Source organism: Leptospira andrefontaineae, from assembly GCF_004770105.1.
In the GTDB taxonomy this organism is placed as follows: domain Bacteria; phylum Spirochaetota; class Leptospiria; order Leptospirales; family Leptospiraceae; genus Leptospira_B; species Leptospira_B andrefontaineae.
The window spans coordinates 115,344-230,686 of sequence record NZ_RQEY01000016.1; the positions used below are offsets into that span (position 1 = coordinate 115,344).

Consider the following 115,343-nt stretch of genomic DNA (forward strand, 5'->3'; position numbering starts at 1 on the left):
CTTTTTTAATTTTCCAGAAAATTGGAGGCAATGAGTTAGATCGCAAAGATCGTGGCCTTCTTTGGAATGTCTTCCTAAGTTAGCGAGTGCATAGGAACGGATCATTGCTGATGCGACAATTGTGTATTCCTGTTTCCAATTTGGCTTTAAATTCTTTTCGTCCTTAGGATAAAATAGATCCCCGAATTCTGAAGTCATTCCGATCCCTACATACTCTTCTAATGGAACAGTAAGTATAAGTCTAAGTTTTCCTTTAGAGGATGTGATTTCCAGATCTCCAGAATATTTTTTAGGGCCTTTGTCTTTAGGAATTTCAAGTTCGTATTCTCCGCTCGAAAATAAGATATGTTCCGATCTGGAATTTTTTGCTCCGTCTATAATTCTGATTTGATCTTCTTCTGCTCGGATTAAAATCGTTTTATCTTTTTCTAAACTATTCTTTCCCGAATATTGTATTCTGGAATTTTTTGCGATGATATGAACTGAGTCTGGAGAATATTTTGATAAGATCCCGATCTTTATCTTATTCGGAATAGGATCTGAAATTAAAGAATTAGAGAATAAAAATAAAAACACCAAACCTGAAAGTTTGGAAAAACGGCTCATTGTACTTGGATTGCCTTAGGAAATGTAGGGCAAGAAGAAACGCATAAACCGCAACCTACACAGTCATTCGAAAAATTGGGTTTGTTTCCTTTGAACTGAACTACATTTGGGATTGGGCAGGTGATCGCACAGGTCTCGCAGGTTTTTTCTCCAGTTCTGGAGTTAATACAATGTTGGAAGAAACCTTTTGCTTTTCCAAATTTAGGAGATTGATTTTCTTTATAAGGTAAAAGTGCACCGGTTTGGCAAGCGGAGATACATGGATAATCTTTGCATAACATACATGCATTCAGATTCACATCCATATGAGGAAAATGTTTACCAGTCTTATCGTCTGGAACTGGGAACAGAACCGAGTAAGGACATGCATAGATACAATCACTGCATGCAGTACATTTGGAAAAGAATCGTTTTCCTTTTGCATCTGCTCCGGGAGGAAATTGTAAATTCCTAAAACCTTTAAATTTACTTTTAACTGTTTTAGGTTTGGGGACCTTGATCTGAGTTTTTTTGGGCGGGATCTTTTCCGGTTCTGCTTTTTTATCTTCCTCTACAGCAGTTTTCCAGGTTTCCGAAATTTCATTAACGCCTTCTTCCATTACGGAAAAAGCTTTTGCTAAGCCTTTCCGGAAGAAGTCTTTTCGGTTCATTCTTCACCTATCCTCTCAATATGAGCACCTAGAGATCTTAGTCTAGTATCTATATCTTGAAACCCTCTATCTATCTGAACGATATTATGGATAGAGCTTGTACCTTCTGCGCAAAGCGCCGCGATAATCATTGCCATTCCTGCTCTGATATCAGGGCTCGCTACTTTTTGTCCATAAAGACGATTTGGTCCGATCACTATTGCTCTATGCGGATCGCAGAGAATAATTTGAGCACCCATCGAGATTATATTATCCACGAAGAATAATCTAGACTCGAACATTTTTTCGTGAATTAGAACTGTTCCTTTACATTGTGTAGCAGTGACTAAGGCAACAGAAGTCATATCCGCAGGGAAACCAGGCCAAGGAGAATCGTCTATTTTAGGAGTGGCTCCATGATAGTCCGGAATGATTTCCATTTTTTGATCAGAAGGAACTAATATGCCTCCATCTTGGGGGCGAACTTCTATCCCTAAGCGAGAATATACCATGCGGATCATGCGGATGTCTTCCAGCTCCACATCTCCGATAAAAATTTCGCCGCCAGTAACTGCAGCTAAGCTGATAAAACTACCGATCTCTAAATAATCTGATCCGATCCTATGCGGTTTTTCAGGGGTTTTTAAGGAGCTTACACCTTCGATAGTTAGGATATTAGAACCTATCCCTGAAATTTTTGCTCCGGCAGAAACTAAAAATTTACAAAGTCTCTGCACATGAGGTTCGCTAGCGGCATGACGTAAGATAGTAACACCTTCTGAAAGTACGGCTGCCATGACTGCGTTTTCGGTAGCAGTAACAGAAGCTTCGTCCATGAGAAGGTCTGTGCCTCTTAGTCTATCACCTTTAATTTCGTAACCGTCCGGAAATACTTCGATTTGTGCGCCAAGCGCTTCTAGTGCGAGAAGATGAGTGTCCATTCTTCTCCGCCCGATCTTATCTCCACCCGGTCTTGGTAAAAACACTCGCCCTGTTTTGGCGAGGATGGGACCTGCAAGCGTGACAGCTCCTCTTATCTTGGAACATAGTTCTGCAGGAAGATCCGACTTTAGATTTCCATTATTACGAAATAAGAACGTTCCTTCTCCCTTATCTTCTACTTCCATTCCTAAATGGCGTAGAACGTCCATGAGCATTAGCACGTCTGAGATCTGGGGAATATTTTCGATAATTACTTCGCCAGGAACTAAACAGACGGCGCCTAAAATAGGTAAGGCTTCGTTTTTATTCCCTTGGGGCATTACAGTTCCATGAAGAGGATTTTTACCGACAATTTTGAAGTATGGAGAGCTCATGATTCGACCAGTGTTATTGGTATACTCATGCTTCCTTCTCCTACGGCAAGCACTTCATCAGAGCTGAAATAGATTGACTCAAAAGGTTTTTTTTCCGATCAACGTTGGTACAAATGGATTCTTTTTTACATCGTTTTAGAGAGTTTCAAAAAACACTGTTTTTCGACTTCTTCTGTTTTCTCTGGGTGGGGGCGTTCACATTCTTATCCTTTGCTCCTTTTTATCTAAGCCATTTAGTTTGGATCGCACCTTTCGGTCTATTTTGGATCACTCATAAATATTCCGGAAGATATTGGAGATTGGTAGGTTACGGTTTCCTATTTGGGGTATTCTTCTATGCAATTGCATTCCATTGGATCCATCATATGGCAATGGTCTTCGGGAATTTTCCTTGGCCTCTTGCATTTATAATTCTTCTTTTAGCCGGAGTTTTATTCGGAGCTAAATTCCCTATCTTCTTAGTATCTTACTCCTTTCTTTCTAGAAGGGCAGGTAAACATAGCGTTTGGGTAGCAGGTGTTTGCGGAATGGCCGCAGATATGATCGGCTATCAACTATTTCCTTGGTATTGGGGAAACCTGGCAGCCGGTAATATCATACTCGCTCAAACAGTGGAGATCACAGGAGTTTACGGACTTTCGTTCTTAGTATTCGTAGTCTCTTATACACTCTTTGAAACAAATCTATTACACCTTCCTGAAATTTTAAGATCCAAAGATAAAAGATCCCATTTTATAAAATTCTGGACCTTACCCTTTGCGTTACTTCTTCTTTTCGTTATCGTAGGTTCCACTTTGTATTTGAAATGGAAGAATGTAACTCCAACTAAAACTCTCGAAGTTCTCGTAGTCCAGCCGGATGCTCCTATGAGTATTCGTGATGAAAGGGGAAGATCTCCTCGAGAAGTAATCGAAGATCTAATGGGCAGAATGGACAAGATGGTGGAGAACGCTGTCCAAAGAGCTGGTAAAAATCCTGATCTGATTATTCTGCCGGAAGCAGGGATCCCATATTTTTCTGCAAATAGGGAACTATTAAAGATCAAAATGGGAGATCGTATCTATTGGCCTAGATTCGATTCCTTAATGGTGTCTTTTGCGAACAGATACAAGGCTACAGTATTCTTTAACGAAATTGATGCGGCTTATAAAACCAAAAGTTCCGGAAGAGAATATCTCAGATACTTTAATAATAACGTAGTATACGATCCGAATGGAGTGAGAAGGCAAGCTTACCAAAAACAATATTTAGTAATGTTCGGTGAGACAATGCCTTTCGAATTCATGTATGATCTAAGTCCTCAGACCGGAAGGTTCGATCCGGGAGAATCTTTCGATCTTCTACATTATTATTCTGATATCCCTAAAGAAAATCCTCCTACAGTTTTACCGGTTACTTGGGAAAAGACAGAGGGGTTGGATGCAGAATTTGTTAGAAATTATTATTCCCCAACTCATACTGAATTAAAAGACGAGGGTATTTTCCTTCCTTTGATCTGTTATGAAGTAATTGTTCCGGAGTTTGTGAGAAAGTTCAAAGATTCCGGAAATCCTCAGTTTATAGCAAATCTTACCAATGATAAATGGTATGGGACTACTACTGAAAGTGACCAACATTTCGAGTTAGGAAGATTAAGAGCGATTGAATGGAGAAGATGGCTAGTCCGCTCTACTAATTCCGGGATCTCAGGTTACGTGGATCATCTAGGAAACTTTATAGAAGGTAAATCCACTTCACTTATGAAAGCGGAAACCAGTTGGCAACAAATCCAAGTGATAGATTCTCCTCCTGGATTTTATATTCTTTATGGGAACCTGATCCCTTGGATTATGATCGTTCTAACTGGAATATATTACGGAAATCTTCTGCTCCGTAATAAAAAATCAGAAGCCTAAGTCGCGAATTTGCAACCTAAGGATTGATCAGATAGTAGGAAAAAATCCCCCGGAAGTTTTTATCTTTCGGGAGATTTCCTTCCGGTACTTGGGCGCAATCCAGTTTAGAATCGGTTATATAGTAAAGCTGGTAAGGTTTTGTAAAAAATAATCGAACAAAGAATCTAAGCACTGCGGAGATATTAGAAAGAACGTAGATCTGCCCAATCGTATGTTTTCGAGAAACCGTTAAACTACAGGAACCATTTTCATCTAAGTAAAACTTTTCTTTGATTGGAAGATCGTATCCTGAAAAAGGTTCCGTTTCCGATTCTAAAACTTCTGACTTCAAGACTTTCGCAGAGAATAACATTTTCCCGGAAGGATCTAATGCACTTACTGTTCGAACTTCTTCTCCGGGAAAGTTTTCATTCCCAATAAAGCCGCCTGCGAATAATCTTTCTCCTGCACTATTTATGGAGCGATACAATTCCCAACGTCTGCTGTACTTATATACTTCGTAGTTGGTAAGAAGATGTTCCATTCCGCCTCTTCCGTTTAACTCCATTCTATTGCCGTTTAATACCAAATATCCTTTTGCAGGAACAGAGGAGAATGCCATATCCGCTTGTACAAAACTATCTTTTTCCGGTAGATGTATCTTTCCTCCGGAAAGAGAAACTGCTTTGGACCAACCTGTTTTATAACTAATAACAAGTTCAGCAGTGTCCGTGATCATTTTGATCTCGGGTCCAGCTTCTCCTTTATAAACTGAACTATCATAAATTTCTAATTCTAGATTTCCGCTCTCTGCTTTGAGCTCCTCTTTTGAATATTCTCTGGTGGAAAATTGGGTACCATTCTCTTTGTCGTAAACGACTAAACTTACTCCGCAGTTTTTGGTGCCTGGTCCTAAATTGCTCACTATGAATGTTGCAAAGATCCAGGTTTTATCATCCGTAAAGGAATAGTTCCAGGCTTGAAAATAACCTTCTTGGGCGTACGGATGAAATCCCATTTCATGTTTGCTTGTCTTTCTTGCCTGGATTTTTGTCTCCTCGGCAGAAAGTTTCCATTCTCCTAAAGAGTAAAATATTAGTAAGAATACTAAAATGGATTTGGAAAGAATGGTTTTAGATCGTTTAAAAGAACATTTGTTCGCCGAAAGATTTTCGGATGAGAAAAACATGGGGATCAATTCCTAACCCTAGCTTTGTTCTCCGGCAAGCAATTCTTGCCCGGATGAAATCAATTTTCAAAATTTTGTTTATATCCGAAACGACGGATTCCCTTGTTTTTTCGATCAACTACAGTCCGAATCTATCTTATCCTCTTCCGATCTGGAAGCTGGTACACAAGAGGATTCGAAAATATCACTTAAACATCTGATCTCGTAAGAAGGATGATCCTTTACTCCTTTTGCTTTCATTTCGTCTCTTTCCATTCTAATCCCATCTACATGTATCCAAGAGTCCGATTCTGATTTTCCTTCGGTTTCTATACGAGCATAGATCAGATATTCATAATCTCCGAACTTCTTCATAAAAATTTTAGAATATCTAAAATCAGTTCTTACCAATTTTCTTCGGAAGTAACGTAGTTCATTGGATTGAGAACCTTGGAGAGAATCATAGAATCTATTTACGGAATGTATAATTCCTAAAAAACCCAATTGGTCTGTTTTCAATTTCATCCAACCGAAATGTTCCTCTATATCTTTGTTCCTTCTCGCCTTCATAAAATCCTCCGGGGAAACGGGTTTTGGCCGAAGGAAATGGCTGAAAAAAAATTTAGAGTTTTAGAAAAAAATGGGACCTAAGGGATACACTTACCTTTCTCACATGGGACCTTTGAATCGAACTTCAGGAGTTTTCATGCAGAGCATTTTAAATTCGAATGGGTTCTGGTCCGGAATTCTTCCTTTTTGGATCATTTTTTTTCCGTTTCAAACCAATTCTTAATAAAAAAAATCCAAGGAAAATCCCATAGCAACAACTACCTCTTTAAGGAAAGAGAAACACATTGGGATCCTTGGACACGATATACAGACGGGAAAGAGATAGAATCCTAGCATGGGTTCGTTCCAGGGTTGCGGATCCGGAAGAAGCAGAAGATCTTCTTCAGGAATCTTTTTTAACCGCTGTAACTGAACTGGATTCCGCTGGGTCTATAGAATATCTTTTAGCTTATGTGTACGCAGTTCTTCGAAATAAAGTCGGGGACTGGTACAGATTTAAAAAAGCGGGGAAGTATTCTAACACTCGTTTAGAGCAGGAGTTTTTCTTAGAGGACGCATTGCTGGATAAAGCGGCAGGACCTGAAAAGGAATTTTACAGAAGTCTTGTGCTCCAGGAATTAGCGATCGCTATTGAAGAACTTCCTGAAGAGCAAAAATCTGCGTTTGTTGAAAACGTGTTCGAAGGAAAATCCTTCAGAGAAATTTCGGAAGCAACCGGAATTCCAGAAGGAACTCTCTCGGCACGAAAATCTTACGCTAAGGATTTTTTAGCAAAACGTTTGAAGGACCTGAAGGTTTTCTTTCTGGAAGAGTTTTGAGTTTTGGAGGAAAACCATGCACGGTTCAGGCGAGTTTAGACATAGATTAGGGAAATTTTTTCTGATCATATTCTTTATGCCGTTGTTCTTTTTCGGTTTGGCTTATGCGGTTTGGCAACTTTGGAACTGGTTGCTTCCTGATATTTTCGGGATCAAGCAGATCAGTTACTGGCAAGCTTTAGGTTTGTTCGTTCTTTCGCATATATTGTTTAAAGGCGGACATTGGTTTGGTCAAGGCCATCATCATGGTCATAGAGAAAGAGCACATTGGAAACGTAGAATGAAAGAGAAGATGAGACACAAACTTCAACAGAAGTTAGATCAAATCGATCGCGAATTAAGGGAGTAAAATTATGTTTATGGAAGTAAATCATATCGGTATCACCTCCCGTGATCCGGAAGTAAGTGCGAATTTTTATCGTGAAATTTTCGGTCTCCCCCAAGAGGAGGAGACCGAGAAAGCAGCGAAAGTTTTAGGTATCGGAAAATCGAATATAGCGATCTATGGCGAGAAGGATGATCCTTCTTCTCCCGTATTTGGGTCCGGATGTGATTTTGCAATTAAAGTAGATCCGAAAAGTTTCCGTGAGATAGAACAAAGATTATTCTCTCAAAGATTGGAATATGGGGTTCGTAAATCTTCTAAGACACTTTTTCTGAATTTCCAGGATCCGGATGGATACTTGGTTGAATTGATGTGTGAAGAGGAATAGAGCCTAATCTTTATATAAAGGTTTATTCCTTGGGTACCAAACCTTTCCCATAAGTGGTTTATAAGAACAGAATTCAAGACTCAAGATAGAGATTGCCAAAAAAGGCCGGACAAAAATTGTACTCTTTACCCACATGGAAACGGAATTACTGGGCCTGTTCTGGACAGAAAAGATCAAGCTCAGCCAGTACACTATCCAAACCGTAAAGGATCTAAGCGATTCACAGCTGGATCATACCGACGCGTTGGGCGAAACAATTCGAAGATATCTGAATTCGATAGTCGCTTCTGACTTTTTATTCCGCCTTTCTCTTCCGGTCTCCTTAGGGATCAGTTCTATACTTCCTATTCCAAGACAAACAGAGTCCGAGGTCGAAAAAGACCTAGTCAAAGTAAGAGACCTGTTTGGTTCTCCGGCGCTACCGAGCAATTTGAAAGATGTGATTGTGAGCTCCGCAGAAGGTCTTTATTTCGAAGGATGTAATCCTTCTCTTCTCCCCACCTTGGAACGCTGGAAAAGGATTCTTTTACGTTTGGAAAAGTCCATCGCCGGTCTGAATGGAAAAGATTCTTTAAAATATCGTTATTTTTCAGTCCTTGGGATTGTTTCGCTCCCGGTCGCTATCAATTACTTCTCCACCCAAAACTTATACTATCTCCGAAGCGGAATCTTGAAAATAAAGGAGAATCCTTCTTTCCCGAAGTCCTAAGTCCTTAGAAGATGGAAAAACCTAAGGTTTAAAACCTACAATCCATCTGACATTCTAAGGAGAATTCCAATGGCTAAAATTAAGGTGAAAACTCCTCTCGTCGAGCTCGACGGGGACGAGATGACACGTATAATTTGGAAAGAAATTAAGGATCGTTTCATTCATCCTTATCTTGATATTGAATTAGATTATTATGATCTAGGCGTAGAATACCGCGATAAAACTGACGACAAAGTCACAGTCGATTCTGCGAATGCTATTTTAAAATACGGAGTGGGTGTTAAATGTGCTACCATCACTCCGAACCAAGATCGAGTTGTAGAATACAAACTCAAAAAAGAATGGAAGTCTCCTAACGGGACCATTCGTTCCATTCTGGATGGAACTGTTTTCCGTAAACCGATCATCGTAAACAATATCCCTTCCGGAGTTAGATCCTGGGAAAAACCAATTGTAGTTGGTCGTCACGCTTTTGGTGACCTTTACAAAGATACCGAGCTTTATATTCCAGAAGCAGGAAAAGTAGAGATCGTTTTCACAACTAAAGACGGAAAAGAAAAAGAAAGAGTTACTATTAACGATTTCGACGGACCTGGTGTTGTGATGGGACAGTTCAACTTGGACAAGTCCATCTATAGCTTCGCAGAAGCTTGTTTCAACTATGCGATTTCTGAAAAGATCAACGTATGGTTCGCGACTAAAGATACCATTTCTAAAAAATACCATGCTCGTTTCCGTGCGATCTTCGACGAAGTTTCTACTAAAAGAGCGGCGGAGCTGAAAGCGGCGGGCATCGAATACTGGTACTACTTGATCGACGACGCAGTTGCTCAGATCGTTAAGAACCCTGGCGGAATGCTTTGGGCTCTAATGAACTATGACGGAGACGTAATGTCCGATATGGTTGCATCCGGATTCGGATCGTTAGGACTTATGACTTCTGTTCTTGTTTCTCCGGACGGAAAATTCGAATACGAAGCGGCTCACGGAACAGTGACTCGTCACTATCGTCAATATCAAAAAGGTGAAACCACTTCTACCAACTCGGTAGCTTCTATCTTTGCATGGACTGGAGCTCTTGCTAAGAGGGGAGAATTGGACGGAACTCCTGACGTGGTTGCATTCGCAAATAAATTGGAGAAGGCGGTAATCGACACTATCCAAGCTGGAGAGATGACCAAGGATTTGGTCCTACTTACCACAACCAAAGGCCCGAAACAATTAGATACCTTCCAGTTCATGGAGGCTATCCAAAAGCGTCTTTAATCTCAATGGGATTTTTACCCGTGAAATCTAAAGATACAAACAGAAGAAGGAGCCATTTGCGGCTCCTTCTTTTTTTATTTTTGATCACACCTATTTTTGGTCAAAAGCTTAGCTTACCTAAGGACCCAACTCTTCCGAACGAACCAAGTCTGGATGCAAGAGGGGACACTCCTAATTCCTCCAATTCTTCGAATAGCCAAAACTCTGGCCCAAATGTGAAGGCATTCTTTTGTGATGGTAGGACGATCACCGGAACTTGGAAAGCGGCACCTAAAGAGTTTTCATTTAAACATACGAGAGAGAATGTACAATATTCTAAAACCTTAAAGTCGGAAGAAGTATCCAGAATTCTTCTTAAGGCCTGGAAACTGGTCCAAGGAAAACCAAATTCTCAGGGAGTTCCTTATAAGGCAGAACCTTGGGAGATACATTATAAAACTAAAAATGGAGAAACTTTCGAAAGAATAGGTGAGATCAAAAAAGATTTTGGAGAACTCAAGATCCAAAACGAATTGGGAGAAGCGAATCTGTTTTTCTATTGGATCGATCTATTATTCGAAAACAAAACCTGGTTCTCTAAATTGCCTAAGATAGAAGGCGATATCAGAAGAGAATGTCATCCGGACGTGATCGTCGGGATAGAGTTTCTCTAACTTGCTTGCGGGTTTCCGTCCCTTATTTCAAAAAATTGCAGATCTCTTGCATATCGTAAGGTTTAGAAAATAATTCCACACCATTTGGGATCTTGTCCCTAGTAAAAGAAGATTCTTCCGCAGCAGAAGTTATCCCCAATCGTATCTGAGAGAATGCAGGATTCTTTTGGACAATACTACAAAGTTCGTTCCCGTTCATTCCAGGCATGTACATATCAGTAAAAATTGCCTCGAAATCCTGAGGATTTTCTTCCAAAATTTGGAGTGCATGTTTTCCGGAAATTGCAGTTTGGACTTCCGCACCTTTTGATTCTAGTAATCTTCTGAACAATACTAGGTTTAGTTCAGAATCATCTATAATGAGTACTTTCCTTTTTGCTAAACTAGGATTCTTTTGAGAAGGGGCCTTTTTCTCTTCTATCAGATCTTTTATGATCTCATCTATCGTGGATTGAAAGGAACTCAGCTCTTGGGTTTTTTCTATAAAACCGTCTGCACCTGCGTTATGAGCGATCATTCTATTTTCCTCTGTAAAATCAGAGGTAACAAATATGATCCTAGCTCCCGAGGATGCGAATTTTTCTTTTTTAGTTTTGCTTCTGATCTCCCTACAAAGATCGAAACCTGTTCCACCTTCTAGATGGATCCCCAAAGTGATTAGATCGAATTTATCCTTTTTAGCAAGCTGCGCTGCTTCTTCCATAAGAGATACTTTTTGGACCTCGAATAAGGATGAAGAGAACTCGGTGGAGATAATTTCAAGTATGACCTTGCTTGTATCTACGATTAGTATTTTAAGTTTTTCTGAAGGCAAACCGGCGCCCTCTCTTAGGTCGCCTTGGTAGGGTATTTCCTGGTTCGCGTTCATGGTAGTAGAGACGGATAGAACTTTCGATCTAGATTGGAAAATCCGTGTCTTTATTAAGGAAATTTATTTTATACTTTTGATATATATCTGCATATCCCATAACGGATCATTCACTCTTCTTTGCCGGATAAGGCCTTTGTATATTCGCGTATTGAACCTACGATTGCCTCGTAAATATCTTCCTGGGTTTTATAAGAATTTCCAGACAAATCTTCCCAGGTTCCAGGATTCTTTTCGGATAAATTCAGGTAGAAGATCGGCTGGGCTTTTCTGCCCCAGGGATCAGCACTTGGCAATACTGTCATAGAGCCAAACGCCGAGAATACTAAAGAATATTCATTTGATTTGTAGGAAAAACTATATGTTTTGGGCCAATCTGTTTCAGGACTTTGTTTCCAGATTATAAAAGAAGAAAGTCCGCGGATCAATTCTGAAACATTACTCTGTTTTTCTTCCAACGGATTTTGAGTTTGTTTTTGGAGTCCAGTCTTTGCTTGGTTCCAGAGTTTTTCCAGCTCGTCCAAAGGAGTTTCTGAAAATTTACGATCCGATTCTCCAAGTCTTGCTTCTATATATTCTATTCTATGTTTGAACTTTGTATTAGTTCTTGTGAGAGAAGATTCTGCAGATACACCCAGTTTTCTTGCCAAATTCACTATAGTAAAAAGAAGATCTCCTAATTCTTCTTCTATCCTGATTTGATTGGAAGAAGGATCGGAAATACCTCTGATCTCTTCTAGGAACTCCTGCAATTCTTCATTCAGTTTTTCCTCTACACCTTTTATATCTTCCCAATCGAAACCTGCTTTGGCTGCCTTCTTCTGGAATTTTTCTGCTTTTAATAGAGAAGGGAATGTCTCTGGGACTTCGGATAAAATGGATTTAGGTTTAGAAGTTTTTTGTCGGAGTTGTTTTTCTTTCTCTTTAAATAGATCCCAGTTTGCAACTACCTCGTTCGCAGAAGAGATATCTTTTGTTTCAGGATCGAATACATGAGGATGCCGTAGCACAAGTTTTTCTGCCACGTCTTTGGCAACTTCTTCTAAACCAAATGCACCTCTTTCCGATGCTATCTGAGAATGAAGAACTACTTGGAATAATAGATCTCCAAGTTCTTCCTTGGTATGTTCGTCGTTTCCTTTGAGTATTGCTTCTACCACTTCCTGGGATTCTTCTATGAGATAAGGCACCAGAGTAGAATGTGTTTGCTCCCTATCCCAAGGACAACCTTCCGGACTTCTAAGTTTAGAAGTTATGTCTTGGAGAAATGCCATCGAGTTTGGATAGTCTTTCGGGTCTGGAGCTTTCATTAAATACTAGGCTTGATTTTCGATTCCGAATTCCCAGCCTTTTTCCCGGAAATGAAGATTGACTGGTGGATTTATCCTAACATCCTATCCGAAAATCCCTGTTTAATCCTAAGTGCTTTTCAATTTAGAGTTCTTATGTTAAAATCGGGTAAAAAGGATACCAGAAAGAACATGTCACTATCTAAAAATTTGGTAGCTTTCGCATTACTTGTATTTGCGGTTCTCAGTCGTTTTCTTCCTCACTTACCGAACTTCACTCCGGTTTTGGCGATCTCTATTTTCGCTGGGGTTTATTTCTCTAACCGTTGGTTAGCGATCGCTCTTCCTTTGGGAATTATGCTTTTAAGCGACCTAGTGATCGGTCTTCACGATATGATCCCGGTTATTTACGGATTATTCGTAGTGTATGCAATTGTAGGAATGAAAATTAAAGATCGTTTAGGTCTTGGATCTTTGGCAATTGCTGGTCTTGCAGGTTCGGTTTCATTCTTTGTGATTACAAACTTCTTTGTTTGGTTAACTTCCGGAATGTATACTTTGAACGGACAAGGATTAGTAGAATGTTATATTGCTGCGATTCCTTTCTTCAAATATAGTCTACTCGGAGACTTTACTTATGTTTCCGTTCTGTTCGGTTCCTATTATCTATTGGAAAAGAACGGATTTGTTGCTTCTACCCAAGCAGCTTAATTTCCTCTAATAATGGCGCCGCATCTCAAGCGGCGCTTTCCATTCTTAAATCTTCTTAAATAGTCAAAGTTAAACTTAGATAAATTCCATAGAATTTATCATGCACGTCTTTTTGTAAGGCTGAGCCTGTAGAAATTTGATCTAAGGGTTTGGATACCTGATTCAAAAATAGTATATCGCCAGGCGCTCCTGGAAAAACATTCGGATTGTAATTATAACCGGAAACTTTCGAGATCAATTCGGTATACTGAAATCCTAAAGTATATTTTAACCAACGGCTTCTAAGTAGAGAAAGACCAAAATCTATTTCATATCCGGTTCTACTAAGCACGTTTTCTTTCAGTCCGCCCGGAGGAGCAGTGTCTAAAATATAAGGCCCTGCAATTCCGTTCAAAACCCCTTGCGTGTTTCTATTATAATGTCCTAAAGTCCTGAAATAATCCGCTTTAAAATGTCCTAATAAAAATGCGTTGAAGTTCTTAAAGATCCTAACTCCGATTTGAGGACCTAATCCTCCTGCTTTTTCTTCCGATTTTCCGAAACCGTAATTTCCCGGAATCACTCCGTATTCGCTGGATGTGATATCTAGGTTTCTTGCTCCTACTGCTATACCGATCCTTCCGGTTGCCGTATGCATATACCAAGCGAAGTTTAAAGAATAATCTAATCTTCTGTATTGAACCGAATGATATTGGACTGGAGCAAGTGCAGACAATACGGAGGCCGTGTCCACAGTTGTGTAAGAAGGTTTGATCTTTAGATCTAAATAATTGAATTCTATTCCGAAAGTTTTGGCAGTATTCAAATAAGAAAGTTTGATCGGGAAGGCGGTCTTAGTATTGCCTTGAGGACTTGAATAACTTGTGATACTATCATTCAATAAGTTCGGATTTACACCTGCATTAGCTGCAGAGGTTTGAGCGTTCTGATAAGCTCCAGAGGCCGAAAGGATTGTATTGTAGTTATTTACTCCGATATTTTTTTGCCGGGCTAATACCTCCGACTCCCAAGTCGATTGTAATGCTGCAAATTGGATATCTAAGGTAGGTCTGGTATAAGGTTTGGATAATTCTTGGTCATGAAGTTCGTTTCTAACATCGGCTGCTTGTTTTCTCTTTTCTGCAGCGAGGAGTGCCAGCCTTCTTCTTTCTGCCTGAACCTGGGATTTACCGGCTTGGTATTCCAGCTCGTCTGCTTCTTTTTCCAAAGTTTCCGGATCTGGTAGTTTTCCTTGAGAATATACGGGGCCGGAGACAAATAAAAAAATGCCTAAGAATAAGGATGCGGAAAGTTTCAGAAAAGTCTGCAAGGTCTACCTCTCAGTATTTCGCGTAGCTTTTTAAACGGAAAGACTAAGTATCTTGGACGCAAGACTCCAATTCTTTTTTATAGTAAGAATGAAAAAAGGGAGGAAGTATTTTCCCAAAATCGAAAGTTTTGAGGTATGGCTTTCGACTTTTCGGATGAATACAAAGAGATTGTCCAAAACATTCTTTCGGAACGGTTTTCCGAGGTTTCGAAGATCTATGATCTTAAAGCCAGATCTAAGGGAGAAAGGAAATTTCTTGAGTTTCGATTGGAATTCAAAAAGGATACCCATCCTTCCGAACATCATAAGATCTTGGGAACTTTACTAGACGATCTAAAACAAGAATTCCCATATACTGAAATTATCATTTATCCGAACCAAGGGTAGCTCCAAAATCTTTCCTAGATCTGCTCCTTCTTTCAAATCAGGTTGCCAAACCTAATTCAAAATCGATCCTGACTCAGATGAAACCAGCCATTTGTGTATTCTGCGGTTCCAGACCTGGCAAGGAACCTCGTTATCTTCAAGCCGCAGTATTCTTAGGTCACCTTATGGCAACAGAAGGAATAGGGCTGGTGTATGGAGGAGCAACCTCCGGTTTAATGGGAGCGGTAGCCGATTCCGTTTTAGAAAAAGGCGGTACTGTGATCGGTGTACTTCCTGAGTTCCTTTCCAGTAAAGAAATTGCTCATAAAGAAATTACGGAACTTATCTTAGTTCCAACCATGCACGAAAGAAAACTTCTGATGTACGAAAAATCCTTCGCATTCATCGCACTTCCTGGCGGGATCGGGACCTTAGAAGAATTAGTAGAAGTCACTTCTTGGAATCAGCTTGGAGTTCTTTCCAAACCAATCGGAATACTGAACGTAAATGGATTTTTCGATCCACTATTACAACAGTTGGATCATATGGTAGAAGAAGGTTTCTTAGATTCTCAAACCAGAGAATGGATAGAAGTCAGCTCGGATCCAGAAGAACTTTTTGAAAAGATCATCAAAAGAAGTAGGATCTGATTACTTTCCTTCTTCCGGATTCAGGAATTGTTTAAATATCTGGTGTAGAGCCGGGCTTTCAGAAGCTTCTGCAAGAGCTAAAGGAGAATTTCCTTCCTTGTCCGTAGAATAAGGAGAAGCTCCATTCTTCACTAATAATTCGATCAAATCTGTTTTTCCAGATTTAACCGCTAGAAGTAACGGAGTGCGACCAAGCATATCACGAACTTCAGCCTCGTAACCGTTGCTTAGAATTTTTTCCACAGTATCCGTTTTTCCTTCGGACGAAGCTCTGAATAACAAAGTGATCGTAGCCTTGTTTACAACTTTCAGAGTGTGATGGAATTTCATCCTGTCAGCTTCTTCTTTGGCTGTTTTGCCGCTTAGGTTTTTGGCCAAAGGATCAGCACCTAGGTTCAGCAATCTTTCCAGACATTCTACACTATCGTACAATGCAGAAAGAAGAAGTGGGGTATTTCCGTCTTGGTCTTTATTCTCCATCAAAGAACGAACTTCTTTGTTCTCAGAAAATAGATCCAATATTTCATAATCATTATGTAGTGCAGTTAAGTGAAGGATTGTTCTTCCTTCGGAGTTTTTCTTTTTAGGATCGGCTCCCTTTGAAACCAGATATTCTGCGATCTCTAGATGACCCATATCCACCGCGAGTAGAAGAGGGGAATAACCTTCTCCATTTCTAGATTCTATATCTGGAGGATGATTGGGAAGATCGAATAAGATCTCTACCAATTCTAGCGTTCCCGAACTAATTGCTCTGGTTAATGGAGTATTTCCATCCATGTCTCTAAGTTCAGGGTCCGCGCCATAATCTAAGAGTATTGTGGTGAGTTCAGTGTTCTCAGATTCTAACGCGAGAAGTAGTGCGGTCTCTCCTCTAGAGCTGGTCTCATTCGGGTCGGAGCCATATTCTACTAAAAGATTGGTGGCTTCCTTATTTCCTTCTTTGATGGCCCAATACAAAAGTCCGCAGCCGTAAGAATCTCTGAGTTCAGGAAATTCTTCTGCGAAACCATCTCTTGTCGCAGCCTCTGATAATAAGGCGCGAAGGGTTCCGTTGTTACCTGTTTTTACTGCCCGAAAAAGATCGTTCCAGTCCACGCCTGATTCTCCAGGAGGTAATACAATCCTAAGGTCGTTAGAAAAGAAAGCGGTATTCCAATTCCGACTAGGGAAACAGCTAATCTAGGTGAAAGTCCCCATTCTGCTGCAAGAAGACTTCCCGTAATCATAGGAGCCATTGCTGATTCCATAATGAGTATCTTAAAGTTTCTAAGAAAATTTTCGCCTACATTCTTCTCTGAATAATGGAAGAATGTTCCGAAACAGAGCCAGATCAAGGCAGGGCCGATTATAAGTTTAAATACTAAGCCGAATAACAAAGGAATTCTTATCCTAAAAGAATCGTCTGATTCTCTCTTGGGATTTTCGGCATTTGGTTCTTTGGAATTGATCCGAATGGTTCCAGGAAGTTGGTATCCGACTGAAAAAAGAGCCAATGGGATCAGAGTGTCTCCGATCCTTGAGATTGCAGATTCAAGCTCTGGAGGAACAGAAATCGGACGAGAAGCCAAAGAAACTAGTAATGCTATAAATGGAGGGAATGTGAATAATGTTTTCCAAAGAGAGGATTTTGTTTCTGAGGATTGTAGTGTGTGTCTTGCTTTGGTTCCTAAATAAGTTCCAGGAATGGCGAGAGTCAGAAATGTTCCGAGTTGGTCTATGATCAGAACTGTGGGAAGTCCCTCTTTTGAGTAGTAGGATTCGATCAGCGGAATTCCTAAAAAGGAAGTGTTTCCGAGTCCTGCGGAAAGACAAAGACAGATGATTGTACTTTCTTTCCAATTCAGTAGTTTTCCGAAAAAGCTGAAAAATAAAAATCCGGATCCAAAAAGTACCCAAGGCATGGCTGCAAATGTTAAAAAATTCCCATCTAGAGAAGCATGACGCAAAGGTCCGAACTCCATACAAGGGAGGGAAACTGAAATGATAAATGAATTGATAACTTTATGAGAATCGGCAGGAAACTTTCCTTTGGTCCGGATGAGTATCCCGAACAGAAAACAAAATCCGATTACTATAAAATTAGACATGGATCGATCCTTTTCACCCGAAAGCGAATTTAGGTCAAGGAAGGATTTGTAAGGATCTTTCTCCGATCTCTTTTTCTTCTAGATAGAATTTGATCTTATACTTTCCGGCACTCAATATAGGTTGTATTTCCCAGGCCTCGAAATTGATCCCACCTGGGATCTTTTCCTGAAAGGTAAAACTTACCTTTTTAGTTTTTAAGTGGATGAACTCTGCCTTAAAAGTATAAGGCCCGGATTTATAGATAGGAATAGAAAGATAAAATTTACGTTTGGTTTGGAGCTTGTCGGGACAAGAAGAAGTTTTGTCTGGATCTGGAATGGAATGACTAACACAAAATTCTTCTGTGTTTGTGATCGGAAAACCGGGAGGAGTTTTTCCATCCGGGGTCCAGTAAGCATTTTCCTCGCTTAAATATTCTTTTTCTTCCGATTCTGTTTTGAAAATCGTAGCAAAACTTTTTTTCTTACGATTTTCTTCCGGTTTATAAACTTCGAAATGTAGATGAGGTCCAGTGCTAAATCCTGTATTTCCAGAAAGACCAATTTTTTGTCCTGCGATTACTTTCTCTCCAGGTTTTACAAATACACCTTTGGATTTTAGGTGTCCATAGATTGCGACTGTTCCATCAGAATGTTCTATCACGATCCGATTTGCTTTATCTATGAGTTTAGGATCCCTTTTTCCTTCCGTAAATTTATCTTCCGTTTCTACTACGACTCCATCTCTTGCTGCTAAAAGTGGGGTTCCTTCCGGAAGGACAAAGTCTAGAGAATAAGCACCTCCACCTTTATGTTCTTCCCCGCTATTATAGCCTACAGATATCCAAGATTTACCTTCATAAGGAAGAGTATAAACATAAGTCTCGTCATGTTTTGCGGATAGATCTCCGTAATAAGCAACTGCCAGTACTGCAATAGAAATTGGGGCTTCTGTATTCTCTTTCTTTTTAAAGGTTAAGACCTTCTTCTTTTCTGAATCGGTTAACACAAAAGAGATCGGGTTCGGAGGTTCCGTTTCTATTTTAGAACCCTCGATTGCAGTATAGACCGTGATATGTGTTCCTGGGATTAGATTTTTAGCTTGGAGATAAACCGAGGTTTCTTCGTTTTCTGTTTCGATAGAAGAGCAAATATTCTTTTTATCACAGTTCTGAATTACATCTGCAAATATAGGGCAGAAGTAAATGGATAAAAAGAATACCGCTAAACTTCGGGTCATTATTTTCCTCTGGCACTGCGGAATTCTTTTACCATCAAAGATGTGATACTGTCGAGAGGTTTTACCTGCTGTTTTAAGTCCGGAGTTTCATGCCTGTCTGAGAAACTATAACAGGAATTTCGGACACCTTTGTCCTTCATCCACCAATGTCTTCCGATCTCTCTTCTGGATTTTGGATCTAAGTCGCCTTGGTACATTCTATACTCATCCCATTCAGGAGGGAAATTTCTTTCTTTTAAGAAGAATGCGTACGCAGAAGAAAAGCTTTGGGCGGCATTTTGTAGAAGTTCGTTAATATGAAGGCACCCTACCGTTTTATCTTCCGGAAATTTTCTCATAATTTTATTATAAGAAATATCTTCTCCAATTAGATAGGAATAAGTTTTGATTGCATGAGGACATGTTTCATAAGGTACTCGATCTTCTTCCACATCTAAGTCCATAATTTTCATCGTGGCTAAGTTCACTAACATGTACAAAGTCATATCATGATAAGGATCTCTTTGGCTGACTTCTATTAAGCAGCTAGGAGGACTTTCTTCCGGAAACCAATAGTATCTGCTTTCGTACCTGCGCTGGAAACCGCAGTCTTTGTATCTGATCTTTTGTTTTAATTGGGAAAGAGCCATACATTCTCCTGGTTCCTTTTTTTACCTAAGAGATAGACCTGAAAGGATTTTACCGTGTTTTGATTTGCTTTTTTAGCATTCTTACCTATTCTTCTACCTACTTTTACGGAAGTTTTAGATGGGGTTATTTTTTCAGGATAAGGTTTTTTTAGTAACCGGCGCAAGTTCTGGGATCGGCAGAGCTTTGGCCATTGAGTTGGAAAAGGAAGGAGCCTATGTGGGAGTAATTGCTCGCAGAAAAGAGGCCTTAAAGGATCTGAAAAATTCAGCTTCCAATCCGGATAAAATTTTTGTTATGCAAGCGGATGTGATGTCCGAATCCGATCTAAAAAAGGCGGTCGAAGAATTTAGAAAAAAATTCAAAAGAGTAGATGGCTTCGTTCATAATGCCGGAATTTCCATGAGAGGAACTGCGGCAGAAACTGATCTGAAAATTTTCAGAGCAATTATGGACACGAATTATTTTCCTCTGGTTTTATTATATCGTTTACTGGAATCAGATCTACGCCAAAGCGAAGGGCATGTGATTGCCGTATCTTCTATACAAGGAAAGTATGCTACCCAATTAAGATCCGGATATGCAGCAAGCAAACATGCGATGCAAGGATTTATGGATAGCATCCGTTTGGAAAACTTGAAAACCGGGATCCATGTCATGAGTGTTTGTCCTGGCTTTGTAAAAACGGAAATTTCAATTAAGGCATTGGGAGGAGATGGAACTCCTCATGGGATTATGGATGAAGGCCAGAAAAACGGATTAGATCCCGAAGTAGTGGCTAAAAAGATCTTAAAAGGAATTGAGAAAAGAAAACGAGAGATCATTCCTTCTAAGTTGAAGGAGAAATTCGGTTATTTCCTTAGTAGGATCTCTCCTAAAACTTTGGATAAAATTTTAGTAAGAGTTAGGATCTCTTAATAAAGTTTTAGTTCTTCACTTCTGTGATCAACCTAAGACCTGCTTTTCTATCATTCAATAGATTCGGAATTCCTCCAAAATCTCTTGCATGAGCCTTAGCTTCTTCTTTGGTTCCTGAATAAGAACCACCTCGGATCACTTTCAGATGTTTCCCAAATCTCCCGGAGTTTGGTCTATGTCCTGGATAAGGGATATATGGAGAGCTGGTCCATTCTGCAACATTGCCGCACATTCCGATTGCACCATAAGGACTTTGGCCTTTAGAAGGAAGTTCAAACACAGAGATAGTTCCTCTGCTTCCACTTTCTCTTGTATTACAAAGTGCAGAATCGAATTCATTTCCGAAAGGATAGTCTTGGGGCTGGGAGATAAATTCGTAACTCTCGTCCTTTAATAATCTCCAGACGAGTCCCGTTCCTCTAGCCGCCTTTTCCCATTGCCATTCGCTTGGGATCTTTTTTCCGGCCCATTTAGAATAAGCTTCCGCTTCTCTATAAGTTAAGTTGGTAACGGGATGATATTCTTTTCCTCTTGGGAAATTCCCGTTTTCCCAATGAGGCGGAGGAAGAGTTCCCGTCTCTTTTAAGAACTTATTATATTCTTTGTTAGTGACTTCGTATTTATCAATATAAAAGGAAGAAATTTCTTCTAGGCTACTTCTGTCGGGAACTCCAAATTTAGGATTATAACTATCGTCTCCAGGGTCTGAACCTTGTCCATATAGGAAGTATCCCATATGTTCATATAAGATCCGCCCGTTGGATTCATATCCTGTATGAACGAGCACCATTTCTTTCCCATCTTTGGGATGAAGAATATTTTTAACTAAACGATTTCGGACCATGTCTGTCGCATCAAATCTGGAAGGATCTTGGTAGAATGTTTCTTCTCCATAAGCTCCGATCAAAAGTCCCACGCTGATCAATTTGGCAGGTTTACCTTCTGCTATGGAAAAACTTCCTCTGAGTTCTATTGAAATTGGTTTTGTGAGTTTTCCCACTTTTCCAAATTCTACTTCAATATTCTCTACTTGGAAGGCACCAATTTCTTCCATTTTAGGTTTTCTGAATAAAGGTAGATTCGATTTTTCGCTCAGTATACCTTTAATCTCTTCTTCAGAACGTTCGGAAAAGTAAGAGTTTCTACCTATCTTGATCTTTGCCTTTCCTTTGTTTCGATAAACCGAAAGAACTTCTCCGGTCCAAAGCACTGTCTTCCTTGTATCAGAAGATGAAGATGTGGCTTCTTTTTCTTCTTGGCTTGTCCCGGTTTCAGAAAATAGAAAAAGCAGACAGAATGAGATAAATATAATGGTTCTGGTCCTGGACATGGAAGAGTGAGGTCCTCTAAACTTAAAGATCGGCAGAAATCTTAGATTTTCAGATGGTTTTTTATAGCGGAGAAGTGACAGAAACCTGCGTTCTTATTTAAGCCTTAGACTTAGGAAATAGAGTATTACCCGCCTTCCTCATCACATGGACCAGTTCTTCAAACACGATTGGCTTGGAAATATAATCATTCATTCCAGCCCTTAAACAAAGGTCCCTGTCTCCTTGCATTGCAGCTGCAGTCATTGCAATGATATAAGGTTGGGATTCCACAGGCCAAGTATTTCGAATGACCTGAGTTGCTTGCAGCCCATCCATCTCAGGCATATGAACATCCATAAAGATCAGATTGATCTTTTTTTCTCTGAGAGCGATCAAAGCTTCTTTTCCATTTGGAACGATAAATGGTTCATATCCTAATTTTTGGATAATCCTTTTGGCTAGAGTTTGGTTGATCTCGTTGTCTTCTGCTACCATGATCTTGAAAGGAAATTGAGAACTTAAAATTTCTTTTTGGCTGGCAAGATAAGAGGATCTTGTATTTGCCTTTGCTTTAGTTCCACTCTCATCCTCTGCTAATATTTCAGTTACGATCCTTTCTATATCTTTTTTCTTAACAGGTTTACTTAACTCTCCTGCGAATAATTCCCCTGCGATCTCTTTATCTTTAGGATCTAAAAATGAAGAAGATAAAAGCACTAACGGAAAATGAAAATTTCTTTTACGGATTTCCTGAGCGATCTCTATTCCAGTATTCCCAGGAAGATTATAATCTAAGATTCCCAGGTCTGGCATGATATCTAGATCAAGCAGGTTTAATGCTTCTTCTTTTGATTTAGCGGAGAAGGTTATAAGTCCTAAAATTTGCAGCTGATAAGCAAGTATCCTTAGATTAGTAGGATTATCATCCAGTATAAGAACTTTCTTATTTTCCAATTCCGAGTTCGCCGCTTTTTCTTTATTCTTAGCCTGGTTATTACCTTCTACCTGGATATAAAAGGAGAAGGTTGTGCCAATACCTATTTCACTTTCTACCCAGATCACTCCACCCATCATTTCTATCAAACGAGAAGAGATAGAAAGTCCAAGTCCCGTTCCTCCGTATCTTCTGGTGGAAGATGTATCTACTTGGTAGAACGGTTGGAATAGTTCTTTTTGTTTTTCGTTAGGAATTCCTATCCCGGTATCTCTGATCGCAAATAAGATCGTATATAGGTTCCCTTCCAGTTTGGAAACCTCGGCGGATAAAAAGATCTCGCCTTGTTCCGTGAATTTTAATGCGTTCCCGATCAGATTGATAAAGATCTGCTTTAAGCGGAGACTATCGCATAAGATCCTATCTGGAACATTCGGATCTAGATAATAGACCAGATCTATCTGCTTCTGAGCGGCACGAGATCTGAATAGATCCAAAACTTCTTCGATAGTCTCGATGACCGAAAATTCCCTGATTTCCAGAGACAGGGTCCCGGATTCAATTTTAGAATAATCTAAGATATCATTGATGATATTGAGCAGACTTTCTCCACTTTTTTGGATGATCTCAGCGTATTCTTTTTGCTCTTTATTTAGATTGGAATCTATTAATAGTTCAGTCATTCCGATCACTCCGTTCATAGGAGTTCGGATCTCATGGCTCATCATTGCCAAAAATTCGGACTTAGCTCGATTTGCTTTTTCCGCTTCTTCTTTTGCTTTTTTGAGATCATGTTCGTAGTTTTTGCGAACAGAAATATCTGTGAATAATCCACAGACCGAGTAAACTTCTCCCTCTAAGTCCACTAAAGGAACGATCACGCAATAGAATGTTTTTTCTTCGTCGGAAACGATTAGATCTAATTCGAAATCCAAAGGGCCCAGTTTTTCTAAGGACTTTGTGATTATGGTAGAAATGAACTGGGCTTTTTCACTTCCAAAAAGGTTCTCCAGTCCCATGTCCTGTCTTTTATCTTTACTTCCTAAAAATCGGTTCGCGAATACTTGGTTATGGAATAGAGCTCTTCCTTCCAGATCCATCATACAAAATGCAGAAGGTAGATTGTCCAAAATGGAAAGAAGTCTGGATTCACTTTCTATCAATCTATCAGTGATCCTTCTTTTTTCTTTGATATCTTTTTGAACCGCATAAGAACCGTACCCGACCACCAAAAAAGAAACTATAACTAATGTAAGCAGTGAATAAGCGACTCTGGTGCCCCGCAAAGTATTGGTTGCATTTCTGCTATTTAAAAGTCTTAATTCTTCCTCCTGCATATTGTTCAGCAATTCGGCTATTTCTATTAGTATGATCCCTTTTTTGGATTCGAAAGAGCCAGGTTGTTTTTCAGCAGTTGTGATTAGGTTGGAGATCCCAAGGATTCTAACTTGTTGGATTTGATTGTCCTTGGTGAGATTTTGAAGGATCTTAATTTCACTCTTTAAGTTGGAGAATAAGGATCTGGTATTTTCGGAAGCAGCGTCTTCCGTATAAGCTTGCGCGATTCCGATCTCTCTAGTGATACTTTTACATTGGTCTATTTCTTCGATGACCGTAAACGTATGTTCTATCATTACTCCAGAATCCTTTAGCTCTATCATTCCATACAAACTGATCAAACTTGCTATGATCAATAGTAAGGTAAGAGAGAAAAAACCGATCAGCACTTTCCATTGCAAGAATTGCGACTTTTCTTTGATTTTTTCTAAAAAGGAAAATTTCATGAAGGACGTTCTAGTAATTTCGAGACCTAAAATTGATTTCAAAAAGGCTTCCAAATTTATTACACGTACATAGGTCTTTCAACAAGCTTTTTTCAGGATTTTGATAGCCCGATCTTGACTGGATCGGGCCAAAAATCATTCTGGTATTCTAATAAACGGTTTTTTCTGGATTATGGAAAGGAAAGCCGGTAAAAATCTTGTACCTTGGAGAGCTATTCCTTAGTATGAAATCCGTCGTTCATGAAATTTATCTCTCTGTTTCCGGAGAAGGAATTTCAACAGGTTTGCCTACAATTTTTGTTCGGTTCGCGGGGTGTTCTCTCAGATGCGGAATGGACGGAAGCCGCAAACTTTGGTGCGACACTCCGTACGCTCTTTCTCCGAATGCGGGGAAAGAAATTGAGTTAGAAGATGTGATCTCGGAGATAGGATCCATTTCTTCTTCTCCTACACAAATACTTCTAACGGGCGGAGAACCATTAGAAAATTCGAATAGGATTTTCAGCCAAACATTGGCACAAAAATTGAAACTGTCTAGGCAAGTTTCGGGGCTTTATACGAGGGTGAGGGTGGAGACAAATGGAGCGGAACCGATCCGTGATTTGGAAAATATGGTCTTCACTCTGGATTACAAACTTCCTGGCTCAGGAATGGAAAACAAAATGGTCTTGGATAATTTAGAATTTGTCCGGGATAGAAATGATAATTTGGACGAGATCAAATTCGTAATTAGAGATAGAAAGGATTTCGATAGAACTTTGGAAGTGATAGACGGTTTTAAATTAAAGGGAAATCTTCTGGCTTCTCCCGTATTCGGAGAGCTTGCCCCTGAAATTCTTGTAGATTGGATCAAAGAAAATAATAGAACGGATCTGCGTCTTTCTTTGCAGACCCATAAATATATCTGGGGAGAAAAAAGGGGAGTTTGATCTTGGACTCTACTTTGCAGCTCAGTCTAGATTTCGAATCCGATTCTTCCAGCGGATTCAGAGGGGATTCCTGTTATCTTAAGGATGAACCAGAATTAGGAATTGGAAGGATAGAAAGTTCCGACTCCGGAAAATTTCAGATCTATTTTCCATCTTCCGATATCAGAAAGACTGTCTCTGAAAATTCTAACAGACTGAAAATTATAGGATCCTATCCTACCGCATTTACTGAATCTTTTGCAGATCCAGAATTACTGGATCTAAGTCTTCAAGCATTTGAGTTAAAACTTACTCATGCCTATGACAAACTTTCTGCATTATCTAATTCAAGAACAAGACTTCTTCCTCACCAAATAGAATCCACTTTCGTAGTGGTGAATTCTCTTCGGCCTAGATTCATTTTGGCTGACGAGGTAGGACTCGGTAAAACGATAGAAGCAGCCCTTGTTATGAAAGAGCTGATCTTTCGAAGAGGTTACAAAAAAGTTTTAGTCGTTGCTCCTTCTCCTCTATTAGTCCAATGGAAACAGGAATTAAAAAACAAATTTAACGAAGACTTTGAGATCGTTAAACGTAGGAATTTCTTAGCTAGCGGAGAGAAGAACTGGAAGAATTTCAAACATGTAATTACTTCAGTAGACTTTATTAAAAATCCTAAATACGCCGAAGAGATCCTGAAAACGAAATGGGATATTGTAGTCTTTGACGAGGCCCATCGTTTAAGAAGAGATTATCATAAGGTTACAAGAGCCTATTTATTCGCGGAGAAGATTGCAAAAAAATGCGAATGTCTGCTTCTTCTTACCGCAACACCTTTTAGAGGAAAATTAGAAGAATTATATTATCTGGTCCACTTGGTCGATCCGAATTTGCTCGGACCATATCATACTTTTATAAACGATTATGTTCTCGGGAATAAAAGCGGATTAAAAGAAAAGATCTCCAAGGTCCTTTTAAGACGCAGAAAAGTAGAAGTTGGCGGCTTCACTAAAAGATTCGCCAAAACGGTTAAGATAGAATTATCCGATGTAGAAAGACAATTCTATAATGAAACCACTGAATATGTCCGCAGAGAGTATAATCTTGCGATGAGAACCCAAAACAGGGCAATCGGATTCGTGATGATCGTTTTCCAGAAATTATTGGACTCCTCAGTGTTCGCACTTCTTTCCGCATTGTCCAAACGTAAGTTCATGCTGGAGAATCGTCTCCATCGTTTGCAGGCAGTCGGGAATAAATTAGAAGAATGGGACTTGGACGAAACAGAAGGTGTAGAAGACTTCGTCTCCGATTTGGATGAATCCGCTCCTTCCGATCTTGCAAATCTCAGAAGAGAATTATTATCCTTAAACAGGCTGATCCTTTTAGGCAAAAAGATCAAAGAAGATCGAAAAAGCCAGAAACTGAAAGAGACAATTGCGAAACTCAAAAAAGAAGGGCATCCTAAATTTATTATATTCACTCAGTTTAGAAGTACACAAGACTTCTTAGCTTCCACCTTATCCGAATACAAGGTCACATTATTTCACGGGTCTTTAAGTGCTGATGCAAAAGAAGATGCAATTTCCGAATTCAAAAGGTCTTCCGAAATTTTGATCTGTACGGAAGCAGGTGGAGAAGGACGTAACCTTCAATTTGCAAATGTTCTATTCAATTACGATTTGCCTTGGAGCCCTTTGAAGATCGAACAAAGGATAGGAAGGATCCATAGATTTGGACAAAAGGATAATGTATTTATTTTTAACTTCGCTTCTAAAGATACAGTTGCGGAAAGAATTTTAGAAGTACTATCCAACAAGATCAAACTTTTCGAAGAATCTATCGGCGGTTCGGACGAGTTACTTGGAGCAATCGAAGACGAATTGGATTTTCATTCTAGCTTCATGAGATTCGTCACAGGTAACAAAAAGTTAAAAGAAGTAGAAGAGGAAATCGACCAAAGGATCAAGATCGCCAAAAAAGGTTTCGAGAAACTGGGTTCCTTGGTCACTCCTAAACTATTGGATTTTAATTTAGAAGATTATTATAAAACTACTCTACAAGAAAGATCTTTTACCAATCAACACTTGGAGACTTTCTTCGTTAGATATTCTAAGAAATATTCTGATCGATTGAATTTCAAACTTAAGACTCTAAAACCTCAAGTGTATGAGTTGGATGGAGTCAATTACAAAGGGAAAAAGGCTACATTCAATTCCGAACTTGCACTCGCAGATGACGGACTGGAATTTTTAGCATTCGGCCATCCTTTAATTGAAGAAGCAGTACAATCCTTTTTAAAAGATAGATCCGGTTGGAAAATAGGATTTTATAGAACTTCCGGAAACTTCTTATACTTCGTATTTATAGTAGAATTCAAATTTTCCTTAGATAGAAAAGAATTGTTCGTTGTGGAAGTAAATCGACGAAGCGGAAGTTCTAAGGTATTAGAAAATCTTCCGGAAGCAGTAAGAGAGAATAGATTCCGATCTTCCCAAACAGAACTGCCTGACGATACCGAAAAATATTTTGTGATGGCTTGCGAGACCTTAGAACTTGCATTAGAAGATAGAAAAAAAGAATTATACGAACAAACCAAAGATCTATTCCAAAAGGAAGAATACAAGATCCGTAACAGCAACCAAAACACTCTACGTCAGTTAGAAGAAAAACTAATGAGACAAGAGGCTGCTTTTAAATGGGAAGGTAGACCCGAGAAAAAATCGGCAATGAATCGAACTAAAAACGAGATCCAAAAAGTAAAAGAGGATTTCGAGGTAGAGCTAAGAAAGGTAAAGGTGGGAAAAGAGATACACCATCGTTTCGAACTTTTCCAAGCCTATCTTCCTGGCTCGGACTGATCCAAATATAAGGCTGTCTTAAAGCTTCTATATCTTTGTTTTTACTGCTGGACACTAGCCCCCTCTATCCGCTTTTGTTAAACTACTCCGCCAGATATTCGGCCTTAGGAGACAGTTTACGTGAAATTATCCCTGGATTGGATTAACGATTTTACCCCTATTAAGGATTTGTCCCTCGAGGATGTCCTAAAAAAAATTGCGGCTTCTATTTGTGAAGTGGATGGGGTAGAGGATTATTTTTCTCATTTGGAGAAGGTTGTTTTAGTTAAGATCGAATCCTTAGAAAAACATCCTCAGGCAGATAAACTCCAAGTCGCTCAGGTTTCTGACGGTAAAAATAAGATCCAAATCGTTTCAGGTGCTCCTAATTTAAAAGTGGGAGACCTGGTTCCACTGGCTATTCCAGGTGCTGAGTTAGGAGATAAAAAAATCCTAGAGTCAGAACTTCGCGGTGTTAAAAGTTCCGGTATGCTTTGTTCTGAAAAAGAACTAGGTCTTTCCGAAGAGGATGCAGGGGTTATGGTTCTGGACGATCCGGAAGCAAAACTTGGCCAGAACTTAAGAGAATACTTCGGATTCAGAGATACTATTTTAGATATTGATAATAAATCCATCACACATCGTCCTGATCTGTGGAGCCATTTCGGATTCGCGAGAGAACTTGCGGCTCAACTCAATTTGCCGATCAAGTTTAATCCTTTCGAAACTAACTGGGATTTTTCAAAAGATATTGTTTCTCCCAAGGTGAAAGAAACAGAATACGCACATTCTTATTATTCTTCTTCCATTGAAGGAATTCAGATCAAAGCTTCTAATAAAACTGTTCGCTCCCGTTTGAAAAAATGTGGGGTTAGGGTGATCAATAATGTGGTGGATGTTTCCAATTATCTATTATTGGAAGCGGGACAACCTACACACTTCTTTGATTCTGATAAATTATCCGCACAAGGTGGAATCGAACTAGAAGTAGATTATGCGAAGAAGGACGAAAGTTTTCTTCTTTTAGACGAAACTTCTCCCAAACTTGACCCTGAAATTCTGATCATTCGTAACTCTAAAAAAGGAGTGGCGATCGCAGGTGTGATGGGCGGCGCGGATACCGCTGTCGATTCTAATTCCAAAAAAGTAATTTTAGAGTCTGCAGTTTTCCCGAGGGAGTTTGTTCGCAAGTCTATTCGAAAAACGGGGATTCGTTCTGAGTCTTCTGTTCGTTACGAGAAAGGCCTCGAAGCAACAACCACTCTTCCAATCATCAAAAGAGCATTAAATCTTTTAAAAGAAAATGGATGTCCTGATCTGAAGGCGAGTTTGCCTGCCGGATACATTCATACTGCAGATAAAAAAGTGGAGATCGAAGTCAGTTTAGCTTTCTTGAATAAAAAACTTGGAACAGAGATTGATCAATCTACTTCGGATAAGATCTTAAAACAACTTTCCTTTTCCACTGAATGGAAAGGAGATACTGTTAAGGTTCTTGTTCCTAAATACAGACAAAATTACGATATCACCATTCCGGAAGATATTGTAGAAGAGATTGGCCGTACATTAGGATATGCATCTATTCCAGTTCGTCCTTTGGCTTCTGATGTCAAACCTCCTGCTCGTAATTTCTCAAGAGAGCTGGAAAAACATCTAAAACGGGCCTTCTCCCAAATCCTTGGATATAACGAAGTATTCAATTATTCTTATGCTTCCTCCAAAGATAATTCTTTCGAAGAAGAAGTAAAAGATTCGATCAAGATCCTAAATGCAATGCCCGACGAGCAGGCATATTTAAGGACTTCTTTATACCCTTCTCTTTTGAAAAATATCAGGCTCAATGGTGATCGATTCGAGAAGTTGAAAATTTTCGAATTTGGTCGAACTTATAAAAAAGCAGAAGAACCTTTTAACGAATCTAAATGGTTTGTTTGGGCTGTTTCTTTTGGTAGGAAGTCCAACGAGAAGGATCTAAACGTTTTAGAGTCCGATTTCCTGGATATCAGGACCGGTGTCGAAAAAGTATTGAGACATTTAAACTTGAGAGAGTTTGAGTGGAGGGTAGATGAAAAGAGTTATTTCCATCCTAAGGCTTCTCTTTCCTTATTTGTTTCCGGTAAGAAAGTGGGAGAGTTAGGATATGCTCATCCGGCCGCTTTAGATACCGCTGATATCAAAAAGAGAGTTATTTTAGGAAGATTCGAATTTGCTTCCTTATTAGAAGTTTGGACAGAAGATCGAAACAAAAACTATTTTACTGCCCCTTCTCATTTCCCTCAAACAGAGATCGATCTTTCTTTGGTGATGGATCTGAATGAGTCTTCTTCTAAGTTTAGCGACTTGGCTGTTTTGGAAAAATTCCCTGAGATGCAGGATGTAAAAGTTACAGTTGTATTTACCGGTGGAAATCTTCCTGAAAACAAAAAGTCCGTTTCTTATAGATTTAAACTTTTAAGCCAGGACAAGAACTTAACCCAAGAAAGGATCAAAGAGATCACGGATCGTTTGATACAGATCGCGAATTCTTCCGGTTATCCTCTTCGTTAAACTATGAAAATCCACGAAACAGCATTTATCCATCCGGCTGCGACTGCATTCGGAATGTTGGAGATGGGACCATTATCTTCTCTCTGGCCTGGAGCTGTTGTTCGTGCGGATCTAAATGAGATCAAATTAGGTGAAGGTGTTAATATCCAAGATAATAGCACACTTCATACCGATTCTACCGGCAGCTTATTCATAGATGATTATACATTAGTAGGTCATAATACAATGCTTCACGGTTGTAAGATCGGTAAGGGTTGTTTGATCGGAATAGGTGCTATCATTTTGGATGAAGCGGAGATCGGAGACGGTGCAATGATACTTGCAGGTTGTATGATCCGAGGTGGTAAAAAAATTCCTCCGAGAGCTATGGTGATCCCTAAGAATGGAGGCATCGTCATCTACGAAAAAAAAGCAAAACCTGAAATGAGCATCGCAGGTTGTTTGGAATACATACAATTGGCGAAAAGATTCCAAGAGAATGTATTCCAACCATTTACAAAAGAAGAAGAAAAATCATTCGTAGAGGAAGCAAAGTCTATCATCAAAAGATACGGCATCTGATTTCTTTTTAAATTCTCTCTTCTCTCCATTTGATATAAATCAATTCTTTCTACATCGATTTCTGATTCGTCCTGAATCTACACCTCTAATCCTTGTTATAGTTTTCCGTAAAACAGCTATAAGGATGATCTCATGTATGACGAAAGGGTTATAGAAAAAATCAGAGGCATTTGGAAGACATTCGATCTTTCTTTAGGAATTCCTGAAATAGATAAACAACATCTTTGGTTGATCGGTATACTTGCGGACTTGGAAGATAAACTTGAGTCGGGAACCAGATCCGAATTAGAAGTCACATTTACGAATGCACTTTCTAAAACTTTGGATTATGCAACCGAACATTTCGCTTTGGAAGAAAAACTTCTAGAAAGTATAGGTTATTCAAAACTAGGGCAACATAGGCTACAACATATGCGGTTCATTACCGCTCTCAGGAATCGAGTCCGAAAAAGTTTCGAAGGAGATTTCGAGAACGCGGTCCTAGACCTTCTGAAAAATCTAAAAAAATGGCTATTTAGGCATATACTGAGCGAAGACAGACAATATGTGGATGCTGCGATGGTCCATGTAGATGATAAACTCACGGATTGGATGCAGAGACATTTACATGCTTCTAATTATGCAGATGAGATCGAAAAATTATACCAGACGGTTTTGTTCTCTGGAAAACAAGAGGTTTCTTTAGAATTCAAAAAACTTGGAGAAGAAAATCTAAAACTGATCTCGGACCTGTGGTATCGTTATAAGCTTAAAACAGGGATTGCGATTGTGGATATCCAACATTTGTGGCTTTTGCAGCTATTGGTGAAAACGGATAAATTATATAAACAAAGATTAAAACAAGAAATAGATGCCGAGTCTTTGAGTGTGCAATTGAAAGAAGCGATTTATGAAACGATCGAATATATCCGTGAGCACTTTAATACGGAAGAATCTATAATGCATCATTTCCATTATATAGGGGAAAAAAATCACCAGAAACAACATGAGAGATTTAATATTCTTATCAATGATATGATAGAAAGAAGTGAAAAAGAAGAATTAGAATCTCTGGCAATTTTGATCCAGGACTTAAAGGATTGGCTGGTAAGTCATATAGCGATAGAAGATAAGAAATTATTCTATTTCTTTAGATCTCGTCTTTCTGAAGTAAATGAATATGTTCGGAACCTAAACAAGGAAGGAAAAATTCATATTTGGAAAGATGCAGTTTCGATTTATAAATTGCTCGTAGACTACGAAGATATCACAGAAGATAAAAGGCCTAAATCTTTAAGACGCAACTAATTACAGGTTAAATTTTTTCAGTAAGAGTTTGGATAGTATTTAGGACTTTCTTATTCTTCTCCGAAAACTCCGACTCAGGTATGGTTCCTGTAAAAATGTAAACAGTACCTTCTTTGAAAAAGATCCACTGCAAGGTCCGGATCTGTTTATATTCCGCAGTATTTGGAAGAACAAACTTGGATTCAAAAAAGATACATTTTTCTTTTCCGAAACTGCATTTTTGCGGAACCGAGAGTATTTCATATTCTTTATATATATTCGAATACAATCCACTGATGGAAGCTACGTAATCCTCTAAGGTTGCTTTGGAATATTTTGCAGGAATAGGCTCTGACACAAAATTGATATTGGTCCTGATCTCGGAACCTTTGTTTTGTTCCGGCTCAAAAAGATAAAACATCACCTTAACCTGTTTATCATTTTGGAATTCTCTTTTATTTTTAGAACGATTGGGTTCTGAACTATCTCGATTTGGATCATATTCTTCGTATATCCAACCTTCGTAATTTAGCACTAGTCCTAGTTCAGGGATCTCGATTGTCTTTTTGATTTCCGGGACTTTTTCGATACAGGCAAAACATAAGATGATCCCCGGCAATAAGAAACCTAGACTGTAACGTTCTAATAGGATCATGTTCGAGTTTCCGAATATTTGATTAGATTTAACTTTTTCTTCTTCTGAAAAGTAAACCGGACCAAACCGAATCGATTGCGCAGACTTTAACGTCTACTAACCCTGTCTTCAAGCCTATTTCTCTGACTGTATCTTCTTTTAAGTCGGTTTTCACACCTGAACTCATCTTTGGCCAAGAGATCCAGACCATTCCTTTGTCTGCGAGAAAGTCCGGGAACTTGGAAAAGTTTTTAGAAAGTTCATCTTTGCTCTTACAGAAAAAATGAATATAATCGAAACTTCCCGCTAACTTCTTCTTAAATGTAATATTAGGTGGGAGTTCTTCTAATAAGCCTTTAAATTCTTTCGGCTCGTTGATGATGATCGCGTTCTGGCCTTCTTTAAACCCTAACTTTTTGGCCAAGGGTGTGCCTGAATATCCTGCCATGGTTCCTCTGTCCGATTCGGATACGAAAGCTGAAAGAAAAACCTCAGGCTACAAAAAAACCGGCTGTAAAGCCGGTTCTTTTGAAATACAAAGGAAGTTTGTATTCTTCTTAGTAAGGGAAGCCGGCGAAAATTTTCGCTCTTGTGTAGATGTCCGCTACTGAGAATCCAAAAAGAAGAAGTAAGAACAAGAAGCCTGATCCGAAGATCACTCTGTTCATTACGTTATCATACTTAAGGTGCATGAAATAAGCTAATACTAAGGAAGCTTTGATGGTCGCCACAAGCATAGCGATCACAGTGTTCATTGCTCCGAAGTCAACTTGAGCAACTAAGACAGTGATTACAGTTCCAACGATCAGTGCAGCAAACACAAGAGAGTAAGTTTGAACGGAGATCAAATGATGTCCGTCATGTCCATGCTCTTCTGCGTGAGAAACAACTGAACCAGGTGCCAGTTTAGTTTTACCAGCTTCGACTGCTTTTAATAAAGCCTGGCCGATCATAGTGGACTTATTCTTTTCGAGATAAGCCTTGAGTCTGTCCTCTTCTACGATTTGAGCCAACAAGTTAACGGCAAATCCAGCAACGGTAGCATTTACAATCGCTCCCGCTCCGACAACAAATCCAGTGAAGGGAATCAAGAATCCGATACTTACGATAATATACAGCGAGTAATTGAGAAACAGTTCCATCTCTTTTCCTGAAACCTGAGTAATTTCTGCAGGCTAGTTCCCCGAAGGGATTGGAACCAGTCTCGGAGGCAGGTAAAGAATCACAAGTACATTTCAGGGGCCAAGAACTCGGATGCCGCTTTCCGAAACGATTTTGGCCTCTTCCCAAGGATCCTGGTTTTTCCCTGCGGGAAGACGGACCCAAATTAGGTTTTTCTGGTTCGGCCTTCTATAAGGGGAGAAGAATGTGGAAAGTGGGAGAATTTCCCAGCCAGTTTCCTTCTCCCAAGATCTTAATCTAGAATAAGGATCTGAGTTTTGGACCTTTGGTAAGAAAAGAAGAAGGTCGTTTCCCTTCTTAGGAAATCTACGTCGGAGCTCCAATAATAGGCAGCCCATAGTCCATCTAAAATTGACCTCCGAAATTTTACGCAAAACTTGGACGCCTTTAGATCTATAAAAGAAAGAATCTATTGAACCGTATCCTTCATAGTTCGGATGGAATTTGGAGACTTGGGAAAAACTTTCCGACATTCCAGAAAGATAATTTTCGATTTCTGAAAATTCTCCCATCCATGTTCCTGAATATTTTCCTTTATGATCGTTTAGTAGAATGGTACCTTCTTCTATTTTATATTCTCCATTTTTCGCGGAGAATAATAAGCTAAAATCTTTAGTCCTATCTACCCAGGTTTCGATCAAAAAAGGTTCTCTCTTTACCTTTAAGAATAGATAGGCTAGATCCTTTAATCCGGAAACATCTCTAAATTTTTGAGCACCTGCAAATCCGAATTCGGTCTTAAAAACGAATTTTTGATCTGGAGAGAAGCGGTCTTTTTCCTTATCTAAGAATATTTCCCAATCTTCTGAATTGCGAATTGAATAAGAAATTAGATCGCTATTATGTTCTTGGTTCCAATCGTTTTGGTTCAATTTAGACCCGTATATTTTTGCGGGATCTGAGTATGTTGGATCTATCTCTAATTCGTTATTATTGGAATTCCAACGGGAGATTTTTCCCCATTCTTCTAATTGGATCTCTTTTTCTTTTTGCAAAGATTGTTTTATATTTCTAAGAAGAATAGGTTTTGGGATCTGAATTCCTTTTTCCTTCCAATATTTGAGCCAATTTTCTTCAGGCGGAGAATGAGCTAAAACTTTTGCCGAGTCAGGAAAAGAATTCAGGACTAGAAAAGAGGATTCCAAAACGGAATTTCTGGCTTCCAACTCCCTCGGAAATAATTTTCCAAGTCGGAGTTCTTCTTCGAAATAGGCATTCGGACGGAAGATTCGAGGCATAATCAGGAAAGATCCCTTGAAAAAATCCTTTTTAGGATCAAGAATGGGGTATAGTCTTTTCGATATTTAGAAGGAAGGCATCTAATGAAAACCCTTATCTTTCTCATAATTTCTCTTTTGGCCGTATTCATACAAATAGATGCGGCACCTAAAATCCTAACAATGGAAGAAAGAGAAATAGAACGCCAGATCGAAGCAATCCGCAAGGCGGGGTTTTCCGATATTGAGATAGATAATTTGCACGCTTCTATCTCTCAGAATATCCATCAGATCAATAAGATCCTTCAGATGGAAACCACCAAAAAAGCGTTAAGATATATCGGTGACGAACCTCAGGAATTACCTCAGTTCTTAAAAACAGATAGAGATAATAAACCTTATCTAGAATTAGATATGGGTTCCGGAGAATCCTTCTGGGACTTCCCAAAAACATATCTTTATAATGCGCGTATCTTTATTTATCCAGGCAGCAATCCGGAAAAATTAGAAAAGATCATTATGCAATTCAAACGTACGAACTCCAACGGAGAAATTTTCGTAAGAGAGATGCGCAGGGTGATCAATATAGATCCTAAAGGTCCTCAGATCGGAAGTGAAGGAAAAAGAACTCCGAATAATAACAAAGAGATCAAATTAGAATATTATTCCAGCCATGATACTGAATTGATCTGGCCAGATACTCCGGTTCAATCCATGGCACCTAGTGTGGAGACCAAACTACATGAGGAAACGAATCCTCTACCTTATAATAAACAAAAACAAATTATCGTAACGTACAAAAAGTACCTGCGCAAGGTGGACAAGAATGTTCGCCACAAACTAAGAGATCTAGAACTCAATCAAAAGAGACTGGTTTCTAAAATGTTGGAATTCCAATAAGAGAATTTTATAACATTAGAATAAGGGAAAAGGCGGACCAATCGGTTCGCCTTTTTTGTTATTGAGATATATCACAGTATACTGTGCTTTCTCTTAGAAGCAGAAAAAGGAAAATCTGTGGCAAAACTAGCAGGAACTCTTGTCGTTTAAACCTCCAAGACGTCTATCCTCTTACGCATGACGTTAGTTCTTACTCAATGGATAACAATTGTTATCTACCTAGCTAAAACGATGTATCCCATGAACAGGGAGAAGGTCGGTAATTTAAGAATATTCAATAGATAGGCAATCGAACCAAATAATGTTTTCGGTTTCTCGCTTGCCTTTTCTTGGCGAAAAGGATTCTATTTACCGATGGCTATCCATTCCGTGTTCGGTAAATTACAATTCAAACCTGGCGAAGGGGAGATTTGTGTTTTATCTTCCCCTTATGAATTCGAACCTGCACTTTCCAGTTTAGGGGCTCCGGTTGATAGAGCGCTAAGATCCGGAAAAAGATATAGACTTATACTTGCATTCGTTCAAACCGAAGTCGAGATCCGGAATATAGCTTCTATGGTCCCTACCACCTTGATAGAAGACGGACTTTTATGGTTAGCCTATCCTAAAAAGACCTCCCGTAAATATAATGTATCCATTCATAGGGATGCAGGTTGGGATCCTCTTGGAAAGATCAGTTTCGAAGGTGTAAGATTGATCTCCATAGACGATGATTGGTCCGCACTTAGATTCAGGCATTCCTCTCTTGTTAAAAATATTGAAAGAGATCCAAGCCTTACCAGTAGCGAAGAAGGCAAGAAAAAGACAGTCGCTAAGAAAAAACCCGCCAAGAAGAAGACTGTTCCTAAAAAATCTTCTCCTAAGAAAAAAGCAGCCGCTAAAACTCCGAAGAAAAAGACCAAAAAGAAATAAGAAGGATTTGATTTTTTCGGATCTAGGAATTTTTCTTAGATTCCCTTTCTTCTTTTTGCAAAAAGGAGTCTTTCCTGATGTCTATCCGGATAGGTTTCCAAGGAGATTCCTTTGGGAAATAAAGCGGTATACTTGCATGTTAAAGAAGTTTTCGAGCCTTCTGCCCAAATTTAATTTTTATAATATACTAGGTGTATTGCTGGTCCTCGCCTGCAGTCCTTCCATTGATCGCACACCTTATAAAGAATTAAGAGAACTCGCATTCGAAACAGAATACGATGATATAGGCATACAAAATCCAAATGGCAAAACAGTCGTGTACGGGATCATTATGGACTGGCCAACCCAAAGAGAGATAGTCACTTTAGCCACATTTCTTTCTGGAGACGCGAGCCTATTCTTAACTTCAGGAGCTTCTTTCATAGGCGGTGGCGGAAGAGAAAGTATTAAAAAAAGTTCGGTACGTTTGATCCATAAATATGCTTATCTTTGGAAACAAGGGAAGAAGGTCCGCTGGACTCCGAATCCGGACTTGGATCAGGTAAGATTTTTTTTCTTAACAACACAAGGCACTTATTATCTGGAAGATACAGTTAGTGAGATAGATTCGGATACTTCTACCCTAACTCCGATTTTTGACGAGGCGCAAGCGGTAATTTCTGAAATCCGAATAGAAGCTGAAAAAGAAAAGGATGATGACGACGAATGATTAATTCGTGGAGTCTCTTCGTACGATCAAGTCGCTGATCACTTTTTCTTCTGTTAGATATTTACGGTTTAAGTAAGAGATGGCGTAGTTTAGAAATTTAGGAATTTCTTTACCAGCATCCAAAAGATCCAATTTCGTTTGAGTTAATTCGTCCATAGTTGCCAAAGCCAATTTTCTTTGGCTTTGGTGGGACTCGAACTCGTCTTCTGTATGGAACTCGGTGCTGGCCACGTTCTAAGTATAATCCAGATTATTGGATTTTCAAGGAAAAGTTTGAAAGAAGAAGGATTAATGTCCTCCGTTTCTTTCCCAATCTTTCGCTTTTTCAATCCCTCTTTTTTCATTCACAAATATGTTAATGATCAAAGAGATAAAAAAGAATACAGCGACTACTAAGAATGCGTTTCTTAGATCGAAAATTTTCTGTAATATACCGATCGCAAAAACTCCGATAGCTGCCGCTAATTTTCCGGAAAGACCCCAGAGGCCGAAAAATTCTCCTGATTTGGATTCAGGGGAGAAGACCCCGACAATTGCTCTACTTGCTGACTGAGTCGACCCAACTCCTGAACCTGCAAGAGTTCCGAAGATTACGAATACCCATTGCACAGAAATATCCACTCCTAGTCCGTTAACAAAGTTAGTGATCTCTCTTACGAAATAAATTCCGATCAAACAGAAGATCCAGAATACTAAAGTGATATTGAACGTTTTTTTGGCTCCGATCTTATCCTGAACGAATCCAAAGAATATCGCACCGATCATCGCAAAAAATTGAAGGAATACGAATAATGCAGCTTCTTGTCCGGAGGTAATTTTGATCTCTTGGTTCCCATATAAGAATGCAAATGCGATTACAATTGCAAGTGCTGCCATTGAGAAGAATAGAGAGATTAAATAGATCACTAGATCTTTAAAATGTCTTATCGATTTAATACTCTCCGATAATTGTTTAAAACCAATAGTGAAATAACTTTGTCCTTCCGGTATTTTAATAGCAGGTTGGTATTCTTTCAAGAGTAAGAATGTTGGAATTCCAGCGAGCAGGAAGAACAAAGCAGTAAGAGGTCCTACAAATCTAAGAGAACCGTAGATTGCAGGATCGATGGATGGTGCCACAAGAGTCTGGACCAGGAATACGGAAAGAAGCCCTCCCATATATCCGACTCCCCAAGCATACCCTGAAATTTTACCTAACTCTTCTTTAGGCCCCAAATGAGGTAAGAAAGAAGAAGCAAAGTTTTCTCCGGAAGCAAAGAAGAAGTTGGAAAGAATAATTAAAGCAAAACCTAATTCCCAAGAACCTGGAGTAGCAACTAACCAAAAAGCCGCGGTGCTGATTACGCAGCTGATATAACTCCAAAAGAGGAAAGTTTTCTTCTTAGCGGAGAAGTCGGAGATAGCCCCGAATAACGGGCCAGTTACTACTACTAATAGATAAGAGAAAAATAAAGCTAGTCCGAATAAAAAATTCCCGTCCTCATATGGATTTGCCGGATTAGAGGAGATTGGAACGATTACTTCGGCGAAAACTCTGCAGTAGATGACTGTTATAATTACAGTGGTATAACTAGAATTGGCGAAATCGAACATGCACCATCCGAATATTTCCCTTAAGGGAGCGCGTTTGGTCACTTGCATTCTGTAGGTTTCCTTTATGGAATTTTCCGAATGAGGATGAGCTTGAAAGTCCGGTTGTCAACGAGAAATATCCCTTCTGGAATCCGTTATAAAAACCTGTTGGTTTCTCGGACTCCGTACGGCTGCTAACCAGATTGGAAAAAAATTCTCTTGATCCTCACCTTCTTATGTTTAGCTTGAGTGATGGTTTTGCTTTCGGCGTCCAATAATTAGAAGGCCTGATGAATTCTTCCGACTTTAGTCAAATAGACCTGAACGCCCTGATGCGACCTAGAAAGGTTTGCGTATGCAACCAAGTATCCGAAGAGGATATTACGAATTCTATCCGCAGAGGGAATGATACTTTGGGTAAATTGATGAGAGATACGAGTTGTTGTACCGGATGTGGTACCTGCAGAGGAAGAGTTCTCAAATTGCTTTCCGAAACGCTCGCTTCCAAGCCTCAATGAACCGTCCCTTTTTAGCCGTGAATATGGCAATGACCTTGGATGGAAAGGTATGTCGTCCCGATGGAAAATGGTACGGTCTATCTTCCAGAAACGATAAAAGAAGAATGGACCAGATCCGCTCCGAGGCAGACGCTCTCGTCCTTGGAAAAAACAGTCTTCTAAACGACGATCCGGTTACTCATCTCAGATATGTAGACTCAGAAAAGGAACCTCGCGCCATTCTTCTTGTGAGAACAGGCACACTTCCTTCCGATAGGAAAGTATTCCATTTTTCTAAAGTAAAACCGCTTTTATTCTGTACTTCTAAAAACGAATCTCAGGTCAGATCTGAATTATCAGACTTTGCAGAGATTATTCCTTTATCGGGAGAAGATCTGGATCCGGAGATCATTCTGAAAGAATTGGAAAAAAGAGGGCATTCCAAAATACTTTTAGAAGGTGGACCAAGACTAAATGATTCATTTTTCAGAAAGGGGCTCGTGGATAGGCTTTATCTTACAATTGTTCCATTCTTCATAGGGCAAGTCGGCTTACCTTCAATTACCGGAGGAGAATCCGCATATTTCAACTTTGATAAAACGAATTGGAAACTTGTATCTTCCGAACAGATAGAGCAGGAAGTATTTTTGATTTACGATAAACAAAACATCTCTGAAGTCCAATGAGTGAAGGAAATCATTTTTTACATAGATGGTTCTTCTTTGGGATCAGAAGTATTCTGGTATTAATATTCCTTCTTCTTATCTATTACCAAACTTTTCCTGAAAAAAGGATCTTATTCAGAGAGAACAAACTAATTTATCTGCCTGAAAATTTAGAATCGGTCCAGCTTGAAAACGATTGGATACGATTAGAGGAATTACCCCCAGGAAGTTTGGAATACTTGGTAGAGGTAGAAGATTATAGATTCTACAGACATAGAGGATACTCTTTAGCTGATATACAATCCTCTATCATACAGGCGGTTTTTTTGTTCAGAAGGTTAAGAGGTGCGAGCACTTTGGACCAACAACTCGCTAGGACATTATTCTTATCCAGAGATAAAACATTAACACGCAAACTAAGAGAGATCCGAATTGCACAAGCTCTTGATGAAGAATTAGGTAAGAAGGGAGTTTTAGAATATTATCTGAATTTGGTATATTGGGGTAGAGGGTTAAACGGGATCTATAGATCTTCAAAATATTATTTTAATAAACATCCAGGAAAACTTCTCCCCAGGGAATTCAAAGCATTGGTCCAAATATTAAAAAAACCGGATGCATATTCGAGGGAAGAAGTCAGAGCACTTTCTTTGGAATATTGAAACTTCCTATCCGAGTGCAGGCCCGGAGAAAATCGGAAAATTCTGCGCTTCTTCACTTGAAAAACTTCTTCTTTTTCTTTGAAAAAAAGTAGACTTCCGAAGTCAGCCGGGAATACTGGCTATAGATTCTCGGTGGTTATAGAGAGAGGGTCACACCCGTTCCCATCCCGAACACGGAAGTTAAGCCTCTCATCGCTGATGGTACTGCATGGTTCGCTGTGTGGGAGAGTAGGACGTTGCCGGGTTTCTACCGCAATTATATAAGGCCGGATTCAACTCCGGCCTTTTTTATTTCTTCTTACATTTCTACTAAAACATAACTCCAATTCTGACCCTGGCCTTATAATAAATTTCGGATTTGAAACTGGGATGTATATATCCTGCTAATTCCGTATCGAAGTAAATTCTGAACGACCAGTATAAAGTTTGGAACACGGCCGATCTGCTCAAAGACTATTACAAATAGTGAATATGATCTCTGTTATCTCGATCATGGAATATCGAGTGTTCGAAAAAAGATATTTCCAAATGAAATTTTTTTCCAAAATTTGCATCTTATTTATTTTGTGAGCTTGACGATTCAAAGACTCGATAGTAGAATGCGGACCGCTCTGAAGGTATGGACCCGGGGAGTTAATGTTAGATTAGATGGGCATTTTGTATCCTATATTCGGGTTCCAGTTGATGTACTATGGCGGTTGATTCCTGACTGTGTTTGGTCGGGAGGAATTCCCCTCCCGACCCACCTTTTTAAAACAATTCTAATATAGAAATATTTTTCAGTTGGGAATATTTCAGGATCGCAAATTCTTTTTCGGTATAGATCCTTGTCGAACCATTCGATTTAGGAGCCGATAGAATGTATCGTAAGCCGATATATCTTTTAAAATTCATAACTAGTATTCTCTTTGCAGGTCTGCTTATTTTAAGCGGGACTTCTCTTTCTGCGGAATCCCAATGCCAAGGTTTGTCCAAAGGTCAATGTGAGTCCGATTCAGATTGTACTTGGGTTTCAGGCTATAGCAAACAAGACGGAACTAATGTTGATGCTTATTGCAGGGCTAAACCTGGAAAGGCTTCCGATTCTGGAGATTCAGTAAAAAAGTCTAAGGCTAAGAAGTCCAAAGATAAGGACGAAGACGACGATCAAGACGAGCCTAAGAAAAAGAAAAAGGCTAAGAAAGACAAGGATGAGGATGACGCTAAGGAATCCAAGAAATCCAAAAAAGATAAAGATGACGACGACTCTGATTCGAAAAAGTCCAAAAAATCCAAGAAGGATAAGGACGATGACGATGATGGAGATTCTAAAAAATCTAAAAAGTCAAAGAAGTCTAAAGAAGATAAAGACGACGATGATTCCAAGAAATCTAAAAAGTCTAAAAAAGACAAAGATGATGATGACTCCAAGAAGTCTAAAAAATCTAAAAAGAAAAAGAAAGACGATTAATTCTTAATCTTTCATCTTCTTAAACAAAAAGACCGGGAGCAAAACCCCGGTCTTTTTTATTGTCTTCCGATATTTAGGAAAAATTAGAGATACGATTCTAAAGGAAGGCAGGAACAAACCAGATTCCTATCCCCATATACGTTATCTATTCTTCCTACATATGGCCAGAATTTATGCTCTTTGGTCCAAGGAGCCGGGTAAGCAGCCTTTTCTCTGGAATAAGCATGATTCCAGCTATCAGAGATCACCATCGCAGAAGTATGAGGTGCATTTTTTAAAGGGTTATCTTTAGCATCCGCTTTACCTTGCTCTATTTCTTGGATCTCTGAGTGAATAGAGATCATCGCTTCACAGAAACGATCCAATTCTTCTTGGGACTCTGATTCAGTAGGTTCTATCATCAATGTTCCTGGAACAGGGAAGGACATCGTAGGTGCGTGGAATCCATAATCCATCAGACGTTTTGCGATATCTTCTACTTCTACCCCGCTAGTCTTTTTGAAAGGTCTTACATCTAGGATACATTCGTGAGCAACGAATCCGTTTTTACCTTTGTAAAGTACCGGGAAATAGTTTTCTAAACGTTTTGCTATATAGTTTGCGTTCAGGATTGCAGCTTTAGTTGCGTGTTCCAATCCTTCTGTTCCTAAAAGTGCAATGTACACCCAAGAGATCAGAACGATACTTGCGCTTCCCCAAGGAGCAGCCGAGACTGCACCATGTTCGTTGCCTGTTCCGTTATCAACGAGTGGGTGACCTGGCAGGAATGGTTTCAGATGTTCTGCAACTCCGATTGGTCCAACTCCTGGGCCTCCACCACCGTGAGGAATACAGAAAGTTTTATGTAAGTTCAAATGGCAAACATCAGCGCCGATATTGGCAGGTCTTGTGATCCCTACCTGAGCGTTCATATTCGCTCCGTCCATATAAACCTGTCCTCCATTCTCATGAATGATGGAACAGATTTCCTTAATTGGTTCTTCGTAAACTCCATGTGTAGAAGGGTAGGTGATCATCAATGCTGCTAAGTCTTTAGAATGTTCTTTTGCTTTTGCTTTTAGATCTTCTAAGTCTACGTTTCCATCTGCATCACATGCAACTACTACCACTTTGAATCCAACCATCGCAGCAGAAGCTGGGTTGGTTCCATGAGCAGAGATTGGGATCAAACAAATATCCCTTTCCTTATCTCCTCTGCTAATATGATAGTTTCGGATTGCGAGAAGTCCCGCATATTCTCCTTGAGAACCGGCGTTTGGTTGTAGAGAAATTCCTGGGAATCCGGTCACCTGAGAAAGCCAAGATTCTAATTGAGAGAATACTGTTCTATATCCTTCCGTTTGAGAAGCAGGTGCGAATGGATGAATATTCGAAAACTCAGGCCAGGTTACTGGGAACATCTCCACTGTTGCGTTGAGTTTCATTGTGCAAGAACCCAATGGGATCATGGAAGTTGTAAGAGAAAGGTCTCTGGATTCCAGTTTTCTAATATATCTCAACATCTTTGTTTCTGTGTGATGAGAGTTGAACACAGGATGTGTAAGATATTCGGAAGTTCGAACAAATTCGTTCGGGATAGAAATTCCTTCTAAGGAAAGATCGATCTTAGAGATCCCGAATATTGAAAGAATATCTTCCAAATCGGAAACTTCTACAGTTTCGTCCAGGGCGATTGAAATTCTGCCATTTCCTAAACTTCTGAAATTGATCTCTTTTTTAGAAGCAGCATCTATATAAGTTTGGGCCTTGGATCCTAAATCTAAAACAATCGTATCGAAGAAGGTTTTATTTTGGATGGCAAAGCCTCCCTTCTCCAAATTTTTTGCCAATGTTTCGGTAAGTCTATGAATTCTAAGAGCAATGTCTTTCAGACCTTTGGGTCCATGATACACGGCATACATAGAAGATAGAACTGCTAACAAAACTTGCGCGGTACAGATATTAGAAGTAGCCTTATCTCTTCTGATATGTTGCTCTCTCGTTTGTAGAGAAAGTCTGAGTCCTGGATTTCCTTGGCTGTCCTTGGAAACTCCTACAAGTCTTCCCGGCATATTTCTTTTGAATTCGTCTTTAGTTGCGAAGTAACCTGCATGAGGTCCGCCGAATCCATAAGGTAATCCGAATCTTTGGGTACTTCCTACAGCTACATCTGCTCCGAATTCTCCCGGTGCTTTTAGAACTGTAAGTGAAAGTAGATCCGCGGCGCAGATTGTTAGAGCTCCAACATTATGAGCTAATTGGAAGAAACTTTCGTAATTATAAATAGTTCCTTCTGTTCCTGGATATTGAACTATTACTGCAAAATAATCTTCGTTTAATTCTGCGTTTAAATGATTTCCGACTTTTACTTCGATACCAAGAGGAAGAGCTCTTGTGCGGACCACATCAATCGTTTGAGGATGGCATAACTCGGAGATAAAAAGTAATTTGGATGTTTCGTTTTTACGAATTCCATAAGCTAAGAATACAGCTTCTGCTGCTGCCGTTGCTTCATCCAAAAGGGAAGCGTTTGAGATTTCCAAACCGGTTAGATCCATGATCATAGTTTGGAAATTGAGAAGTGCCTCTAATCTTCCCTGGGAAATTTCTGCTTGGTATGGAGTGTAGGCAGTATACCAACCCGGATTTTCCAAAATATTTCTTTGGATAACTCCAGGCATTACACTTGCTTGGTAACCGGATCCGATATAAGAGCGAAACAACTTGTTCTTAGAAGCGATCTTTTTCAGATCGTTTAAGATCTTTCTTTCGGTAGAAGCCTTAGGAAGATCCAAAGCTTTTTCCAAACGAATTCCTTCAGGAACTGCTTTTGCTACCAACTCTTCCAACCCGGATAATCCGAGTGTGGATAACATTTCTTTGATCTGATTCTCGTCAGGTCCTATATGTCTTCTGGAAAAAGTATCCAAAGGATCGAGTGGATTCTTCATTTCAGTTTGTTTGCCGGATTCGTTCCAAGTTGCCGTACTCATTCTATTTTCCTAATCCAGTTTGCTTACTAATTCTCTATAAGATTCGGGATCTAATAATTTCTCCAACTCGGAAGAATTGATCCCTTTGACTCGGATCATCCAAGATCCGAAAGCATCTGAATTCACTGCAGCCGGGTTTTTGGAAAGGTTTCCATTAACTTCGACTACTTCTCCGCTGATAGGAGCGTACAAATCTTCTGCTGCCTTTACGGATTCTATCGTTCCGAATGAATCCGATTGTTTGATGGATTTCCCTACTTTCGGAAGGTCCACAAAAACGATATCTCCGAGTGCCGCTTGAGCATAGTCTGAGATCCCGATCAATGCGGTATCTCCTTCTACTTTTACCCATTCATGTTTTTCTGTGAACTTATAGCCCGGAGGTGCGTTAGTTACTGCCATTTGAGAATCCTTAGTTTAATTTTTCCGAATGCTTCCCGGAATGAAAGATTGGGTGAATATAATTGCGGACTTTGCCTGTCCTCTGATCTCTATTTGGATCGATTCTCCATGGTGGATCTTTTCAGAGTCCACTAGGGCCAGTCCTATTCCTTTTTTTAAGGAAGGGGAGAAGGTACCGGATGTTGTGATCCCTATATTTTTGCCGTTAGAATCTAATACCGGCATATTCTCCCTTGGGACTCCAGCTTCTTGCAGTTCGAAGGCTACGATCTTTCTTTTAGGACCTTCTTTTTTTTCTGAGATGATCTCTTGGTATTTTGGATACTGAGTTTGTTTTTCTTTTACGATCCATCCTATCCCGGATTGGTTTGGACTTCTATTCTCGTCTAACTCATGACCATAAAGAGGATATTTTGCTTCGATACGTAAAGTGTCTCTTGCACCCAAGCCTACGGGAAGAAGTCCTTGGTTTTTTCCGAACTCTAATAGTTCTTTCCAGATCTTAACACCTGTAGAATTCGAACTGTAGATCTCGAATCCGTCTTCTCCAGTATAACCTGTCCTAGAGAGAATGATCTCTTCGCCGGCAAAAGGGAATAACACGAATTTATAATATCCGATATGACTTAGATCCGATTTGAAATAAGAAGAAAGAATGGAATCTGCTTTTGGGCCTTGGATCGCGATCTGGTGCCAAGAAACACTTTGGTTTTCTAATTTCGCAGAACTTGGCACATACTTCTTCAGATACTCGTAAACGGAATCCACATTGGATGCGTTTGCGCAGATCATATATTTTTGATCGTTGAACTTGTAGAGAGTGATATCGTCTACCAGTCCGCCATTCTCATTGATGATTGCATTGTACTGCACTTGCCCATTTGCTAAGGAAGAAACTGAATTGCAGGTAACTGATTCTAAAAAGCCGAGGATGATATCGGCCTGACCTTCGATAAAAATTTCTCCCATATGAGAAACATCGAATAGACCGGCAGCTTGTCTGGTCGCAGTATGCTCGGCAATGATTCCTGAATATTGAACAGGCATGTCCCAACCGCCGAAAGGGATCATCTTTGCACCTAAAAGTTTATGCTCCTCATACAGAGGTGTGGTTTTCCATTGGGACATAAGCGTTTGGGGCCATCATTTCATCGCAGTTCCTAGGGAAAAACAATTTTAGGCCCCCTTAAAAAAGATTTAAAGGGCTTTCTTTGGAATGGTTCTAGGAGAAGGTCCCGGACTTTGTAGGAACTCCAACAAATCTCACACTGACGAAATTTGGGCGGCAGACTTTATATCTTACTCTTTCAATTTTTTTCTGACATAGATGACTTTATCTACTTCCGCCACTAACTTGCCAGTTTTTACATCAACGATCTGAGCAGTGAAGGTAATATCCATTTTTCTTTTACGATCCGTTTCTTCTTTGATCTCTTGGATTTTTTCCTTAGGGATATAAAATTCTGCTCTTACAGTACCTTCTCCCGGTTTTATGAATCTTATAGTTGCGGCCTTGTCCCAGACCAAATATCCGGATCCTAAATGTTCCATCAGTATCAACATATAAAAAGGGTCACACATTGAGTAGAGGGATCCTCCGAATTGTGTTCCCACATAATTTTTATTAAAAGGTGTAAGTTTCATCGTGGTAGAGAATAATGTTCTCTCTTTGTTCAAGGCCTTCACCTTGATACCCGCACCGAAGTAGGGAGGATAGAAATTGAAAAAATGAAATTTAAGTCTTTGTAAAAAGCCCGGTTGGGACATAGGAGATTCCTGATCTTTATTTCTTATTTTATCCCAAACTAATAAGAGTCTCAAAAATCCGAGCTATTTTTGGAGAATATAATTGGTTTGTAAGACGGATTGATATCATAACTGTTATCCGAAAATTCTTGCTAAGAACTTACCATTCTGATAGCAAGTAGAGGCTAAAAAAACCAAAGAATTCCCGGAGGGGGAATGAAACCGAATCAAATAGTGAAGAAAATACAATCGTACCTAATTTCGATCCTTCTAATCTTTTCTGCAGTTGCTTGCGGAACCGTCGCCGAATATAAGATCGCGTATAAAAAACCGGAAGTTGCTTCCAAAACCAGAGGACTGGTTGCTGGAATTTCTAAGGTGGATTTAACTCCTCCTCCCGGTTTACCTCTAGCTGGTTATTCCAAAATGGCTGAGACCGAAAAAGGTTTCCGCACTCGTCTTTATGCTAGAATTTTCTATATTCGAAAAGATGCAAACGAACCTGTCGTTTTGATCCAAAGTGATCTTTTATCCGGATCTCTTTTGATCCATCACTTGCTCGCAGAACGTTTAGCTTCTAAGACAGATATTTCTTTTGGTGGGATAGTCTTTGCAGGAACTCATACACATTCTGCTCCTGCTAACTTCTACGATAATAATTTTTACAACGAGTTTGCTTCTAACAAACCTGGTTTCGATAAAGGTTGGACTGATTTCGTATTGGATCGTTTGACCAATGGAGTTGAAGAGGCTTACAAATCAGCAAAACCTGCCAAGATCGCTTCCGGAAAAACTGCAATCTGGGGATTGACCAGAAACAGATCTTTGGACGCATACCGTGCTAATAAAAATTCTGGGTTCGAAGATTTAAAACCTGAGATCCAATACCAAGCGATCAATCCTGATCTAGTGATGATCCGGATCGATGCTCAAGACAAAGATGGAAGATACAAACCTCTCGGTGCATTCTCAACATTCTCAGTTCACGGAACCACCGTGCCTGACTCTAATGATGTTGCAAACGCAGATGTGTTTGCTTATCCAACTCGAATTTTAGAGAAGAAGATCCGTAAAGATTTTAAACCAAGCTGGGATCCAATCCACGCACTGAACAATTCCACTCACGGAGATAACTCTCCTGATTATCGGGAAGATATGCAAGGTTTCATAGAATCCAGAAGAATTGGAGAAGCCATAGGAGAAGAAGCAGCTAAACTTTTTGATTCACTACAAAACTCTTTAAGCACTGAAGCTAATCTTTCTTTTAATACAAGAGAAGTAGATCTGTATGAAAACCAAAAGATAGGTGATGCAGAAGTTTGTGACCGTCCTTATGTAGGAACTGCGTTAACAGGTGGAGCAGAAGATGGACTCACTCCGGTCCTAAACTGGCTTCCATTCTTTGCGGAAGGTTGGCCTCGTTGGTTTTTGACAGGTGGTTGCCAAGGTCATAAAAGAATCGTAGGTTTCAAATATCTGCAGCCTATCGTTCTTCCAAAGTCAAAGTTCCCACATAAACTTCTTTTGCAATCTGTGAAAATTGCAGACACACTTCTTCTTCCTGTTCCTTTCGAAGTTACTAAAGAGTCCGGAAAAAGATTTGTGGACGAGGCGTTGAAGTCAAGTTCTCAGCCGATCAAAAACGCATCTGTGATCAGTTGCGCAAACGGATACTTCGGTTATGTAACTACTCCGGAAGAATATACTCGCCAACATTATGAAGGTGGCCATACTCTTTATGGACCAGGCACTCAACCATTCTTACAGGCTCATCTTGCTGATCTGACTAAAAATCTTCCGGCTGCCGGAGGAAAAGAAGCATTCCCAGCTTCTTGGAATTACGAATTGGATCGTTCCGATCGTTTTCCTGAAACTGAAAAATCGGAAGGTGTAAGAGAATTAGTAGATTCTCCTGAGCTGATCTTAGCAGAAGAAAACTTAGAAAAACATTGGGTTTTCCGTTATAAGGATGTAGGTCCTTCTGAAATTTCCTTACATGAATCTTTGGTTTCGATAGAATACAAAGAAGGTAACTTAGATTGGAAAGAGTTAATCCATGAAGGAGAGCCAGTAGACGATAGGGGAGTTGATATAGAAGTTAGAAAAACTTCTAACTCTGGAAAAGGAATGGCAGTTTACCAAGTTCGTTGGTACAATCCTGAACAAATCGCAAAACGCAAATATAGATTTGTGATCCGTCCTCGTGCCGGCCAAGCCAAGTTCGTTTCTCCAGAATTCTAAGTAGAGAAAACCGGAAAGGTCTTCTTTTTAATTGACAGAGAAGTCTTTCCGTTTCACAATTTAAGAGGTTGCCGAAGTCTTTCGGCTGCTTCTTTTTACAAAAGACGGTTTCGTTTTTTGTCCTACCTTCGCTTCAGTCTTGCATTCACCGGATCGGCCCAAGACAAAAATCCAAAATCAAATCCTATAAGTCGCTTTTTGAGAGATCAAGGAGTGTGTTTTTGCGTTTAAGGAGAATTCTTTTGAAAAGAAAACATTCAATATTTGTAAATCTATTCCCCAAGTTTTTAGCACTCTGCTTTTTATTCTTTGGGATCGTTTTACCCTTCCAAGCCCAACCTTTAAGTTATGGACCAAATATTAATTTGGAGCAGGCAAAAAAAGTAATCGCTGCTGCAGAAGCTGAGGCAAAGAAAAACCAATGGAATATGGCGATAGCGGTAGTCGACACCGGAGGAAATTTGGTATTATTACAAAGAATGGATAATACTCAGATAGGTTCCATCGAAATCGCTAAAGGAAAAGCTTCCACAGCAAACAATTTCAAAAGGTCGAGCCGCGCTTTGGAAGAAGCGATTGAAAAAGGTGGCATCGGCCTGAGACTTTTGGCGGTTCCAGGGGTTTTTCCATTAGAAGGGGGAGAGTTAATCCTTCTGGATGGAAAAATAATAGGAGCAATTGGAGTTTCAGGAGCCCAGTCCACTCAGGACGGGCAAGTTGCAAGAGCAGGAATTTCCGCTTTAAGTTCTAAGTGAGAAGGTTCTGGGACTTTTTCCTTTCCTGGAGAATCGATTCTAAAAGGATATCTCTATGGATTGGAAAATTCCTAAGTTTAAATCTGGTAAACCTCTTAGATGGGAATTTTTAGTTCCTCCTGGTTCAGCTAAAGAAACGGAAATCCTACTTTCTCAAATTGTTTCCGATCCATTTCTTCCTAGAAATCATACTCCTGAGTTTAAAGTATTTCCGGAGAAGTTTGTATTAGAAAAAACGAATTTTCGCCAAGCATTAGAAGTGTTGGTTAGAATTCCTTGGATTAGGGATTTTCGTTTGAACCTGGGTAAATTCCCTCTGGATGAAAAGTTTAACTTTTCCGGCTTGATAGAATCATTAAGAGAAAATGAAATTTTGCCGGAAGGTTGGGGGATAAACTTTCATCCTCAGGTGCGGGGAAGAAAAGAAATTTCCAGAGAAGAATTATATTCTTTTTGGGAAGAGTCTTATTCTTCCTTTGGAGATCCTGAATCTAAAAACACGGAATTGAATGCACTTGCTCTTGGAGATAATATTATCCTTTCTTTGAGTTTGGCCGGTGCTCCCATTTTCCAAAGAGGGAATTTTAAACCTCTATCTAAATCTGCTCCTGTCAGGGAAGATACTGCCGCTTTTCTTTTATATTTGTTAAAGAAGAATATGCAGGAACCCGATGCGGTCTTTGTACCATTTGCAGGTTCAGGAACATTTATCTGGGAGTCTGCTTTTTCACTTTTTAAACTTGGATTCCCTCATTTGGATCGGAACTATATGTTCCAGGAAATGAAGGAATTCCCCGCTCCAAGTTGGGAATTTTTAAAACGTAAGATAGGTCCGGAAGAAGTAAGTAAAAAATTCACGTTCTGGTATAATGACTCCGAGCCGGAAGTTTTCTCCTATCTAAACGAAAGAAAAGAAGAATATCAGAAATTTATAAAACAATTTTCTTTGAGTCCCGAAAATCGTTTTATTGGAAAAGAAGGAGACTTCTTTTCTTTATCTCCTAAAGAAGTTTGGGAATCCGCAGGCAAACCACAAAAGATCTGGATGCCACTCAATCCACCATATGGGTTACGTATCCAAAAAGGGTCCGATTTAGGTTTGTACAAACGTATTGCAGAAACTTTAAAAACTTGGTGGGAGCTTCCTTGCGAAGTTTCCGGATTTGTTCTTTGTCCTGACGAGGAAACTTGGTCTGCTTTTTTAAAGGGAATCCAATCTAAATTACAAACCGTTCACATTACTCACGGTGGCCTGGATCTTAGAGTAGTTTATTTTTAATATTTTTCGCTTTAAATTTCAGATCAGTCTAATATCAAATTTATTTTTCATACGGGAATACTCGAGGAATATAGAATGAAAAAGATCATTTGGTTCAGTATAACGTTTCTTTTAGCGACGAATGTTTTATCTGCAAAAGTTAAATCAGAATTCGTAGAATACAAACAAGGCGACACTATCTTAGAAGGTTTTGTTGCTTATCCGGAAGGGGCAAAAAAAGCTCCAGGCATCGTGCTTGTCCATGATTGGATGGGCCTTGGAGAAAATACAAAAGCAAGAGCGGAACAACTTGCAGAGTTAGGTTATGTTGCTTTTGCGGCTGACATTTATGGTAAAGGTGTTCGTCCTAAATCCATGGAAGAAGCTGCAAAACTAGCCGGCTCGTTCAGAGAAGGAGACCGTAAACTTTTAAGAGCTAGAGGGCAGGCTGCGTTAGACGCGTTAAAGTCCCAAACCGGCGTGGATCAGAAAAGTTTAGCGATCTTAGGATATTGTTTCGGTGGGACGGCCGCCTTAGAACTTGCAAGAAGTGGAGCTCCTTTAAAAGGAACTATTAGTTTTCATGGAGGATTATCTACTCCTAAGGCGGAGGATGCCAAAAATATTAAAGGCAAAGTTCTGGCACTTCATGGGGCGGATGATCCTTTCGTAAAACCGGATGAAGTGGCAGCTTTCCAAGAAGAAATGAGAAGTGCCGGAGTAGATTGGCAGTTCGTTTCTTATGGTGGGGCGGTTCATTCTTTTACGATCAAAGAAGCAGGAAATGATAACTCTAAAGGAGCGGCTTATAATGAAAAAGCGGATAAACGTTCTTGGCTAGAATTGAAAAACTTCCTGAAAGAAATTTTCCCTTCCAAGTAATTTAGCCAAAAAACGGAGGAGATTTTTCCTCCGTTCGGATCTGTTTTTTCCTTTTAGGATACGAAATAAAAGAGCAGAATGCCCTCATGATTCGCTCCGTTTATAGAGTCGATACCAAAGGTTCTTTAGATTCTTTGGAAAGAAGAGAAGAGGAACTTCCCCCACCTGAGGACAATGAAGTCACAGTAGAGATCCGTGCAATCGGTCTGAATTTTGCGGATATTTTTGCTATCCAAGGATTGTATAGCGCGACACCTAAAGGTTCTTTTATTCCAGGTTTGGAATATTCAGGTAAGGTGATCGCTGTCGGTAAGAAGGTTAAAAATTTCAAAAAGAACGATAAGGTCATGGGAGTGACCCGGTTCGGAGCTTACGCCGATCATATAAATATAGATTCTAGATATATTTTTCCACTTCCATCAAAATGGAGTTTTGAGCAAGGAGCAGGGTTTTTAGTCCAAGGACTTACTGCATATTATGCTCTTCTTCCTTTAGGAGATTTAAGAAAAGGTCAAAACGTTTTGATCCATAGTGCGGCTGGCGGAGTAGGGATTTACGCCAATCGTATCGCTAAAAAATTCGGAGCCTGGACCTTAGGTTCCATAGGAAGTCATTCTAAAATTCCCCTTTTGGAAAAAGAAGGTTACGATGCTTGGATCATTCGATCTTCTCGTTTTCCGGAAGAATTAAAAACCGCACTCGGTGGAAGAGAATTACATTTGGTTTTAGAATGTATCGGCGGTAAAATTTTTAAATCCAGCTACGAGGCTCTTTCTCCTATGGGTCGAATGGTTGTTTACGGTTCTGCTTCTTTTATGAGCCAAGGAGATAAGGTCAATTGGCTGACTTTAGCTTGGAGATATTTGACCAGACCGAAAGTGGACACCTTAGAAATTGTTTCTGAGAATAAAGCAGTGATGGGATTTAACCTGATCTGGTTGTATGAAAAGATTGATGAATTGACCGTTCATCTCAAAGCGCTTTTGAAATTAAATTTGGAACCACCTCATATAGGTTCCGTATATCCATTTGTGGATCTTCCGGAAGCAGTCCGGCATTTCCAAACTGGAAATACTACCGGCAAAGTGGTGATTACTGTCGAATCCGGAAAATGACAAATCAAACGGAAACAAACGAACTTTCTCAATTACTAAAACGTTCCAAGGATCGTTTCGAAGATTATTTAGAAAACGACGTATATCCATTTTTTAAAAAAGAATCTGCTCCTGAACTCGCAGCTGCGATGGAATATAGCCTAAGAGCTGGGGGAAAAAGATTAAGACCGATTCTAACATTTGCTTCTTTTGGAAAGATAGATAACGATTCTCTTTCGATCGGAGCTGCATTAGAATTTGTTCATACTTATAGTTTGATCCATGATGATCTTCCCAGTATGGACAATGATGATTTCAGAAGAGGAAAACCTTCTCTTCATAAACAATTTTCAGAAGCTACTGCAATACTTGCAGGAGATGCTTTGCAGGCTTATGCGTTCGAATGGCTGACCCAAATAGATTCTTCCGATAAAAACTTGCATAAGGATTTGGTCAGGACTTTAGCAAAAGGTGCAGGTGCTGCGGGAATGGTCTCCGGGCAAATGTATGATCTGCTCTTAGAGAGAAATCCTTCTTCCTTAACTGGAACAAAAGAGGAATTACTTTCTAAAACGCATAGATTGAAAACTGGAGCTCTAATCCAGGCTTCTTTTCTAATGGGAAATCGTTTGAGAGAAGATTATCAACGAAGAGAAGAAACTATCTCTGAATACGGTGCCAAACTCGGTTTATTATTTCAGATCACTGATGATATTTTGGATATTGAAGGAACTAAGGAAGATCTAGGAAAAACTCCGGGCAAAGATGGAAAATCAGGAAAGATCACTTATCCTTCTTTATATGGAATGGAAACTTGTAAGCAGATGGTTTCTGATCTAGTTTCCGAGTTGGAAGAACTAGGATCCGATCTGGATACTTCTTCTTCTAAAATAGAAGTTTCCGAATTTCCTGAATTCTTTCAATCCTTACCTTCGAACATTGGCAAAAGAAAAAATTAGGCTAGATGACTTACTCTTGAAAAAGGGTTTGGCTGAGGATATTTCCAAGGCTCGAAGTCTGATCTTATCCGGTTCAGTCCTTGTGAACGATAGGATGTCCGATAAGGCCGGTACATTATTCGAAGAATCAGTAGAAATTCGGATTCGAGAGATCATCCCTAAATATGTAAGTAGGGGAGCATATAAACTCAAAGCTGCATTCGAAAAATGGAATATATCCGTTAAAGAAAAACTTTGTATAGATTGGGGGGCCTCTACCGGAGGTTTTACTCAAGTTCTTTTGGAAGAAGGAGCGGACTTAGTTTTTGCTTTCGATGTTGGCTACGGACAGATGGCCTCCAAGGTCGCAATGAATCCTAAGGTCACTGTCAGAGATCGATTCCATATCCGGGATACTAGTTGGAAATTATTGTCTTCTTTATGGGCCGAGAAAACAAAGAAAGAGTTTCCAAATGAGATCTTTCTGGTCATGGACTTAAGCTTTATTTCTCTTCGTATTGTACTTCCTGTTCTTTCCGAACTCAAAACTAAAAATCCAAATGTTCGATGGAATATAGTCAGTCTTTTCAAACCTCAATTCGAAACAGAATCTAGGAATTTGGATAAAGGAGTTTTGAGAGATGCTTGGATACGTTGGAAAACGATCCGGTCTTTCTTACAATTTTTGAAAAATGAAATTAAAGGAAAAAGGATAGGTTTGGAAGATTCCCCGATTACAGGGAGAGATGGTAATCGGGAAATCTTGGTATACTGGACTCTTTAGTTTAAACTGTACGCTTTAGCCAAAGGTTGCATCTAAAGCCATAGAGAATCTGGAACCGATCCCGGGTTTTTTTGCCTTTCCATCTACACGAACAAATTCGTAATCCTTAGGACGAAGGAAGAATGTCCTGGCTTTAAATTCGAAAGTAAATCCTGGCCAAAGAGTTGTATTTCTTCCTGAACTAGTATTGTACCAGCTTACACATCCTCCGGTCAACCAGACAGATTTACCCAGGCGTCTTTGGATCTCTTCGTTATAACGATCCTGAACATCTTTGCGAACATCTATAAACTTTATGTTTTTATTAAGTAGATAACGAATTCCCTGAAGGGCATATTGTACTTGGGATTCTATCATTAGGATCATAGAACTATGACCTAATCCAGTATTCGGACCTACAATCATGAATAAATTCGGAAAACCGGAAACTGTCGTTCCTAAATATGCTTCCGCACCATCTTCCCAGGCATCTGCTAAAAGTTTTCCATCTCTTCCCCGTATCTCAAAAGGAGAAACTGCTTCTGCAGCTTGGAAACCTGTCGCAAAAATGATCGCATCTACTTTATGTTCTACCCCATCCTTTGTTTTAACTCCGGAAGCAGTGATCTCTTCGATACCATCGGTAACCAATTCTACATTCTCTCTATTCAATGCTGGATAATAGTCATTAGAAAGAAGTATACGTTTACATCCGATTGTATAATTCGGAGTTAACTTTTTCTTAAGTTCTTCGCTATGGATGCTCTTGTTGATAAAACTTTTAGCAAATTTCTCGAAAATTTTCATTAGCTTAGGATTGATCGCAAAGGCCAATACTCCAATTTCGTTCAACCAATAGATCGCTTTTCTAAACAACCATCTTAATGGAGGAATGAATTTAAAGATCCCTTTTACGGAACCCGAGATATTACTATCCGGTTTCGGGATGATCCAAGCAGGAGTTCTTTGGAAAAGTTTTAATGTTCCTACAATTGGAGCGATAGTAGGAACGATTTGGATTGCACTTGCTCCCGTTCCGATCACTGCTACTTTCTTCCCTTGTAGATTATAACTATGATCCCATTTTGCAGAGTGGAATTTTGCTCCTTTAAAAGTATTGATTCCTTTGATATTCGGAAGAACAGGTCTGCTTAAACCGCCTGTGCCGCTCACTACAGATTTTGTTTTGTAGGACTTCCCACCGATGGTGTTGATTTCCCATAGACCTGTTTTTTCATCAAAAAATGCGCCGGTCACTTCTGAGTTTGTACGAATAAATGAACGGATCCCGAAACGGTCCGTACATTGGTTCATATAATTTAGGATTTCTTCTTGAGGCCCGAAAAGTCTGGACCAATCCGATTTAGGTGCAAAAGAGAAGGAGTATAAATGCGATTGAACATCGCAGGCTGCTCCCGGATAATTATTATCTCTCCAGGTCCCTCCGACCCCATTCCCTTTTTCTAAAATAACAAAAGATTCTATTCCCGCTTGTTTCAAACGGATTCCCATACATAACCCAGCGAATCCAGTTCCTATGATGACTACATCATATACTTTTTCCGCTTGGGAGTTCTGGCTAAGGCTCGATCTTTCTAATGTCTGAGCTACCATTCTTCTTCTCTCCTCTAAACATTCTTTCCGGTATTCACCGGTGTTTTATTGGAAATATAGAATACAATCTTTCTCGAAAAGGATCGTCCGATCTTAGAATTTGATACTGGGAAATACTAATAAATTCCGGAATCAGTAAGGAATTTCATTCTGTTTGGGTATAAAAAAACCCCGGTTTGTCCAACCAGGGTTTTTTCCTACATTGAAATGAAAAGAGAGGATTATGGGCGAACCGAAATCACTTCGTCTTTGTTAATCAAAGCAACGATGTGTTTGTATTCCGGAGAATCCTTTCCATATTTCAGCTCGGTAGCGCGGAGAAGGTGGATGTTTTTCTTGTGACGGAATTTAAACATCTGGTCTTCGCTTGCTCCACCGTATTTCTTGATCATGTTTTCTTCGAAAGCATAGCAGCTTGCAAGATACTTGTGAGCTGGGTATTCTTTCTCGTTTTCATTAACCTCGATGTAGAGTTCCAATATAGGAATACACTGAGGTAAGTTTTGTAGATCGTATTCAGTGACAATCCAAGATCTGTATACATCGGAAAGAAGTCTTTTGAACTCGGCACGTTCACGTAGATCCGGGTTCTTGATCTCATCCAAATGGTTGATTGCCTTGGTGAAATAATTCAATGCTTGTTGTTTTGCTTCCAACTTTTGGCGGGAAACGACACGATCTTCACGAGCTTTACGGTCGACCTTTTGCCAGTACCATTTCTCGTCTAGACGTTTCTTCTCCGCTTCCTCTTTACGGTACTGCTCAACAGCTTCCCTCATCTTGAGGACGGTATTCACTCCGGATTGATAGCTAGTCAGGGCCAGGCGGAACTTGTTGTTCGCGAAAGCCTTAGAAAGCTGATGGAGTTCTTGGAAGTTCTTGTCGTAACCTTTGAAGTCAGGGTTCTTCCAGATCGCTTCCTGCTCCTGGATTTCTTTTTTACGTTTCTTAGCTTCTTCCGTTAGATTCTTGTCGTCGTCTTCCGGAACGAGCTCACCTTTCAGCAGTTCGTCGATCTTATCAGCTGCCGCCTTGGCATCTGTCGTATCCTGCCCCCCTTGGTTCTGTGCGAACAAGGAGAGGTTGAGTCCGACCACGGCCAGAAGAACGAATATAGTCTTCATCACCTTCATAGTGCTCACACCTGTGCCTTCTCTTTCAAAGATAGGATTTAGAAAAAGGACGGCAAAGTCCTTTTCTTCTGTTTATCTATCGGTCAAGGACCTTTAGATATAAACCTGGATTAAAAAAAATTTCCCATTTTTCCTATACAAGGGACATAAACGAGAAGCTTTTTACTATATCCATTAGCAAAAATTTATCATTTTTCGCTAATTTTGTTCTCCGAATCCGTTCAGAGACTCCTCCAGAATCTCGCTTAAAGCAGAACTTGTCAGCAGATTTTTAGGAATTCCTAGGAAATGATGTGTTCTTAGATTTCTTTCTTTCTATTACTTCCCTTTCTTCCAGTCTGGATCTAGACCATGAATTTAAAGAATTTAACCCCGATCCGAGAAGGTTCTCCCTCCTGTAAATTCTGTGCGGGAGTCGGATTTCTTTTAGAAGAGAACGTAAAGAACTCCAGCTCCGGTGTTTTGTTACTTTGTTCCTGCGTGGGAGAGTCCTGCCCTTGTGGTGGTAAGGCTCCTTACATGGTCTACGATGAAAGCCAAAATAGAATGTTACCTTGCGTTTGTCATAACGCTAGAATGGAATTAGGCAAAGTAGAGTATTTGGTGAAGAAGGCGGGGATCCCAGCCAGATACAAATATAGAACCTTGGATCGAATGGATACCACCGAACTTTCTTTCTTAGCGGCTCATGACTGGGCAAACGATATCGTAATACAATGGAAAGAAAGAGAAAGAATACAACAAGGTTTGTATCTTTGGGGCGGAACTGGTTCCGGAAAAACACTTCTTGCATGTGCTATCTTAAATGAACTCATCCTTCGTTATGGTTTGGAATGTAAATACGCAAAGATCAATCGTGACTTTCTTTCTACAATTCGAGACAGTTATCAAAAAGAAAGTGAACTCCATGGAATGGAGCAAACTATCAAAAAACAATTTGCGGATGTCGAAGTTTTAGTTCTGGATGATTTCGGAGCAAACAAAGAATCCGATTGGGCTAATTCTCAGTTATATGATTTGATCGATACAAGATATGAAGAAGAGAAGGTAACCATTCTAACTTCTAATATTCCTCCTACTGATTGGAAAGACAAAGCAGAAGGTAGGATCTTTTCCAGACTGATGGAGATGGCGAAACAAATCCATTTGGATTGTCCTGATTATCGTCTAAGTCATAGCGCTTTCGGAACCCACTGATGGATAAAAATAATCATATCGCATTTCTTTGTTTAGGAACGAATCTAGGAGATCGTGAATTGTATCTTTTGGACGCGATCCAAAAGATCGGTGCTCATCCTGAAATACAGATCCTAAAAAAAGGAACTGCTTTGAATACGGAAGCTTTGGAAGTTACCGATCAACCTGACTTCTTAAATCAACTTCTTCAGATATCCACCCATCTTTCTCCTAAAGAACTTTTGGATTTTTTACTCGGCATTGAAAATGAGATGGGAAGGGTCCGCACAAGAGACAAGGGTCCTCGAGTTATAGATATAGATATTTTATCCGTCGATGATATGAAGATCCATGAGAAGGGTTTGCATCTTCCCCATCATAGTCTGTTCACCCGTCCTTTTATATTAGAACTTTTAAATGAACTCGGAGAAGGTTCCCTGGTCCAAGCATTCGGGAATCCTTCGGAGGGATGACATGAGAGATGTTAGCAAAATATTTCCCAGAGGACCAAAACCTGTAGAGAAAAAGATCACGGTATTGACCTGCTATGATTTTATGTTCGCAAGGATTTTAGAAGAATCCGGTGTGGATTGTATTCTCGTCGGGGACACTCTAGGTGTTGTTTACCAAGGCCAACCTACCACCTTGCCGGTGACCTTGGACGAGATGATCTATCATGCAAAGGCAGTTAGAAGAGGAGCCCCGAATACATTCATAGTCGTTGACCTTCCATTTCTAAGTTATCAGGTTTCTTTGGAAGAAGGGATCCGCTCCGCCGGAAAGGTAATGAAAGAGAGCGGATGTGATGCGGTAAAATTCGAAGGCGGCGGTCCTGAGATTTTGGAACTTATCTATAAACTGGAAAGAATAGGGATCCCTGTTATGGGACATATAGGCCTTACTCCTCAATCCGTGAACGTTTTCGGAGGACATAAAATCCAAGGAAAAGCTGAACAAGATAAGGCCAGATTGATAAGCGAAGCAAAAGGGATCTCCGATGCTGGAGCCTTCTCCATTGTTTTCGAGCTAATACCTTCTGCTCTTGCTAAAGAAATTTCCGAATCCGTCCCAATTCCTACGATAGGGATAGGGGCAGGAGCAGCGACCGATGGACAGGTGCTGGTAATTTACGATTTTCTTGGATTGAATAAGAGCTTTAAGCCTAAGTTCTTAAAAACTTTCCTGAATGGATACGACGATGTCTCTGGCGCAGTCAAAAATTATATTCAGGAAGTGAGAAATGGAAGTTTTCCCGGGCCGGAACATTCTCATTAATTTCTTTTCTCTGCGGATTTCTTGACGTTCCGTGTGTGAAGTAAAGGCTGGAGAGAGAATCAATCCCGATTGCAAAATCGAACAAAGATAGGACGGAAGATACGTGGACATAGTCGAACTGGAGAAGGGATATCCGGAAACCGAAGCAAAAATAAAGGCTTTGGCATCCGAATGTGGGAACGCCACCGAGATTATTCGCGGAGCGGTTGTATCCGATACCATTCATTTTATCGGGGATACCCGTAAGATCTCCGACAAGGAAGGTTACGTAAAAGAACTTCCTGGTGTGACTAGAATTTGGAACGTATCATTGCCTTATAAAAATATCGCTCGTACTGCTGCCGGTAAAAACGGGGAAGTAGTCCATCGTGAAAACCGAATTGTAGAAGTTCATGGAAAAGACGGACTCGTTCGTAAGTTCGGAACAGGAAAACATATCTTCCTAGTTGGCCCTGACTCTCCTCAGACTTATGAGCAGACTGTCACTATCGCAAAACAAGCGGTGGAGATCGGTAAAAAATTCGGGATCTTAGATCGTATCATCTTTAGAGGTGGAGCATTTAAACCTAGAACTCGTCCAACTGATTGGAGAGGAATGGGTTGGGACGGTATCAAATTACTTGACCAAGTAAAAGAAGAAACCGGACTTCCTTACGTAACCGAAGTTATGGACCATACCATGGCGGAAGAAGTTTCCAAACATGCGGACATGATCCAGATCGGAACAAGAAACGCTCAAGACTTCGAACTTTTAGAAGCGGTAGGTCGCACAGGCAAACCTGTGATCTTAAAAAGAGGTTTCGGTAACGAAGCTATCGAATGGTTTTCTGCTGCTGAATATATTGCTAATCAAGGAAATTTGAATATAGTTCTTTGTGAAAGAGGAGTGAAAACTCTTTTCATTAAGGAAGGATATTGCCGTAACACTCCGGATCTGAACGTGATCACTCATGCTAAGAACCAGACAATTCTTCCTGTTATCTTCGACCCAAGCCATGTTGCCGGGGACGATAAGATTGTGGTTTCTAATTTGCTGGCTTCTCTTCCTTTTAATCCGGACGGTTCCATTACTGAAACCTTACATGTAGAAGAGTTCCGTAAAGAGCAGATGTGTGACGCGGCTCAAGCGCTTCTCATGTCTTTATACGAAAAAACAGTAGAAGCTATTTTAACTTATGAGGAAAAAATTAAACCTCTAACGGATAAGGTAGATTCTTATTTTTTGGAACGTAAGGGTAAAAAATAAGTCTGAGAATCCAGACTTATTCCGGAAATTTGGGAGCTAATTCTTTTTTGGTTTGCTCCCAAAGACTCGGAAGTTCCTGACAAAGAGCCAAACAAGCCTCTAAGTTTCCTTCCTTCAATTTCAGTTCAGCCTCAGTAACATTTTTCTGAACCCCTGCGAGTCCAAAGTTTGCCGCAACACCTTTTGTCTGATGTAATTCTGCTTGGAGTTCTACGCTTTTCTTTTCTTCAGTGAAACTTTTGATATTCTCTAAACGGCTGTTCATGTTCTTACGTAAAGAACGAACCATTTCTTCCAGCCAAATAATGTCATCTTCATCATCGCCTTGTTTTAGGGAATCCAGACGAGACCAATCCACTAACATAGAATTCTCCTTCCCGAACCGCGTTTGGTAAATGTATGCGGCTTCCCAAATTCGACGAAGCACTAAACCCTTTACCGACCCCAATTATTTATAGCTTGAATAAAAAATCCACGTCGATTTTCGTATTATGGAAGATTTAAGAGGCGAAACTTAATGAAAATTCACCCAACAGCCATCGTCGATTCGAAAGCGGAACTACACGAATCCGTCGAAGTCGGTGCGTATACAATTATAGAAAAAGATGTGGTAATCGGCGAAGGAACCGTGATAGAGACCGGAGCCCGAATTTTCGCAGGTACTAAATTAGGTAAATTTAACAAAGTCCATCATGGAGCAGTAATCGGAGTAAATCCTCAGGATTTAGGCTTCGATCCAAATACTGCTAGCAAAACGATCATCGGAGATAATAATACTTTTAAGGAATATTCCAATATTCACAGAGGAACCAAGGTAGATTCTCCCACTATTATCGGAAATAGAAATTATCTTATGGGAAGTGTTCACGTAGGTCACGACAGTATTTTAGGGGATGATAATATTCTAACCCACGGTCTTGTTTTGGCGGGACATGTTACGGTAGGCAATAAGTCATTCATTTCCGGTTTAGTTGCAGTTCACCAATTTTGTTTTATTGGTGATTATGCAATGGTAGCAGGTTGTTCCAAAGTAGTACAGGACGTTCCTCCTTTTGCTACCGCAGATGGAAATCCTTGTACGATCATCGGTTTAAATACTGTTGGTTTGAAAAGAGGAGGATTTTCTCCTGAAACAAGATCCGCGATCAAGAACGCATATAAGGTAATTTATCATTCAGGTCTGAATTATAGAACCGCTTTGGATCAATTGGAGAAGGAATCGGGTCATCCACCTGAAGTTCTCCAGATCATAAAGTTTTTCAGAAGTAGTGATCGTGGAGTAATGAACCACAGATAACCAAAGATATGTGTGTTGGAACTCCAACACACACCTTATGCTTAATCTATCCTGGCACAGTCCGGATTGATAGAAGTCACATATTCCAGGGGAAGGTCTCCTAAAAAGTCCGATCCCTGGAATTTTCCTTTAAAATTTAATTTCCCTTTTTTGTAAGCATCTACCCAAGCTTTTTGGAATTTATTGGAGAGAGGAGCATAAGACCAATGCCATTTCTCTTCATTATAACCTTTTCCTGCTCTTTCCGATTTTTGGGAATAAGGTTGGCAGAATCCGAATCTGTGAGCATTTTTCTTCATCCAAATATAGAATGTTTCTCCTCTTCCTCCTTTTTCAAAATAGGAGTTTTCCAAGGCATTGATATCAATATCAGTTCCCCAGTGGTGGCGGGAAGTACCGGGAGCGCTGGAAAATTCTAAAATTAAGGAAATGATCTGAGAAGGAGTTTTGTCTTTAACGGATTCTCTCATCTTCTTCTTTCCGGAATACTTATCTTCCCAGATGGATTTTTGATCCGCAAAAGATCTATGAGCAGAAATTAAAAATGGCTCTTGTCTTTCTTGGGGATGATCTTTTTTATATTCTTCTTTTAATTTTATAAATGCTGCTTTGGTTTCCTTCCTTAAATAGAACTGTCTCGGATCTCCAGGATTTGTAAAAGATACAAGAGCTTTCTCCTTAGGAAAATCCCCGATCAGGTAGGAAATTTCCGAGACACCTTGGTAAGTTTCGTCTGTTCCCTGGGCGGCTAGGGAGAAGTTACTGAAAATCAGAATAAGTACTAAACATCGGAATAGGAACGGCATAATTCCATATTCTTCTTTGGCAACTTGAGGAAAAGGGAAATTCTAATACTCTTTATTTGTTTAAGACACAAATGCTACTACAGAAATTTCCGGGACTTTATGACAAACTCCGACCTTGAAATCCGGAAATTTGTATTGCATTACTTTGGAAATTCGGTTGAAGTTAAGCTCTAATTGGAAATTTTTTGTAAAAAACAAATTGGGAGAACCCTGGATGAAAAAAATCATCACTCTTCTTCTGCCCCTGTTCCTAACGTTTAATTGCGTTTTATTTGATGCAATTGGTCTGTCTTATCCAGACACCGTAGATGGGAAGGAAGCAAAAAGTATCATTCTGACAAGTGCAGTTATTGGATCCGCAGTAGGCGGTTTCGAAGTTCTTTCTATTCTTGCTCCTCAATTAGCAAAAGTAGAAGAAGATAAATACTATAACAAAGCGGATGTTGACGATTGTGCAAATGAAGCATTGATCATCAACTTGCTAACTGTAGATTTAGGCGGTTTTACTTGCGATCTAAACCCTAGACCGACAATCATTCCATTTATCTACTGATCCGTTCTTTAGATCATCGATTTTCGGCCGGCTGAATGAGGTTGGCCGAAAATTTTTCCTCTTAATTTGAAAATAATAAAGCGCCTTCCGAAAATCTAGAAACGATTTCTGATTTTTCCAAATCTCCCAAATTCCCGAATTGATTTGCATCTTCTCTAGAGATCTCAATCCATTGGCTATCTTCCCTTAAGTCGGCGATCTTAAAGTCCGGCAATCCACTTTGTCTTACACCCAGAAGTTCTCCGGGGCCTCTTAATTTTAGATCAGCTTCAGATAAGAAGAAGCCGTCATCAGAATCTACCAAGGCTTGGATGCGGTATCTTGCCTCTTCCGTAATTTTGGAGTCTGAAATTAAGATACAAAAACTCTCATGTTTTCCCCTTCCTACTCGCCCTCGGAGCTGGTGAAGCTGAGAGATCCCGAATCTATCGGAATGTTCTATTACCATCACGGAAGCGTTCGGAACATCTACTCCAACTTCGATCACCGTGGTACTAACTAAGATCTGGATCTCGTTTTGTTGGAACAATTTCATGATCCTATCTTTTTCGGACGTTTCCATTTTTCCGTGTAGAAGTCCTACTTTGAATTCGGGAAAAACATCCTTTCTTAATGTTTCATACGCTTCTATACAAGACTTAAGATCCGATTTTTCGGATTCTTCTACCAATGGATAAACTATATAACATTGTCTTCCTTGAGAGACGTACTTTTGGATGGATTTATAAACTCCGGATCTTTTTCCTTCGGTGAACCATAATGTTTTGATAGGTATCCGACCTGCTGGACGATTTTTTAAGGTCACTAATTCCAAATCGCCATAAAGAGTAAGACAAAGCGTTCTTGGAATAGGAGTGGCGGTCATTGCGAGAATGTCCGGATTTTTTCCTTTGGCTCTTAATGTTTCTCTTTGTTCAACTCCGAACTTATGTTGTTCGTCTATGATCGCGAGTCCTAAATCCTTAAAGGTCACGTCTTCTTGGAAAACGCTATGAGTTCCTATGATAAATAACGATTCTCCAGTTTTGATCCTGAATATTTTTTCGGCCCTGGTCTTTTTAGGTTCTTTTCCTACTAAAAGTTCTATCGGCAAGAACGGCATATTTCCCAGAAAGCCTATTACAGTTTGGTAATGTTGTCTGGCTAAAATTTCAGTAGGAGCTACCATGCAGACCTGGACCTGATTGTCCGTGTATTTGAGTGCAGTTAAAAGAGCCACCAGGGTCTTTCCGGAACCCACATCTCCTTGTAATAGGATTGCGGCAGGAGTATCCGACTTGGTCCATTCTGCAATTTTTGCCAGACTTTCTTTTTGGTCCGGAGTTAATTCAAAAGGTAGATTTTTGATCAGATCGTTTGCGGTTTTGGATTCAGGAAGAGGCCATAGAACTCGGGGGATTTTTGCTCTTTGAGATCGTTTGTATTCTATTAAAAGATTAAAATAATATAATTCTTCGTATTTAAATCTGGTCCTTGCTCTTCCTAATTGTTCGTCCTCAGTAGGAAAATGGATCTCGTTATAAGCCTGGGCTCGATCCATCAGATTTCTTTTTTTAACTACTTGGGCAGGTAGGATCTCCTGAATTCTGCCTTCTAAAAGTTTTAATGCAAAATGGATGAGTTTACGAAGTTCTCTGGAATTGAGATGTTCATCCCTCATCGCTTCGGTGGTAGGATAAAGAGGAATGATCCGTCCTGTATGGATACTTTCCGGAAGATCATCTTCGGAAATGTCGGAATTCCCACCGTAAGATAGAACCTCATAGTCAGGATGCATGAGTTGGAATCCTCTGAAATATTCCAATTTACCCGTTACAGCCACGAGAATTCCGGGTTGGAAGACCCTGCGAAAAAATTGGATACCTCTGAAGAAAACTAAACTGATCGGTTCATTGTTTTTGGTTTTTGCAGAAACTACTAGTCTGGATTTTTTTCCATGAGCCAGATATGAATCGATTACTTCTAAAATTAAGGTAACTGATTCTCCTTGCTTGAGAAGGATGTTTTCCGTTAAGTTTCGATCTAAGTATCTGCGAGGAAACCATCCTAAAAGATCTTGGATAGTTTTGATCCCTACGGATTCTAAAACTTCCTGCTTTTTAGGACCAACACCTTTAACAATTCCGATGGAGCTAGTTAAGGAAACGTTAGAATTTTTTTTATCAGAGACCGAGTTCTTCATCCTGGACTGGTTTCGGTTGAGGAGAATTTTGCACCATCTCCTCTGGAGCCGAACTTGAATCATCCAATCCTAGGTAACAGTAACGGCAACCATAAATCCGAGCTTGTCGTTTTGCTCCGGGAGTTGCAGGTTCAAAAAGAACTGCGTATAAATATTCATTCTTATCCAAAAACCGACCACATACAGGACAAAGTCTGGGACGTGGAACGTTCGGATCCCAATTTCCGCCATATACTTTTCTGGGATTTCCGTAGTCGCTGTCTTTAGGTCGTTTGGAATCTTTTTTATCCAAACGTTTTGTATCTACAGTATATAGAACATGGAAGAAGATAGCAGCGGCTGCTAAACAAGCAACTAAGGTGAGAAAGGTGATCATTGTTTTAGATAATCCTTTATTTTCTCCGCCATGGAGCCGGGCAATTTAATTCCCTTATCGGCCAATCTACCTGCGTATTTATGAAAAGAGTAAGTATGCTGAGAAGATTTAATAATTCCTTCGAAACATTCTTCTAATGATCCAGAAATTTTTTCCCAAAGCGGAAGATTTTCAGAAATCATGTTTTCGTATTTATGGAGAAGTCTACGATTCACTCCTCTGCAAATGGATCTATAAAAACAAAAACGGATGAGTAATGCAGAGTCTGCATTCTTATCTTTTATATCTTTTTCCAATTGGTTCAGGTTGATACAATCTACAATTTCCAATTTATAAGCCTGAGAATTATGTTCGAATGTAACCAGGTTCAGGAACATATGTTTGAAAAGAGCAATTTTATAACAATTTTCCAATCCACATTCTCCCATTCTACCTTCTTCACATCTGGTATACATCACTATGTCCGTGTCAGAATCAGTGGTAGCCTGGCCGAAATTCAAAGAACCTAAGATATCAAATGCTACTTCGTCTCCGCCGTAGTTGATTAGTTTATTAAATTTTTTGAAATCTTCTATTCGTTCTCTGGATACTCCAGTCTCATGAGATCTGAAGAACTTTTTCAGACCTACGAATTTTATTATATTGGAGTTTGAACTAAGTTTTGGAAGAGTCATAACTATCGGATAAAATCTTCCGCCAAAACTTCTGAGTCGCTACTTGCATGGACAAGCTCTAACTTGTCTCCAGAGCAATCGACTTCTAAAAGATGGCGAATTGAGTGATCCGATAGTCTATTCAGTTTTACATTTTTTACAAGATTGTTTTCTATTTCTATTTCGGAGAAGAAACCTCCAGGCTGAAATCCAAAGACTGAATCAACCGGTCCAAAATTAGAAGGATTCAAAAATACTGTTTTTCCTTTTTTTATGATCCCTTGGTCTTCATGAACATGACCCGAGACAACTAAGGCGGGAGAATAATCGTCTAAATATCTTCTGATCCCTTGGGAACCTACATTTCCGAAACTAGGGATCTTATCTAAAAATCCGTAAGCTGGATTGTGAATTACAACTACATCCGGATTTTCTTCTTTGAAGAAGTCTTCGGGTTCGCTGTAATTTTTTCCGTTACGGTTGTACTCGTGGAATTTTACCGCTAACTTTTCAGGAATCCCTGAAGTGATTACCGGGGCTCCACCATAACCTGCAAATTTTAATCCTCCCATATCGAAGGTTTTTCTATGTAGGTCTCTTTCGTATAACGCTGAATACTGAAGATCTATATCATAATTTCCCGGTAATAACCAGACAGGTGCTTTTGCGTATTTTTGGATGATGATCTCGATGAGTTCGTATTTTTCCTTCATCGTTTTTGCGGCCTGGTGGAATAACCTTCTGTAATCTTGGGATTTTTCTACCACGTTAGGCTGGTACTTCTCCGGAAAACGTACTGCTCTGGTTGCATAATCGTAAGGGTTGATCTCTTCTTTGATATCATCCATGATACGATACATATCTTCTTGGAGTGTTACAAATTCAATGATACGTTCTGGGTTAAAAAAGGCTTTGTAGATGATATCGCCGGAGAATAGGTACAAGTCGCATTCGGTTCCTAGCAGGACTTCTTTCAATCCTCTTAGGCCGTCGTGGATATCGGTGAGGTAAATGATCCTCATTTGGACTTATCCTAATTTTATGTTAAACGACTTAAAGCCGTTTGACCCTTTCTATACTGATTCTCGAAAAACCCGTGATCATGTCCAATCTTTCTAATCCCTCCACAGCATGAGCATGCTGTCTTCATTCTCCGAAATTGGCTCTATTCTCAAATAGTCCGGACCAAAAAAGTCCAATAGAGGTTTTAAAATTGTATTGGAACGCACGAATAAGAATACATTTCCTTTTTCAGGAATTACTTTTTGGACAGTCACAGCGCCGGCTACTTCCGGAATTTCTGCTAAAAATGTATTCAGATCGACTCTGATCTCGTTTCCTATATCCGTAAGGGATAATATTTCCGGAATTTCTTCGACTATCTCTTCTAATATTAATTTTCGATGGAATTTGAAAACTTTGGAAAAAATCCGTATCGGATCTATAGACCTTGGATTATGATCATAGAGTCTAAACGCTTCTATCCTAAATACCACTCTGTTTCCATCTACCTTCACAGGTCGTAAAGAGAGTTTGTATCTGATATGATTCGTTCTTAAAATTTTGGACCAGGCCAGTCCTTGGATAGAATAATGTCCGGAAAGGTATAAAACACCCCGACCTGAATCCATTACTAGGGACTCCAGATCTTCTGTTCCCTCTACCACTTTTTTTTGCAGAACCTTATTCAAAGAATGAAGTAAAACGGCGATCCTGTAATTGCTCTTTAAGGCTTTTTCTTCGAAGGAATTTTTTCCCGTCAGAAAATCTAAAAGATTGAATCCCGAAAGTTTCCGCAAATCGAGCATGGAAGAACAAAGTTAATCCCTCGGATTTGGTCGGTAAACTCATTTCTGTTTTATACCAAAATAAGAATGGAAAGGTCCTTACTTTCCCCTGCTTTTTTTTTCTTGCCGTTTAGGCTTTCCAGGTCAGGATCATCACTCCTTAGGGTTAGTCGGGAAAGGGTATCTCATGCAAATCGGCGTTATCGGATCTGGAAGTTTTGGTTCTTCTTTAGGTGTATTGCTGGCGGACAAAGGTTATGATGTTACCATTTGGGGAAGGAATTCTGGATTAATCCAAGAGATTAATGAGAACCATCGGAACGAAAAATATCTACCAGGCATAGATCTTCCTAAAAATTTAAAAGGAAGTACAAGTTTAGAAGAAGCCGTCAAAGACAAGGACATGATTGTTTCCGCTCCTCCTTCTCATGCAATCACTGATATCCTAAAAGAGATTAAATCTTTTCTGCCGGAAAAGGCTCCTATCGTCTCCGCAAGTAAAGGAATAGAGAACGGAAGTCTTAGATTGGTTTCCGAAATTTTTGAAGCAGAACTTCCTGGCAAATTTCATAGCAGATTATCCTATCTTTCTGGACCTAGTTTTGCAAAAGAGTTGGTCAAACGTGTACCTACCATAGTGAGTATAGCATCTAAGAATGAAGCAACTGCAAGAAGAGTACAAGAAATATTCAGTTTCACATATTTTAGGACTTATTGGACTCCGGACGTGGTTGGAGTAGAAGTCGGCGGTTCCTTAAAGAATGTGATCGCAATCGCTGCAGGAGTCTCCGATGGATTAGGATTCGGACAGAATACTAGAGCCGCTTTGATCACCCGAGGACTAACTGAAATTTCCAGATTAGGAGTCAAATTGGGAGCGGATCCTCTTACATTTTTAGGACCTTCCGGAATGGGAGATTTGATCTTAACCTGTTGCGGAGATGCTTCCAGGAACAGGACTGTAGGTTTTAGATTGGGAAAAGGGGAAAGTCTGGATTCTATTTTAGGCGGAATGGTAGAAGTTGCAGAAGGGGTTAAAACCGCAAAAAGTGGATTTGAATTATCCCAGAAATTAGGTATTGAAATGGCCATCACCACCGAGGTGTATAAAATGCTTTACGAGCATAAGAATCCGAAGGAGGTTGTTAGAGATTTAATGGGCCGGGACTTAAAAAGAGAAGGTCTATAAACCGCTCTTAAATCGCGATCGATTCCCTTGCAAAATGCAATTTTAAATATTCCTAATATAGGCGGTATCAGCCTAATTTTCAGGTATATTCCATTTTTATTAATTTCATTCTGTTCTTTTTGTACGTCCCTCTCAGCCCAGACCCGTAATGATTACGGTTGGACAGGTTCTCCGGGTAATTTTTATCTTTTGATGGATGGCAAGAACGTCCTGACCAAAGAAACCGATTTTAATTCCTTTCCGGAAGGTCTAAATACGGTCCAAAAATCAGAGTTCGCACTTTTAGCGGGGGAATATTTATTACTTAATAAAGATTCCGGAAAATTCTCCAATCTGATCAATTCTATCCGAAAGGAAAAAGATCTAGGATTTGCAGAAGTTCTTCTACTTTATTTTCAAGATATCTACTTCTCCAAAAAATCCAATGGGGAAAGTTTTCTAAAATCCTGGAATCCGCCTGCTGGAGACATATACCAAAAAGAATTGGCCGAATCAACGCGTAACGTTCTTCTTCATAAAAAGCCGGCAGATAAGATCAAATGTTCTCCTAAAAAACAATATTATTCACTTTGTAGGACGCTTCGTCTCGGAAGTTATATGGCGGATTTCAAACTTTCGGATCCGAACCATGATCGAGAATATACGAATCTGCAAAGAATACTTTCTCCTTTTCCTGGAGTTACAGATCCTGAGGAGAAGGAGCTAAAACATATTCCTTTCTTGTCTAATTTCCTTCCTAATATTGCGGATTATCTTTCAGAGTTAGGATTTGCCAGAGATGCGATCCAATTCTCTAAAATAGGGATCGTTTCAGAAAATTTGGGCGGAAGAATGCTCTCTCATTCTTACGAAAAATTGGCGTATTACTATCTGGTAGATGGAGATCCGAATTCTGCCGAAAAAGTTTTAAAGTATATTATAGAAAGACAGGGGGAGATGGCCCCCACTTATAAAAATTCATTGTATCTGAAGCTGGGAACTCTTGCTTATCTGCAAGGCGACTCTGCAAGAGCTTTGGAATATTATTTAAATTTGGACTTTTTACATTGGTCCACTAAGATACTTCATCCTTTCTTGGGTGAACCTATTCCGATCAATAGTGCTCGTGACTTGGTGTCTGTTGCTGTTTGGAAATCCAAAAATTCTCACAAAGCAGTGGATGCTCTTCAGTCGGTCAGTACTCCTAAAAATCTGACAGAAGACGATCTATTTACTAAATTAAGAATTATTCAAATACTTTCGGAAGATGAACCTGAAGTTGCTTCTAAACTTGCTATGGATCTGAGCTTTCTCGCTCAAAGTAAGGGATGGAGAAGAGTAGAATATTCCGCCACATTACTCCACGGATTTTTGCAGTTAAAAACCAATAATCTTAGAAAAGCCATCATAGAGTTCACTAAGGCGGGCGGTATCTTAAAAGAAGATCCTTCTTATAAAGAAGAATGGATCCGCTTGAACGGGTTATTCCTTTCTCATAAAGAATCTTCTAACCTAAGAGGTGTAAAAGGTTTCTTAGACCAAGCTCTTAAAATTTCAGCTTCCGGGAATGTGGACGATAAAACTTTCGAGATCAAAAATTATCTGCCTCCTGCTTTCGGAAGTAAAAGTTTAGAAAATTCTGCCATCGATTTTTATACCAGGCACGGTTATACGAACGATCTACTTTCCTTTATGATCCATTCTGAGGAAAATTCAGAACTTCAGGAAGAAGATTCTCCTCCTGACCTCGCTATCCTTAAAACTCATAATAGAATATCTAGATATAAAGGTTTTTATCCTCCTGGAAGAGAACCTTGGAAATCTGCTTGGTCCGAAATGAGGACCAAGGAATCCACTCGTATTAGAGAAGAATCGGATCCTCTCAGGAATGCTAATTTTAAAAAGTTAACTCATCCGCTTATCGCCGTTTTCGTGAAAGATAAGAGAGTGTTCCTATTTCACAAAGATGGGGATTCTTCCGAGCTGGAAGCGAGAGAATTGAATACGGATAATCCTACTAGTTATACTGCTCAATCTGCATTTAGAAGTACGATGGAATCTTTTTCCAAAAAGGAGAAGGTCCAAATTTACCTGAATTCCCCAGGAGTGGAAGCAGCTGAATATTTAAGAAAAGAATTCCCTGACTCTGAGATCAAATTATTCCTTAGATTTGATAAAAGAGACGAATCTGATTCCGCTAAAAAAGTATTCGGTCCTGCTTGTGAGAATCTTTTCCCTAAAAATCTTCCGGAAGGCGATGGTCATCTGGGTTGGCAATCCTTTCCATTACAATATTATGATGGATCTAAATTGCTCCAAGGAAAGTCTGCACTACTCGTTTGGAATATGAAGGTAACTTCTAAATCTCCTAATGGTCTTCGGGATTATGAATGGTCCTGTGGATCTGATTCCATTTCTTTTCGAAAAGCAAAACGTAGATTAGATTTCAGGAATTTACCAGATAGGATTGCATTTACTAAGGATTCACTCAGTGGTTCGGGTTGGGGAGATAAATCAGAGGACTTTTTGGACTGGGCCAGGTTCTGGTTGTCCGCAGGGACTTCTCGTCTTTATTTTGTTAAATACTGGAATCCCGAATCAGAATCCGACATAAATTTATTAGAGAGACTTGCCAATGAAAATGGGGATCCAAATCTGAATTCCAGAGTCCTCAAAATGGTTCGGAATGCTGAATAACCTACTTAAACATGGTTCGGTAAAAGGGTAAATTTTCATTTTTTCGCCTCCAAAACACTCGACAATGCACCGTTTTTCAGGGATGGTATCACAGATAGATGGACCCCGACAGTAGAAGCCGGATTTTTCCGGACCAAAGCCATATTTTTCCCACCTTGTTTTATTCTTTCGATCTAGCAATCTGCCTAAATCTTACATTCGGAAGATCTTGCCGTTAATGGACGTGATTGGATTTTTCGTAATACTTCTTCTTATCTTTGCGAACGGATTTTTTGTGTCCGCAGAGTTTGCCTTAGTCTCGATCAGACCTTCTCGTTTGGAAGAATTGATTAGAGACGGCAGACCTATGGCTGTTCTCACCAAAAAAGCGGCAAGCATGTTGAACGATATGCTCTCCGTCTGTCAGGTGGGGATCACAATTGCAAGTCTACTTTTAGGTTGGGTGGGAGAAGGTTATCTCTCCAGTTGGATAGAACCTATTTTTCATTACGCAGGTTATCCTGATTCCGACTTAACTGTTCATGGTATTGCAGTAGCGATCTCATTTGCATTGATCACATTTTTGCATATTCTTTTGGGAGAACTTCTTCCTAAAACCGTTGCGATACAAAAGACGGAAACCTTGGCCTTGGTGACAAGCGCTCCTATATTCTTCTTTTATTATTTATTTTTCCCTATTACATTTTTCTTAAATGGAATGACTTCTTTTCTTTTGAAAACGATCGGATTTAAGGAAGATTCTCATCGTATCATACATTCTCCGGAAGAATTGATGATCTTGATCCAAGAACAAAATAAACAGGGAAATATTGATCAGGAAGAATTCCAGATCATCCAAAATACTTTTCAGTTTTCCGAACATTTAGCAAAGGACGTGATGACTCATCGTTTGAGCATTGTAGGAATTCCTGCAGATAGTCAAATGGACGGAGTGCTTTCGATCATCGCTGAACATCATTTTTCTAGATATCCAGTGTATGAAGGAACCACTGATAATATAGTAGGTATAATTCACGTTCAGGCTTATCTTGCTTGGCTTTCAGAATCTAAACGGAATAAGAAAGCAAAAGTCACTACGATCATGCAACCTCCTATCGTGGTTCCAGAAGGTATGTCCATCGAAAAGGTTCTGCAGAAATTGCGGGTCGCAAAACAACATATGGCGATCGTGATCGACGAATACGGCGGAGTTTCCGGATTACTTACTATGGAAGACATAGTAGAAGAAGTTTTCGGCGAGATCCGGGACGAGACTGACGATCATGAAACAGATGCAGTTCCATCACATTCTCCTGATGCATTTGATATAGACGGAGAGACAGAACTCGACGAATTAAAAGAGATCCTAACTGGTATCGAAGCAGAAGATCTAAATGATATACGTACGATCGCGGGTTTTATTTTAGAGAAGTTAGAGGATATGCCTAAGGAAGGAACCGAAGTTGCAATCCCTGAAGGTAAACTGACCGTAGAAAAAATGGATGGGAATAAGATCATGACCGTCCGTTTTACTAGGCTTCCCACTACTTCTTCTTTTGCGATTTAAGTTGTAAATCTAATAGATCGGTTTTGGATCTGCACTATGGACAAAAAGGATATTCTGATCGCAGTCAGTGGAAGTATCGCGGCTTTTAGGGCTTGCGAACTGGTGCGTAATCTTACGAAAGAAGGTTATCCTGTTTCCGTGATCATGACCCAGAACGCGACCAAATTTATCGGTCCGATCACGTTCGAAGCTCTTACAGGTAAAAAAGTCCAGGTAGACGAATACGAGCAAGGAATGGCTCATATCGATGCAAGGAATCGTGCGGCTGTGATTGCCGTTGTTCCCGCTACTGCAAATATTATCGCAAAAATGGCGAACGGAATTGCGGACGATCTTGTAACTTCTACTTACCTTGCTGCGAAATGTCCTGTATTAGTTGCGCCTGCAATGAATCCGAATATGTTCACGCATCCAGCCACACAGAGAAATCTCGCTCGTCTGAAAGAAGACGGAGTGATCATTTTAGATCCTCAGGAAGGAGTTGTGGTTTGCGGTGACGAGGGTTACGGAAAATTAGCAGATGTTCCTGTGATGCAAAAAAAGATCCTGGAACAGTACCTGAAAACTTCTAAATAAGATGTTCGATCTTGGCTAAATATTCAAAAATTATAATAAGTTCGGGACCGACTAGAGAGTGGATCGATCCTGTGCGTTTTATTTCGAATGCTTCTTCCGGAAAAATGGGATATTGTTTGGCTGAGGAAGCAGCTCATTTAGTAAAAGATGTAGTTTATATTCGTGGTTTAACTGAGCCAAAATATTCTGAACCTAAGGGCGCAAGAATTCTTAAGGTAGAAACCACTCTGGAAATGAGAGACGCAGTTCTGAAAGAAGTGGATTCTTCTTCTATTCTTATCATGGCAGCTGCTCCGGCTGATTTTCGCCCTAAAAATGCAAACGATTCCAAGATCAAAAAAGAAGAAGGTAGCGATACTTTAGTTCTGGAACTGATCAAAAATCCAGATATACTTGTTTCCGTTCACGAAAAGATTCAGGAACAAAATCTGAAAGATGTTCTCCGTATAGGCTTCTCCGCTGAAACAGATTTATTGGACCAAAATGCACTTGGTAAACTTAAAAGAAAAAACCTGGATTTTATCGTAGGAAATTACGTGGGTAAAGACTCCAAAGGTTTTGGAGACTTGGATACAAGCGTGATCATTTACGGAAAAGAAGGTTCTAAAAAGGAGATCGGTCCCGCTTCCAAGGAGACCATTGCAAAAGGTATTTTAGAATATTTAGATATTCTTTCTAAACAAGAAAGTATTATTTAAAGACCGCTTTGGCCTCGTCCAGAGTATGATAGATCGCTACCTTTTTAGGTAATTCCATCAATCGGATCACATTCTCTAAGAAGTGATTCAATCCCCCGATCACGATCTTTCCATTATGCTGGTCTACGGTTTTGATCAGTGTTAGAAGTGTCGCAACTCCAACACTATTAATATATTCCAAAGAAGAAAGGTCTAAGATGATCTCGTAGATCCCTTCGTCGAAAACGAAATTGATCTTTCTGGAAATTTCGAAAGCGTTCGAATTCGTCACTTTTCCGTTCATGATGACGACTAAAACTTCTTTGTCTCCGACGGAGTCTCTTTTAGTTTCTATGTAAAGGCCTTCGAATTCCGTTTTTGCCATTTTATCCCGATCCGCGTTAAAGCATCATTGTTCCGTCTTTGATGGTGGCTGTCAATTCCGTCCATCTGGAGACTTCTTCCGGTTTGGAATCCGTTTTGGCGGATCCGCGGTAGAGTATCCTAAGTCGTCCTTTCTCTTCGATTTCGCCTTCTAAGTCCAGATAGATCCTTCTGTGATCATTCTTTCTTTGAAAAGTTATTTTCGATCCACTTTGGAGCAATTCCCAATAAGAAGCTACTGTTCCGAAGGTGATTAGACGAGAATTTCCGTCAATATCCAAAAATAAATCCAAATGTGAATCCCCGAATCCTTCATGTAAGGATAATGTGCAGGGAAATTCGTTCATACTTTTACAATTTGTCTTCTAAGCGGATCGCGACCGAAGGTTCTAATACCACTTCGGAAGCATCTATCCTTCCTAAAGACGCAGAAATCGAAGCTTCTACACACGGATGTGTGACCACCACTACTTCTGCAGGTTCCTTTTCAGATTCGTTTTGGCGAACAGAAGAAATAGATACTCCGTTTGTTCCCAAATCTTTTGCAATTTCCGCTAAAACCCCTGGTTGGTCCAAGGTATTAAATCTCAGATAATATCTAGCTTCTGTTTGGTTGGCTTCAGATATGGAGGCTTTTGGAAATCTGTTCTTTTCCATCGGAAGATTTTTGCCCCTTCTTGAGCTGTAATAGATCAAGTCCGAAACCACTGCGGAGGCGGTAGGCAAGGCGCCTGCTCCTTTTCCTACGATCAACCCCGGACCGGCAAATGCTGTCTTGTAATATACTGCATTTGTCTCATTCATCACACTTGCAAACGCATGATGTTTTGGGATCATTACAGGTTGGACCCTGGCTTCTACCTTGCCGTCCAATTTTCTTACAAGACCGAGTAACTTGATCCTATAACCCAGGTCAGAAGCGAATGCGATATCTAATCGTGTAATCTTTGTTATACCTTCGACCACTATGTTTTGTAGAGGGATTTTTTCTCCGAAGGCTAAGGATCCTAAAATACTGATCTTATGAGCTGTGTCTATGCCTTCTACATCGAAGCTTGGATCTGCTTCTGCAAATCCCTTTTCCTGAGCGAGTTTTAACGCTTCTTTATAATCTAAACCTTCTGTTTCCATTTTAGAAAGAATAAAGTTAGTTGTTCCATTTAGGATCCCGTAAAGTCCTAGAAACTTGTCTCCTGCCAAACAATTTCGTATGGCACGGATGATCGGAATAGAACCACCGACGGAAGCTTCGAATCCAATTTCAGTTTGGTTCTCTTCCGCAGTTTTATAAATGATCTCTCCTTTTTCGGAAAGAAGTGCCTTGTTGGCTGTGATTACTGTTTGTTTGGATTGTAAAGCACCTAATACGATCTCTTCGGAGATGGTTGTACCTCCTACAAGTTCGATGATTGTATCGATTTCGGGGTTTCCCACCACTTGTTTGTAATCGTCTGTTATTTTTACTTTGGAAAATAATTTCGAAATAGGGGCAATTTTAGAGGGAGTTCTGGTACAAATTGTATGTACATTTAGAGAGATACCGTATTCTTTTTCGAATCTTGCGGATTCTTCCGAAAGAATTTTAAGAACTCCTGAGCCGACCGTGCCTGCGCCAATTAATCCGATTCGAATCGTCTGCATTCTGGGACAATCCTTTCGGCTATACTGGAAACATTCGACCTTTTTTAAGTATGTGTAGGGGCTTTCCTTTCGACCTGGCGGTTTTTTCTTTACTAAATGAGCTAGTCTTGGTAGAGATTCTTTTACGGACGATTTTAAAATTCGTTTAGGGCCTTTTAGAATAAATAGGTCCAAATCCATCGACTGAAAGGATAACCCACTTTATGGCGAACCGTCGTAAGCCTCCTCGCAAAACCTCCGGGAATAAAAAACAAGAATCTTCCCACAAACATCCAGGCGGAGGAAACCGCGGCCATCAGCAGAAAAAAAGACCGGATCACGGTCGTTCGAATCGCCACCAACAGCATACCGTAGCTACTAAAATTTCAGAAACGATGAAAGAACTTCCGATGAAGGCTCCTCATCAATCCGGAGGAAGTTCAGGGACTCTCGTAAAAGTGATTGGATTTCTCGCAGTCGCATTGATCGTATTTTTCGGATATTTTATCGTTCAGGAATATTTGGATAAAACCCCTGTTTATGGAAAACATGGTTGGGATGAAGAAGCTGGATCTCCGGTTGTTTGGGAAGATGCAGTTCGTTATTGTTCTTCTAGAAGAAAGAGACTTCCGGATAAGGAAGAGCTTAAGACATTCTCCAAAAGAGCTGATAAGAAAATCAAAACGATCGGATTGTTTTGGTCTACAAGTGCCGCTGGAGACAAAGGGGATTATATGACCGTAAACTTAAGCAGCGGCGATTTTTCTCCAAGTCCCAGCACGAATAAATTCGCAGTCATTTGTGTGAAATGATGCTTTGAACCATCATGGCTGTTTTAACTTTTTCCAGCGTTAGTTATCTTACCGGATTTGTTCTATCTGGGCTCTGCGCTTTTTTTCTTTTAATTAGAAAGGAAAAATATGAAACAACCTTACATTTAGGCTGGGTATTCCTATATTGTGCGCTACTCGAGCTTTCATTTTTGCTCGGGACTTCTTTCTTTCATCCTCTTTCTTTTTTACATAGATGGCTTTCGCTTCCTTCTGCGTTTTTACTCTGCGCCCATCTATGCTTATACTTCTTCCTATTGAATTCACAGGCCTCTGAAAAGACAGGAAGGATCTTATTAGGTGCTGGCTATTTTCTGGCCTTAAGTCTTTTGGTCTTGCACATTGTAGGAACAATATTCGCAAAACCTGTTTATGATTTCGGTGGAGGAGTATACGACGTAATCCATAGAACGGATGAAAGGGTTATATTCTGGTTCGGGATTATTTATATTTCTGTAATATTGCTTTTCGGTGTCTGGAGAGGTTTCCAAGCTCATAGATCGGATATTCAGTTGATGGCACTTTCTCTTTGGGTGCCTTTTTTACTTCTTCTTGGAACTACAATACTTTTTCATCTAAAAGAGATTGCTTATCCTTTGGACAGAGCCATCGGACTTTCTTTTTGGAATCCTATTTTTCTAACCGCATTATTTTTAGCATGGCTGATCCATTTAAGAGCTTCTGGAGAGGCTTTCAGTCTTAGGTCCCCCATTTTACTCGGGATCGTGTTATTATTATTATTCGTTTTCCAAGGAAGCAGTTGGTTATTCTTACAACCTGGATTAGAATCTTTTAATGAAACAGTTAAGGAAAAATTGAAGGCACAGGATCTTTCTCCTGATTCCTATCTACTTTCTGTTCAAGATAATGATGGATTTGTTCTGACCGCCTCCGGGGGGTTGGAGACTTCTTTTTTTGCAGAATCTAAAAGAGATCTGATCCTTTCTTTTATTTGGAATAATCCATCCGCTTTGAATAAAGAATTTCCTTCTTATGCGAAGGTTGCTGAATCTTTGAAAGGTTCAGATAAATATTCTGAAAATTTAATAAGCTTTTCCAAAACTTTGGAGAAGGTCCGTAAAAAGATCAAGAACCTTCCTCCAAAGGATATTCGAGACGGCATTTTAGAACAGATCTCTCCCGACGGTAAGGAGGAGAAGTTTGCATTATTCTTAAAAATACTCTCCGGTTCTGTTAAGAACTCTTCTGCGGAAGGAGAGGCATTGCGTAATTTTACTTTGGACCAAATGAGAGAGCTAGTTCCTGAAGGAGAACCTCGCTTTAGAAGGATCCCTGGACTCGCGATGGGGGAATATTATTATTCCATAATCCAAAAATCTCCGGGTAAAACTCAAATGAAAGAGATTGGGATTCCTTATCAGGAGTTCTTGGCTTTCGAAACTGGATTACTGAAAAAGCCGGTGCTTGCGTTTTTAGTTTGTCTTCTTCTTTTCTCAATAGCGATCAATTCGTTTTTCTCCTTCTTCGTGATCTACCCTTTGGATAGATTATATTCTGCATTGGAGCTTGCTACTGAAGGAGATCTGCAAAGAGAATTACATCCGGAAGCTTGGGATGAGATCGGCAGTTTAGCGGATCAATTTAACAGAATGATCCAATCTATCCGAACGGAAGAGGATTCCGGACATTCTTCTTTTAGTCGGAATGAAACTGCGCCTAAATATAGTGGAGGAATTCCTTCTTGGAAAGAAATTTCTGATCGGATCAAAAAGACTAACTCAGTTTCAGAATTGAGAAAATTCCTTTCTGATCTACAAGGAAGCCAAGATTCACATCCAGTTCGTTCTAAGTTGATCTTAAAGCTTGGGCTAAAGATAAAAGATTACCAAACTGCTTATATGGCTGCCCAGGAGCTGCGAGAGATGGGTATCGTGAAAGATCCCGAAATGCTTTTTATACTCTCTTATTGTGCTAAAAAGACAGGAGATATCCAAGAGGCCATCCGTTTGTCGGAAGAACTAAGATCAATCTCGGAAGGTCATGCTCAAAACAATCTTCACCTTGCGGATATGTATTATCATACAAATCGTTTAGATGAGGCCAGGGATCTTGCGGTTCAAATTCGTAAGGAGCAGGGGCCTTCCGCTGCAGTTACGAAACTTTTGAATGCGATAGAAAAAAAAGGCGCCTGAGATAAACTGGGCTAATGGCTGCTCAGATTCGAAAAATATCCGGAAAATTCCAAAACTCCAAAGGATCTTTTATAGGTATAGTGGAGTTGGACCCGAAAACAGGCCTGATACTATCTATTCAGAAAGACAAAGTATTACAATCTTCTAATGCAGAAGAACTTGCGTTCGATCCTGATAAGTTTACGATCTTTTCAGGCTTCGGCGATATTCATGTTCATGCAAGAGAGGATGAATCCGGAAAACATAAATACAAAGAAGATTTTTTATCTGCAGGGAATGCTGCGATCAACGGAGGTGTGATCCATATCGCAGACATGCCTAATAACCCGATCCCTCCTACCGACGACACTACTTATTCCAAAAAAAGAGAACTCGCGGATCATTCTCCTGTTCGTATCACTTTGTATGCCGGCATCGGGCCTCATACAAAACCTCTCAAGGCCCATGTCCCATATAAAGCATTCATGGGGCCTTCTATTGGAGAATTATTCTTTTATTCCAATGAGCAGTTAGAAGAGACGATCCGTCATTATAAAGGATGTAATATTAGTTTTCATTGTGAAGACCCTGAAATTTTAGAAAAAAGCCAAAACGAAACATATCATGAGGATAGAAGGCCCGCTATTGCCGAGACTTTAGCTACCGACTTTGCGTTATATCTGATCGAAAAGTATGAGCTAGTTGGAAAGTTATGCCATTATTCTACGGAAGAAGGTCTGAAGAAAATCATAGATGCTAGGAAGAGAGGAGTCAAAGTAAAATGTGAAGTGACTCCAACTCATTTGTACTTTGATAGAACCATGCTCACGGATGAAAATCGTCATTGGTTCCAGATGAATCCACCTTTAAGAGGACCGGAAGATAAATTAGCTCTACTCCAAGGAGTCAAAGAAGGTTGGATCGACTTCTTAGCTACTGATCATGCCCCACATTCTATAGAAGAAAAACTAAAGGGTACGTCCGGTATTTCTCAACTAGATACTTATTCTTTATTCGTGACCTGGTTGCATAAAACTGCGGGGATCTCTTTGGAAAAAATTTCAGAGATCTGTGCGGAGAATCCCGGAGATTTTGTAGCAGAGTTTTTACCTAAAGAATACGGAAAAGGTTTTGGAAAGATCGAAGAAGGTTATTGCGGAAGTTTTACTGTTCTGGATTTTCAAACTCCGACTACATTCAAAAAAGAAGATATAAAAAGTAAAAGCGGTTGGTCTCCTTTTGAAGGAGTTACCTTTCCTGGAAGTATCGCTTCTGTCATTCACCTCGGAAAAAAGGTAAGGTAGGAGAATCAGAAAATTTTTGTTCTAATTCGAGCAGGAATTTTTTTCTCCAAAGACCCCCACCGTATCCTGTTAGATCTCCACTCTTGCCAACGATCCTATGACATGGGATCAAAATAGCGATCCGATTTTCTCCATTTGCTTTGGCAACTGCTCGGACTGCGTTTTTATCTCCGATCCTGATCGCCTGAGCCTCGTAAGAATTTGTTTTTCCGTAAACGACGGAATGTAGTGCTTCCCAGGCTTTTTTCTGAAAGTCAGTGCCTAGGACCACCAGAGGAATGTCGAAGTCTTTCCTTTTCCCTTCGAAATATTCATTAAGCTGTTCTTCTAACTGATCGAAAAATTTACTTTCTCCCGGTTGGATATCCTCGCCGAAAACTTTTTTAAGACGAGTGAGTTGGAGGTCCAACCTCTCTTTTTCTGTGAATTCCAAAAGGCAGATACCTTCTTCCACCGCGCCCGCGAGAAGTATTCCTAAAGGGGATTGGATTTCTTTACTGAGGATCATTTCTTTGCCTGAGTATAAAAGATTTTTTGAATTTAGCACAACCCGAAAATTGCTGTAAAATATCTTACTATAGATCCCAAGATTTAATTTGAAGCCGACCCAAGACCAAATCATGGGCTGAAACCGTTTTTGCCTAGTCTTGCGTTAGTTTCGTCTAAGTAATGGAAAACAATACATGGATACCCAACTCAAAGATAAAATTGCATTAGTTACAGGATCAACCGCAGGAATCGGGCTAGCAATCGCCACTGGCCTAGCGGCAGAAGGGGCGCAGGTCATAGTAAACGGTAGGACCAAGGCAAGAGTAGAAGAGGCAATCTCTAACATTCAGAAAAAAGTTCCCAAAGCAAATCTTCTCGGTGTAGAAGCCGATTTTTCAAGTAAGGAAGAAGTAAATAAAATTACATCAAAATTTACTAATATAGATATTCTTGTGAATAATGTTGGGATTTTCGAGCCTAAAGATTTTGTAGATATCCCGGACGAAGATTGGATCCGTTTTTTCGAAGTGAATGTTCTTAGTGGAGTAAGACTTTCCAGAGCTTATTTACCTTCTATGCTTAAAAAGAATTGGGGAAGGATCATATTTATATCGAGTGAATCCGGGATACAGATCCCGAATGAAATGATCCATTATGGAGTTACAAAAAGTGCACAGATTTCCTTAGGCCGGGGAATTGCAGAACTCACAAAAGGAACCAATGTAACTGTGAATTCTATTCTGCCAGGACCAACTCGATCCGAAGGTGTAGAAGGATTTCTTGAAGATCTTGCTAAACAACAAAACGTTTCCACTTCAACTGTGGAAAAAGAATTTTTCAAAAACGCAAGACCAACTTCTCTTTTACAAAGATTCGCAACAGTGGAAGAAGTTGCAAATCTTGCTGTTTATCTTTCTTCTCCACTTTCTTCCGCAACAAATGGTGCTGCACTTCGTGTGGATGGTGGAGTGGTTAAGTCTGCATTCTAATATGATCCGATTAAGTGTTTTAGATCAGTCTCCAATTCGTAAAGGAGGGACAGCGAGCCAGGCGGTCCAGGAGACGATTGAACTTGCGAAACTTACTGATAGACTGGGTTATCACAGATATTGGGTTTCAGAACACCATAATATTCTTGGGTTAGCAGGATCTTCTCCCGAGGTATTGATCTCACATCTTGCCGGCGAAACAAAAGGGATACGAATGGGTTCCGGCGGGATTATGCTTCCAAATCATAGTTCACTTAAGGTGGCCGAAAATTTTAGGATGCTCGAAACTTTATTTCCGGGAAGAATAGATCTTGGGCTTGGAAGAGCACCCGGTGGAGATCGACTAACAGCCGCTATATTGAATCCTTCTAACAGTTTTGTTCAAAATGATTTCATCCAACAATTGATGGATCTGCGAGATTTCTTGACGGATAACGCGGAACCTGATTCTATCCAAGAGAAGGTAAAAGCGATCCCTGTTGCAGAAACCTGTCCCGAACTTTGGATCTTAACTTCCAGCGGAGAAAGTGCTTTGATCGCTGCTCATTTTGGAATGGCTCTATCTTTTGCTCAATTCATTAATCCAACCGGAGGATATGCGAGTATCCGAGCTTATAAAGAAAGATTCCAACCTTCAGACGCACTTTCAATTCCTCATGCAAGCGTAGGAATATTTGTGTTATGTGCTGAAACAAAGGAGAAAGCAGAAGAACTACAAGCTGTAATGGACAGGCAACTTTTAAATATTGAAAAAGGAATTAGCGAGGGTATACTTTCTTACGAAGAAATTAAACCGTACGTGTATTCAGATATGGAGCGAGTCAGATTATTGCATAATCGCGGGAGAATGATTGTAGGAACTCCCGATACGGTTAAAAAAAGGATTTTAGATCTGACTAAAGAATATGGGATAGATGAAGTAGTGGTTTCCACGATCACATACGATTTTAAAGACAGAGTTCGTTCTTACGAACTTTTGGCAGAAACTTTCGAATTGGAAAAAAGATTATAAAAGCGTAAACTAGGGAAGTGAGAACTGGACTAGGTCCTGCAAACCAAGCGGGACCTAGTCTTTTTTATAATTATGCTTCCGGGTTTTCCAGAATAAGAGCAATCCCTTGGCCGCCCCCGATACAAAGAGAAGCGACTCCGTATTTTGCCTTTCTTCTTCTAAGTTCGTAAGCTAGTGTGATGGTTACTCTTGCGCCACTTGCTCCGAGCGGATGTCCGATTGCAACTGCTCCACCGTTTACGTTTGTGATCTCAGGATTTAGTCCTAATTCTTTTTGAACTGCGAGGTACTGAGCAGCAAACGCCTCGTTCACTTCTACAAGGCTCATGTCGGAAAGTTTTAACCCTGCTTTTTTAAGAGCGATCGGAATTGCTAACGCAGGTCCGATTCCCATTTTTGCAGGATCACATCCCGCATGTCCGTATCCTCTGATGATCGCCAAAGGTTTTTTACCGATCTTCTTAGCATAAGAAGCAGAAGTTATGATAGTTGCTGCAGCTCCGTCATTCAGGCCGGATGCATTTCCTGCAGTAACCGTTCCACCTTCTCTGAATGCAGGTCTTAGTCCTGAAAGTTTTTCGATGGAAGCTGCACCTTTAATAAATTCATCTTTTTCTAATGTAACCGGTTTTTTTCCGCCAACAGTTACAGGAAGGATCTCTTCTTTTAGTCTACCTTCTACCGTAGCTTTTTCTGCTCTAGTTTGGGAGATTCCTGCCCATTCGTCTTGTTCTGCTCTACTGATCTTGTATTGGTCAGCAAGATTTTCCGCAGTAGCTCCCATGATGAGACCAACATATTGGTCGGTTAATCCTTGCTCTAATGAATCTTCGAATTCAGCAGAACCGTATTTAACTCCCCATCTTGCGTTACGCACAACATAAGGTGCATTGCTCATGGATTCGGATCCGCCTGCAAGAACCGCTTCCGATTCTCCCAAATAGATCTTTTTCGCTGCTTGAATGATTGCTTCCATTCCGGAACCGCAAAGTCTGTTTAGAGTTAAAGCTGGAACTGTGATCGGTAATCCGGTTTTGAGTCCTATATGTCTAGCTAGATAGATAGCTTCTTTACCGGTAGGTACGACGTTTCCGAAAATAGACTCACCTATATCGGAAGGATTCACTCCTGTTCTTTCCAACAATGATTTAGAAACCAATACTCCTAAATCCACTGCGCTTACATCTTTTAATGTTCCGCCGAAATTTCCGAAAGGGGTACGGATTCCGTCCAACAAAACTGCTTCTTCCATTTTTCCAGTCCTAAAAATATTAACATTACGCAGTCAATAACTGCAGATCAATACGGTGTACTACCATTCCAATTTACATCGTTTCCGAGTCATACTATTTTAATTCGAATTCGGGGCAATCAATGGAGAATGGGACTTCTTTCCCTTCTTTATTAAGATAGAAGGAAGAATGTTTCAGCCTATATACTCCAGGAGTATCATTCTTATCTGTTTCCCAAATCAATCGGATCTTATCGTCAAACAAAGGTAAGAATGATTTTTTATAATAGAATTTAGTGGCCCAGCTGGAATCTGTATGAGCAGTAATCCATTTATCACCTTCTTTCTTCTCTACATCAAAATAGGATTTTTGTTTTGGATAGGAGATGTTCGGATTTACGGAACTCACTTCGCAAGAAACGGATTCTCCTGTCTTTGCGATACTCTCGTTCGGAGTTTTGATTTTGGGATCGAATGAAGAGATCTTATCTCTATGAGGAACGTCTGTCCCTACGACCGTAGAACTCAGATCTTTAGGAAAAGGTCCTTGAACACTTATCTTATTTTGCAAAAGATCATTTGCAAGCCTGTGGTATTCTTGTCTAAAAAGATCTAAGCTGAAAGGCCCATGAAGAGTATGACCGCCTTCATATTGTTGGGTAGAATATTCTTCTTTAGTGGTGATATATCCTGCAAAATCATTGGTCAGCCCTGAAAGAGCTATGTCTTTGATCTTAGATCCTAAAACGTTTTTGACAGTTTCTTTCATCCTTCTGCTGGACATCGTAGTGACTTCGTTAGGTGAAACAATCAAAGCAAAATCACCGATTGTTGCGAGTCCCAAGGGCAGGATTTGAGAAAGAGAAGGATCCGGTTTTGTTTCTCCCATTGGGAAAAGGATCGCTTTAGGTTTTTGACAAACTCTTAATTCATCACTTGGAGCTTGGAGTAATCTTGCAGCTAACCAATCAATATAGAATTTTCTATCTTCATCCTTCATTCCTTCGTGAAAAAGCCAATGTCCTCCACCTTCTTCCGTAGAACCTGCTGCTAAAGCATATCCGTATGCGGACAAACAAGTCCTTTCGTCCTTTCCGGTTTCTGAAAATTCCTTACGAACGATTGAGTTCGGCATATCTATAAAAGACTGAGTATAATTGAGGCCGGAAGGTAACGCTCTAAGATTATCATCATTCAAGATCTTAGAACTCGCAAGATATTGTCTTTCTCCAATGATCTTTGTGCTCTCGAACATATCTTTTCCAGGACCGGTATTGTTCAGGTTTAGGTTTGGAGTCACATCTCCTTCGTTTGCCTGGGCAAAGATTGCGATAAAATCTTTTTGTCCTCTTTTTGCGGCTTCGAATTCCGAAAGATAAGAGGCGTATCCTTTATTATCCGTAGATACTAAATGATTATCGAAAGTCATACTTGTTGTATGAACTCCGAACCAGTTTACGATCCCAATCACACCTCTTCTGGTATTCACGGAAATCTGGATCATTGTTTTATCAGTATCGGAATTATATTTATCTCTTTCTGCTTTTGGGTTTGCTTGGTAAGCCACTAAAGAGCGATTTACTCCTGCCCCTTCTACAGTACCAGTTCCTATTAATAGCTGGGCTATTTCTCTTTTAGAATAAGCCTCTTTGATCGCCTGAAAGATACCATTTGTAATTACCGAATAGTATTCAGGGAAAAATTTAGTGGTATATATTGAATTCTGAATATAATGGAAAAATCCTGCAGGAGCGCTATGAGTGTGAGAAGCGTTCAGTAGAACATTCGCTAAATTAAAATTCTGATCCACTTCCTTCTTTAGTCGAGCTACTACATCTCTTTGTACTTCATGAGGAACTCCGCCTAGTTCTGCGGTTACATAAGCTAAAACTTTTCCGGTCTTAGGATCTTTGATTACTAAGGCCCTTGCGAATTGTCGAAGATGTATACCTTCTCCTTTTTGTCCTTCTTGCGCATAACCCCAGAACATGATCCCGGTTGGGGGTCCTGTTATATCTACTTTGGACATTCCAGCCTCGAAATTAAAATCTTTAATCTGAGGTTTTGCTGTTCCGGAAAATGCAGACCCGGAAAAGAATAAAAACAAGAAAGGAAGAATAATCGCTAAACGGAATTTCTTCATAGCAGGGCTCCTTGCGGATTTTTATATAAGGTATTTTATTAAATTTTAATATTCAGCTTATTCTACGTTTTCCGCAACAGGGAAGGTGAGATGAAAAGGAGAGGCTCCTATTCCTGTTTTCAATCCTCCACCTTTGATAAAGTCTGGAAAGATAGTTTCATCGGACCAAACGGATTCTATTCTTGCGAATTTTCCCTTACCTGTGCCTATAAATGCCGTACTTAGTTTGGATCCATCTTCTGCTTTTTGCAAAAGAACATAAGGAAGAATAGAAGTGCTTACTGGAAAATTAAAACCTAATGTACGAATCTTAATTTTGAAAAAAGTTTTTCCATCTCTGGAAACTTCTATCTTAGTTACTGAACCTTCTTTTTTCCAAATGAAGTCTGCTCTTTCTTTTGGGATGGCCCAATTGCGAATTCCTTCGTCTACGGAAGTTTGGCTAGATACAAAAATACGAGTGATCCTTTTATAATTTGTATCTTTATGCTCAAAATTTCCCGGAATATATAAAAGTTCATAATAAGGTCCAACATCTGATCTTTCGTAATTCACTAACATCAAGGAACCAAGCCCTCCTTTGAAGGACTTACGATCTTCTTCATCTAAAAATGCCATTTCAGAATTGTAGGACTTCCTACCGAAAAGCGGGAATAGGAATCCTTCTCCTGTTAATGACCAAGGAGCCGGAAAATGTCTCTTAGGGGACCCTGTTTTGCTCTTAGTGTTTGTGGCTTTTTTAGGGGAATGTTGTGTGGTTTTTGAGGCTTTGGTCTTTGGTTTAACCTTGGAAGAGGCGGTTGCTTTCATTCTAGGGGTCCGTTTCTATCTTTTTTGTATCCTATACTAGGAAAATCCCCAAATTTGAAAAGGAAACTCTTGAACATCCTGCCTATTTTTGGGATAACTGGACAATGGGGACGATATTCGAGCCGTTCTCGGCTTTCGATCGTCCTGAAGGCAAAAATTATGACTGCAGTAGCTGCTCCGCGTCCTAGAAGGCGCACTAGAAATAGTTTAAATAAAGAATCCATCGTCCAGGCGGCATTGGATATACTGAACGAAGAGGGAATTGATGGGCTTTCCATGAGAAGGATCGCCGAGAAGTTGGATTGCAGCGTTGCAAGTCCTTATTCTCACTTCAAAAGCCAACAAGATATCATCAAAATTATCATTTCCCAGGGAGAAGCTCAGTTAACCGAAACTCTTAGAGCTTCCAGACTGAACGGAAAAAATGCTTACGAAAAATTAACCCTGATCGCAAGGGCTTATTATGATTTTTCCGGGAATAACCAAGAACTACATAAGGTAATGTTTAACACGGTTCATGGGCATATGCACAGGAAAGCGTTCCCTAAACTTCCAACCAGTTATAGAGTATTTTTGGAAACTATCCGAGCGGGCGTTAGATCGGGAGAATTCAAAATTAAAGAAGAAGATTATCCTTCTCTCGCAAGAACAATGTATTCCTGGATGTACGGGATCATCGTTTTAGATATGACTGGAATGCTCAAAAAAAGAGGGATCGGCGATCCTCTTGACGAAGGTTTTCTATTTTTCCGTAAAATTCTTTTAGATAAAGAATGAGAAAGAAATACCTACTCGCCTTAGCGGTAATTGTACTGATCGTACTTACCGCATTACCATTCGTACGCTCTAGAGAAAAAATCGAATTAAACGAATCGGTCCGTTCCGGAGTCTCGGGTCAATTTGCTGAACTTCCTTTAGGTTGGACTCACTTCGAATTGTCCGGACCTGAAAAAGGAAATCTTGTAGTTTTAGTTCATGGATTTTCTACTCCCTATTTTATCTGGGATTCTGTTCAAAAATCTTTGACGGATGCGGGTTTCCGAGTTTTACGTTTCGATCTTTATGGTAGAGGATATTCCGACAGACCTGATACGGTTTACAATCTGGATCTGTTTAATACTCAGATCTCTGATCTATTAAATTTTCTGCATATATCCGATTCTTTCGATATAATGGGACTTTCTATGGGCGGTCCTATAGTCGCTCATTACGTTTCCAAACATCCTGATAGGATTAAAAAAGTGGTTTTGGTAGATCCGTTTACTTCCAAAACGAATACATTTCCTCTGACTATTCCTTTGATCGGAGAGTATTTAAATTCTGCTGTTTACATACCGTCTTTGCCCAAGGGGATCTCTGCTGATTTTGTAGATCCTTCTAAGGTTCCAAACGGTTGGGTAGAGAAGTATGAGACCCAACTTAGTTTTAAGGGTTTTGGAAGAGCGATCCTATCTACGATCCGGAATATTATTTCTTTCGATCCTAAGCCTGAATTTGAAAAGTTAGCCTTAACTAAAAAACAAGTACTGATTTTTTGGGGAGATCAGGATCATACTACTCCTTTGGAAAAAGGCGAGTATGTGAAGGGGCTTTTGGGAGCTGAGTTTATTTTGGTGAAGGATGCCGGGCATCTACCTCATATAGAAAAGCCGGATATAGTTCTTCCGGCTATCTCTAAGTTTTTATCCAAGTAGATGATAAATTTTTAATATTTAGCTAGAGTTGGATCCACTTCGTCGGAATACAAAAGGATCCCGCCTTCTAAATTAAATACTTTGGAAAATCCTGTGGATTTTAAAACTCCGCAGGCATTTGCTGATCTTGCTCCGGAGCGGCAATATACAATAATTTCTTTTCCGGAAGATTTCCAAGAATCCAATTCTCCAATACGAGCAGGCAATTCGGCAACAGGGATCAAAAGATCCGTTCCATCGATAGTGCTTATTTCTTGTTCGTTCGGGTTACGTACATCCAGAAGATAAAAATCGTCGCTTCCTGATTTTCTGGCATCTAATCTGTTTTTTAATTCTTTTGGATTCATTCGGTCTCCTTATGGATCATCTAAACTACGGAAGTAAGTTCTTCCATTTCGATTTGCAGTTTTTCCCAGGTTTCAGTCAACTTAGAGATCTCTTTTTTGGTCTCGTTATAAGTGTCTAGTTCCATTTGGTAACTGCGCTTTTTATAAAACTCAGGGTCTGCGAGAAGTTCCTCAGAGTTGGATTTATTCTTTTCTAATAGAGCGATCTTAGCTTCGATTTGTTCTATTTCTTTTTGTATTTTTTTAACCCGATTTTTATCAGCGTTCTTTTGAGATCTGCTCTTGTTTTCACTGCCTGCATTTTCGGAAGGAGCTTTTACAGTAAAGCCGCCTTCTGCTTCCAATTCTTCAGGAGGGAATTTTAGATAATCTGAGAAGCTGGTGTTCAGATCTTTTACTTTTCCATTCGAAACGGAAACGGTTCTGGTGCATAGATCCTTTAGAAAATCGGGATCGTGAGAGATAACTAAAACTGCTCCAGGATATTCTTGGAGTGCACGTTTCAAATTATCCCTTACTACTAAGTCCAAGTGGTTGGTAGGCTCGTCCAAAAATAGAGTATTAGAGGAGAATCTAACTAATAAAGCTAATCTCAATCTGCTTTGTTCTCCTCCGGAGAGAAGTCCTACTTTTTTGAAAACTCTATCATCGCTAAAAGAAAAATAGCCCAATAGTTTTCTTGCCTCCACATCCGGAAGGTCCGGATAAACGGAAAGAATGGTTTCCAAAAGATTTTTTTCAGGATCCAGGTGCTCGTGGTGGTTTTGTGAGAAGTAGCCGATTTTTGTTTTAGGTCCGAAAGTAACGGAACCTTCGGACAATTTATGAATTCCTAATATGTTTCGTAAGAAAGTGGATTTACCAGCACCGTTCGGGCCTATGATCGCGATCTTGTCCCCATTAGAAACATGAAGTTCCGCGTTTGAGAAAATATTCTTCCCTGTTTTTTCATAAGCAAAGGAAGCATTCTCAATTCTAAAGGAAAGATTTCCGCAAGGAGTATAATTGAACCTGTATTCTGTTTTAGAATTCCAGAAAGAATCTTCAGGTTCGTCTACCTTATCCCTTTTTTCCAATTTTTTAATAACACTTTGGACTTGTTTCGCTTTCGTCGCCTTGGAACGGAAACGTTCTATCCACTCGGTTCTTTTCTTTAAGTAGGCTTCTTCTTTTTTGAATTGAAGTCTAAGCTTATCTAAAAGTTCATTTTTATGTTCGAAATAATCTTCTAAGGTTCCTTTAAATTCCAGAACACCCGAAGGATTTAATTCTGCGATCGTATCAGTAGTTGCGTTCAAAAACTCAGGGTCGTGAGTTACTAGGACGAAAGAACGATTTGTATCTACTAGATATTCCGCAAGCCATGCCTTAGAAGCGTGATCCAAGTGGTTGGTAGGTTCATCCAGAAGAAGAAGATTCCCTGGATTCAAAATTGCAATTGCAAGCCCAAGTCTATGTTGGTAACCGGGAGAAAATTCTTTTACCTTCTTCTCCATTTGATCATTAGAAAAACCTAAACCACCAATAATCTTTTTTGCCTGAGCTTCTAACTCGTGAACTCCATAGGTAAATGCATATTCTTCTAATTGGCTTTGTTCTTCTAATAAAGTAGTAAACTCAGGAGAATCATGATCCGTGCGATCCATTCTTGCATGAATGTCCTCTGCACGTTTTATATATTCATTATAATGCTTATGTTTAGAAAGTGCGGTATCGATTACCCTTGCTTCAAAATTGAAATCAGGGATCTGTTGGAATAAAGAGATCTCCGTATGTTTGGAGCGGCTAACTAATCCTTCTTCAGGATTTAGTTCTCCAACTGCCATTTTGAATAGAGTGGATTTGCCAGAACCATTCGGCCCGACTAAGGCGATCTTGGAGCCTGGTTTGATATGCCAGGAGAAGTTTTCGAAAAGTGTGGAGCTACCGAACCGGTGCTTGATATCGATGAATTGTAGCATGGTTCCCGGGAATCTTGAGGTCCCTCCGCACGAGTCCGCGGAGGGTTTTGTGGGTTTTGAAAGTAGTGCTTACTTCTTATTTGCGAGTTCTTCTTTTCTCGCTTTAAGATGTTGTACGTACTTGCTCGTTTCCCCGTTCATCTTCTCGACTGCGTCTTTCAGAGCTTGATCAAGCTCCCCGGCGCTCATCTTGTTGATTTTTTTGTTCTTCTTTTCGGTTGTCTCTTCAGACATAGGTACCTTCCGATGCGTTCGTATTACCAAAATTTACGGAAATACCCCTTTCGACAACCTATTTTGATCCCTAAGCCAGCTCCCGGTTCCGGAGCCGATAAATTAGAATGGAAATATGTCCTGATTTGGGTTCTATAGGATGCAGATTCGGCATGTTATATAATTTATTTCAAACAAAAGAAGGTTTAGGACCAGTATTCCTAAGATTAGGACTTGCGATTTGTATCTTCCCACATGGAGCCCAAAAGGCATTGGGTTGGTTCGAAGGTTCCGGGTTTTACGTAGCTATGGATTATTTTACAGAGACCTTAGGTGCTCCTTATGTCCTAGGAGTCATGGTTATCGGTTTCGAATTCATTGGAACAATCTGTTTTGTATTCGGATTTTTGACCAGGTTCTGGGCCTTGGGACTTGCGATCACTTTAACAGTCGCCGGTTTTACACATAGAGAGTTCGGTTTCTTTATGAATTGGTTCGGAGACAAAGGTGGAGAAGGTTTCGAATACCATATTCTCGCGGTGTCAGCGGCAGTTTCTCTTTTGTTCAGAGGAGCAGGTTCTTTTTCTTTTGATAAGAAGTTAGGAGAATGGTCCGTTTAGGAAGTTGCTTCACAAAGGTAACTCACACTACAGCCTAACGTAGGCATAAAAAAACCCGGGAAATCCCGGGTCTTCACTTTAGGAGTCATCTTTTAATTTTTCTTAATAGATGATCTTTTCAACCGAGTTCTCATCCAGGATATAAGATCCTTTTAGGGTTTGAACGATCAGCTTTCCTTTCTTTTGAGAAACCACAACACCTCTTAGCTCACGGCCGTCTTTCATTATGATATGTTCGATACTCTTATCATAAAGTTCTTCCAGCTCTTGCTCGGTCTTAGCAGTTTTTAAGTTTTGAGTGGTCGCTAAAACTTCTTTGTCCAGGCCGCTCAAGTTCTTGCGCATGTCGCCATATTCAGGAGCTTCCGCTTTAGCACGTTTTGTATCTTCAATCACTATGACTTTTTCGTTTGTGACTATGATCAATCCGCCGGTGATTAAAGCTTTTTCAGTTTTATCATGGATCAAAGGAGTTACTTCGACTGCACCTTCGACTACGAAAACAGAAGATTCTTTATCAGAAGCATTCACTTCGAATGAAGTTCCTCGGACCGCAGCCACCACAGTAGGAGTATCTACGAAGTAATTTGCGTTTTTCTTTTCCTTCTCGACTAGGTTCAGGATTTTACCTGACATAAGGGAAATCCTGATTTGAGAAGAATCAGTTTGTCTTAAACTTTTGAGAACTAACTCAGAGTTTTCTTTTAAACGGATCACACTGGAATCGGTTAGACCGATATCGATCGATCCACCTTTGCCTGTTACGATCTTATCGCCTTCGCTAAGTATATCACCTAAATGTAATGCTACAGGAGCTTCTTTTACATTCTTTGCTTCGCCTTTAACGAATACGACTGCCGCTTTAAGCAGTGTGCCTTCAGCTACGGGTGCGGCTTCTTTTTTGAAAATAGTGAAATAAGTTCCGGCTCCAATTCCTACGAATAAGATTGCTGCCGCAGCTAAGAACCATACTTTATTTTTGGAGCCGCTCAGTTGAACTACATTGTCCTTAGTAGGAGATTGCATGATATTTGCCTCCACAGAGAAACGAGGAGACATGCCGATCCATTTTGGATCGAAATCCGGTGCCTTAGAATCCGGTAGAGACTTTTTGAGGAGCTCTGCGAATGTTTGGAATTCAGGGGTCATTCTTTCCATCCTCTTAACCGTATCCTTAGTTCCGGGCCTTTTGACATTGTCCTGCCCGCTCAGTTGGATCAACAAACTGAAGGTTGGTACCTTGCTCATTTTTTTGAGTAGGGATGGCTTTTTTGACGAAATGAATCAATTGTTCGAAATACATATTTTGGCGAAAATCCTAAGATTTTAAAAAAGAAGAAGGTTGAATGCCTCTCTTCTTTCCTTCTTGTAAAAGCTGCTTTTCGGCTCTTTCCAGAAGCCTGGAGACTCCGGATACGGATAAATCCAATACGGAGGCTATCTCTTCCAATTTGCAGCCTTGGGAATAACGCAACTCTATAGCTGTCTTTTGTTCTTCCGGTAAGGTGCTTAATAATTCGCTTACGATCTTTCCTAGATTTTGGGCTTCCATCTCATCCAAGACCTGACTTTCAGGGCCCTGGCCTTTGGAGCCGAATAAAGAAGAAGTTTCCTCGCCAACGAGCGCAACGTTCTTTTGATAATAGGACTTTCCGTGATTGATCATTAGATTCCTGGAGATCCTAAATAAGATCATCCTGGAAACCTGCTCATCCGGTAACTCCTTGCCGGAATAATGTTTAAAGAAGTTCAAAAAGGTGTCTTGTAATAGATCCAAGGCAGTGGATTCATCTTGGACAGAACGCCGGATAAATGAAAACAAGTGATCCTTATTTTTATTGTATAGTTTTTCGAAAAACAAGGTTTCAGACACGGTAAAAATAGAAATTTATTTCTATTGGTCTTTTTTCAAGTAAATTCGGTTTTTTCTTGTAGAAAGCAATCCGTTTTAAAACGGTTATAGCCAGACAATTATTGTGTCCGTAACCTTAAACCAAAGGGATTTAAGATAACATGCCTTATCGTTGGCTTTTTACAATTTGTTTCCTAATAGTTTCCCACTCCCTTTTTGGCTCTAGCCTAACCTTAAAAAACGGAAAGGTGATCCAAGGGAAAGTGGTAAACCAAACCCGTACGGAAGTTCAGATCGAAGTGGATGGAAAGGTTCTAACCATTCCAAAAACGGAAATTGCCGAATTAAACTTAAAAGATACCCCTAAACAGGAAGTGAAAAAGGATCCTGTTAAGCCGAAAGAAGAACCTAAAAAAACCGAGGAAGAAGTAGCGGTCCAAAGATGGTACCAAAAGCCTCGCTGGGATTATTCAATTAGATCAGCAGTTGTTCCAGGCTGGGGGATTTGGAAGGCAGATAAAAAATACAGGGCTTCTGCGGCCTTTGTAGCAGTTTTAGGGGCAACTTACCTTGCGGTTAAAGCTCAGAATGACTTTGGTGATGCTAAAAAGGCTTATGAGGAGAACGCAAGAAATTATTTCGCATTTGCATTGCAGGATCCTGTCCTTTCCTTACCTGCAAATACTACCCAACGTTTACTTGGAGCCTTCTTGATAAACAAGGGCGCATTTAATCATTACCAAGGTTTGGCGGAAGAATCTAATAACTTTCAATACTTGTTCGGGATAGCATATGGATTGCAGCTCTTCTATTCCTATTATTTAGGAGTGAAGGCAGAGCAAGGGATTGCAGAAGGTCCCAGCTCCGGTCTTAGGTTCAGCTTTGCTCCTTCTTATCAGCCGATGACTGTTGGAGGCAACGGTTTGGGTTGGAATGGGGAACTCAAGTACGAGATCCGCTACTAATCCGATTATTTGATTACGGTTATAGGAGATTCAATGCCATTTCCATCATTCGGATAAATGGTAGAGGTTCCTCCTATATTACCGCCAAAATCCGGATCAAATAGATAGATCGCGTCACTAGATTCATCTCCTACACTGATAAAGCAAGCTGTAGTTCTACATGCGAGAGAAGAACCCATTGTCCTACTTGTTCCCAGTTCAGTTACAGAATAATCTGTAGGAGTTCCTACAGCGCCGGAAGAGATCGTAACTGGAAGATTGGAAACCTCGTTATAAATCCCCATATCTGCGCAGAATAGATCATAAGAGACTAACAAATTGGTACTATTTGCGATCGTTGCAGAAGGGACCATGTATTGGTCCCCGCTACTATTAACTGGATCGCAACCGTAAGGATTTGTTTCCGTTCTCATGGTTGCAGGAGTGGTTTGGAAGTTCTTAGAACTTTTTAAAGTAGAATCATTTACGTTTCCGGATCCGTCAGTCCCCGTTTGGCTATAGAATAGCCAAATATTGGAACCCTGTGTAAGTAAAGAAGGGTAATCCAATGCCAGAGAATCCGTTCCACTTGTGGCAGTATAAGTTTTTACGGAAGTAGCAGCCCCAGTCGAGAAACTATAAGCGAGTAATGAATTTACTCCTCCGCTTGTTCTTTGGCGAAAGGCTGTATAATACGTACTACCGCTCAAAGTTACATCTGCACTAGTATAAGTATTACTAGTAGAAGATGCAATAGTCGTCGGAGTTCCAATAAGAGCACCGGTAGAGGAATTAATCCTTTGGTATTTTGCAGCTCTTGTAGAAGCTGCCTCTGTCCAGACTATCGCAAATTCTCCACTTGGACTATAAGCTGCGGAAACTTTTCCAATTGTTACTCCCGCTCCGGTGTATATCGTAAACGTAGATCCTACCGCAGTGAGGCTTATATTATAAAACTGCCCTTTGATAGTCGTGTCAGCAGATTTCCAAATAAGCAAATAATTAGTTCCGTTCCAAACCAATTCAGGATCAACGGAGCCAGGCGATCCTCCAACTGTAACCGAAAGATTTTTAGTTACTATATAAGGAGAAGCAGAATGATTCACCCCAAACAATTTTAAAACTGGAGTACCGGAGCTTGTTTTCCATCCGGCAGCGATCGCTAATTGCCTTTCACAAACAATAGTAGCAGTCCCGGTAGTACCTGCTGTACCACTTGCATTTGCGGAAATACTACAAGACTGCCCTTGTGTATAAGAATCTAATGAGATCGAATAAGAATCTCCGCTGGTAAGTTCTGTGGAGAAGGAATAAGAACCATCAGCAGTCAATGCTAGAGGCTGGGTTGTGCTATCCGTTGAATCAGTTAAAGTAAGGCTTAAATCATTGGCAGTGACATTTACATAACCACTCAAAGAAACATTTATGGGGGAAGTAGCAGCAGAAGAGGTTCCGCCAGCCCCAAGATTACCGAATATACCAAAGTCACCATCTGAAAGAAGGGCGCCAATTGCGGAGGAACTGGCATCTATGCTAACCGGTTTGGCGTTATTACAGCCCTGTACCAATAAGAACGAGAATAGAAAACATCCGTGAACTAATAGGTAAAATCCATTTATAACCTTGCTTGAATTCAGGAATCTTTTCATTTGTATTCTCCTCTTCGAAGAAGGGAAAATTCGGTTAGTTTTCCCCATAACAATGGTAACAACCAGCTTTAAGCTCTTTGATCTTTTTTTTCCTGGGAATAATTTTTTTACTAAAACGTATAGGGAGTAATATATAAATCGCAGGTTTGTTCGAAAATAAAGGGCCCCTCAAAGAGAGACCTCTATGGATTCTGTCAGATTGGCTCTATTCGTTTAATAGAAAAGGCTATTGGCCGACGCAAACAATATTACGTCTTTGAGAGCATAGAGTTGGGATTACCACGGCCGGATCCGTGTTAGTCATTTCTGCAATAGAGTTTCCATTTACTGCTGAAAGTACTCCCTGGGTTCCAGTTGCTGTGGAAGAATACCAAGATGAATAAGGTGCTCCCGATGGGGCCAAGCCTGCACATTGAGTTACAGTAGGGGTATCAGTTGTCCAATCCATGGAGCTAAATCCTGTCCATATTCTGCCAGAAGTTCCGAGAGAATTTGTCCATTCTTGCGCATTTGCAAATCCGATGGTAGTACCGGAACTGAAAGAGTAAGCTAACTTCTTACCACTCTGGCTATAATATTTCCTGAAGGAGCTAAATACCCAATCGGTAGAAGGGTTTCTGAGATTAGAGCTCGGACTATAACTTACTGCAAGCATAGCCTTATAACCTACATCTTTATTTGCACTATCAGGAACATTGGAGTTACAAATATCATCCGCAACTTCTAGCGGGCCTGCAAACGTTGAATTATCGATTCCTTTTTTAGCGAAGTTCCCTGGATAACCTGTTCCACCATTTGAGGCTATAAAAATACATTTATCTGCATCCTTTACCTTAACTATAAATGACTGAGAGAGTCCAGAGGATACTTCGATAGCAGTAAGATAATAATAGTTATTTAAGCAGTTTTCATCTTCTAGGGAATTGATCTGGAATCCGCTTTTATAATCAAAGTTGGCATTTTGAGGATCGGGTCCGAAATCCACAGTAAGGTAATTCTGATAACCTCCCTGGTCCGGATTATAATCCGTTACAAAGGTGATATTATCATTTTTATAAAATTTGAATTGGATAGTGCTCCCGTCAGAAGGAGGATTCTTGATTGCGAACATAATATCTGCCGCATCGTTTTCATCTACACTAAGAGTAGTTTCTCCCTCGTTCAAAAGCGGTTCTATCGGATTGTTAACGGAGCTAAACAAACTTAGGAGGATAGAAGGGTCTATAGTGATCGCGCCAGCCAGGCTGGGTTTACTTCCGTCCAGAGCGGTGGATTCAGCATTATTACACTTGGAAATCCATAAAGTAAGACATAATAGAATGAAGGCTGTCCGTCCTAATTTAGATCCTTTCATATTCTCACCCGCCCGGTCTCAGAGGAAAATACCCCTTAATGTAAGAAAACAGTCAGGCAGGAAAAAAATTGAACGATTTTTTTAGTTTAATCCGGGGAATAAACGCAAATAAACGGAAGCGCCAAAGGAGAATCACAGCTCTCCAAGGTCATATAGGCAGCATCACCAGTCACTACGCTTGAGGTCCCTAAGTTTCCGCTGGAGGAACCGTCTGAATTTGTCCAACTTTCAGAGCCATTAAGGCAGGTATTACCATCCATTCTGCCCCAACCTGAATGCATTCCTGTCCAATATTGCCCCGAATCGATCAAAGGATTATCAAAGTCGGAACTTGGGGGCCAGGTTCCGCTAATAGAAAAAACTTTTACCCAAGTTCCATTCCCTTGTTTGCGAACGTATCTTTTATTGGCTCGGAAGAAGGAAGTAGAAGACAATGATTCTCCGGGGTTTCTATCTCCGTAGGTAGTGGAAAGAGCTCCAACCATCGCTTTATAATCAGAAGAATTTCTTGGAAGACCTTTGCTGCTTGCTAAGTTTCTGCAATGATTGTCCATTGTGCCTAGTCCGCCTAACTGAGCAAGGCTTCTGGCAGAAGATTCGAAAATACAATAATCTCCGTCCTTTACAGTTACATTATATACGAAAGTATCTCCTGTAGAATCTTTCGTAATCCTGAAACTGAATCTGCTCCCTGCATTATCCAAACAGTTGTCATCATCTGCTTCTAAAGAAAAACCTATGGACTGAGTGCTTGTATTTGCTGGAAGAGTGAATGTATTGTAACCGATGAAATGAGGTTCATACACTGTAGTATAACTTTCTACTGTCATACTAAAGTTTTCATCCACACTACTTGTTTGGGAAAAATTTAGATCTATGAAAGTATCTCCGGCGTCATACATAGCTTGAGAAGAAAGCTGCGGAAGACTCCCGGGAATTGTTTCGGCTCCAATAATATTCGGTATAACAACATTCAAAAGAACGCCGGCAGCACTGCTGCTGCCGTCCAAATTGATCGGATTTGCCTGATTGCAAAAAGAGAATAAGGAGAATAACGATACGATCGGGATAAGTCTGAAAAAGATCTTTGGATTCGAATTCATAGTTCCGGGTCGGGTGATTTTCTTTTTAGAGATCACAAACCAATTTGCGAGTTTTTGCTCACTTTTTTTCGGAAAAGTAGATTTTCCAGGGGAAATTTATGTGAATTTCAGGATTTGGAATTTATAGAGCGAACAGAGTTTGTTAGGAAAGAATTTATCCCTTAAGGTTTATCCACTTTTCTTAATTTATCAATTTCCTTACGGAAAGATTCGTATGGATCGTCCGATTCGGATTTTCCTTTAGGAGAACCTGCCTTATCCGATGAAGATTTATGAGAAGCAAACCATTCATCTATATGTTTAATCACTTTTGAGATCCTGTTTCGGGTATCCTCTTCTTCTGCTGTTCTGACTTTATTTTGCAGGACTTCCATTCTTTCGGATAGAATTCTATGTAGTTCTCTGGCTTTGTTTCTGAAGGATTCGTTTGCAGGATAACAAAGAATCTGGTCCATTCTTTCCTTTCCTTTTTCCCAAGAGATAAAAACGAAATTTTCCCGATCTAGGATTTGATAATATTGATCCGCAGGGAATTCTGCAATTTCTCCTTGGATCTCAGATGCAGTAGGTGGAACCCTGCGTTTAAAATAAAATTCATCCATAGCGGAAGAAATCTTGGACTTCTGTTCCGCAGAACGGATCTTTTCTTCTTCTTTTATCTTTTCTTGGATCTTTGCCTGTTCTTCTTTTTTAGAAGTTTCGTGGTTTCGGACCTTGAGATGGTTCTGCTGTCCTTTTATCTTTTCTTTTGCTTGGGCAAAGAACACATCTTGGAATATTCTTCCGATCCCTAAAAGATCCAGAATAGCATAATACCAAGGGAAATAATCTAAATAACCTTTTCTTAATACTTTTCCGTAAGCCTTAACTAGGTCAGGTTCTCTGAATATCGATTTGATTTGAGGTTCGTTAGACTCCACAAGTTGCCTGATACAGAGGATTTTCCAAGTTTCTACATTTGTGGCCGCGCCTAAGCTTAGAATTATTTGTCTTACACTATTTGCATTTTTGTGAAAGAATGCATGGATAGTAGTTGTTTTGGTTTCCCAAGTAGAATAACCGATCTCCAAATCATCTATCAGCATTCTTTTTAATTCTTCAGGATAAGATTTGAATTCTTTATCAGGAACTAATAAAACCTTTCTTTCCCAAGAACCGGATTCAGAGAGAAGATTCTTTTTGATATCGTGAAATCTATTTCGATCCCTTTCTGCGGATTGTTTATGTAGTTCTTTTTCTGCAAGTTCGGCAAGGCTTCGAACTAAAACCACACTTAACATCCCGGGAGTTCCCGGACTTGGAGTTCCAGACAAGGCTCTTGCAAATGCCTCGGCTCTTTCGGTTTTGAATTTTGTGGTCTCCGGATTGGAAGTATTAGAATAATATAATTTTTCTTCCATGGCGATTTTTTGGAATTCATCCATAAGAACATGGCGTAATTGTTTTGTTCCTTTGGATTGGATAAAATCATCCACATAATCCATGATCTGAACTGCTTCTTTGGAATTTTTAATCCCGAATAATCCATAACCTGGAACGTCTATGACTCTTCCTTTTTTGTGAAGGTCGTCTTCTAATTCGAATAAGAAATCCTTAACATACTCGGGGTTTGCGGGAATTCGAAAATTTTCATTATGAAATGCTTGTCTTAAATATAAAAACAATTGAGGGAAGGGCGCTTCTTTCCTGGCTCCCCATTCAAGATCCGATTCTAAATTTTCCCAAAGAAGAGTTTTACTAGTTTCCGGTTTTCGATCTAGATAACTTAAGAGAGATGAAACGGAATAATCCAGAAGTTCCAGATAGATCCTACTCAAATCCAAGGATTCCGTTTCCGGAAAAGTAGCATAACAAGGAAGTGCTTCGGGTTGTTTTTCGGCACTATCACTGATCAAATAAGCAAGTTGAGATACTGTGCCGTCTTCCAGTAGGCGTTTTAAATGAAGGTCGATATCTTTAGGCCCTAATTCTCCGACTTCTGGAACTTTATGATGAGGTTCGAATAATTGTCTCTTCTTTACGTTCTTGAAAGATGTCGCCGCCTGGATCGCTTTGTAGACAGAGTGAGTTATCTTGTCGTTCATGTAGTAACTCACTACTTCGTTTAACTTCTTAACTTTTAAGAAGTTAGGAACGGCTACGTTGCCTGTATGCGGATCTAAGGGTTTGGGGCCTTTTGCGTTCATCTTTGTCTATAAATAATTAAATATTAAAAATTTAGCATATAGTTGTAGGGGTATTATTCGCTTAAAGATACGAGTATCCCTAAAGATATTCAAAACCATCATATAATGCATTCTAAACGCTTCCACCGAAAAACCTAAATCCTCCTTCTTTTTCTATAAAACCTGTATAAACCGAAGGGCTTATGCCGAAGTCCCTATGTGAATCCTCTTGACGAAGCATGGGGAAGGGCTTTCCTGGAATAGAATGCAACTGAAGAAAAAGACTCCCTTCTCTCCCAAAAAGCTATTATTCGTAATTTTAGATGGGGTAGGTTATACTCCTAAAGGACCCGAATTCGGGAACGCAATTGCAGGTGCCAATCTTCCTTTTCTCAACAAACTTTGGAAAGAATCTCCCACCATTCTTTTGAACGCGCATGGCACCGCTGTCGGCATGCCTTCCGATGAGGACATGGGAAACTCTGAAGTAGGTCATAATGTCTTGGGCTGCGGGCGCATTTTCGATCAGGGTGCTAAGCTAGTCAATAACTCTATCGCCGAAGGACTGTTATTCGAGGGAAAAGCTTGGAAGGAAATTATAGAAAATACAAAGACTAAAAATTCCACTCTTCATTTCATTGGTTTGTTCTCCGACGGAAATGTCCATGCACATATTGATCATACAAAATCTTTAATACAAGCTGCGTTAGAGGAGAAGGTCCCAAGGATCAGATTACACATTCTTCTAGACGGACGAGACGTGCCTGAAAAGTCTGCTCTAGATTATTTGATTCCTTTCGAAGAATGGCTGACCTCGCTTAGATCCAAAGGTGCAGATATAAAAATTGCATCCGGAGGAGGAAGAATGACAATCACCATGGACCGTTACGAAGCAGATTGGTCTATGGTAGATAGAGGCTGGAAGATCCATGTCCATGGAGAAGGTAGAACTTTCCCGGATGCAAAAACCGCGATTGAAACTTTTAGAAAAGAAGATCCTGCCGTAATCGATCAATATCTTCCTAGTTTTGTGGTAGAAGAATCGGGAAAACCGGTCGGAAAAATCCTGACCGGAGACTCGGTAGTATTCACTAATTTCAGAGGAGATAGAGCAATTGAGATCTCCCAAGCATTCACTCAGAAAAATTTCGACAAATTCGATAGAGGAAATTTTCCGGAAGTATGTTACGCAGGAATGATGCAATACGACGGGGATTTACAATTACCTGAACGTTTTTTAGTAAGTCCACCTGCGATTGATCGCACATTGGGCGAATATATGGCAAAGTCCGGGATTAACCAGTATGCGTTATCCGAAACACAAAAATACGGACACGTAACATTCTTCTGGAACGGAAATCGCTCCGGCAAATTCGATTCCAAAAGTGAAGAATATAAGGAAATTCCTTCCGATGTAATTCCATTCGACCAAACTCCTGAAATGAAAGCGCAAGCGATCACTGCGGAGCTTGAAAAAGTTTTAGGAGAGAATCATTCAGACTTCTATAGGATCAATTTTCCGAATGGAGATATGGTAGGCCATACTGGAAATTACCAGGCAACCGTAAAGGCGATGGAATTTTTGGACGGGTGTATGGGCCGCCTAGCCGAAGCATGCAGAAAAAATAATGTAGTTTTATTGGTAAGTGCGGACCATGGAAACGCGGATGAGATGTATCAACTGGATAAAAAAGGAAATGTGGAGAAGGATAAAGAAGGTAAACCTGTTCCTAAAACTTCTCATACCTTGAATCCTGTTCCGTTCAGCGTTTTGGACCCTGAGAACAAGATCAAATTAAGAACAGATCTACAAAATCCTGGGCTTGCGAATGTTGCAGCCACGATCTTAGATATTATGGGATATGAAACTCCGGAAGGATATTATCCTAGTTTAATGGCAAAATAAGATCAGTCGCTTACGCAGTGTAGCGCATAACTTAGGCTTTTATCGAACTGATTTATGATCCCGTACATGAATACTACGGTTCTTGCAAATTGATCCATTGGAGAGCCTGTAATACCTCTAGAAGCTGTCCAAGTAGCAGGAGATACAGGATTCGGGAATGCAGTAGTGTTTATGTATGGATCGGCACCTCCTTCCACCAAAGAGTATAATTCTTCTGCTCTGGGAAGTCTCCAGTTTTCTCGATCTGCATATCCTATCCCAGGACCATGAATATAATTTAAGTAGGCGCAACCGTCTAACGCGCTTGCCCAAGAAGTATTTGTTGCAGAGCCGGAAGCACAGCCAGGACCCATTCTTCCTTCCCAGCAAGTTTTCCATACTAAACCTGTAGAAGTATCCGTAGTGGTAATATCTCCAGTATAAGTCCCGTGTGCAGTTGGCCCGGAATAAATTTGGGCTCCTGTTACTGTGGCTCCGGTTGTAGTAGTAAAGGAGGCTTGTTGTGAGACCCCGTTTCCTGCTAAGTCTTGCAAAGAACTAGAGGGAATGGTCCAACGGATTTGCGAATCTTCCGGGAAATAAGTCCAACTGATCGTAATGACTAAAGTTTGGGAATCCTGCCAATCGAATATAGTATTGCTATTAGGAATAGTTACCCAAGAAGTCCCATCATAAATTTCTGTAGTCATGGACATTGTAAGAGAAGTGTCCATCGGTTCTGCGAAATTTAAACTGATCGATCCTGGAGAAAGAGCTACTCCGGTAGCACCGTTGCTCGGATTAGTAGCAGAGATAGTTGGAGTCACTGTGTCCACTGCGATATCCGCACTATCAACTGAAGATACATTCCCTGCTTTATCTCTTGCAACATACTTGAAGGTAGTATTAGAATTTGCTGGAACATTGATAGGAGTGGAATACTGAGTTCCTACATTTATCGTTCCGGTCGCTCCATCAATATCCGGAGTAGAAGTGTCAGTAACATAAGAGATCTTATCGCAGCCTGCTCCTCCAGTATCCGAACAAGTAATGGAAACATTTTGAGAAGAATTATAGGCCCCGCCATTTGGAGTCGTGCTTACAGTAGGATAAGTATCGTCCCGAACGATCCTAAAAATTCCTGATCCGGTTGCATTTTCTACCGGGTCAGTAACACAAACTCTAACATAACTTGCACCAAACGGCAGAACGCTTGCATTGATTGTGGCTAAATTGTCTGTATTTGCGATCGCAGTTCCTGTAATTAAACTTGCCCCGCTTGTACAAGAATCGACATCTATCCGGACATCATAAGGTCCGTCAGTATCTGATCTCCAAGTAAGATCAGAAGAAACTATTGCCCCTGCATTATTGCTTACAAATTTTGAGGTAAGGCTTCCGCTAATCGTAGGCCCAGGGAGACAAACATCTAATTCTCCCAAAATACAACGCACAAAAGTGGTTTCCCACCAAGCGTCAGAAAATGGTATAGCAGGGTTATGCACTTCTATTGGTTTGCATAACATTCCTAATCCGATTAAAAATACTAGAAAGCGAGCCCGCATATTGCTATCTTAACAGAGGTTTAATTACAAAGGACGATTTTATCCTTAGATCTATTTCTGCCCCAGTAAATAAGTTTTTAACACTTACTATCTATCTTATTCGGGATAAACCTCCGACAAAAAAATTCATTCCATCTCGGATTTCAGGCTTTTTTTGTCTGTTTTTCTTTCCTTTTAGAGTTTGGAGAGCGGACCTTAGAAAACCCGTCCCATAACATTTCTGCAGATTGTTCCAAAAGGGAAGGATCTATGTTATTTTCGTGAATCCGGTGATACCGCAGAATCCCAGTAAAAGAACCCAAAATAAGAGAAGGATAGAGTAACCTTAGATTTTTATCATTCTGAGCAGGCGCAAAGTATTCAGAAATTTTTTGTTTTAAGGTTAGTGCTTCTTTTGTGCTTTCTTCATCCAGTATATAAGAAGATAGATTTCTTTCTATCATGATCAACTGGTCGAACTTGCCTTGGGAAAATAATCCTAGCCCTTTCCAAAAATCAAAGAATTGTTCTTTCGGAGATAAATTTTTAGAAATGGATCTTTCTAAGAATTCTGAAAATTCTTGGACGGAGATCCTAAATGCCTCGTTGAACAAATGATCTTTGTTCCGGAAGTGGCGATACATTGTGCCCACTCCCACTTTTGCATGAGCGGAAATTTCAGGGATCCTTGTTTCGAAAAATCCTCTCTCTGCAAATAACTTAAGAGCGGAACGTATGATCCTTTCTTTGGATTCATCTTGTTTTTTGTTTAATCTTTCTTCGTGAGGCTCCTTATCTGTTTCGTATACGGGATCCTGATCGGGTGTGAGCTCTGGATCCGTGGAAATATCTTGGGTTTCTATTAGGGAACTATTTTCCATTAGGTTAACCATTTCAAATTTTCCTAAACTGCTTATTTTTCTTTTAAAAGTTTTTTAAGTTCAGCGTTTAGATTTTTTTGGAATCAGAGATGCGAAAAACTATTAGGAAATTTGAATACTCAAAACAATAATAGGAAATATACAATTTTCCCATTATTTGTTTTCAGCACCGAATTAAAAAAATGCCGGTTTTATATTTTTAAAAAATAATTAACTAATTCAATTTTGCAGGTTGAATTATTTAGAACAAGGATTGTAATAGTCCGAGGATCTATTACATTAGTTTTCCGGCACCGGCATTCTAAACCTATAGTAACAAATCAAAAAATAGTTAACTAAACTGGAATTTGGCAACAGTAGTGAAAAATATTGATAAGATTTGCTCGCACCATCAGGTTTCATCCGGTTTAATAAATGATACAAAATATACGTAATCAAGTAAAAAAAAGTACAAAAAGTACTTTTTATATAAGGTTCAAAAATGACGAAAATTAAGGACCCTGAATCATTAAAACCCTCCCGGGCCTTAGGATCTGAAGGTAAGCGGCTGTTACATGCAGTACAGCAGTATGGAATTCAAGAAGCTGTCGAAAAAATAAATATTACTCAGCATACATTTCAGAGATGGGCAAGAAATGACGAGAAAATAGAGGAATTAGTTTTAAATGAGGTCTTGATTCAGCTAGGAATATCAAAAATTTACGTTAAAACTGGTAAAGGGATCTGGCAGGCTAACGCCGAAGAACAGTTATCAATTTTTGGTGACCTAGTTACTGACCTTGTTAAGTCGCAAAAAGTTAAAGAAGACGTTCAAATGAAAAGGGTTATTGACTTAGCCCTAAAATTGGAGTTAGCTGATAAAGAACTGATTATCAATTTCTGTCATAAGTTATTGCAAGAAAAGAAAAATAAGGACTTACGATCGGCAATTTCATTGATTATGAATTTACCTCGTTCTTCTTATGAACTAGCATATAAACAATTGTTGAGCTTAGAAAAAAAAGTATACGATTAGTTAAAAATAAAACTATTCAGTGTGGATCTTAATTAAAAAAATAATTTTGTTATCTTCTTTGATGCTTCCGCTAAATATTCAGATGGCGAAACCTTGCCTAATAAGAGACGCTGAATGCCGGACATATGAATATGTTTGAGTTCCTCCGCTTTTAATTTTTCGTATCGATCGCAGATTTCTTTATATCCGATTGGATCGATTTTGTTTAATAGATATCGATTAATCGTGATAACAATCGATGAAACTCTAGGGCTTCTAAGATCTTTTCCAAAGTCCTCTATATCTACGTTAAATAATCTATATTTTGTAACAGGTATCCAGCTAAACCATAGGAAAAAGATCAATCCAAAGGCCAAAATGGAATTATGGATCAATTCTTCTGAGGAGCTGAATAAAAGAAATCCAATGGAGAATAAACAGGAAAATAGAATGCCTGTAAAAAGATAGATAGAATGAAGTTTTTCGAAATAACTTCCTTGGAACATATTATAAACGATCCTACCCATCCCCCACGCAAGTGCTGCATAAATATAAAAGATCGAGAGATTATAAATTAGACTTCCATGAAAATAAAAAGAAGGTCCATTGAGCAAGAAGGGAGTCCCTATCCCTAATATAAAAAGTATTGAAAATAGGATAATCGCACTAACATGGGCTATTGAGAAAAAGCGTGGAACCGGTGTTAAGTTATTTGGATTAGAATAGTTTCGAATAATATAGTTTACTAGATAGGGAATGAAAAGGGGAGGGATCGGTATTAGCCTCACTATTGCTAGTTTAATTTCAAGATTTAGTCCAGATTCTAGGAAAAATAATAATATCGACCATAATGCCATTAAAGAAGCAATCGAAGTGAAGGCCAAAGAGAGCTTTCGTCTATCTGATTTAATATAAAAAAATATTGCTGAGCAAAGAAGAGCTATAGAGGGTGCAAGGGACAAATGATTTCTCCTAACTATCTATTCTTTTTGATTCAACCATTGAAATTGATCCAGAATTGGCAAGGATTCTAATAAATTTTATTCATTAAGACATTGAGGGTTCGTAAATAATGTTCTGCTAGCGGCAGTAGGTTATTTTCATAAATGTTAGATACTTAAGTAATGTATAACTGAGTAGATAGGACAATTGTAATTTTCAAAAATGAATTAAGTAAAAAATATTTATAAATACCGGAATCTGAATTCCAATTCCGAAAATTATTCGAATCTAATATATATAAGTATATTATAAAGAGAAATTATTTTGCCAATGCTTTCCAGAGAGTTAAACCGGAAGCATGTAAAGTCTCTGCAGAAAGTTGAATATAACCGCCCTTGGCCATTTTTATCATTCCAACAAAACTTCCATAACATAATGAAACTAGTTCCATAGAACCAAGGTCAGATTTGATATCTCCTTTGGCTCTTGCTTGTTCTAAAAATGTGCATATGAACTCCATAGTTTCGGAGGTTGCCTTTTTGCTGGCTTGATCCAGATAAGGAGAATGATAATGTAGTTCTAAAAATTCGAACGCTTCCGGGTAACGGTGGTAGAAGGTCGCAAGTGCCTTCCACAGATGAACGAATAAGTCCTTTGATTTTGCTTTTTCAGGATAATTTTCTGCGAGAGTCTCTCTCAGTTTGTTTTTCCAGAAACGATATAATTCGTTTACCAATTCTTCTTTGTTTTTATAATATCTGTATATGGTTCCGGCACCTATGCCTGCATCTTTGGCGAGATCCGGTATAGGAGTTCCTTCAAAACCTTTTTCGGTGAATAACCTTAAGGCAGAGGTGAGTATTCTTTCTTTTTTATCTTCAGGATCTCGAACTACTGGCATTTGGTTTTCCTGGAATTAGGGAATGGAACCGAAGTATTCCACTTCTCTTTGTAATATCACACCGGTTTCTTTTTCCACTTTTTCTTGGACAGTATTCACAAGTCCATACACATCGGAGGCCTTTGCTCCTCCGGTATTCACTATAAAATTACAATGTTCCGGAGAAATCTGGGCACCGCCAATTTGTAAACCTCTTAGGCCTACCTTGTCTATGAATTGCCAAGCTTTGATCTCTTTTCCTTGTTCGTCGAACACCTTCGGGTTTTTGAACATGGAACCGGCGCTTTTTTTATTCTGTGGCTGAGAAGAATTTCGTTTGTCCCTTTTTTCTTTGAGAGAAGTTCCGATCTCTTCTAAGTTTCCGGGTTTTAATTTGATTAGAATGGAAAGAATAATAGAATCTTTTCTTTTTAAGAATTCCGTGAATCTATAACCGTGCTCTATCTCGGAAGGTCTTCTTTTTAGAACTTCTCCATCCCTTAAGAATTCTACTTCTTGGATTAGATCGAAAAGTTCTCCTCCGTAACAACCTGCGTTTTGGATGACTGCTCCGCCGGTCCAACCTGGGATCGTGCTTAAAAATTCTGCTCCAGTATATCCCTTCTGAGAGATTTGGCGGAACACCGGAGTAGTATTAGTGGCGGCCCCTACTTGAAAAATACCTTCTCCCATATCTTTATATTCCTTAAATCCTCCGGAGAGTTTTAAGATCACAAAATCATTCGGATGATCTGAGATTAGGATATTAGTGCCACCGCCTAGGATCTTCCAAGGTAGGTCCAGTTTTTTGAATACGGAAAGAGTTTCTAGGATTTGTTCTTGGGTTTCAGGCTCGACCATTATGGGAGAAGTCCCGCCGATCTTAAAGGAGCAATTGGCGCTTAAATCCTGATTTTCACGGTAGGGTAGACCGGAATTTTCTAGGGAATTCTTTAATTCTCGGATCTGTATTTCGGAAAGAATGGCCACTTTATTCAAGTTTCCTCGTTTGGATCTAGGAGCAAGAAAAAAGTCTAAGGCCCAAAAAAGGCTTATGAGAAGAGTAAGTCGGTCCGAACATTCTTTTAGGGGCCGAAAGAATATGTTTTATTTGCTCTTGCAATCCGTGTATCAAGATTATATCACCGGAAGATCAGATCGGGAAACTTATATCAATTCTGTTATCCGACTGGCTTTAGACCAAGAAAAATTAGCCGGTCTAGTTTAAGGTCCCCTTCTTCAAAACGTTCAAACCTGCGTTAAACGTAGGTTTTTTCCGTTTCCTCTTCCAGTTCCTCATCTTCTTCCCAAAGTTTAGTGCTCGAGAGTTTTGCCTCTGCTTGCGAGTAAATTCTCTCTTCAATCCGGTTTAGTAGAGTGTTTAATCCGAAACCTTGGATAGCGGATACGTAGATTGTGTCCAAATCTGCTTCTCTTAGAAGTTCGTTTCGTGCCTCTTCAGGCAGGCCGTCAATTTTGTTGAATACTAAGATCCTCGGGATATCGGATAAATTCAAATCTTCTAATATAGTTTCGACTGCTTCCATTTGTTGTCTGAATTCAGGATTAGAAACATCGACTACATGGACAAGAAGGTCCGAATCTCCTAACTCTTCCAGTGTTGCTTTGAATGCGTTCGATAGTTCTGGAGGAAGATCATGGATAAAACCTACGGTGTCGGAAATGATAATCTCTCTTTCTTCTGGGAAACGTATCCTTCTGGATGTTGGATCTAATGTTGCGAATAACTTATCTTCGGATAATACGGTAGAATTCGTCATCGCATTCAGTAAGGTGGATTTTCCTGCGTTAGTATAACCCACTATACCGCAGACAGGGATCTCGTTTTTCTTACGTCTTCTTCTTGCGATCTCTCTTCGTTTTTTCAAGGACTTAAGTTCTTGTTCTAATCTGGAAATTCTTTCTTCTACTCTACGTTTTCCGATCTCGAGTTTTGTTTCTCCAGGTCCTCTTCCTCCGATTCCCCCGGTGAGCCTGGACATATTATCATCCAACTCAGAAAGTCTTCCTTTCAAATATTTTAATTGGGCAAGCTCTACTTGCAGTTTACCGTCTCTGCTTGTTGCATTTCTTGCAAAGATATCCAAGATCAATTGGGTTCTATCTAAAACTTTTAGATCCGCATAATCCGAGATCTTTTTTGCCTGAGAAGGAGATAGTTCCAGATCGAATACTAATAGTTCCACTTGTTTCTGGATTGCTTTTAGTACGATCTCTTCTAATTTACCTTTTCCTAATACAGTAGAAGGATCTAAACGATTTTTTCTTTGGATGAACGAATCTACTACGTGGACTCCTGCGGTCCTGCAGAGTTCTTTTAATTCGTCTATGGATTGTGAAGGTGGCCGTATCCTATTATTCTCAGGATATACTCCTACTAAAAAGGCTCTGTTTTCTTTTTGAGCACCTTTTAGATTTTTGCGATATCTGGCCATTCTTCCTTCGATTTCCAGAATATCGTCCAGGATACCTTCTTCTAATTGTCCCGGAACTTTTTTGGAAAGAATAACCCAAGGTTCTGCTTCTTCATCTTCGGGATTTACATGTGCAGAATAATAGGATCTTGGAAGACCCTTTTCATCCATCGTTACTGCGGTTATATAATCTAAACGTAATAAAGCTAAGTCGGTAAGATCTTCCTGATTCAGACTTTCTTCTTTGAGATGGCTATGTACCAGTCGTACACCTCGTAACCTTGCTTCGGATGTTCTGATACGATCCAACCAAGGGATATCGATGGAACTATCCGATCCCACGATCACGTGAGTTACGTATCCGTTCCTATCAATTAGTATCCCGATTTGTCTGCTGATTTCGAAGGAAAGTTCTGTGAGTGTTCTGGAAACTTCGGGCGTGATAATTACGTTTTCCCGAATTCTACGCTCGGAGAGTTTTTTGAGTCTTTGGATCTGATTGGACTTGAGTCCGGAAAGGTTTCCGCTGAGCTTACTGATAAATTTGCCTCTTCTCTAAGAATTAGACGGTACCATTTCCCAAAAAGAGAGTCAAGCAGTTCCGATCGTAAAAAGCGTAAGAAGATCGAATTCTATAGATATAAAGGTATAGATGGCAAATCTGTATCCTGTTCTGGAAAGAAATTATTACTTTTACGGTTACATTACTTGCAATAGAGGATTCTGCCCCAAAAAAAGGTAATCGCACGATAACGGATGGTCGAAAAAAAGAATAGAGGCTGGCACAGGGAAATGTTTCTTGGACCAAAGCTTGCTTTTCGATTAAAAGAATGTTTGCCCTATTGAATTTCAGATTTTTATTTCCAGGCTTATTACTGATCGCCTCCTTTGGAGTCTGGTTTTCACCAATTTTTGCTCAAACTCCGGAAGATACTAACAACACTTCTGACGTAGGGAATAATTCTACGGAGACTGAAGATCCTTCCGCTTCTGATGAGCAAGATACCAATAAGAAAAAACATAAGAAACCGGTCCTGGATCCTGAATCCAAACGTTATAATGATCTTTTAAAAGCAGGTTTGTTAAAGGTTTTTGAAGGGGAAGCCACATATAATTACCCTAGATTGAAACAATACGGACTGACACATCCAATTCCAAGAGTTAGAGCTGCTGCAGCCTTGGCTTTGGGAAGATTGAAAAGTCAGGCCGGTGTTAAGATCCTTCACCAAATGATAGATCGTGATGGAGAATGGGTGCGTCAGGCGGCATACAAGGGACTCGCGGATATAGGTTCCAGAAGTTCATTAGATTATTTTTATGTAGGTGCCAAGTCTTCCGACAGAGAGATCAGAGTAGCTTCTTTCCGCGGAATGGGAAAAACATTAGATCCTGGAGCAAGAGAAGTTCTATTAAAAAAGGGTCTTAAGTCCGATGATAAGGAAATTGTAAAAGCTACTCTTTTAGGTTTGGGATATTACCAAGTTCCGGAAGACCTTCGTATATTTATAGAGTATCTAAATTCAGAAGATGAAGAATTCCAAAAAGCAGCTGTAGAAGCCCTAGGAAGGCATAAGACCAGGACTTCTATGAAAATTTTGGAAGATTCTTTCAAAGATAAAACAAATTTAAGAAATCAGATCCTGGACACATTGACTGAACAAAAGAATTCTTTCGCAATCTTTGCATTATTAAGAATTTTGAATGCTAATGTCGATTCTGAAAATATAGTAAACGAGATAAGCGCCAGATTATATAAGTTAAAAGCCGTCGGAAAATATATGACCATTGTTTCCGATAATACTCCTCTTTTAAGAGAGCCTTATGTGGGAGCTCCTAAGATCCGTGATTTAGAAGCTGGAGAGGTTGGAAAGGTAGTCAGCAAACATCCGGTAGCTTATATCATTCCGATCGAAGGTCAGAGAATTGAGGACTTTTATTATAAGGTGTTGGTAAATACCAAATACAAGGACGCATTTACTGAAACCGTTCAAGGTTGGGTATTTGGAAAATATATCCAAATAAGGACCATTTCCATGCCTAAGGAAGAAAAAGAAAAGAAGAAGAAACCGAAAAGGCCTTCTATCTTGGACGATATGGAAACTTCCGAACCGGCGCCTAATCCTCAGAGTGAAAATCCTAATCTCCAATAAAGTTTCGTCTTTTACTTAAGACAATGGACCTTTCTCAGCTTTCTCCTCTTATTC

Annotated in this window: 110 protein-coding genes and 1 rRNA gene (2 of these 111 cut by a window edge); 56 read left to right on the plus strand and 55 right to left on the minus strand. The window is 39.8% G+C overall.

The genetic code is table 11. From position 1 onward, the window contains the following. The 3 genes in view from EHO65_RS10540 to murA are tightly spaced (each overlapping or abutting the next) and all read right to left on the minus strand, a layout consistent with a single transcriptional unit that may run on beyond the window. Positions 1-606, minus strand: partial view of a SpoIID/LytB domain-containing protein gene (locus EHO65_RS10540; protein ID WP_135774100.1) — the 5' portion only. 576 nt of this gene lie to the left of the window's left edge; the window shows 606 of its 1,182 coding nt (coding positions 1-606); it begins with the start codon at positions 604-606; its stop codon lies off the left edge, out of view. Then, complete coding sequence (locus EHO65_RS10545; protein ID WP_135774102.1) at positions 603-1,256, minus strand: 4Fe-4S dicluster domain-containing protein; 654 nt, start codon at positions 1,254-1,256, stop codon at positions 603-605. The genes EHO65_RS10540 and EHO65_RS10545 overlap by 4 nt, the downstream gene beginning before the upstream one ends. After that, positions 1,253-2,551: a UDP-N-acetylglucosamine 1-carboxyvinyltransferase gene (murA, locus tag EHO65_RS10550; protein WP_135774104.1), complete on the minus strand. Its 1,299-nt coding sequence runs from the start codon at positions 2,549-2,551 to the stop codon at positions 1,253-1,255. Before murA ends, EHO65_RS10545 begins: the two co-directional genes overlap by 4 nt. A gap of 113 nt (positions 2,552-2,664) precedes the next feature. Here murA and lnt point away from each other — a divergent pair, with 113 nt between their 5' ends. Beyond that, the gene (gene lnt, locus EHO65_RS10555; RefSeq protein ID WP_135774106.1) at positions 2,665-4,446 is read left to right on the plus strand and encodes an apolipoprotein N-acyltransferase; all 1,782 of its coding nucleotides are present in this window, start codon (positions 2,665-2,667) and stop codon (positions 4,444-4,446) included. Between the two features lie 16 nt (positions 4,447-4,462). Here lnt and EHO65_RS10560 read toward each other — a convergent pair whose 3' ends face one another. Then, positions 4,463-5,614 carry a hypothetical protein gene (locus tag EHO65_RS10560; protein ID WP_135774108.1) on the minus strand — a complete coding sequence of 384 codons (1,152 nt, stop codon included), beginning with the start codon at positions 5,612-5,614 and terminating at the stop codon, positions 4,463-4,465. A gap of 114 nt (positions 5,615-5,728) precedes the next feature. After that, the gene (locus EHO65_RS10565) at positions 5,729-6,163 is read right to left on the minus strand and encodes an LIC_13246 family protein (RefSeq protein ID WP_135774110.1); all 435 of its coding nucleotides are present in this window, start codon (positions 6,161-6,163) and stop codon (positions 5,729-5,731) included. Positions 6,164-6,447: 284 nt separating this feature from the next. On the opposite strand from EHO65_RS10565, the gene EHO65_RS10570 reads away from it, so the two are divergent. The 6 genes from EHO65_RS10570 (at position 6,448) to EHO65_RS10595 (ending at position 10,322) form a co-directional block, all read left to right on the plus strand. After that, complete coding sequence (locus EHO65_RS10570; RefSeq protein WP_135774112.1) at positions 6,448-6,981, plus strand: RNA polymerase sigma factor; 534 nt, start codon at positions 6,448-6,450, stop codon at positions 6,979-6,981. Between the two features lie 16 nt (positions 6,982-6,997). Next, entirely contained in the window at positions 6,998-7,330 is a 333-nt protein-coding gene (locus EHO65_RS10575; protein WP_135774114.1) for a hypothetical protein, read from the plus strand. A gap of 10 nt (positions 7,331-7,340) precedes the next feature. Further along, positions 7,341-7,694 (plus strand): VOC family protein, encoded by a 354-nt coding sequence (locus EHO65_RS10580; RefSeq protein ID WP_244243501.1) that lies wholly within the window; start codon positions 7,341-7,343, stop codon positions 7,692-7,694. Positions 7,695-7,827: 133 nt separating this feature from the next. Continuing rightward, the gene (locus tag EHO65_RS10585) at positions 7,828-8,403 is read left to right on the plus strand and encodes a hypothetical protein (protein WP_135774116.1); all 576 of its coding nucleotides are present in this window, start codon (positions 7,828-7,830) and stop codon (positions 8,401-8,403) included. Positions 8,404-8,472: 69 nt separating this feature from the next. Further along, positions 8,473-9,669 (plus strand): NADP-dependent isocitrate dehydrogenase, encoded by a 1,197-nt coding sequence (locus EHO65_RS10590; protein WP_135774118.1) that lies wholly within the window; start codon positions 8,473-8,475, stop codon positions 9,667-9,669. Positions 9,670-9,689: 20 nt separating this feature from the next. Then, positions 9,690-10,322 carry a hypothetical protein gene (locus tag EHO65_RS10595; RefSeq protein ID WP_135774120.1) on the plus strand — a complete coding sequence of 211 codons (633 nt, stop codon included), beginning with the start codon at positions 9,690-9,692 and terminating at the stop codon, positions 10,320-10,322. A gap of 22 nt (positions 10,323-10,344) precedes the next feature. Here EHO65_RS10595 and EHO65_RS10600 read toward each other — a convergent pair whose 3' ends face one another. Continuing rightward, positions 10,345-11,190, minus strand: a complete 846-nt coding sequence (locus EHO65_RS10600; RefSeq protein WP_208744050.1) for a response regulator — start codon at positions 11,188-11,190, stop codon at positions 10,345-10,347. A 110-nt stretch (positions 11,191-11,300) separates the two neighbouring features. Further along, on the minus strand, positions 11,301-12,500 hold the full coding sequence (gene mazG, locus EHO65_RS10605; RefSeq protein WP_135774122.1) for a nucleoside triphosphate pyrophosphohydrolase: 1,200 nt from the start codon (positions 12,498-12,500) through the stop codon (positions 11,301-11,303). Between the two features lie 171 nt (positions 12,501-12,671). Here mazG and EHO65_RS10610 point away from each other — a divergent pair, with 171 nt between their 5' ends. Further along, positions 12,672-13,190: a DUF6580 family putative transport protein gene (locus EHO65_RS10610; RefSeq protein ID WP_135774124.1), complete on the plus strand. Its 519-nt coding sequence runs from the start codon at positions 12,672-12,674 to the stop codon at positions 13,188-13,190. Positions 13,191-13,245: 55 nt separating this feature from the next. On the opposite strand, the gene EHO65_RS10615 is transcribed toward EHO65_RS10610, so the two are convergent. Further along, positions 13,246-14,499, minus strand: coding sequence for an LA_2444/LA_4059 family outer membrane protein (locus EHO65_RS10615; RefSeq protein ID WP_135774126.1), 1,254 nt, complete (start codon positions 14,497-14,499; stop codon positions 13,246-13,248). Between the two features lie 135 nt (positions 14,500-14,634). Between EHO65_RS10615 and EHO65_RS10620 the strand changes: the two genes are divergently transcribed. Then, positions 14,635-14,886: a cation transporter dimerization domain-containing protein gene (locus EHO65_RS10620; RefSeq protein ID WP_135774128.1), complete on the plus strand. Its 252-nt coding sequence runs from the start codon at positions 14,635-14,637 to the stop codon at positions 14,884-14,886. A 68-nt stretch (positions 14,887-14,954) separates the two neighbouring features. After that, positions 14,955-15,515, plus strand: coding sequence for an LOG family protein (locus EHO65_RS10625; protein ID WP_208744066.1), 561 nt, complete (start codon positions 14,955-14,957; stop codon positions 15,513-15,515). Here EHO65_RS10625 and EHO65_RS10630 read toward each other — a convergent pair whose 3' ends face one another. The 4 genes from EHO65_RS10630 to EHO65_RS10645 are packed head-to-tail and all read right to left on the minus strand — an operon-like array spanning position 15,516 to position 19,453. Beyond that, entirely contained in the window at positions 15,516-16,613 is a 1,098-nt protein-coding gene (locus EHO65_RS10630) for an ankyrin repeat domain-containing protein (RefSeq protein WP_135774132.1), read from the minus strand. After that, positions 16,583-17,605 carry an AEC family transporter gene (locus tag EHO65_RS10635; protein ID WP_135774134.1) on the minus strand — a complete coding sequence of 341 codons (1,023 nt, stop codon included), beginning with the start codon at positions 17,603-17,605 and terminating at the stop codon, positions 16,583-16,585. The genes EHO65_RS10630 and EHO65_RS10635 overlap by 31 nt, the downstream gene beginning before the upstream one ends. 34 nt (positions 17,606-17,639) lie before the next feature. Continuing rightward, positions 17,640-18,824, minus strand: coding sequence for a M23 family metallopeptidase (locus tag EHO65_RS10640; RefSeq protein ID WP_135774136.1), 1,185 nt, complete (start codon positions 18,822-18,824; stop codon positions 17,640-17,642). Continuing rightward, a complete protein-coding gene (locus EHO65_RS10645; RefSeq protein WP_135774138.1) occupies positions 18,824-19,453 on the minus strand; it encodes a DUF2889 domain-containing protein in 630 nt (209 codons plus the stop codon). The genes EHO65_RS10640 and EHO65_RS10645 overlap by 1 nt, the downstream gene beginning before the upstream one ends. A 118-nt stretch (positions 19,454-19,571) precedes the next feature. Between EHO65_RS10645 and EHO65_RS10650 the strand changes: the two genes are divergently transcribed. Further along, positions 19,572-20,369: an SDR family oxidoreductase gene (locus tag EHO65_RS10650; protein WP_135774140.1), complete on the plus strand. Its 798-nt coding sequence runs from the start codon at positions 19,572-19,574 to the stop codon at positions 20,367-20,369. 7 nt (positions 20,370-20,376) lie between these two features. On the opposite strand, the gene EHO65_RS10655 is transcribed toward EHO65_RS10650, so the two are convergent. After that, complete coding sequence (locus tag EHO65_RS10655) at positions 20,377-21,699, minus strand: formylglycine-generating enzyme family protein (RefSeq protein ID WP_135774142.1); 1,323 nt, start codon at positions 21,697-21,699, stop codon at positions 20,377-20,379. A 97-nt stretch (positions 21,700-21,796) separates the two neighbouring features. Then, positions 21,797-24,397 (minus strand): response regulator, encoded by a 2,601-nt coding sequence (locus EHO65_RS10660; RefSeq protein ID WP_135774144.1) that lies wholly within the window; start codon positions 24,395-24,397, stop codon positions 21,797-21,799. A 224-nt stretch (positions 24,398-24,621) separates the two neighbouring features. On the opposite strand from EHO65_RS10660, the gene EHO65_RS10665 reads away from it, so the two are divergent. From EHO65_RS10665 to EHO65_RS10685, 5 genes are all read left to right on the plus strand, one after another. Next, positions 24,622-25,326, plus strand: a complete 705-nt coding sequence (locus EHO65_RS10665; protein ID WP_135774146.1) for a 7-carboxy-7-deazaguanine synthase QueE — start codon at positions 24,622-24,624, stop codon at positions 25,324-25,326. 2 nt (positions 25,327-25,328) lie between these two features. After that, entirely contained in the window at positions 25,329-28,166 is a 2,838-nt protein-coding gene (locus EHO65_RS10670) for a DEAD/DEAH box helicase (RefSeq protein ID WP_135774149.1), read from the plus strand. Between the two features lie 120 nt (positions 28,167-28,286). Then, positions 28,287-30,692 carry a phenylalanine--tRNA ligase subunit beta gene (gene pheT / locus EHO65_RS10675; protein WP_135774151.1) on the plus strand — a complete coding sequence of 802 codons (2,406 nt, stop codon included), beginning with the start codon at positions 28,287-28,289 and terminating at the stop codon, positions 30,690-30,692. 3 nt (positions 30,693-30,695) lie between these two features. Continuing rightward, positions 30,696-31,253, plus strand: coding sequence for a gamma carbonic anhydrase family protein (locus EHO65_RS10680; protein WP_135774153.1), 558 nt, complete (start codon positions 30,696-30,698; stop codon positions 31,251-31,253). A gap of 132 nt (positions 31,254-31,385) precedes the next feature. Then, positions 31,386-32,540, plus strand: coding sequence for a bacteriohemerythrin (locus EHO65_RS10685; protein ID WP_135774155.1), 1,155 nt, complete (start codon positions 31,386-31,388; stop codon positions 32,538-32,540). 7 nt (positions 32,541-32,547) lie between these two features. On the opposite strand, the gene EHO65_RS10690 is transcribed toward EHO65_RS10685, so the two are convergent. The 4 genes from EHO65_RS10690 to EHO65_RS10705 form a co-directional block, all read right to left on the minus strand. Then, positions 32,548-33,174 (minus strand): LIC_13215 family putative lipoprotein, encoded by a 627-nt coding sequence (locus tag EHO65_RS10690; RefSeq protein WP_135774157.1) that lies wholly within the window; start codon positions 33,172-33,174, stop codon positions 32,548-32,550. 28 nt (positions 33,175-33,202) lie between these two features. Continuing rightward, a complete protein-coding gene (locus tag EHO65_RS10695; protein WP_135774159.1) occupies positions 33,203-33,601 on the minus strand; it encodes a DUF3052 family protein in 399 nt (132 codons plus the stop codon). Between the two features lie 109 nt (positions 33,602-33,710). Next, positions 33,711-34,295 carry a cytochrome C oxidase subunit IV family protein gene (locus EHO65_RS10700; RefSeq protein ID WP_086447358.1) on the minus strand — a complete coding sequence of 195 codons (585 nt, stop codon included), beginning with the start codon at positions 34,293-34,295 and terminating at the stop codon, positions 33,711-33,713. A 93-nt stretch (positions 34,296-34,388) separates the two neighbouring features. Continuing rightward, entirely contained in the window at positions 34,389-35,573 is a 1,185-nt protein-coding gene (locus tag EHO65_RS10705; protein ID WP_135774161.1) for a hypothetical protein, read from the minus strand. Positions 35,574-35,657: 84 nt separating this feature from the next. Here EHO65_RS10705 and EHO65_RS10710 point away from each other — a divergent pair, with 84 nt between their 5' ends. From EHO65_RS10710 to EHO65_RS10720, 3 genes are all read left to right on the plus strand, one after another. Next, positions 35,658-36,452, plus strand: a complete 795-nt coding sequence (locus EHO65_RS10710) for an LIC13212 family protein (RefSeq protein ID WP_135774163.1) — start codon at positions 35,658-35,660, stop codon at positions 36,450-36,452. 354 nt (positions 36,453-36,806) lie between these two features. Next, complete coding sequence (locus EHO65_RS10715; protein WP_135774165.1) at positions 36,807-37,364, plus strand: hypothetical protein; 558 nt, start codon at positions 36,807-36,809, stop codon at positions 37,362-37,364. Between the two features lie 136 nt (positions 37,365-37,500). Next, a complete protein-coding gene (locus EHO65_RS10720) occupies positions 37,501-38,073 on the plus strand; it encodes a hypothetical protein (RefSeq protein ID WP_135774167.1) in 573 nt (190 codons plus the stop codon). Here the strand turns inward: EHO65_RS10720 and EHO65_RS10725 are convergent, their stop codons facing one another. Next, entirely contained in the window at positions 38,074-38,304 is a 231-nt protein-coding gene (locus tag EHO65_RS10725) for a hypothetical protein (RefSeq protein WP_135774169.1), read from the minus strand. It lies immediately after the preceding gene. Positions 38,305-38,361: 57 nt separating this feature from the next. Next, positions 38,362-39,714: an MFS transporter gene (locus EHO65_RS10730; protein ID WP_135774171.1), complete on the minus strand. Its 1,353-nt coding sequence runs from the start codon at positions 39,712-39,714 to the stop codon at positions 38,362-38,364. A gap of 221 nt (positions 39,715-39,935) precedes the next feature. Between EHO65_RS10730 and EHO65_RS10735 the strand changes: the two genes are divergently transcribed. The 5 genes from EHO65_RS10735 (at position 39,936) to EHO65_RS10755 (ending at position 42,919) form a co-directional block, all read left to right on the plus strand. Further along, the gene (locus EHO65_RS10735) at positions 39,936-40,163 is read left to right on the plus strand and encodes a (2Fe-2S)-binding protein (RefSeq protein WP_008589782.1); all 228 of its coding nucleotides are present in this window, start codon (positions 39,936-39,938) and stop codon (positions 40,161-40,163) included. Continuing rightward, positions 40,160-40,828 carry a RibD family protein gene (locus EHO65_RS10740; protein ID WP_135774173.1) on the plus strand — a complete coding sequence of 223 codons (669 nt, stop codon included), beginning with the start codon at positions 40,160-40,162 and terminating at the stop codon, positions 40,826-40,828. Before EHO65_RS10735 ends, EHO65_RS10740 begins: the two co-directional genes overlap by 4 nt. Then, positions 40,825-41,469, plus strand: a complete 645-nt coding sequence (locus EHO65_RS10745; protein ID WP_135774175.1) for a biosynthetic peptidoglycan transglycosylase — start codon at positions 40,825-40,827, stop codon at positions 41,467-41,469. Before EHO65_RS10740 ends, EHO65_RS10745 begins: the two co-directional genes overlap by 4 nt. Before the next feature lie 128 nt (positions 41,470-41,597). Further along, positions 41,598-41,714, plus strand: a 5S ribosomal RNA gene (gene rrf, locus EHO65_RS10750). 614 nt (positions 41,715-42,328) lie between these two features. Continuing rightward, positions 42,329-42,919 carry a hypothetical protein gene (locus EHO65_RS10755; RefSeq protein ID WP_135774177.1) on the plus strand — a complete coding sequence of 197 codons (591 nt, stop codon included), beginning with the start codon at positions 42,329-42,331 and terminating at the stop codon, positions 42,917-42,919. A gap of 83 nt (positions 42,920-43,002) precedes the next feature. Here EHO65_RS10755 and gcvP read toward each other — a convergent pair whose 3' ends face one another. From gcvP to EHO65_RS10775, 4 genes are all read right to left on the minus strand, one after another. Continuing rightward, positions 43,003-45,891, minus strand: a complete 2,889-nt coding sequence (gene gcvP, locus EHO65_RS10760) for an aminomethyl-transferring glycine dehydrogenase (RefSeq protein WP_135774179.1) — start codon at positions 45,889-45,891, stop codon at positions 43,003-43,005. A gap of 9 nt (positions 45,892-45,900) precedes the next feature. Beyond that, a complete protein-coding gene (gene gcvH, locus EHO65_RS10765) occupies positions 45,901-46,293 on the minus strand; it encodes a glycine cleavage system protein GcvH (protein ID WP_135774180.1) in 393 nt (130 codons plus the stop codon). Positions 46,294-46,308: 15 nt separating this feature from the next. After that, positions 46,309-47,421 (minus strand): glycine cleavage system aminomethyltransferase GcvT, encoded by a 1,113-nt coding sequence (gene gcvT, locus EHO65_RS10770; protein WP_135774182.1) that lies wholly within the window; start codon positions 47,419-47,421, stop codon positions 46,309-46,311. Between the two features lie 171 nt (positions 47,422-47,592). Beyond that, positions 47,593-48,060 (minus strand): YiiD C-terminal domain-containing protein, encoded by a 468-nt coding sequence (locus EHO65_RS10775; protein WP_135774184.1) that lies wholly within the window; start codon positions 48,058-48,060, stop codon positions 47,593-47,595. A gap of 195 nt (positions 48,061-48,255) precedes the next feature. On the opposite strand from EHO65_RS10775, the gene EHO65_RS10780 reads away from it, so the two are divergent. The 7 genes from EHO65_RS10780 to EHO65_RS10810 all read left to right on the plus strand — a co-directional run bounded on the left by EHO65_RS10780 (position 48,256) and on the right by EHO65_RS10810 (position 55,991). Then, the gene (locus tag EHO65_RS10780; protein WP_135774186.1) at positions 48,256-50,280 is read left to right on the plus strand and encodes a neutral/alkaline non-lysosomal ceramidase N-terminal domain-containing protein; all 2,025 of its coding nucleotides are present in this window, start codon (positions 48,256-48,258) and stop codon (positions 50,278-50,280) included. A 242-nt stretch (positions 50,281-50,522) separates the two neighbouring features. Then, positions 50,523-51,035, plus strand: a complete 513-nt coding sequence (locus tag EHO65_RS10785) for a GlcG/HbpS family heme-binding protein (protein ID WP_135774188.1) — start codon at positions 50,523-50,525, stop codon at positions 51,033-51,035. A gap of 55 nt (positions 51,036-51,090) precedes the next feature. Beyond that, positions 51,091-52,314: a hypothetical protein gene (locus EHO65_RS10790; RefSeq protein WP_135774190.1), complete on the plus strand. Its 1,224-nt coding sequence runs from the start codon at positions 51,091-51,093 to the stop codon at positions 52,312-52,314. Between the two features lie 75 nt (positions 52,315-52,389). Beyond that, positions 52,390-53,175: a dienelactone hydrolase family protein gene (locus EHO65_RS10795; protein ID WP_135774192.1), complete on the plus strand. Its 786-nt coding sequence runs from the start codon at positions 52,390-52,392 to the stop codon at positions 53,173-53,175. 86 nt (positions 53,176-53,261) lie between these two features. Beyond that, entirely contained in the window at positions 53,262-54,290 is a 1,029-nt protein-coding gene (locus EHO65_RS10800; RefSeq protein ID WP_135774194.1) for a synaptic vesicle VAT-1 family membrane protein, read from the plus strand. Next, a complete protein-coding gene (locus tag EHO65_RS10805) occupies positions 54,287-55,228 on the plus strand; it encodes a polyprenyl synthetase family protein (RefSeq protein ID WP_135774196.1) in 942 nt (313 codons plus the stop codon). The genes EHO65_RS10800 and EHO65_RS10805 overlap by 4 nt, the downstream gene beginning before the upstream one ends. Then, complete coding sequence (locus EHO65_RS10810; protein ID WP_135774198.1) at positions 55,209-55,991, plus strand: TlyA family RNA methyltransferase; 783 nt, start codon at positions 55,209-55,211, stop codon at positions 55,989-55,991. Before EHO65_RS10805 ends, EHO65_RS10810 begins: the two co-directional genes overlap by 20 nt. A 15-nt stretch (positions 55,992-56,006) precedes the next feature. Here the strand turns inward: EHO65_RS10810 and EHO65_RS10815 are convergent, their stop codons facing one another. Together EHO65_RS10815 and fcpA are read right to left on the minus strand one after the other, a co-directional pair. Continuing rightward, the gene (locus EHO65_RS10815; RefSeq protein ID WP_135774200.1) at positions 56,007-57,584 is read right to left on the minus strand and encodes a flavin-containing monooxygenase; all 1,578 of its coding nucleotides are present in this window, start codon (positions 57,582-57,584) and stop codon (positions 56,007-56,009) included. 221 nt (positions 57,585-57,805) lie between these two features. Continuing rightward, the gene (gene fcpA, locus EHO65_RS10820; RefSeq protein ID WP_008589523.1) at positions 57,806-58,717 is read right to left on the minus strand and encodes a flagellar coiling protein FcpA; all 912 of its coding nucleotides are present in this window, start codon (positions 58,715-58,717) and stop codon (positions 57,806-57,808) included. Positions 58,718-59,068: 351 nt separating this feature from the next. Here fcpA and zapE point away from each other — a divergent pair, with 351 nt between their 5' ends. From zapE to EHO65_RS10840, 4 genes are all read left to right on the plus strand, one after another. Next, the gene (gene zapE, locus EHO65_RS10825; protein WP_135774202.1) at positions 59,069-59,914 is read left to right on the plus strand and encodes an AFG1/ZapE family ATPase; all 846 of its coding nucleotides are present in this window, start codon (positions 59,069-59,071) and stop codon (positions 59,912-59,914) included. Then, the gene (gene folK / locus EHO65_RS10830) at positions 59,914-60,366 is read left to right on the plus strand and encodes a 2-amino-4-hydroxy-6-hydroxymethyldihydropteridine diphosphokinase (RefSeq protein ID WP_135774204.1); all 453 of its coding nucleotides are present in this window, start codon (positions 59,914-59,916) and stop codon (positions 60,364-60,366) included. Before zapE ends, folK begins: the two co-directional genes overlap by 1 nt. A gap of 1 nt (position 60,367) precedes the next feature. Continuing rightward, complete coding sequence (gene panB, locus EHO65_RS10835) at positions 60,368-61,168, plus strand: 3-methyl-2-oxobutanoate hydroxymethyltransferase (RefSeq protein ID WP_135774206.1); 801 nt, start codon at positions 60,368-60,370, stop codon at positions 61,166-61,168. 103 nt (positions 61,169-61,271) lie between these two features. Next, on the plus strand, positions 61,272-62,414 hold the full coding sequence (locus EHO65_RS10840) for an N-acetylneuraminate synthase family protein (protein ID WP_086447332.1): 1,143 nt from the start codon (positions 61,272-61,274) through the stop codon (positions 62,412-62,414). Between the two features lie 16 nt (positions 62,415-62,430). Here EHO65_RS10840 and EHO65_RS10845 read toward each other — a convergent pair whose 3' ends face one another. Further along, the gene (locus EHO65_RS10845; RefSeq protein ID WP_135774208.1) at positions 62,431-62,778 is read right to left on the minus strand and encodes an Hpt domain-containing protein; all 348 of its coding nucleotides are present in this window, start codon (positions 62,776-62,778) and stop codon (positions 62,431-62,433) included. A 153-nt stretch (positions 62,779-62,931) separates the two neighbouring features. On the opposite strand from EHO65_RS10845, the gene lpxA reads away from it, so the two are divergent. Further along, positions 62,932-63,711, plus strand: coding sequence for an acyl-ACP--UDP-N-acetylglucosamine O-acyltransferase (gene lpxA, locus EHO65_RS10850; RefSeq protein ID WP_135774210.1), 780 nt, complete (start codon positions 62,932-62,934; stop codon positions 63,709-63,711). A 41-nt stretch (positions 63,712-63,752) separates the two neighbouring features. Here the strand turns inward: lpxA and EHO65_RS10855 are convergent, their stop codons facing one another. Next, the gene (locus EHO65_RS10855; RefSeq protein WP_135774212.1) at positions 63,753-64,517 is read right to left on the minus strand and encodes a M15 family metallopeptidase; all 765 of its coding nucleotides are present in this window, start codon (positions 64,515-64,517) and stop codon (positions 63,753-63,755) included. Positions 64,518-64,731: 214 nt separating this feature from the next. Between EHO65_RS10855 and EHO65_RS10860 the strand changes: the two genes are divergently transcribed. Further along, positions 64,732-65,070 carry a TIGR04452 family lipoprotein gene (locus EHO65_RS10860; RefSeq protein WP_135774214.1) on the plus strand — a complete coding sequence of 113 codons (339 nt, stop codon included), beginning with the start codon at positions 64,732-64,734 and terminating at the stop codon, positions 65,068-65,070. Positions 65,071-65,131: 61 nt separating this feature from the next. On the opposite strand, the gene recG is transcribed toward EHO65_RS10860, so the two are convergent. From recG to EHO65_RS10885, 5 genes are all read right to left on the minus strand, one after another. Further along, positions 65,132-67,252 (minus strand): ATP-dependent DNA helicase RecG, encoded by a 2,121-nt coding sequence (gene recG / locus EHO65_RS10865; RefSeq protein ID WP_135774215.1) that lies wholly within the window; start codon positions 67,250-67,252, stop codon positions 65,132-65,134. Then, positions 67,233-67,628: a hypothetical protein gene (locus tag EHO65_RS10870; protein ID WP_135774217.1), complete on the minus strand. Its 396-nt coding sequence runs from the start codon at positions 67,626-67,628 to the stop codon at positions 67,233-67,235. Before EHO65_RS10870 ends, recG begins: the two co-directional genes overlap by 20 nt. Further along, positions 67,625-68,302, minus strand: coding sequence for a hypothetical protein (locus tag EHO65_RS10875; protein ID WP_135774218.1), 678 nt, complete (start codon positions 68,300-68,302; stop codon positions 67,625-67,627). Before EHO65_RS10875 ends, EHO65_RS10870 begins: the two co-directional genes overlap by 4 nt. 2 nt (positions 68,303-68,304) lie before the next feature. After that, positions 68,305-69,303 (minus strand): metallophosphoesterase family protein, encoded by a 999-nt coding sequence (locus tag EHO65_RS10880; protein WP_135774220.1) that lies wholly within the window; start codon positions 69,301-69,303, stop codon positions 68,305-68,307. Between the two features lie 93 nt (positions 69,304-69,396). Then, positions 69,397-70,089 carry a hypothetical protein gene (locus tag EHO65_RS10885; RefSeq protein WP_135774222.1) on the minus strand — a complete coding sequence of 231 codons (693 nt, stop codon included), beginning with the start codon at positions 70,087-70,089 and terminating at the stop codon, positions 69,397-69,399. Between the two features lie 166 nt (positions 70,090-70,255). Here EHO65_RS10885 and EHO65_RS10890 point away from each other — a divergent pair, with 166 nt between their 5' ends. The 5 genes from EHO65_RS10890 to EHO65_RS10910 all read left to right on the plus strand — a co-directional run bounded on the left by EHO65_RS10890 (position 70,256) and on the right by EHO65_RS10910 (position 76,753). Beyond that, the gene (locus EHO65_RS10890) at positions 70,256-71,257 is read left to right on the plus strand and encodes an NAD(P)H-dependent glycerol-3-phosphate dehydrogenase (protein ID WP_135774224.1); all 1,002 of its coding nucleotides are present in this window, start codon (positions 70,256-70,258) and stop codon (positions 71,255-71,257) included. 27 nt (positions 71,258-71,284) lie between these two features. Then, the gene (locus EHO65_RS10895; protein ID WP_135774226.1) at positions 71,285-73,933 is read left to right on the plus strand and encodes a tetratricopeptide repeat protein; all 2,649 of its coding nucleotides are present in this window, start codon (positions 71,285-71,287) and stop codon (positions 73,931-73,933) included. A 217-nt stretch (positions 73,934-74,150) separates the two neighbouring features. Next, positions 74,151-75,479, plus strand: coding sequence for a hemolysin family protein (locus EHO65_RS10900; protein WP_135774228.1), 1,329 nt, complete (start codon positions 74,151-74,153; stop codon positions 75,477-75,479). Between the two features lie 36 nt (positions 75,480-75,515). Then, positions 75,516-76,055, plus strand: a complete 540-nt coding sequence (locus tag EHO65_RS10905; RefSeq protein ID WP_135614346.1) for a phosphopantothenoylcysteine decarboxylase — start codon at positions 75,516-75,518, stop codon at positions 76,053-76,055. 11 nt (positions 76,056-76,066) lie between these two features. Further along, positions 76,067-76,753 carry a phosphopantothenoylcysteine decarboxylase domain-containing protein gene (locus EHO65_RS10910; protein ID WP_135774230.1) on the plus strand — a complete coding sequence of 229 codons (687 nt, stop codon included), beginning with the start codon at positions 76,067-76,069 and terminating at the stop codon, positions 76,751-76,753. Here the strand turns inward: EHO65_RS10910 and EHO65_RS10915 are convergent. The 3 genes from EHO65_RS10915 to EHO65_RS10925 are packed head-to-tail and all read right to left on the minus strand — an operon-like array spanning position 76,746 to position 78,757. Further along, positions 76,746-77,117 carry an STAS domain-containing protein gene (locus tag EHO65_RS10915; RefSeq protein ID WP_086447319.1) on the minus strand — a complete coding sequence of 124 codons (372 nt, stop codon included), beginning with the start codon at positions 77,115-77,117 and terminating at the stop codon, positions 76,746-76,748. The genes EHO65_RS10910 and EHO65_RS10915 overlap by 8 nt on opposite strands. Positions 77,118-77,133: 16 nt before the next feature. Beyond that, the gene (locus EHO65_RS10920; protein WP_135774231.1) at positions 77,134-77,463 is read right to left on the minus strand and encodes a hypothetical protein; all 330 of its coding nucleotides are present in this window, start codon (positions 77,461-77,463) and stop codon (positions 77,134-77,136) included. Between the two features lie 4 nt (positions 77,464-77,467). Continuing rightward, positions 77,468-78,757: a homoserine dehydrogenase gene (locus EHO65_RS10925; RefSeq protein WP_135774233.1), complete on the minus strand. Its 1,290-nt coding sequence runs from the start codon at positions 78,755-78,757 to the stop codon at positions 77,468-77,470. A 203-nt stretch (positions 78,758-78,960) separates the two neighbouring features. Between EHO65_RS10925 and EHO65_RS10930 the strand changes: the two genes are divergently transcribed. The 3 genes from EHO65_RS10930 to EHO65_RS10940 are packed head-to-tail and all read left to right on the plus strand — an operon-like array spanning position 78,961 to position 83,002. Next, complete coding sequence (locus tag EHO65_RS10930; RefSeq protein ID WP_135774236.1) at positions 78,961-79,548, plus strand: LIC_10572 family protein; 588 nt, start codon at positions 78,961-78,963, stop codon at positions 79,546-79,548. A gap of 14 nt (positions 79,549-79,562) precedes the next feature. Then, positions 79,563-81,719 (plus strand): tetratricopeptide repeat protein, encoded by a 2,157-nt coding sequence (locus EHO65_RS10935; protein WP_135774237.1) that lies wholly within the window; start codon positions 79,563-79,565, stop codon positions 81,717-81,719. A gap of 14 nt (positions 81,720-81,733) precedes the next feature. Continuing rightward, complete coding sequence (locus tag EHO65_RS10940; RefSeq protein ID WP_135774239.1) at positions 81,734-83,002, plus strand: amidohydrolase family protein; 1,269 nt, start codon at positions 81,734-81,736, stop codon at positions 83,000-83,002. Here the strand turns inward: EHO65_RS10940 and EHO65_RS10945 are convergent. Next, positions 82,974-83,510 (minus strand): methylated-DNA--[protein]-cysteine S-methyltransferase, encoded by a 537-nt coding sequence (locus tag EHO65_RS10945; protein ID WP_135774241.1) that lies wholly within the window; start codon positions 83,508-83,510, stop codon positions 82,974-82,976. The genes EHO65_RS10940 and EHO65_RS10945 overlap by 29 nt on opposite strands. 175 nt (positions 83,511-83,685) lie before the next feature. Between EHO65_RS10945 and EHO65_RS10950 the strand changes: the two genes are divergently transcribed. Continuing rightward, a complete protein-coding gene (locus EHO65_RS10950; RefSeq protein ID WP_135774243.1) occupies positions 83,686-84,480 on the plus strand; it encodes an SDR family NAD(P)-dependent oxidoreductase in 795 nt (264 codons plus the stop codon). Between the two features lies 1 nt (position 84,481). Next, a complete protein-coding gene (locus EHO65_RS10955) occupies positions 84,482-85,492 on the plus strand; it encodes an LLM class flavin-dependent oxidoreductase (RefSeq protein WP_135774504.1) in 1,011 nt (336 codons plus the stop codon). Positions 85,493-85,562: 70 nt separating this feature from the next. Here EHO65_RS10955 and EHO65_RS10960 read toward each other — a convergent pair whose 3' ends face one another. From EHO65_RS10960 to EHO65_RS10970, 3 genes are all read right to left on the minus strand, one after another. Continuing rightward, a complete protein-coding gene (locus tag EHO65_RS10960) occupies positions 85,563-86,744 on the minus strand; it encodes an acetyl-CoA C-acetyltransferase (RefSeq protein ID WP_135774245.1) in 1,182 nt (393 codons plus the stop codon). Positions 86,745-86,838: 94 nt separating this feature from the next. Continuing rightward, positions 86,839-88,866 carry a neutral/alkaline non-lysosomal ceramidase N-terminal domain-containing protein gene (locus EHO65_RS10965; RefSeq protein WP_135774247.1) on the minus strand — a complete coding sequence of 676 codons (2,028 nt, stop codon included), beginning with the start codon at positions 88,864-88,866 and terminating at the stop codon, positions 86,839-86,841. Between the two features lie 57 nt (positions 88,867-88,923). Further along, a complete protein-coding gene (locus EHO65_RS10970; protein WP_135774249.1) occupies positions 88,924-89,676 on the minus strand; it encodes an acetoacetate decarboxylase family protein in 753 nt (250 codons plus the stop codon). A 159-nt stretch (positions 89,677-89,835) separates the two neighbouring features. Here EHO65_RS10970 and EHO65_RS10975 point away from each other — a divergent pair, with 159 nt between their 5' ends. Both EHO65_RS10975 and EHO65_RS10980 read left to right on the plus strand, forming a co-directional pair. After that, the gene (locus tag EHO65_RS10975) at positions 89,836-90,453 is read left to right on the plus strand and encodes a TetR/AcrR family transcriptional regulator (RefSeq protein WP_086448539.1); all 618 of its coding nucleotides are present in this window, start codon (positions 89,836-89,838) and stop codon (positions 90,451-90,453) included. After that, positions 90,450-91,370 carry an alpha/beta fold hydrolase gene (locus EHO65_RS10980; protein WP_135774251.1) on the plus strand — a complete coding sequence of 307 codons (921 nt, stop codon included), beginning with the start codon at positions 90,450-90,452 and terminating at the stop codon, positions 91,368-91,370. Before EHO65_RS10975 ends, EHO65_RS10980 begins: the two co-directional genes overlap by 4 nt. Positions 91,371-91,381: 11 nt before the next feature. Here EHO65_RS10980 and EHO65_RS10985 read toward each other — a convergent pair whose 3' ends face one another. The 3 genes from EHO65_RS10985 to EHO65_RS19920 all read right to left on the minus strand — a co-directional run bounded on the left by EHO65_RS10985 (position 91,382) and on the right by EHO65_RS19920 (position 93,912). Then, entirely contained in the window at positions 91,382-91,717 is a 336-nt protein-coding gene (locus EHO65_RS10985; protein ID WP_135774252.1) for a rhodanese-like domain-containing protein, read from the minus strand. Positions 91,718-91,737: 20 nt separating this feature from the next. After that, positions 91,738-93,678, minus strand: a complete 1,941-nt coding sequence (locus tag EHO65_RS10990; protein WP_135774254.1) for an ABC-F family ATP-binding cassette domain-containing protein — start codon at positions 93,676-93,678, stop codon at positions 91,738-91,740. A gap of 69 nt (positions 93,679-93,747) precedes the next feature. Further along, positions 93,748-93,912 carry a hypothetical protein gene (locus EHO65_RS19920; protein WP_167482024.1) on the minus strand — a complete coding sequence of 55 codons (165 nt, stop codon included), beginning with the start codon at positions 93,910-93,912 and terminating at the stop codon, positions 93,748-93,750. A 152-nt stretch (positions 93,913-94,064) separates the two neighbouring features. On the opposite strand from EHO65_RS19920, the gene EHO65_RS10995 reads away from it, so the two are divergent. Continuing rightward, positions 94,065-94,511 (plus strand): DoxX family protein, encoded by a 447-nt coding sequence (locus EHO65_RS10995; protein WP_135774256.1) that lies wholly within the window; start codon positions 94,065-94,067, stop codon positions 94,509-94,511. 102 nt (positions 94,512-94,613) lie between these two features. Here EHO65_RS10995 and EHO65_RS11000 read toward each other — a convergent pair whose 3' ends face one another. Next, positions 94,614-95,669, minus strand: a complete 1,056-nt coding sequence (locus tag EHO65_RS11000) for a FecR family protein (RefSeq protein WP_135774258.1) — start codon at positions 95,667-95,669, stop codon at positions 94,614-94,616. A gap of 160 nt (positions 95,670-95,829) precedes the next feature. Next, entirely contained in the window at positions 95,830-96,384 is a 555-nt protein-coding gene (locus EHO65_RS11005; protein WP_412758384.1) for an RNA polymerase sigma factor, read from the minus strand. A 140-nt stretch (positions 96,385-96,524) separates the two neighbouring features. Between EHO65_RS11005 and EHO65_RS11010 the strand changes: the two genes are divergently transcribed. Continuing rightward, complete coding sequence (locus EHO65_RS11010) at positions 96,525-97,328, plus strand: LA_0442/LA_0875 N-terminal domain-containing protein (RefSeq protein ID WP_135774260.1); 804 nt, start codon at positions 96,525-96,527, stop codon at positions 97,326-97,328. 5 nt (positions 97,329-97,333) lie between these two features. On the opposite strand, the gene EHO65_RS11015 is transcribed toward EHO65_RS11010, so the two are convergent. The 4 genes from EHO65_RS11015 to EHO65_RS11030 all read right to left on the minus strand — a co-directional run bounded on the left by EHO65_RS11015 (position 97,334) and on the right by EHO65_RS11030 (position 103,599). After that, positions 97,334-98,956, minus strand: a complete 1,623-nt coding sequence (locus EHO65_RS11015; RefSeq protein ID WP_135774262.1) for a hypothetical protein — start codon at positions 98,954-98,956, stop codon at positions 97,334-97,336. A 226-nt stretch (positions 98,957-99,182) separates the two neighbouring features. Further along, entirely contained in the window at positions 99,183-100,310 is a 1,128-nt protein-coding gene (locus EHO65_RS11020) for a DUF1554 domain-containing protein (protein ID WP_135774264.1), read from the minus strand. 86 nt (positions 100,311-100,396) lie between these two features. Beyond that, on the minus strand, positions 100,397-101,413 hold the full coding sequence (locus EHO65_RS11025) for a hypothetical protein (RefSeq protein WP_135774266.1): 1,017 nt from the start codon (positions 101,411-101,413) through the stop codon (positions 100,397-100,399). A 161-nt stretch (positions 101,414-101,574) separates the two neighbouring features. Next, a complete protein-coding gene (locus EHO65_RS11030) occupies positions 101,575-103,599 on the minus strand; it encodes a hypothetical protein (protein WP_135774268.1) in 2,025 nt (674 codons plus the stop codon). Positions 103,600-103,843: 244 nt separating this feature from the next. On the opposite strand from EHO65_RS11030, the gene gpmI reads away from it, so the two are divergent. After that, positions 103,844-105,484 (plus strand): 2,3-bisphosphoglycerate-independent phosphoglycerate mutase, encoded by a 1,641-nt coding sequence (gpmI, locus tag EHO65_RS11035; RefSeq protein WP_135774270.1) that lies wholly within the window; start codon positions 103,844-103,846, stop codon positions 105,482-105,484. A 2-nt stretch (positions 105,485-105,486) separates the two neighbouring features. On the opposite strand, the gene EHO65_RS11040 is transcribed toward gpmI, so the two are convergent. Together EHO65_RS11040 and EHO65_RS11045 are read right to left on the minus strand one after the other, a co-directional pair. Then, positions 105,487-107,028: an Lcl domain-containing protein gene (locus tag EHO65_RS11040; protein WP_135774272.1), complete on the minus strand. Its 1,542-nt coding sequence runs from the start codon at positions 107,026-107,028 to the stop codon at positions 105,487-105,489. A 143-nt stretch (positions 107,029-107,171) separates the two neighbouring features. After that, positions 107,172-107,888 (minus strand): TetR/AcrR family transcriptional regulator, encoded by a 717-nt coding sequence (locus tag EHO65_RS11045; RefSeq protein WP_244243505.1) that lies wholly within the window; start codon positions 107,886-107,888, stop codon positions 107,172-107,174. 481 nt (positions 107,889-108,369) lie between these two features. On the opposite strand from EHO65_RS11045, the gene EHO65_RS20045 reads away from it, so the two are divergent. Continuing rightward, a complete protein-coding gene (locus tag EHO65_RS20045; RefSeq protein ID WP_244243506.1) occupies positions 108,370-108,903 on the plus strand; it encodes a hypothetical protein in 534 nt (177 codons plus the stop codon). A gap of 32 nt (positions 108,904-108,935) precedes the next feature. Here the strand turns inward: EHO65_RS20045 and EHO65_RS20050 are convergent, their stop codons facing one another. The 3 genes from EHO65_RS20050 to murB all read right to left on the minus strand — a co-directional run bounded on the left by EHO65_RS20050 (position 108,936) and on the right by murB (position 111,694). After that, positions 108,936-109,409: a hypothetical protein gene (locus tag EHO65_RS20050; RefSeq protein ID WP_244243507.1), complete on the minus strand. Its 474-nt coding sequence runs from the start codon at positions 109,407-109,409 to the stop codon at positions 108,936-108,938. 734 nt (positions 109,410-110,143) lie between these two features. Then, a complete protein-coding gene (locus EHO65_RS11060; RefSeq protein ID WP_135774277.1) occupies positions 110,144-110,725 on the minus strand; it encodes a TetR/AcrR family transcriptional regulator in 582 nt (193 codons plus the stop codon). 15 nt (positions 110,726-110,740) lie between these two features. After that, positions 110,741-111,694: a UDP-N-acetylmuramate dehydrogenase gene (gene murB / locus EHO65_RS11065; protein WP_135774279.1), complete on the minus strand. Its 954-nt coding sequence runs from the start codon at positions 111,692-111,694 to the stop codon at positions 110,741-110,743. On the opposite strand from murB, the gene EHO65_RS11070 reads away from it, so the two are divergent. Further along, positions 111,687-111,932 (plus strand): hypothetical protein, encoded by a 246-nt coding sequence (locus EHO65_RS11070; protein WP_135774281.1) that lies wholly within the window; start codon positions 111,687-111,689, stop codon positions 111,930-111,932. The two genes, murB and EHO65_RS11070, sit on opposite strands and share 8 nt — an antisense overlap. A gap of 31 nt (positions 111,933-111,963) precedes the next feature. Here the strand turns inward: EHO65_RS11070 and hflX are convergent, their stop codons facing one another. Next, positions 111,964-113,634 carry a GTPase HflX gene (gene hflX / locus EHO65_RS11075; RefSeq protein WP_135774283.1) on the minus strand — a complete coding sequence of 557 codons (1,671 nt, stop codon included), beginning with the start codon at positions 113,632-113,634 and terminating at the stop codon, positions 111,964-111,966. Between the two features lie 335 nt (positions 113,635-113,969). On the opposite strand from hflX, the gene EHO65_RS11085 reads away from it, so the two are divergent. Both EHO65_RS11085 and EHO65_RS11090 read left to right on the plus strand, forming a co-directional pair. After that, on the plus strand, positions 113,970-115,289 hold the full coding sequence (locus EHO65_RS11085) for a HEAT repeat domain-containing protein (RefSeq protein WP_244243508.1): 1,320 nt from the start codon (positions 113,970-113,972) through the stop codon (positions 115,287-115,289). Between the two features lie 23 nt (positions 115,290-115,312). Then, positions 115,313-115,343, plus strand: the beginning of a protein-coding gene (locus tag EHO65_RS11090) for a CPBP family intramembrane glutamic endopeptidase (RefSeq protein ID WP_135774288.1). 719 nt of this gene lie beyond the right edge of the window; the window shows 31 of its 750 coding nt (coding positions 1-31); it begins with the start codon at positions 115,313-115,315; its stop codon lies beyond the right edge, outside the window.

Coding starts and splice junctions, on each gene's coding strand:
- EHO65_RS10660 (WP_135774144.1), bottom strand. CDS start 24,397: ATGAAATTTTCCTTTTTAGAAAAAATCAAAGAAAAGTCGCAATTCTTG.
- EHO65_RS11070 (WP_135774281.1), top strand. CDS start 111,687: ATGGCCACTTTATTCAAGTTTCCTCGTTTGGATCTAGGAGCAAGAAAA.
- EHO65_RS10975 (WP_086448539.1), top strand. CDS start 89,836: ATGACTGCAGTAGCTGCTCCGCGTCCTAGAAGGCGCACTAGAAATAGT.
- EHO65_RS10635 (WP_135774134.1), bottom strand. CDS start 17,605: ATGTCTAATTTTATAGTAATCGGATTTTGTTTTCTGTTCGGGATACTC.
- EHO65_RS10690 (WP_135774157.1), bottom strand. CDS start 33,174: ATGATCCTATTAGAACGTTACAGTCTAGGTTTCTTATTGCCGGGGATC.
- EHO65_RS10815 (WP_135774200.1), bottom strand. CDS start 57,584: ATGGTAGCTCAGACATTAGAAAGATCGAGCCTTAGCCAGAACTCCCAA.
- EHO65_RS10650 (WP_135774140.1), top strand. CDS start 19,572: ATGGGGTTATTTTTTCAGGATAAGGTTTTTTTAGTAACCGGCGCAAGT.
- EHO65_RS11010 (WP_135774260.1), top strand. CDS start 96,525: ATGCCTTATCGTTGGCTTTTTACAATTTGTTTCCTAATAGTTTCCCAC.
- EHO65_RS10695 (WP_135774159.1), bottom strand. CDS start 33,601: ATGGCAGGATATTCAGGCACACCCTTGGCCAAAAAGTTAGGGTTTAAA.
- EHO65_RS10715 (WP_135774165.1), top strand. CDS start 36,807: ATGGCTATCCATTCCGTGTTCGGTAAATTACAATTCAAACCTGGCGAA.
- EHO65_RS10705 (WP_135774161.1), bottom strand. CDS start 35,573: ATGCCTCGAATCTTCCGTCCGAATGCCTATTTCGAAGAAGAACTCCGA.
- EHO65_RS10980 (WP_135774251.1), top strand. CDS start 90,450: ATGAGAAAGAAATACCTACTCGCCTTAGCGGTAATTGTACTGATCGTA.
- EHO65_RS10795 (WP_135774192.1), top strand. CDS start 52,390: ATGAAAAAGATCATTTGGTTCAGTATAACGTTTCTTTTAGCGACGAAT.
- EHO65_RS10950 (WP_135774243.1), top strand. CDS start 83,686: ATGGATACCCAACTCAAAGATAAAATTGCATTAGTTACAGGATCAACC.
- gcvH (WP_135774180.1), bottom strand. CDS start 46,293: ATGGCAGTAACTAACGCACCTCCGGGCTATAAGTTCACAGAAAAACAT.
- EHO65_RS10855 (WP_135774212.1), bottom strand. CDS start 64,517: ATGCCGTTCCTATTCCGATGTTTAGTACTTATTCTGATTTTCAGTAAC.
- EHO65_RS10560 (WP_135774108.1), bottom strand. CDS start 5,614: ATGTTTTTCTCATCCGAAAATCTTTCGGCGAACAAATGTTCTTTTAAA.
- EHO65_RS11085 (WP_244243508.1), top strand. CDS start 113,970: ATGTTTGCCCTATTGAATTTCAGATTTTTATTTCCAGGCTTATTACTG.
- folK (WP_135774204.1), top strand. CDS start 59,914: ATGGATAAAAATAATCATATCGCATTTCTTTGTTTAGGAACGAATCTA.
- EHO65_RS10680 (WP_135774153.1), top strand. CDS start 30,696: ATGAAAATCCACGAAACAGCATTTATCCATCCGGCTGCGACTGCATTC.
- EHO65_RS10940 (WP_135774239.1), top strand. CDS start 81,734: ATGGCTGCTCAGATTCGAAAAATATCCGGAAAATTCCAAAACTCCAAA.
- EHO65_RS11040 (WP_135774272.1), bottom strand. CDS start 107,028: ATGCGGGCTCGCTTTCTAGTATTTTTAATCGGATTAGGAATGTTATGC.
- EHO65_RS10755 (WP_135774177.1), top strand. CDS start 42,329: ATGTATCGTAAGCCGATATATCTTTTAAAATTCATAACTAGTATTCTC.
- EHO65_RS10960 (WP_135774245.1), bottom strand. CDS start 86,744: ATGGAAGAAGCAGTTTTGTTGGACGGAATCCGTACCCCTTTCGGAAAT.
- EHO65_RS10985 (WP_135774252.1), bottom strand. CDS start 91,717: ATGAATCCAAAAGAATTAAAAAACAGATTAGATGCCAGAAAATCAGGA.
- EHO65_RS11015 (WP_135774262.1), bottom strand. CDS start 98,956: ATGAAAAGATTCCTGAATTCAAGCAAGGTTATAAATGGATTTTACCTA.
- EHO65_RS10965 (WP_135774247.1), bottom strand. CDS start 88,866: ATGAAGAAATTCCGTTTAGCGATTATTCTTCCTTTCTTGTTTTTATTC.
- EHO65_RS20045 (WP_244243506.1), top strand. CDS start 108,370: ATGACGAAAATTAAGGACCCTGAATCATTAAAACCCTCCCGGGCCTTA.
- EHO65_RS10775 (WP_135774184.1), bottom strand. CDS start 48,060: ATGTCCCAACCGGGCTTTTTACAAAGACTTAAATTTCATTTTTTCAAT.
- EHO65_RS11000 (WP_135774258.1), bottom strand. CDS start 95,669: ATGGAAAGAATGACCCCTGAATTCCAAACATTCGCAGAGCTCCTCAAA.
- EHO65_RS10930 (WP_135774236.1), top strand. CDS start 78,961: ATGGCGAACCGTCGTAAGCCTCCTCGCAAAACCTCCGGGAATAAAAAA.
- lpxA (WP_135774210.1), top strand. CDS start 62,932: ATGAAAATTCACCCAACAGCCATCGTCGATTCGAAAGCGGAACTACAC.
- EHO65_RS10870 (WP_135774217.1), bottom strand. CDS start 67,628: ATGATCACCTTTCTCACCTTAGTTGCTTGTTTAGCAGCCGCTGCTATC.
- fcpA (WP_008589523.1), bottom strand. CDS start 58,717: ATGAAGGTGATGAAGACTATATTCGTTCTTCTGGCCGTGGTCGGACTC.
- EHO65_RS10860 (WP_135774214.1), top strand. CDS start 64,732: ATGAAAAAAATCATCACTCTTCTTCTGCCCCTGTTCCTAACGTTTAAT.
- EHO65_RS10600 (WP_208744050.1), bottom strand. CDS start 11,190: ATGAACGCGAACCAGGAAATACCCTACCAAGGCGACCTAAGAGAGGGC.
- EHO65_RS10655 (WP_135774142.1), bottom strand. CDS start 21,699: ATGTCCAGGACCAGAACCATTATATTTATCTCATTCTGTCTGCTTTTT.
- EHO65_RS10805 (WP_135774196.1), top strand. CDS start 54,287: ATGACAAATCAAACGGAAACAAACGAACTTTCTCAATTACTAAAACGT.
- EHO65_RS10890 (WP_135774224.1), top strand. CDS start 70,256: ATGCAAATCGGCGTTATCGGATCTGGAAGTTTTGGTTCTTCTTTAGGT.
- EHO65_RS10580 (WP_244243501.1), top strand. CDS start 7,341: ATGGAAGTAAATCATATCGGTATCACCTCCCGTGATCCGGAAGTAAGT.
- EHO65_RS11060 (WP_135774277.1), bottom strand. CDS start 110,725: ATGCCAGTAGTTCGAGATCCTGAAGATAAAAAAGAAAGAATACTCACC.
- EHO65_RS11045 (WP_244243505.1), bottom strand. CDS start 107,888: ATGGAAAATAGTTCCCTAATAGAAACCCAAGATATTTCCACGGATCCA.
- gcvP (WP_135774179.1), bottom strand. CDS start 45,891: ATGAGTACGGCAACTTGGAACGAATCCGGCAAACAAACTGAAATGAAG.
- EHO65_RS10745 (WP_135774175.1), top strand. CDS start 40,825: ATGAGTGAAGGAAATCATTTTTTACATAGATGGTTCTTCTTTGGGATC.
- EHO65_RS10700 (WP_086447358.1), bottom strand. CDS start 34,295: ATGGAACTGTTTCTCAATTACTCGCTGTATATTATCGTAAGTATCGGA.
- murA (WP_135774104.1), bottom strand. CDS start 2,551: ATGAGCTCTCCATACTTCAAAATTGTCGGTAAAAATCCTCTTCATGGA.
- EHO65_RS10575 (WP_135774114.1), top strand. CDS start 6,998: ATGCACGGTTCAGGCGAGTTTAGACATAGATTAGGGAAATTTTTTCTG.
- EHO65_RS10685 (WP_135774155.1), top strand. CDS start 31,386: ATGTATGACGAAAGGGTTATAGAAAAAATCAGAGGCATTTGGAAGACA.
- EHO65_RS10905 (WP_135614346.1), top strand. CDS start 75,516: ATGGACAAAAAGGATATTCTGATCGCAGTCAGTGGAAGTATCGCGGCT.
- gcvT (WP_135774182.1), bottom strand. CDS start 47,421: ATGTCCCAATGGAAAACCACACCTCTGTATGAGGAGCATAAACTTTTA.
- EHO65_RS11020 (WP_135774264.1), bottom strand. CDS start 100,310: ATGAAAGGATCTAAATTAGGACGGACAGCCTTCATTCTATTATGTCTT.
- EHO65_RS10935 (WP_135774237.1), top strand. CDS start 79,563: ATGGCTGTTTTAACTTTTTCCAGCGTTAGTTATCTTACCGGATTTGTT.
- EHO65_RS20050 (WP_244243507.1), bottom strand. CDS start 109,409: ATGGGTAGGATCGTTTATAATATGTTCCAAGGAAGTTATTTCGAAAAA.
- EHO65_RS10565 (WP_135774110.1), bottom strand. CDS start 6,163: ATGAAGGCGAGAAGGAACAAAGATATAGAGGAACATTTCGGTTGGATG.
- EHO65_RS10920 (WP_135774231.1), bottom strand. CDS start 77,463: ATGAACGAATTTCCCTGCACATTATCCTTACATGAAGGATTCGGGGAT.
- EHO65_RS10735 (WP_008589782.1), top strand. CDS start 39,936: ATGAATTCTTCCGACTTTAGTCAAATAGACCTGAACGCCCTGATGCGA.
- zapE (WP_135774202.1), top strand. CDS start 59,069: ATGAATTTAAAGAATTTAACCCCGATCCGAGAAGGTTCTCCCTCCTGT.
- EHO65_RS10990 (WP_135774254.1), bottom strand. CDS start 93,678: ATGCTACAATTCATCGATATCAAGCACCGGTTCGGTAGCTCCACACTT.
- EHO65_RS10925 (WP_135774233.1), bottom strand. CDS start 78,757: ATGCAGACGATTCGAATCGGATTAATTGGCGCAGGCACGGTCGGCTCA.
- EHO65_RS10645 (WP_135774138.1), bottom strand. CDS start 19,453: ATGGCTCTTTCCCAATTAAAACAAAAGATCAGATACAAAGACTGCGGT.
- gpmI (WP_135774270.1), top strand. CDS start 103,844: ATGCAACTGAAGAAAAAGACTCCCTTCTCTCCCAAAAAGCTATTATTC.
- EHO65_RS10885 (WP_135774222.1), bottom strand. CDS start 70,089: ATGCTCGATTTGCGGAAACTTTCGGGATTCAATCTTTTAGATTTTCTG.
- EHO65_RS11030 (WP_135774268.1), bottom strand. CDS start 103,599: ATGAACGCAAAAGGCCCCAAACCCTTAGATCCGCATACAGGCAACGTA.
- EHO65_RS10800 (WP_135774194.1), top strand. CDS start 53,262: ATGATTCGCTCCGTTTATAGAGTCGATACCAAAGGTTCTTTAGATTCT.
- EHO65_RS10995 (WP_135774256.1), top strand. CDS start 94,065: ATGTTATATAATTTATTTCAAACAAAAGAAGGTTTAGGACCAGTATTC.
- EHO65_RS10720 (WP_135774167.1), top strand. CDS start 37,501: ATGTTAAAGAAGTTTTCGAGCCTTCTGCCCAAATTTAATTTTTATAAT.
- panB (WP_135774206.1), top strand. CDS start 60,368: ATGAGAGATGTTAGCAAAATATTTCCCAGAGGACCAAAACCTGTAGAG.
- recG (WP_135774215.1), bottom strand. CDS start 67,252: ATGAAGAACTCGGTCTCTGATAAAAAAAATTCTAACGTTTCCTTAACT.
- EHO65_RS10585 (WP_135774116.1), top strand. CDS start 7,828: ATGGAAACGGAATTACTGGGCCTGTTCTGGACAGAAAAGATCAAGCTC.
- EHO65_RS10845 (WP_135774208.1), bottom strand. CDS start 62,778: ATGTTAGTGGATTGGTCTCGTCTGGATTCCCTAAAACAAGGCGATGAT.
- EHO65_RS10915 (WP_086447319.1), bottom strand. CDS start 77,117: ATGGCAAAAACGGAATTCGAAGGCCTTTACATAGAAACTAAAAGAGAC.
- EHO65_RS11025 (WP_135774266.1), bottom strand. CDS start 101,413: ATGAATTCGAATCCAAAGATCTTTTTCAGACTTATCCCGATCGTATCG.
- EHO65_RS10790 (WP_135774190.1), top strand. CDS start 51,091: ATGGATTGGAAAATTCCTAAGTTTAAATCTGGTAAACCTCTTAGATGG.
- EHO65_RS10590 (WP_135774118.1), top strand. CDS start 8,473: ATGGCTAAAATTAAGGTGAAAACTCCTCTCGTCGAGCTCGACGGGGAC.
- EHO65_RS10970 (WP_135774249.1), bottom strand. CDS start 89,676: ATGAAAGCAACCGCCTCTTCCAAGGTTAAACCAAAGACCAAAGCCTCA.
- EHO65_RS10610 (WP_135774124.1), top strand. CDS start 12,672: ATGTCACTATCTAAAAATTTGGTAGCTTTCGCATTACTTGTATTTGCG.
- EHO65_RS10665 (WP_135774146.1), top strand. CDS start 24,622: ATGAAATCCGTCGTTCATGAAATTTATCTCTCTGTTTCCGGAGAAGGA.
- EHO65_RS10730 (WP_135774171.1), bottom strand. CDS start 39,714: ATGCAAGTGACCAAACGCGCTCCCTTAAGGGAAATATTCGGATGGTGC.
- EHO65_RS10545 (WP_135774102.1), bottom strand. CDS start 1,256: ATGAACCGAAAAGACTTCTTCCGGAAAGGCTTAGCAAAAGCTTTTTCC.
- EHO65_RS10945 (WP_135774241.1), bottom strand. CDS start 83,510: ATGATCCTCAGTAAAGAAATCCAATCCCCTTTAGGAATACTTCTCGCG.
- EHO65_RS10875 (WP_135774218.1), bottom strand. CDS start 68,302: ATGACTCTTCCAAAACTTAGTTCAAACTCCAATATAATAAAATTCGTA.
- EHO65_RS19920 (WP_167482024.1), bottom strand. CDS start 93,912: ATGTCTGAAGAGACAACCGAAAAGAAGAACAAAAAAATCAACAAGATG.
- lnt (WP_135774106.1), top strand. CDS start 2,665: ATGGATTCTTTTTTACATCGTTTTAGAGAGTTTCAAAAAACACTGTTT.
- EHO65_RS10955 (WP_135774504.1), top strand. CDS start 84,482: ATGATCCGATTAAGTGTTTTAGATCAGTCTCCAATTCGTAAAGGAGGG.
- EHO65_RS10710 (WP_135774163.1), top strand. CDS start 35,658: ATGAAAACCCTTATCTTTCTCATAATTTCTCTTTTGGCCGTATTCATA.
- EHO65_RS10880 (WP_135774220.1), bottom strand. CDS start 69,303: ATGAGGATCATTTACCTCACCGATATCCACGACGGCCTAAGAGGATTG.
- EHO65_RS10620 (WP_135774128.1), top strand. CDS start 14,635: ATGGCTTTCGACTTTTCGGATGAATACAAAGAGATTGTCCAAAACATT.
- EHO65_RS10740 (WP_135774173.1), top strand. CDS start 40,160: ATGAACCGTCCCTTTTTAGCCGTGAATATGGCAATGACCTTGGATGGA.
- EHO65_RS10640 (WP_135774136.1), bottom strand. CDS start 18,824: ATGACCCGAAGTTTAGCGGTATTCTTTTTATCCATTTACTTCTGCCCT.
- EHO65_RS10780 (WP_135774186.1), top strand. CDS start 48,256: ATGAAACCGAATCAAATAGTGAAGAAAATACAATCGTACCTAATTTCG.
- EHO65_RS10900 (WP_135774228.1), top strand. CDS start 74,151: ATGGACGTGATTGGATTTTTCGTAATACTTCTTCTTATCTTTGCGAAC.
- mazG (WP_135774122.1), bottom strand. CDS start 12,500: ATGAAAGCTCCAGACCCGAAAGACTATCCAAACTCGATGGCATTTCTC.